This is a genomic window from Fontibacillus phaseoli (assembly GCF_003337355.1).
Classification (GTDB): Bacteria; Bacillota; Bacilli; order Paenibacillales; family Paenibacillaceae; genus Fontibacillus; species Fontibacillus phaseoli.
Genome location: NZ_QPJW01000005.1, coordinates 115,343 through 230,685, shown reverse-complemented (window position 1 = coordinate 230,685; position 115,343 = coordinate 115,343). Strand labels below are relative to the sequence as shown.

Here is a 115,343-nt window from a genome sequence, read left to right as displayed (position 1 = left end):
TGACCTGGCTTTCGGGCAGCACGTACGCCCGCGGCTGGGACGATCTCGGCTGGCTGTTCATCTGGCCGCTCGTACTGCTGCCGCTCGCCTGGTGGCTGGCCCGCCGCCTTGACCTGCTCGCGCTCGGCGATGCCTCCGCGATCAATCTCGGCGTCTCCGCCGAGCGGACGCGCCTGCTCGGCGGCCTGCTTGGCGCGGCGCTTGCCGCTTCGGCCGTCGCGACGGTCGGCACCGTCGGCTTCGTCGGCCTGCTGGCGCCGCATGCGGCCCGGCTGCTCGTGCCGAACGCAAACCGCAAGCTGACGGTACTCTCGGCCCTGCTAGGGGCCGTGTTCCTGGTGCTTGCGGACATCGTCGGCCGCGTGCTGCTCGCGCCGAAGGAAATCCCGTCCGGCTTGGTCGTTGCTCTGCTCGGCGCGCCGTACTTCCTGTGGCTGATGCGGTCCGCCGGTACGCGGTCCACCTCCGGCTCCAAGTAAAAGCGAGAACCCGACTGGCTTGCGCTGGTCGGGTTTTTTGTATGTTGTTCCTTAGTGCATTATATTAAGAGCTTGCCCGTAGGAGGGCGTTAAGCATAGGAGGCCCGCTCATTGGAGTTATTTCAATGAGGCAGGGTTAAGTGCTACTTCGATTATCTTGATTGATTGGTCATCTCCACGCTGCATTTACTTCCCAGGGAGTGGTTATTTTTTCGAATACTCGAAAACAATAAGCGGAACGCAATTTGCAACTGTTTCCGGAAGACAGGGTAGACGAGAAGAGATTGAAAAGCAAATACTTAAAATTGTGAATATTTTTCGAAATGCGAATTTACCTCTTGCAATGTGAAAAATGTCACACTATAATAAGGGTATTAGGTGAACAAAATCACAATCTTTTAAAATTGTAAGTAAAAAAAATCACAAATAAACCCCGATATAAAAAATGAAACTAGACTGAGGGGACATTAGGAGGAAGAAACCATGAAAGTAGCAGTTATCGGATGTACTCACGCAGGAACAGCAGCCATTGTCAATACAGCCAAGCTTTACCCGGATGCGGAAATCACGGTGTATGAGCGTAATGATAACATTTCGTTTCTGTCGTGCGGGATCGCCCTTTACGTAGGCGGCATGGTTAAAGATCCTCAAGGATTGTTCTATTCGTCGCCGGAGCAACTCGCCGAGCTGGGTGTTAAAACAAACATGCGCCATGAAGTGACTTCGGTGGATGCAGCCGGGAAAACGCTGCGAGCGCGCAACTTGACTACCGGCGAAGAGTTTAATGATTCGTTCGACAAGCTGATCGTTACGACTGGTTCGTGGCCGATCGTACCGAAGTTTGAAGGCATTGAGCTGGAAAATATTTTGCTCTCGAAAAACTTCAATCATTCGAACACGATCATCGAGAAGGCGCAGCAAGCTAAAAACATCGTGGTTGTAGGCGCAGGTTATATCGGCGTCGAACTGGTCGAGGCGTTCCAGTTAAATGGCAAACAGGTAACGCTGATCGATGCGGAGGATCGCATTTTGAGCAAGTATTTGGATGCTGAATATACGGATAAAATCGAGGAGTCGCTCCGCGAACACGGAATTACTCTTGCTTTAGGCGAGAAAGTTACAAGATTCACAGGCGAAAACGGCAAAGTGGCTCGAGTGGTCACGGACCGCGGCCAATACAACGCCGACCTTGTTATTATGTGCATCGGTTTCCGGCCGAACACCGAACTGCTCAAAGGGCAAGTCGATATGCTCGGCAACGGCGCGATCATCGTGGATGAATATATGCGGACCAGCGCGCCGGACGTGTATGCGGCAGGCGATAGCTGCGCGGTTTTCTATAACCCGACGAAGAAGCATGCCTACATTCCGCTCGCAACCAACGCGGTCCGGATGGGAACGCTGGTAGCCCGCAACCTGGTGGCGCCAACCGTGAAGTATATGGGAACCCAAGGGACTTCGGGCATTAAAATTTACGAGGACAACATTGCGGGAACCGGGATGACGGAAGCTTCGGCCAAGGAAGCCGGAATCGATGCGGAAGCGGTTATGATTACCGATAACTACCGTCCGGAGTTTATGCCGACGCATGAACCTGTGATGCTGAAAGTAGTTTATGAAAAGGCAACAAGACGCATTCTGGGTGCTCAGATCATGTCGAAGGTGGACTTGACGCAATCGATCAACACTATCTCGGTTTGCATTCAGAACGGCATGAAGATGGAAGAGCTTGCGTTCGTCGATTTCTTCTTCCAGCCGCATTACAACAAACCATGGAACTTCCTGAACAGCGCAGGCCTTGGAGCGTTGCCGCAAGTGCCGGAACGCGAAACGGTTCAAGCTTAACCTTCTTAATATATATGATTTAGTCTCGAACAGCCGCCGCAGGATTTAATTCCGGAGGGGGCTGTTTTCTTTTTTACATACATTTGTCAGGTAGAACATGCCAATGTGAGTGTGAAAAAATTCACTATATGTAAGCGGTGTCGTGACTTATGTTACTTATTGGACGGTAAGGCTCAAGTTACAATAACAGTGGAACAGGGGAGTTTACAAACAAGTCTTAAAGGAGAATGAATGATGGCTTACAATAAACCCGATCAAATTGCCAAAGTGACGGTTGAGATGGGTGTCAAAAAAGCGCACAATCCATTGTTGACGGTTTTGATCCTTGGATTTCTGGGCGGCGCCTTTATCGCCCTCGGATTCTTGCTTGATATACGCGTTATTGCAGGAGCTCCGAAAGAATGGGGCAGCTTCGCGACCTTTATCGGCGCGGCAGTGTTCCCGGTCGGACTGATTCTGGTGCTGCTTGCCGGCGGGGAATTGCTGACGGGGAATATGATGGCGGTGCCGTTATCCCGGATGGCCAAGAAAATAACGACTGGCGAAATGTGCAAAAACCTGGTGCTGATTACAATCAGCAACTTTGTGGGTGCCCTGTTTGTCGCTTACTTCTTCGGGCATGTCGTCGGATTAACCTCCAGCGGGGTATATTTGGAGAAACTCGTGGATATGGCGGGACATAAACTGGATGACAGCTTTCTTCAAGCTTTTGTGTCGGGGATCGGCTGTAACTGGCTCGTCGCGCTTGCCGTATGGCTCTCCTATGGCGCGGATAATATGAGCGGTAAAATTCTCGGGATCTGGTTTCCGACCATGGCGTTCGTCGCGATCGGGTTCCAGCACGTTGTTGCCAATATGTTTTTGATTCCTGCGGCCATATTCGAAGGGTATTTCTCCTGGGGAGAATATTTCAAAAATTTCGTACCTGTATGGCTGGGAAATCTGACGGGCGGCGCCCTGTTTGTGTCCGCAGCTTACTGGATGGCCTATTTGAAAGACAAGGGTGCATCGGCTGCTTCGCCGGGCGAACATGCGGCGGGAAACGTAGCTGCAACCACCAACAAATCGGCTTAACCGGAATATTTGCATAGATAGATCAATAAGGCTGCTGCCTCTTAATGGGGGGCAGCTTTTTTATGTTTGTAGGGTATGCCGCCGCTGCGGTTTCCAACTACACTCACTATCTCTCACGTGTCTCCCCGCCCTGCGAGCTGTACGCGCTTTTCCACCTTCCTCCCAGTAGACAGGGACGGGGCTTTTTTCTACAATAAATGAATCAGGAGGGGATGGTTGCATGATCCGAGAGGAGAACGGAATATTTCCCGCGGTGTGTCCGCTTGATTGCCCGGATACCTGTGGTTTGCTATTGCATAAAGAGAACGGAAAAATCGTGAAAGTAACGGGGAATCCCGATCACCCCATTACGCAGGGTGCGATCTGCAACAAAGTGCGGAACATGGCCGAGCGGGTTTATCATCCGGAGCGTGTACTGCATCCGATGAGACGTATTGGCGCAAAAGGCGAGGGTAAATTTGAAGTCATTAGCTGGGACGAAGCGATCGCGGAAATTGCCGGTCGGTATCGGAAACTGATTCGGGAGCACGGACCCGAAAGCATTTTGCCGTACAACTTTTACGGAAATATGGGGATTCTTAGCGTGGAAGGGATGGACAAGCGGTTTTTCAACCGGCTGGGGTCTTCCAAGCTGCATCGGGCAATTTGCACGGCGGCGGGAAATACCGGCTGGAACTACACGATGGGCTTTGGCGGAGGCACCAGTCCGGAGGATACGGTAAAAGCGAAGCTGATCATTGTGTGGGGCGGCAATCTAGTAAGCACGAATATGCATCAGATTGCTCTGATCGAGAAGGCTCGGAAGCAGGGTGCGAAGCTGGTGGTGATCGACGTTCACCGCAACCGTACCGGGCAAAGAGCCGACTGGTTCATCCCGCTTTATCCGGGGACGGACAGCGCGTTGGCGCTCGGGATGATGCATGTGCTGTTTGCACGGAACCTAGTGAATGAAGGGTTCCTTAAACGATATACCATTGGCCATGAAGAGCTCCGCGAACATGTGAAAACCTATACGCCGGAGCGCGTGTCGGCGATTACCGGGGTGCCCGCCGGAGATATTGAAGCCCTGGCGGTGATGTATGCGGAGACTTCTCCCGCTTACATTCATATGGGCAACGGGCTTCAGCACCATGACAACGGCGGGATGGCGATCCGCACGATCAGCTGCCTGCCGGCGCTGACCGGCCAGTGGCTTGTCCCGGGCGGCGGCGCGTTCAAGTCGAATGGCGCTTATGCCAATATGAATTCGGAAGCGCTGGAACTTCCGGATTTAAGGCAAGATGACCATGTCCGGACGATCAACATGAACCGGATCGGTGAAGCGCTGCTAACCCTGGATCCGCCGATTCGGGCCATGTTCGTTTACTGCTCGAACCCGGCTGTGGTTGCGCCGGATACGGGCAAGGTCGAGCGGGGATTAAGCCGGGAAGACTTGTTTATGGTAGTCCATGATTTATTCCTGACCGATACGGCCAAGTATGCGGACATCGTGCTGCCGGCAACATCGACCTTTGAGAATACGGATCTGTACAGCTCGTACTGGCATCACTATGTTCAGCTTCAGGAGCCGGTCATTCCGGCACGGGGCGAGAGCAAGAGCAATGTGGAAGTGTTCCGCCTGCTGGCTGAGGCCATGGGCTTTGAAGAAGAAGCCTTCCGGGATACGGAAGAAGATATGATCCGGCAGGCGCTGGATTTTTCGGAGAATCCTTATCTGGATGGGATTACGCTGGAGGGCTTAAAGGAACATCGAATGGTTAAGCTGGACATGCGGCATCAGAAGCACTATCTTGATACGCTCTCGACGCCTTCCGGCAAAATCGAATTGTATTCGGCGAAAATGGCGGAGGCCGGGCTTCCTCCGTTGCCGACGTACATCCCGCTTCAAGAAGGATACGACGGAGAGAACCGGCCCGGGGAGAAGGCGACTTATCCGCTCATGTTCGTTTCGCCGCCGAATCACAGCTTTTTGAACTCGACCTTCGGCAATGTGGAGAAGCTGAAAGCGCTGGAGAAAAGCCCGCTGCTGCAAATCCATCCGGAGGATGCGGCGGCGCGCGGCATTGAGGACGGCGACGAGGTCGTTGTCTGGAACGACAGGGGCAGCTACCAAGTTAAAGCTGCTGTCGAAAGCAAAATGCTGCCGGGCACGGTAGTAAGCCAGGGCTTATGGTGGGAGCAGGGCGGCCAGCGGCGCCGCGTTAACGCCCTTACGCCAGACCGGCTCGCCGACATGGGCGGCGGGGCCGTCTTTTTCTCAACCGTTGTCGATGTAAAGCGTCAATAAATGTACTTGCGAAATTCGGCCCATTTAAGCGATACTATGATAATCTGGGCTGCAAATACTTACATTCACTGATAAAAATGGCGGTGACAAGGAAGCCTGAAGGGGGCTTCCTTGTCACTTTTTCTATAGTCTTCAGAAATTAACGGGTGTTAAGGGCTTAGCAAGGGGGGAGAGATAGAGAATGAAATGGTTACAGTCTTATCCGCGAGAAGTAAAGATATTTCTTGTCGCCAGTCTGATCAGCTCGGCCGGAGGGTCTTTGATGTGGCCGCTGATCACAATGTTCGTGTTCAAGGTGCTGGGACGGACGGTCACGGATGCCGGTCTGGTGATCCTGGTCATGTCACTGGGCGGCATCGCCGGGCAAGTTCTCGGAGGCTCGTTATATCATAAACTGGGCGTGAAAAAGCTCATCGTCGGCGGCGTGGGGCTAAACGCGCTGTTCCTGCTTCTGCTCCCGCTCGGTAGCGGGAATTGGTCCTTGTTTATGCTGCTTATGGGGCTGATCGGCTTCTTTAACGCTATGTCCATGCCGGCCATTCAGGCTTTTATCGGCTTCCGTTTTGCGGAGCGGCGGGGAGAATTGTTTAATGTCATCTATGTTGCGAACAATATTGGGGTAGCGCTGGGAACCGCGCTCAGCGGATTTTTGGCCCGCATTTCCTATGATATGAGTTTTATTTTAAACGGAACGATTTCGGCGGCATTTGCGGTTTTCTTCTGGATTTATTTGAACAAGGTTCAAAAAAACGAGGGAACCATGCATCTCGAAAAACGCAAATCAACCCCGGAAGGGCAGGATACCTGGAAGTTGTTGAGCCGTTACAACGTGTATCTCTTTATGGGCATAGGTTCCTTCTTTCTATGGCTCGGCAATTGTGTCTGGAACAACGGGGTGTCGCCGTTTACGATTTCCAAAGGGATGCCGGAATGGAATTACAGTATTCTCTGGACGCTGAACGGGGTGTTGATCTTTGTCGGGCAGCCGTTTATTCTTTGGATCAAGCGGACCTTTGCCGGATCGGCCGAAGCGCAATTAACGGCTAGCGCGATATTTTACATGCTGGGTTATGTATCGATCTTAGGTTTCCATACTTATCCTGGGATGGTGTTTGCCATGGTGTTGACCACCTTCGGGGAAATGCTGATTTCTCCGGCGATTCCTTCGTTCATTTCGGACCGGACGGGCAAGTCGGCGCCGTTCTATCTGGGCGTGGTCGGTGGGATGGGCGCCGCGGGCAGAGTGGTGGGCCCTTACGCTATGGGCGTCTTGTTCGACTGGAACGGGCTCATACCGGTAGCATGGCTCGCGGTTACGATCTCCGTGCTGGCTGTGATTGCGTTCCTGGTTCATGCGTATATGAACCGTGATGCCAAGAGCGAAATCACGCATGCAGCGTAGGCCTGCATTTTTGTGTATAATCTGATTTAACTCACTTATAGTTTTGTTGGACGGAAAGGAAGTGGGAACCTGTGTCCGATTCCATCTGGATTCGATTGTCGCAAATGGGCGATGCGGGAGCGCTTATGGAGCTTGACTCACTGGTTTGGGACGAGCACTCGACCCCGGCGCAAATTGAATGGAAGTCCCGGGAGCATTATTTGCAGAAATGCCCGCCGGGGAGTCAGCTCATCGCCGGGATTGGCGAGGAGATTTGCGGGTATTTGGGATTTGATTCTCCGACTCCCTTGGAGAGCAATCGCCATGTGTACGACATTAATATCGCCATTCATCCCTCGTACCAGAGACGCGGCGTAGGGCGCAAGCTGATGGAGGCCGTCAAGCAACATGCCGCCGGGCAAGGGATCCGCAAGCTCTCTTTGCGCGTTCTCGCCAGCAATTCGGAGGCGTTCGCTTTTTATCAAAGCTGCGGATTTATGGAGCAAGGCCGGCTTGTCGAAGAATTTTACCTGGACGGGCAGTATGTCGATGACATTTTGATGTGGTGTCCCGTAGAAGCGCATTGAACATTTGACGAGATATCGGTATATTTATAAGAAGAAAAATCGGAGAATATGAATCAGAGATTCCATGAACGGAAAGGTTGATCACCGTGGAGAACAACAACTATACCCCTCCCAATTTCATCAAAAACGTTATTACCGAAGATTTGAAAAACGGCATAGTGGAGACGGTCGTGACCCGTTTCCCGCCGGAGCCGAACGGATACCTGCATATCGGGCATGCCAAGGCGATCTGGATTAACTTTACGCTGGCCGATGAATTCGGCGGCCGGACGAATTTACGGTTCGATGACACGAACCCGGTCAAAGAGGACATCGAATACGTCAACTCCATCAAGGAGGATGTGAAGTGGCTCGGTTTTGACTGGGAGGAGCTTCGCTTCGCATCGGACTATTTTGAAGAAATGTATAATCGTGCGGTCGTGCTGATCAATAAGGGCAAGGCGTATGTGGACGATCTCAGCGCCGATCAAATCCGCGAGACGCGCGGAACGCTGACCGAACCGGGGCAAAACAGCCCGTACCGGGACCGTTCGGTCGAAGAAAACCTGGACCTGTTCGCGCGGATGCGTGCCGGCGAGTTCAAGGACGGAGAAAAGGTGCTCCGCGCCAAGATCGATATGGCTTCCCCGAACATCAATCTCCGGGACCCGGTTATCTATCGGATCGTACATGCTTCCCATCACAATACCGGCGACAGATGGTGCATTTATCCGATGTATACGTTCGCCCATCCGTTAGAGGATGCGATTGAAGGCGTGACGCACTCCCTTTGCTCCACCGAGTTCGAGGATCAACGCCCGTTCTATGATTGGGTGATCGCCGAGACGGAAATGACGAGCGTACCGCGTCAGTATGAGTTTGGACGGCTCAATCTGGAGCAAACCGTAACGAGTAAGCGGAAGCTGAAAATGCTCGTTGACGAAGGGGTTGTCGACGGCTGGGACGATCCGCGCATGCCGACGATTTCGGGTCTTCGCCGCCGGGGTTATACGCCGGAAGCAATCAAGTCCTTCGTGTTTGAGACAGGGATATCCAAAGCGTACGGCTCCGTCGATCTGAAAATGCTGGAGCATTTTATCCGGGAGGACCTGAAACTGAAAGCACCGCGCACGATGGCGGTCGTCGATCCGCTGAAGGTGGTCATTACGAATTATCCGGAGGGGCAAACGGAACTGCTTGAAGCTGAAAACAACAGTGAAAACGAAGAGATGGGCAACCGTCAAATTCCGTTTTCCCGCGAAATTTATATCGAACGCGAAGACTTTATGGAGAATCCGCCGAGCAAGTACTTCCGGCTGTTCCCCGGCAACGAAGTCCGTTTGAAACACGCTTACTTCATTAAGTGTAACGACGTGATTAAAGATGAGAATGGCAATGTGGTGGAAATCCATTGCACCTATGATCCGGAAACCAAGAGCGGCAGCGGATTTACCGGCCGTAAGGTCAAGGGCACGATCCATTGGGTAGAAGCCAGCCAGGCGGTACCGGCCGAATTCCGGCTGTACGAGCCGCTGATTCTGGACGAAGAGCCGGATGAAGAGGGCGCGGAGGAGAAACCATTCCTGGAACGGATCAACCCGAACTCGCTGACTATCATGCACGGCTTTGTGGAGCCGGGAATGAAGGATGCGCAGCCGCAAGACAAATTTCAATTTTTCCGTCACGGCTATTTCAACGTCGATTCCAAATACTCGACCCCGGGACATCCGGTGTTCAACCTCATCGTATCGCTCAAAAGCTCGTTTCAACTGCCTAAATAATCTGCTGCGCTTGAAACCGCGGATAAGTAAAAAGAACCCTCAATATCGCTGTAATAGCGGTATTGAAGGTTCTTTATTTTTGACGATCCTTTTATACCGTATCCCGCTCGATCAAGCGAAAGCGGAACTCCTCCGTGACAGTAGGCAGGCCCGGATGGAGAATTCGGCTATGAACGGCATTCATATTTCGGGCGTACTGGAGGCGTTCGATCGAAGTTACGGACACGCCGGCAGCTTCGGTGATTTGCTTGATATTGGCCAACGGCGGGACCTCCTTGTCGATGATCAAGACCTGTTTATGCAATTCATAAATTTATATGAGAATTTTTTATTAATTCTTGATCTGAAATGCATTTCATAGTGTACACTTGAGACGAGAGCTTGACAGATCCCCCGGGGTAATTTGTCAGGCAGGCTCTCAGCAAGAAAACAGAGCTCTGGCGGCGGCGTAACCACCCGGATTTCCGGGCGGGCGTGACGCCGTCCGGAGCTTGTTTTCTTATTTGCATGCAAACTCTATAAAATGCAACAAATCCGGCTCCTGCAAGGAACCGGACCGCCTTTTCATTAGGATATCAAACTTCTTCTTTTTGAGGAATGACGGGCGAATACCCGTTTTTGCGGATTTTACGCCACATGAGGCCGAACCCCAGCGCACCGATGAGCGCGAGGGCCACCCCCATTTTATACATGATAACAGGGCCGAAATTTTGGAAGATCCATCCCCCGAGCAGGCCTGCGATAACTCCCGACATTCCGCTCAGGGCAAAGGCGTAAACGGCTTGTCCGGCAGATCGCAGCGGCCGCGGCAAGAACAAGGCGGTAAGCTTGGTTCCGACATAGAAGAAACCGCCGAAGGTTACGGCGTGCAAGATCTGGATGAGAATTATTTGAATCGGCGAAGTTGCCTCCGCCATCAAATTCCAGCGCAGCGCGAACAATAAGCTGACAAACGTCAGGCAGGCCATAAGGTACGTCATTTTACGCTTTAGGAAGCGACTTAGCAGAACGAAAGCGAGCACCTCGAAGATGGTTGACAGAAATACCGCGCCGCCAACCTGAAACCGTGACCCACCGAGATCACTGATGAACAACGGCATAAAGATACCGTTGATCGAGTTGGGAATCGAAACCAGCATACCGAAAATAACGAAGGCAAGAAAATATTTATTTTGTAACGTGTGTCGGATTTCCGTCGACGAAATCCAAGGCGTATTAGTCGATTGGTTGATCGACGGCAATAGTAGGGCGGATCCGGTCGCCAGCATCAAGGTGATACTGAAGAGCAGTGATATTCCGTTTTGACCTACACTGTCGATTATCGGTCCGGCCGTCAGAGCGATGAAGGTCCAGCCTAGAGAGCCCCAAAGCCGATAAGTGCCGAATTTACGTCCGTTGTTTCCGATATAGCCCAGGGTCAGACTGTTGGTTTGCGCCAGCAGCGGACTTTGGAAAAAGAAGAGCAAGACCATCGATAAATATAACATATGGTAGGTGTTTGCCTTAAAAACGAGATGGCCCATGACTAATAATCCCGTCATCATCAGCAACAGAACCACGCGGATATTTTGGCCGCGGTCGCTTAAATGCCGCCAAAAAGGATGGGCCAGCAGAGAGATAAACGGACCGATGGCCATCAGGCTGCCGATCTCCATCTTGTCCATGCCGATGTCTTGCAAATATAATTGAAAAAAGGCGGCAAAAATAACCATGGTTCCGTAAATGAAAAAGTTGAGTAGCCCCAAGGGCAATTTAGATGAAGACGAGAATTGGGTGTTTTCCCGCAAGCGCGCCATTCCTTTCTGTCCGACTCCAGTTCGTTCTTTGCATCTATTAATTTCGTAAAGTGATTATGTTCTCAATGTAACACACAGATGAAAGGGGATACAAACCATCTTCTTTTTGTTTTTCCAGTATTTGTTTTTGAAAGGGGGAGATTCTGATCAAGATTACGGCTATTATTCTTGCCGGTGGGAGATCAAGCCGGATGGGACAAAATAAAGCGCTCCTTCCGGTGGGCGGTGTTCCGGTCATTGAGAGACTGATTCGCGAGCTGGAGGAGGTTGCCGCAGAGATCCTTATCGCGGGGGGCTCTCAGCCGGAAGCCTACAATCATTTAGGAAAAGATGTAATTTCGGACGTCTTTCCTGGCTTGGGCCCATTAGCCGGTTTGCACGCCGGACTACAGGCTGCCTCTACTTCCTGGAGCCTCACGGTGGCATGCGACATGCCTTTTGCCAACAGGGATGTGTTCCAGTGGTTGGCAGAACGGGCTCTGCTGGCTGAGGAGGGTCAAAAAAGAGACACTGTGAGCGGCGAAGCGGGCAGCGCGTTAGAGGCCGTTATCCCGATAGTGCAAGGACAGGTTCAGCCGCTGCTCGCGTCATACCGCCGTAGCGTACTGCCGGGCTTGGAAAGGGAACTGCAAGCAGGGAATTTAAAGCTGACCCGGTGGACTGAAGCGCTGCGGGCCGAATATGTGAATGGCTTTGCGCTGGCCGCGGCTGCAGGAATGCCGCAAGAGCGGATTCCTTTCAATATGAACCGGCCCGGGGACTATCGGCAGGCGTTGGACTGGTTGGATGCTTCAACTGACAAAGGTAAGCATTGAGAAGCCGCTGAACCGGTTTCTATTTAACAAAATTACTTGTTAATATTTTGTCAAAAATATCACATAAAGCGCTTTCATTTTGCAGTATAATATGAAGTGAAGATACATGACCCCCTTAATCATGTGTCGGTATATGTACCTTGGATGATTTCCGGCGAGATAAGGAAGTCATCTTTTTTTAAATGGAGAATACATTTGTTGTGTCAGGATCGATGCATGTCGGCAAACCGCATGAATGAGCATTGAATCGGCAATGAATGATTTAAATCAGGGAGATGACCGATATGACCACGCTGTATAAGGAGCTTGTGCAAATCCCGGAAGAGCAAGCCAATTGGATGGGAATGAGAGGCTGGGTGTACCAGTTGCTTATGGATTTTCTAAGCCGTCCGCCGCGGATGTCGCTAATTGCCCAGTGGCGCAGAAGGGTCGAACTGAAGAATACAATTCCCATGTGCCAGGGTGGGAAGAGACTGAAGAGTTACCTGGAGAGCATTCCCGAAGAGAATTTCCGCCGCGTCTGTTATGAGGAGGCGGAAGAATTTGACCGTCTGTTTACGGGTCATAGCGCCAAAATCGCTGCTTGCGAAAGTCTGTTCCTTGCAAAAGAAAAAGGTGCCGACGCTTTTGTCTGCCTCTCGGAAATCCGGGACACTTATATGGAAAGCGGCGTGGTCTTTAATAAAATCTCCGGCGAACGTGACGATCATATTTCGCTGGAGCTGGAATTTATGGCGGTATTAAGCGAAGAGATGCTGGGTAAAGCGGACCTCCGCGAGAGCTGTCTTGAACTGACGGATGTGCAGATCCTGTTTCTTAAATCCCACCTTCTGAACTGGGCGCCTGCCTTTTCCGCCGAACTGGCCGCAACAACGACAAGCACGCTTTATGTCGGCCTGGCAGAACTGCTCGTCGAGTTTCTTGAGATAGATTTGGAGAACCTCTGCGCATGGAGGGAAATGCAAGGATAGCGCGGGGGGCTATTAAATTAAACAGCGGTTTTAATGGGAAATAACGTTAGATGATAAGCGATACTTGAAGATGATTACGCTTGAAGGTAGATATCGCGTGAAGATAGATAACGTTGGATGACTATCACGTTTGAAGATAAACAAAGCTTGATGAAAATTAAAGTTTGAAGATAATTGAGTTGTGAACGCCGGGGACATAGGTCTCCGGTGTTTTTACATGTTGGAGAAGGAGAAAAGGTCGTTATTCCCTGACAGTTACCGGTTGAATGGATATCGGAGAAAATTAGCTGTGGAACCTACAGTTAATTTTCTCGTTGAGCCGGATTTTGTGAAGATAACTGGAAAACCTGCAGTTAAATTTTGGTTAGTACGAGAATTCGACGACTTTGGCTCAAATTAGCTGGAGGCTTTCCAGTTAATTTGATAAGTTAGCCCAAAAGCCGAGCATTAACTGGAGAAAATCCAGTTAATGTTGTCCCCTTCTATCGAAAGCGGGTGCGAAAGGATCGGGGAACGGGATGGGGCAGAATTTTGGACGGGTATGTGAAGATTACGAGCAGGGACTGGAGTATGGACGGGTATGTGGAGATTACGAGCAAGAACAGGCGTGTGAAGATCAAGAGCAAGGACGGAATCGGAGTCTGATATCGAGGCGGAAACAGAGTCGGGAACTCAGTACAGAACACAGTCGGGAATAGTGTCGGGGAATCCTCCCCGCCCCGCTTTTTTGTTGTATAGATTAATTCAAATCATCTGCCGCAGAACCGCGACGGCGGAATTTCATAAGGAATTCGTACACGACCGGAACGATGACGAGCGTCAGCAAAGCGCCGATGGTGGCGAGCGCCCGTCATTAGGATCGGACGAAGCCGCGTAGCACCTGCTTCGAGCAGGGCTGCACGTGTTGAAAGCCCTTCGCGTTCCTTGCGAATGACGCGGTCGATGAGGACGATCCCGATCCGCATCAGAACGCCCATGAGAGCTGATACATTCAGAGTTTCGTCGCCGATTACCAGGCCGACCATGGCGCCGATAACGATGAACGGCAGCGAGAACAGGATCGTGAACGGTGCGAGTCCACCGCCGAACGTAACGACAAGAACAAAGTACACGATCGCGACCGCGGCAGCCATAGCAAGACCCAATTGGCCGAACTTATTGTTGATGTGTTCGGTTACCCCGCCGAAGCTGACGGTAACCCCTTCCGGTTTGTCCATGTCATCGATCTTGTCTTGCAGCGCACTGAATGCTTTTTGGACGTCGGTAGCGACGATTTTGGCACTGACCTCAACAACCATTTTACCGTCGATCCGCATAATCGAGTCCGGAGAGCTTCCCTTTCAACCTTGGCGACTTCCTTAATAGGCACTTCCATGCCGAGCGGGGAAGTCAGCGTCTCATTTTCCATGTCTTGAATGCTGGTACAAGCATTCTTTTCGGTTTCGATATAGACTTTATTATCTTTTCCGTTAAGCTTCACTTCGGTAAGTCCCGGACGCTCTCGCACCGGGCTTAGCTTCATAGCGATTTGCCCCGGAGTAAGACCCAGCGAGCTCAACTTTTGCTAATCCGCTACGAGCGTGTATTGGTCGTAAGCCGTGAAAAGCGAAGTTTCGCCTTTTTCAAAGTTTTTCGTATCATCTTAGACCCATTTCAGAACCTGATCGGAGACCGGTTTGATCTGTTCAAGATTGTCGCCGAATACGTTAACGTTGAGCGAGCTGCCGCCCATGCCGCCCATCATCAGCTCGGACATGTCTCCCCACTCGCCGACGGAGTACTGCATTTTATCCATATCTTCTTGGGCCAAAATGTATTTTTCAGCCTTCTCCATTTTCTCCTGGACATCTTCAAGGTGGGCGCCAGGGGCCGGAGAATAGGAACCATAACATATTTGTCTTCTTGCACTCTGGCAGGAAGCTCATGCCGTTGAGCGGATAAAGGAGCAAACTGCCTACCAGCAGGACTAAGGCAATGCCGAAAGTGATAAGCTTATGGGACAGGGACCATTTGAACATGATGACCTGGGCGCCATGACGGTCGCTATCGGCCGGACTTCTTCTATTAATGGTAGGAAGAAGCGCCGGGTTCATGTAAAATGGAAGGTAGAGCATTGGAACATGTAACGTAAGAAAAAGGGGTACGATATGAGACGCGGACTACAAATTATTTTAATCGCAGCTATCCTGTTTGCATTTTACTACTTCGGTTTCGGCATCTTCGGCAAATTCGGCGGGACGCTGGTTAGTATATTTCAGACCCTTACCGTTATTACGATCGGATTGGCGATCTTTATGGAGAACCGAAATCCTTCCAGCACGATGGCCTGGATTCTGGTACTTGCCCTGCTGCCGGTCGTAGGCTTGGTGCTGTATTTTTTGCTGGGACAAAATTATTTCAAACGGCGTAAATTCGACAAAAAGGCGGAATCGGACCGCAAAAGCTTTGAGCGGATTGACCATAAAGGCAACATGCTTCCCCGCGATCTGTCGCAGTTCACTCCCGGACAGCAGCGGCTGCTGCAAATGTCCCAGCGGATCGCCCGCACCCCGTTTTCCATGGCGAGCCGAACCCGGGTGCTGACCAACGGGGAGGAAACATTCTCGACCCTCCTGAAAGAGCTGAAGAAAGCCCAGCACCACATCCATATGGAATACTACATTTATCGGGCTGACGATATCGGTCGGGAGATTCAAAAAACGCTGATCGAGCGGGCGCGGGCCGGTGTCGAGGTCCGGTTCATGTTTGACGCGGTCGGAAGCATCGGGCTGCCGAAGCCGTTTATCAAAGAACTCAGGGATGCCGGTGTAAAGGTGGGGGTTTACGGCGAGGTTCGATTTTTGGCGCTTTCGAGCCGGGTGAATTACCGGAACCACCGGAAAATCGTCGTGATCGACGGAAATACCGGCTTTATCGGCGGGCTGAATGTAGGCGACGAGTATTTAAGCCGCAGCAAAACCTACGGTTTCTGGCGGGATACGCATATGCTGGTTAAAGGGGAGGCCGTCCGGTCGATGCAGATTATTTTTCTGCAGGACTGGCAATATGTCACCGGCGAAAAAATCATGGACCTGGAGTACTTGTCCCCCGAGCTAGAACAGGGTTGCAGCGGCGCGATTCAGATCGTTCCGAGCGGACCGGACAACGAGAGCAGCGCGTTGAAAAATATCTTTTTCGCCATGATTACGTCGGCTAAAAAGTCGGTCTGGCTGGCGACGCCCTACTTCATCCCCGATGAAGACATTTTAACCGCCCTGCGCGTGGCGGCCATGTCGGGAATCGATGTACGGATTTTGTTCCCGGCCAAACCCGACAAGTGGCTGCCGTTCTTGGCCTCTCACTCGTATTTCCCTTCCCTGCTGGAGGTGGGCGTGAAAATATACGAGTACGAAAAAGGATTCCTGCATTCCAAACTGCTCATCGTCGACGGCGAGGTGGCGACGGTGGGTACGGCAAATATGGACATGCGCAGCTTTCACCTCAATTTCGAGGTAAATGTGCTGCTCGTTCAGAATGACAGCATTGCCAAAATCGTCAAGGACTTCGAACGGGACCTGCTATCTACGAAACGGATCAAAAGAAAAGCGTTTATGAAGAAAAAAATCGTCGTCCGGTTAATGGAATCGGCCGCAAGACTGATGTCGCCGTTACTGTAACGGAAAGAAATTGAGTGGCCTTTTATTTAAAGGAAGGCGGTCGTTGTTTAGATGAGCAGGAAAGCGTTGATTGTCGGGGCAGGCTTTGGAGGTCTGTCCTGCGCCATTGAGCTCGCCATCCGGGGGTTCCGGGTAACCGTATTGGAACGCCAGCCCTGCGCGGGCGGCAAGCTGCAGCGTGTAGTTATCGACGGATACCGTTTCGACAGAGGGCCTACTACGATTGAGATGGCGCATGTATTTCAAAATTTATTCCGCCGTGCCGGACGGGATCTGAACGATTACGTCCGGCTGATTCCGCTGGAACCCAGGTCAAGAAGCGTGTTCACCGACGGCAGCGTCGTCGATCTAACCGGAGATGTGGAGTTCATGCAGCATCAGATCGGCACCTATAGCCCGGTTGATGCCCTGCATTACCCGGCGTTTATCCGGGAATCGCGCCAAATGCTGCGTTACGCCAGCGAACATATTCTCAATCGGTTGCCGCTGAGCCATCTGGAAAAATGGTGGCCCAAGATTTATGCGACGATGTGGGTGCCGGAGCTTCATCGTTCTCTTAACGGGCAGCTTCGCCGACATTTCAGGCATCCGAATACGCTGGCCATGTTTGGCAGGTATGCGGCCCGCGTCGGTTCATCGCCGTTCAAGGTTTCCTCCTTATGCGGAATGCTGGTGAGCAGTGAGGCCGATCAGGGGGTTTACACCGTTCGAGGCGGCACCTACGAGCTGATCGAGGCGATGAAGAAACTGGCGGAGGAGCTTGGGGTAAAGATCGAGACCGGAGTGGAAGTCACGCGGATCCGGGTTGTCGATCGCAAGGTTCATAGCATTGAAACGACGCAAGGGGACTATGAATCCCCGCTCGTCATCGTCAATGGAGATGCACTTTCCGTGAGTAAAAAACTGTTGGCGGAAAAAGACCGTCCCTCCCTGCCCGACCGGTTGATAACCTCGTTCGAGCCTTCCTTGTCCGCCTTTGTCCAGCTTGCCGGCGTTCCGGTCCGACTGGACAGGCTACATCATCATACGGTGTTTTTTTCGGAGAATTATGAGGAGGAATTTCATGATATCTTTGTCAAACGACGACCGCCAACCCGCCCGTCCGTTTACATTTGCAATTCTTCCTACTCGGAAGAAGGTGCCGCCCCTCCGGGCTGCAGCAATTTGTATATCATGACCCATACGCCGTATTTATCGGCGGATTGGGATTGGGGGCGGGAAGGAGAGGCTTATGCCGACACCGTGTTTTCTACCTTGCGGCGACATGGGCTGGGCGACATGATTCGGGGGCATGAATTAGCGCGTTACACGCCTGCCGACCTGGCCCGCGATACATTCTCTTACCGGGGAGGCATGTTCGGCATCACCTCTCACGGCTTCATGCAGGAACTGCGCAGACCCGGTAACCGCAGCAGGGACGTGCGAGGTCTTTGGTACGCCGGCGGCACGACGCATCCCGGTGGAGGCGTTCCTTTTGTGACGCTATCCGGCCAACTGGTGGCCGGATACATTGCTAAAAGCATCGTTTGATTATGGATATTCATGGATATGGAGACAGTTTTAATTGAGGCTGCTGCTTGAAGGAGGCATGAACATGGGAAACACATCACGGCGCAAGACCGAGCATATCCGGCTTTGCTTGGAAGAACAAGTAGGCGGAGAAGGGATTACCACAGGGTTTGAAAAATACAGGTTTCGCCATAATGCATTGCCGGAACTGAACTTTGACGAAATCAGCTTGACTACGACGTTTCTCGGCGCGGCCGTAAGGACGCCGCTGCTGATCAGTTCGATGACCGGCGGCAGCGAACTCGCCGGGCAGATTAACGACCGCCTGGCGGAAGCGGCGGAACGCCGGGGCTGGGCGATGGGAGTCGGCTCGGTCCGAGCCGCTGTCGAACGGGGAGAGCTGGCTCCCACGTTCGATGTCCGGCGCAAGGCACCGAGCATTCCGGTCATCGCCAATCTGGGCGCGGTCCAGCTTAGCTACGGTTTCGGCGCGGCGGAATGCCAGCGCGCCGTAGACATTGCCGGCGCGGACATGTTGGTGCTGCATTTGAACAGCCTGCAGGAGGTGTTCCAGCCGGAGGGGAACACCGCTTTTGGCGGTCTGCTCGCCCGGATCGAGGACGTGTGCCGGGCGCTGCCCGTTCCCGTCGGCGTCAAGGAAGTCGGCTGGGGCATCGACGGAGCGACGGCCAAACGGCTGAGGGAGGCCGGCGTGGCGTTCGTCGATGTAGCCGGCGCGGGCGGAACGTCCTGGAGCCAGGTCGAGAAGTTCCGCAGCGCCGACCCGGTGCGCCGCGCGGCCGCGGAAGCATTCGCGGATTGGGGCATCCCGACCGCGGAATGCATCCGCGAAGTGCGGGCGGCGGTGCCGGACGCCGCCCTGATCGGCAGCGGAGGCCTGAATACCGGCGTGGACGCCGCCAAAGCGCTGGCGCTTGGGGCGGATCTGGCCGGGTTCGGCCGGGCGCTGCTGGAACCGGCGGTGCACTCGGAGGAGCGGCTCGATGCGCTCCTGGAGCGCGTCGAGTTGGAGTTGCGCACCGCCATGTTCGGGATCGGCGCCGGGACGGTGCCGGCGCTGCGGAATACGCCGCGTCTGGTGCGGCGTGAGGTATAACCGGATTATTCTTATAAATCCGGGCAGATTACAATGAATTTTTCATTGCGTTTCTGAAACATTCCCATTATATTGAAGTTAGAAGCCTGGCCGCCGGCACGGCAACAGGAGCAACCTCCAGCGGCGGCACGGCAGCGACTGAAGAGCTCAGAGCATTTTCTGGACGGCTCTGAAGACTTCTGAAATAAAGGGGGAGATGTAATGAAAACATCGATTTGGAAATGGAATACCCGAACGGTGGTGACGATTGGGATCGGGGCGGAGTTGTACGGGGCGACGAGTTGGATCGGCATTCCGATCGCGCCGGATACTCAGCTTCGACCGGCCGTAGCATTGCTCGCGATCTTTGGTGCGCTGTTCGGACCTGTAGTAGGGTTTCTGGCCGGATTGATCGGCCATATCATCAACGATTTTCTTACCAGCGGTACCGTCTGGTGGGGCTGGGCGCTCGGATCCGGGATTACGGCGGCATTTATGGGGCTGGTTTATCTGTCCAAAGATTTTAACCCACAGGACGGAGCCATCCGGAAGAGCCACGTGATCCAGTTGTTGATTTACGGGCTGGTCGGGATTTTCGCTTCTCTCGCTTTCTCGGGATTGTTCGATATTTATGTCATGGGCGAACCGAACGATAAAATCGTCATTCAAACGGTATCCGCCGGATTGGCGAACTCAGCCGTATTCGTGATTCTCGGTATTCCTGCGGTTTGGGCGTACGCCAAACGCAACCGGAACAATACGAATTTGACGGTGGAGAGATAGGAGTAACCAGCGACTATGCAACCGGTGATTTCATTTCGGAATTTCAGTTTCCGCTACAAAAGTCAAACCCAGCCAACGCTGAAAAATATTGATCTGGACATTGCGCCCGGGGAAAAAATCTGGATTGCCGGACCGAGCGGCTCCGGCAAATCAACGCTAGCCCATTGTATCAATGGGCTTATTCCTTTTTCTTATGGGGGAGAGGTGTCGGGCGGGCTGTACATAAACGGCGAGGAAATGACCGAGCTAGGGATATTTGAGCGCAGCAGCAGTGTGGGCACCATTTTGCAAAATCCCGATGCCCAGTTTGTCGGGCAGACGGTAGGGGAAGATGTGGCGTTTCAAATGGAGAATGAGCAGGTTCCGCAATCGGAGATGAAAGCGCGGGTGATCACGGCTCTCGAACTGGTCGGCATGCTGGACTACGAGGGACAAGGTCCGCAGGATTTGTCAGGGGGGCAGAAGCAGAGCGTCTCCCTGGCCGGCGTGTTGTCGACCCAAGGAGATATTTTGCTGTTCGATGAACCGCTGGCCAACCTGGATCCAGCCAGCGGCGTCCGGGCGATGCAATTGATACAGGATATCCACCGGCGTGGGGAAACGACGGTCATTATCATCGAGCACCGGGTAGAGGATGTGCTTGCCCAGCCGATCGACCGGATCGTCGTAATGAACGAAGGGGAAATTGCCGCTGTAGGCTCTCCGGAGACTCTGCTGAGGGAAGGGCTGCTGCCCCGTTACGGCTTACGGCAGCCGCTCTACTTGAATGCGCTGGGGTATGCCGGCGTCGGGATCAGCGGGCTGACGGGACTCGGCACGCCGGAGGGAGTGCAAGTCTCCCCGGAGGACGATGCGGGGAACGGCGATATTGCGGGTAACGGAGATCATTCCGTGAAAGAAGGGATCCGCAGCCGGTTGGAGGCCTGGACGTCATCGGTTCATCATGATCCGGCGACGGCAGTAGGTCGAAACGCGGGAGCGCCGCTGCTCGAACTGCGGCAGGTCTCCTTCGCCTACGGTCCCGGTAGTGACGCCGTCAGCGGGGTCACGCTCTCCATCCACGAAGGAGAGCGGGTGGCTCTGTTAGGAAGCAACGGAGCGGGCAAGTCGACGCTGTCCGGCTTGATTACCGGCATTTTGAAGCCGCGCTCCGGGAAAATCGCCTTTCGGGGTGAGGATTTGAGCAGATGGTCCATCCGCCAAAGAGGCGCGGAAATCGGATATGTCATGCAAAATCCGAATCATATGATCACCCAACATATGATTCGCGACGAAATCGGGCTCGGTCTCATGGCAAGGGGAGTGCCCTCGTCGGAGCTGGAGCGCAGGACCGACGAAGCGCTGCGTATTTGCGGGCTATACCCTTACCGCAACTGGCCGGTATCCGGCTTGAGCTTCGGTCAGAAAAAAAGGTTGACCATCGCTTCGATTCTGGCGCTGGAGCCGAAGTTGATGATTCTCGACGAACCTACGGCGGGCCAGGATTATCGTCATTATACCGAATTTATGGATTTTATCGATGGGCTTGCCGATCTGGGGATGGCTTTTTTGTTTATCACCCATGACATGCATCTGGCGTTGGAATATGCGGACCGCGCCGTAGTCATGGCGGAGGGCCGGGTTATCGCCGCAGATCGGGTAGCGCCGATTCTCTCGGACAGCGGGGTGACAAGTAAGGCCCGCCTCAGGGAGACAAGCCTGTCGCGTTTCGCGAAAAGCTGGGGGTTGTCCTCGCCGGCTTCGTTCGTGCAAGCTTTCATCGACGCGGAAAAGAAGGTGAAACGAGCCGATGAGTAAAGCCGGTAGTCTGTACGTCGAGGGGAATTCTTTTTTTCACCGGCTCGACGGCGCCGTCAAACTGATCCTTCTCCTGGTATGGACCGGGGTCACCTTTCTGTTCCTCGACCTGCGGGTGTTCGCCGTAATGCTCGCCGCGGGCGTCGGCATGCTGCTTCTGGCCCGGATTCCGGTCAGGCGCATGGCGTTGTTGTTTTGGGTGTTGATGGTATTTACGCTGATCAACAGCATCTTCATTTTGATTATCACCCCCCGCTTCGGTTCAAGCCTGACCGGCAGCAATACGCCGCTGATTCCGGTCGGGTACGATACGATTAACGGGGAGACGCTCTTTTACGTTCTGACTTTATCCGCGAAGTATTTAACCCTGCTGCCGATCACGATGCTGTTCATTTTCACGACCCATCCGAGCCGGTTTGCGGCGAGCCTCAACAAATTGGGAATTCCCTACAAAATGGCCTATGCGGTCAGCATTGCGTTCCGGTATATCCCGGACCTGACCCAGGAGTTCAAAAACATCCTGAACGCCATGCAGATGCGGGGTCTGGGCATTTCGCGCGGGGACGGCAATTTGTGGCGCCGAATGAAAAACCTTTCGCTGGTCGTCGTGCCGTTGCTGCAGTCTTCGCTTCAGCACATCGAGTCGGTGTCGAACGCGATGGATCTGCGCGGTTTCGGCACCGGCGCGAAACGCACTTGGTACATGGGCACACGGATGTCGCGCAGCGACAAGCTCGTACTGTTGCTCTGTGTGCTGCTGTTGGGGGGAGCCATTTTGATGAAGGGACTTTGGGTGGAAAAGTTCTGGTATCCGTTTTTGTAAGCGGGCAAGTTGTCATTAAATCGTCAAGTCTTCAAAGCGTTAGCCGGTTATCCGGCTATTATATAATGAACCGGAGAGGAGGAATTTTTCATGGTTGAACTTAGAACGATGGATGACAGTGAGTTTCAGGCGTACCGGACCCGCACGGTGCATGACTATGCCGTCGAGAAAACGGTCGCAGGGACTTGGGGGGAAGAAGAAGCAGCCTCCCTATCCGAGCAAGCGATCAGCCAGTTGCTGCCGGAAGGCCTGGCGACGAAGGATGCCTTTTTGTACACGGTGCTTGATGCTGCTGAAGGAACCCCGATCGGAAATTTATGGGTCCAGTTCAGCGAAAGCAAGAAGGGCAGGGAGGCTTTTATTTTCGACATCGTCATTCATGAGGCTTACCAGGGAAAAGGATTCGGCAAACAGACGCTGCAGGCGTTGGATGAAAAAGCCCGGGAACAAGGGGCGGTCAGCATCGGCTTGCACGTATTCGGACACAATCGGAGGGCCTACGGCCTGTATCAAAAGATGGGCTACGAAACGACCGACATGGTAATGAGAAAAAAACTGTAATTCGAAAAAGGGAGCGCTTTGCAGGATAAGCTCTCCTTTTTTTTGGAGAATCCTTCAACTTATTTGGAGATGTCCTTGAAATCTGGCCGGGGGATAGGTACTATGGTTGAAGAAGATGAGCAATTTACAAGAATGAGGAGTTGTCATAGATATGGCTTTAAAGGCAGGAATTGTGGGCCTTCCGAATGTCGGGAAATCCACGCTGTTTAACGCGATTACCCAGGCGGGAGCGGAATCCGCCAACTATCCCTTTTGTACGATCGATCCGAACGTAGGGGTCGTTGAGGTTCCGGACGAACGCCTTGATAAACTGACTGAACTTGTCGTACCTAACCGTACAGTACCTACGGCATTCGAATTTGTCGATATTGCCGGGCTGGTTCGCGGGGCGAGCAAAGGCGAGGGACTGGGTAATAAGTTTTTGGCCCATATCCGTGAAGTGGATGCCATCGTGCATGTCGTTCGTTGCTTTGAGGATGAGAACATCACGCATGTCGACGGTAAAATCAATCCGATCAGCGATATCCAAACGATTAATCTGGAATTGATTTTGGCCGATCTGGACAGCGTGGAAAAGCGGATCGAACGTTCCCGCAAAAATATGAAGGGCGGCAACAAGCAATATGCGCAGGAAGTGGAAGTGCTGGAGCGCGTCAAAGAGGCGCTCTACAACGACCAGCCCGCGCGCAGCGTGGAGTTGTCGGACGACGAGAAGCTGATCGTTCGCGATCTGCATCTTTTGACGCTCAAGCCGGTGCTGTATGCGGCCAATGTCAGCGAAGACGGCGTTACGGAAGCGGATAGCAATCCGTTTGTGCAGCAAGTACGTGAATTTGCGGCGGCTGAAAATGCCGAAGTCGTGCCGATCAGCGCCAAAGTGGAAGCGGAAATCGCCGAGCTCGAAGGAGAAGACAAAGCGATGTTCCTGGAAGAACTCGGTTTGCAGGCTTCCGGCTTGGACCGCTTGATCCAGGCGGCTTACCGCTTGCTGGGATTATACACTTACTTTACAGCAGGGGTGCAGGAAGTGCGTGCCTGGACGATCCGCAAAGGAACGAAAGCGCCGGGAGCGGCAGGCGTTATCCACTCCGATTTCGAACGCGGCTTTATCCGCGCGGAAGTCGTTTCCTACAACGATTTGATGGCGGCCGGCTCGATGAACGCGGCGAAAGAACGCGGACAGCTGCGCCTGGAAGGCAAGGAGTACATCGTGCAGGACGGCGATGTGATGCATTTCCGCTTTAATGTATAAGCGTTAAATATATACGGGCTTGCCTTGACCGGGTGAGCCCGTATTTTTTTGGATAATTTTGTATTGCTGTAGCGGTTTGTATACTAAAGTCATTGATATCAGATAACGGAGGGAATTGAATGAGTTTGAATTATAACTTGGGCAGGAAGAGCCAACTGGATGCACGGGAGCTGATGCTTCTGGAATCCGAGGTCAAAAACAGAGGAAAGAATATGGTGATAGCCTATGTGCTCTGGTACTTCCTCGGCCTTTTCGGCGGCCACCGGTTTTATATGGGCAAGACGGGCAGCGCGGTTGCCCAGCTTGTTTTATCGATTACGGTAATCGGGATGATCGTTACGTCCGTCTGGTGAATTGTGGAAGCATTTCTGACCCACACTTGGGTGAAGGAAGAGAATGCGAAGCTTGAGAACCAGCTTATCGATCAATTTTGTACAACAGAGGCATTTCGCCGACCTATCCGATCTAATTCTTGAAATGCAAACAAGCCCCCGATTCATTATCGAACTCGGGGGCTTGTTTTGCCTGCGGGCAGGTCTTCGGAACGAACCGACTTTTCCCGCCCGGCCTCTGTTGTGGAATACAACCACACCGTGAATGAACAGCTAAGCAGAAGGATTAGTCCGACCAGTAAAAAGGCGGTTCCGAGGTTAACCATGGACGTGAATGCCCCGAACAGCAACGGGTTCATTAATTGGGCCGCCCGATTGGCCATGAGCCGGAGCCCGATGCCGAGCCCGCGTTCTTCGGGAGCGGTCGAGCTTGCGATCATGGACAGCGTCATAGGCTGATTGATGCCGAGCGCGAGGCCGGTGATCAGAACGAGCGCCATTAATGCGTAATAATTGGTCAGCAGCGGGGTGACGAACATTAATAGCAGCGAGACGGCGTAAGTAAGGATCAACAGCCGGGAGAAAGGAAGCCTGGCCATCAGCAGCGGATAAATCGGACGGACGAATACGGCGGACAGCGCCCCTGCCGAGACAAGCAACCCGACTTTGGTGTTCGACATCTCCAGCGATTGAAGCTGGATCGGCAAGTAAGTCGTCCGTACGTCCAGAATGAACAGCGAGATGAACGTCGTCAGCAAAATAACGGCAAAGTAACGGTTTTTCAACAAGGCTGCACATTGTTGGAAAAAAGCTGCTGTTTTGGCATGCCGGCCCTTATTTTCCGGCAGTCGGGAAATTTTTGTTAAAGCCGATCCCGCGGCGTCAGGAGCGGATTCTTTGCATCGCCAGGCGGTCAAAATGAGCAGAAGACTGGTGAGCGTGTATCCTGCAAAGACCACGGAATAGCCGTAATGATCCGACAAAAAACCCGATAAAACCGGGGCGATCATCTGGCCTAGCGCCATATAGAGGGAGAACGTGGCGAACCTGCTTTCGCTGCCTTGTTTCGGTCCTTCGGTTATCAGCACCTGAACCGCCAGCCAAACCGCCATTTGGCCGAGACCGGCCAGAAGCTGCGCGAGCGCCAGCAGTCCGGGGCCGGAGGACAGCCAGTAGAGCAGACCGCTCGCGAGCATGGTCACCGAGCCGATGCGCAGCACGAAGGTGCGCCCGAGCCGGTCGGCGATCAGGCCTCCGGGAATGGCGGCGATTAGGGGCATCAGGGAATAGACGGCCAATACGGCGCCGACCCCGATCCCTTCCATGCCGAGAGAAGAGGCGTACAGAGATATGATCGGGCGGGTCAACGAGAAAGCAAACCAGTACAGGCCGCAAGAAATCGAAATCCAAAGCGGATTGTAGAGAGAAGATGAAAAATGCGATGAGTGCTTGGACATGGCCGTACCTCCTATTGTTTGCGGCAAAGAAAACGGAGCCCCGTGAGAGAGGGCTCCGTATTGGATGCATTCCTGGCGGGATCAGGCTGTAACTTGAGGACTGCGGGCGGCGTTGAAGTCAATTTTATGATCGAACAATCCTTTTTCCGTTTGCTCCAGGTAAGTTATAGCTTCGGCGGTGCTGATTACATCGGCGTATTTGGCGTTCATATCGAATAGGTTGATCGCATGCGAGGCCTGGCCACGGTCGAACGTGCATTCTTCCACGACGCCGACATTGAGGTTACAAGAAAAGGCGTCGATGACGCTGGCACGGACGCAGCCGCCGGTCGTCGTGCCGCAAATCAGCAGGGTATCGATGCCGAGGTCGGTAAGAAAGCCGATGAGCGGGGTGCCGTGAAAGGCGGAAGGCTTCAGTTTTTCGATTACAATGTCGCTTGGCTGCGGGGCGATTTCGCGTACAATCTCGTTGCCGCCATAGCCGGGAACGCCGGCATTGTCTTCGGAGCGGGTGTTTTTGCGGTTCCAGCCGCCCCCGTCAAAACCGTCGGGACGCCGGTCGATGCCGGTGGAATAGAAAATCGGGATATGCTGTTCCCGGGCTGCTCCGAGCAGCTTCTGGATGTAAGGAATCGCGTTCCAGGCTTCCTCTCCGCAGCTGTTGCGCCAAGTCCGGATGGAATCAAGCACCGGCTCCTTGATATGTCCGCAGAAGGCGTAGCTGACGTCAATGACCAGCAGGGCGGGCCGCTTGCCGAACCCTCCTTTGGCGTCATAGCCCGCTCCACCGAAAACCAGTTTGTCCCGTTCCGTTAAAAAAGAGTCCCATATCCGCATATCTTACAACCTCCTTGGAAAAGTTGAGTTATTTTACAAACTGCGTATCGATAATGTCTCCATATCCGACGGCGTCGTCTTTCAAAAGCCCGGCAGCAAGTACGACCGACAAACCGGTAGTAACGGCTTCTTCGCTGATTTGTCCGGTGTATTCCCACATTTCATCTTCATAAGAACGGTTCAATGTGGTCTCCAACAGATCTTCAGCCATGGTCGGGAACTCCTGTCTTGCAATTTCCATACTTTCCTCGTGATTGTCTCTTAGAAACTCAAGTCCTTTTTGAATACCGGTAACGAACTTTTGCACCGTTTCAGGGTCATCCGTAATGCTGTCCTGCTTGATGTTAATCGTTGAATAAGCGTAGGGGCCAAGCTCTTGGGGGACATTGTAAAAAGGTTGGCCCCAAATGCCTTCCTGAATGCCCTGAGTCAGGACCGGCTCGGTGACAACCGCCACATCTCCCTGGCCCTGCTGCAAAATGGCCGGAATCGCCCCGTTATCCACCTCCTTCAGTGTGATATCCTTGTCCAGCTCATGCCCCCACTCCTTAGCCAAATAGCGGATGATGGAGTTGGGCGTTCCGCCGTATTGTGATACGGCGACGATTTTGCCTTTCATAAAAGCGGCGATGTCCGTACCTGGGTCGAGCCCGGAGCGGGCGACAAGATAAACATTGCCGCGGTTGACGATATTGACCACGGCGCGAAGCTCCGCGCCTTTGGCTTTGGCAAAAGCGTTATGCTCAGGTCCGCCGATGAAGCCGAAGGCCTGATCGGTGAGCACAGCGTTCGTATGGGCGCTCCCGCCCGACAGGGTGACCACTTTGACGTTGACGTCTTCGAAAAGTCCTTTGCGGATCGCGATGTACAGCGGGAGATAGCCCGTGCTATGCACCGGTTCGGCGATTACTAGCTCTTTGGTGCCGCCTGCCGCTTTGGCGGGTGTGGCGGTGTCCGGCTGAGAATTGGCCGCACTTTTGCCGCCGCAGGCGGACACGATGGCGATCATCGCCGCCAGGGCCAGGGTAAGTGTGATACGGGATAAACGGTGATTATGACGCATGGCTGCTTCCTCCCCAAACTCCTGTTTATTTTGTATGGATTTCTTTATTTCTGATGCATAAACCCTTTGAGCAGCATGGATTCCAGCTTGCCGATCAGTACGTACAACAGCATGGACAAGATGGACAAATTAAAGATATTAGCCCAAATGAGGCTGATTTCGTAGGTTTGACCGGCGTAAAAGATCATCCGGCCAAGCCCGCGCTCCGAGCCGATATATTCTCCGACGATAGCGCCGGTCAGCGCGAGTCCGATATTGATGCGCAGCGCGGAGATCATGGCCGGAATTGCCGTCGGAACGATCACTTTGCGGAATACTTGCATCCGTGACGCTCCGAGCGAGTAAACCATGCGCACAAGATCCTTGTCCACGCTGCGTACGCCGTTGTAGGTCGTTAGCGTGGTGATCACGACGGTAATCGCGAAACCCATGGCGATCTTGGAGCCGATGCCGATCCCAAACACAAGGACGATGATCGGAGCCAAGGCGAGTTTTGGCATCGCCTCAAACATGATGATGAACGGCTCGCAAATCCGGGCATAGTATTTGGACCACCAGAAGGACAGTCCAAGCAAGGTGCCGCCCAAGGTTCCCAGCAAAAAACCTATGACGGTCGAACGAAACGTGTACAGTGTGTCCTGCCAGACGGCCCCGGTTTGTACGCCGATCCACCAGGTGCGGGCGATTTCTACTGGCTGGCTCCAAAAGAACGAATTGATGAGCCCGGTCCGGGCTCCGATTTCCCAGAGCAACAGCATTATAAAAAATAGGGCAAACCGGCCGGCATTCACGGCCCAAGGTTTGGGAACAGCCATTTCATGCTTTAGCCAATTGGATTTGGGACGGGGAGCCGGGCGTCTGGCGGCTAGACCTCCGCCGCGGCTGCCTACCGCTTCAGCTTCATGGGACAATGTGCTCACTCCTTTCTGATTACCGTTCACGCCGCTTTATCCGGCGGCTTCCTGTTGATAAGCGCGCATCGTTTCTTCGGAAAGCGTCCGCAGGGCTTCTTCCTTCAACTCAATGAATTGTGGCGAAGTGATAATTTGCGGCTTGCGCGGCCGAGGGAGGTCGATCATCAAATGCCGCTTGATCGTGCCTGGCCGGGAAGTCATGATATACACCTCGTCCGATAAATAGATGGCTTCCTCCATATCGTGAGTGACGAACAAAATCGTCTTTTGGAAGTCATCCCATAAATCGAGCAGCCACTCCTGCATCATGGCCCGTGTCTGTGCGTCGAGCGCGCCGAAAGGCTCGTCCAGCAAAATAATTTCGCGATCATACATGATCGTGCGAAGCAGGGCGGCCCGCTGTCTCATTCCGCCGGAAAGCTGCGCGGGATAATGATGCTCGAACCCTTTTAGCCCGTATTTATAAAGAAGAGGCAAGGCTTTGGCTTTCGCCTCTTTTTTCGGGACGCCCTCGATTTCAAGACCGAGTATGACGTTGTCGAGAATGGTGCGCCAGGGCAGGAGTAAATCTTTTTGCAGCATATACCCGGTGATCCCGGTGAGCCCGTCAACCCGGTTGCCTCCGACATAGATGGCTCCCTCGGACGTTTCCACCAGGCCGGATATAATGTTGAACAATGTGGATTTGCCGCAGCCGCTCGGACCGACGATGCTGATAAAGCGGTGATTCGGAATTTGCATATGAATCGGTCCTAATGCGTTAACCGGCTTCCCGTCAGCCCCGAGATAGGTTTTGCTGACGTTTTCCAGCTCCATTTTATAAGCGTTCATCATTGCCACCTCCTTTGTGTTAAGTAGATAGTAATATATCTCACACAAAGGAGGTGATAAGTAATTCATATGTTAGATTTAGTGACATAAAACTACTGTTTTCTATTTTTTTGCGCTGGCAGAATAGAAGATGTCGTTGCGGCGGAAATCACGGACTTGCTCTCGAATCTGGGTTTTTAAGGGTTGAAGGAATTGCTGCAGTTGGTCGGAGAGATGCAGGGGATAAGCACAATAAAATTTTTGCTTCAGGCAGACTTCGTCAAGCGGAATGCGCTCGATGGGCACTTCATGATTGCCCGGCCAAAGGGACGAAACGGGCAAAAAGGAACAACCGCTGCCTTGGGCCACCATCTGGCGGATCAGGGAAGACGTATCCACCTCGATAAGTTTGCGGGGGTGCATGCGCAGCGGTTCGAACAAGCGGTTCTCCAGCAATTCGCGCAGCGGCATCTGTCTTTTTAATAGAATGAATGGCACTTCCTGCAGGTAAGTGGACAGGCTGCGGAACCGGGGGAAACCGGGCTGTTTCGGCCCGATGAAGACAAGGGGCTCTTCAAACAGCTTGACCGTCGCCATATGGGGGAGAGGCGCGAAAAGATGGTTGATGAACGCGATGTCCAGCTCGCCGGAGGTGACCCGCAAGGCGAGGTCGAGAGATTCGCCGGTGCTGATTTTCCAAGTGGAAATGGCGTCTTGGTTTTTCGTCGTTTGAACGATGGCGGGCAGCATGACATGGGTCAGCGACTCCACGATACCGATGCTCAAATGGCCATCCATAGGAGAAGGCGCCGCCGTTTGCCGCACTATTTGCTGTCCCACTTCGAGCGCACTGAGGGCGTATTGGGCGTAAAAATAAAATTTGCGCCCCGCCTCCGTCAGGAGTGCGCCCGATCGGGTGCGCAGGAAGAGCGGGGCGTTCAGCTCGCTTTCCAGCCCGGCGATGCGCAAACTGACGGCGGGTTGGGTCAGGGCGACCGTTTGCGCGCCTTTACGCATGCTTCCGTTTTCGGCTACGGCAATGAATACTTTCAAATCCAGCATGTCCATGAAAGATCCCTCCTCGCTTTTGCGAAAACTTGATGTTAGATTATTTTACATGATTTTCAACAAAGAATCATTAAAAACCGCTGACGAAAGTATCTCTGTTCAAAACGGAATTATCATGGTATAATAAAAAGTCGTTTACCTTATAATTTTATTAATTGAGGATAGACGATTTTTTTTCTGAGGAAATTGTCATAAGAGAGGTGACTTCCCTTGTTGGACCGACTACAATCCCTGGCCGACCGTTACGAGAAGCTGAGCGAACTGCTCTGTGATCCCGACGTGGCGAACGATACCAAAAAGCTGCGGGATTATTCTAAAGAACAATCGGATTTACAGCCGGCTTATGAGGCGTACACCGAATACAAACAGGTCATGGAAGAGCTTGATGCCGCCAAGGTGATGCAGGCGGAGAAGCTGGACGATGAAATGCGCGAAATGGTTAAGCTGGAAATTGAGGATCTTTCCGGACGCCAGCAGGAACTGGAGGAGAAAATCCGGATTCTGCTGCTTCCGAAGGACCCGAATGACGATAAAAACGTGATCGTGGAAATCCGCGGCGCGGCCGGTGGCGACGAAGCGGCGCTGTTTGCGGCCGACCTGTACCGGATGTACACCCGTTTTGCGGATACGCAAGGATGGAAAGTGGACGTGATGGATGCCAATGAAAGTGATCTCGGGGGCTTTAAAGAGGTTATTTTCATGATCAACGGACGCGGCGCGTACAGCAAAATGAAGTACGAAAGCGGCGCGCACCGCGTGCAGCGGATTCCGTCGACGGAGTCCGGCGGGCGGATTCACACGTCGACTTCAACGGTGGCGGTCATGCCGGAGGCCGAGGAAGTCGATATCGAAATTCTCGACAAAGATATCCGCGTCGACACGTTCTGTTCCAGCGGTGCTGGCGGTCAGTCCGTCAACACGACGAAATCGGCTGTTCGGGTAACGCATATCCCGACGGGCATCGTGGCGACCTGTCAGGACGGCAAATCGCAAAACTCCAATAAGGAGAAAGCCCTTCAGGTGCTCCGTGCCCGGATTTCGGACATGATGCGCCAGGAGGAAGAAGCGAAGTACGCCGGCGAACGGAAAAGCAAAGTGGGCACCGGGGACCGCAGCGAGCGGATCCGTACCTATAACTTCCCGCAAAGCCGGGTGACCGATCACCGTATCGGACTTACTTTGCATAAGCTGGATCAGGTGATGAACGGAGAGATTGCGGAAATCGTTTCAGCGCTGACCATTGCGGAACAGGCCGATTTGATGGATAAAGGAGAATAATAGTTTGAACGATAACGGATATGTATTATCTGGAGCGCTCAATATTTCGGAAGCCCGTAAAGAGGCTTCTTCTTTTTTAGCGGCTCGCGGCGTCCAAGAGCCGGATTCCAATGCGGAGCTACTGCTCCGCCATGTTTTGGGCTTGGAAGGCGCGGCATATTTGGCCGCGCTGCGCGATCCGTTCCCGGGCGAGCGGCAAGCCGCCTGGGAGGCAGTGATCCGCCGCAAAGCGGCGGGCGAGCCAGCGCAGTATATCATCGGGGAACAGGGCTTTTACGGCTTGACCTTCAAGGTCACGCCGGATGTGCTGATTCCCCGCCCGGAAACGGAGCTGCTCGTGGAGGCGATCGTCCAGGCGGGCGATCGCCTGTGGCCCGGCGGCGTGCCTGCGGCCGCCGACATCGGCACCGGCAGCGGCGCGATCGCTGCCGCCCTGGCCCACCTGCGCCCATCCTGGCGCATATCGGCGAGTGACATCTCGCCCGGGGCGCTGAACGTGGCGCAGGAAAATGTCCGGCGGCTCGGCCTGGACGTGGCGTTCAAGCAGGGGAACCTGCTTGAACCGTTTGCGGGGGAGCCGCTGGACATCGTGGTCAGCAATCCGCCGTATATACCGGCGGAGACCATCGCGCACCTTCAACCGGAGGTACGCGACTATGAGCCGCGCGGCGCGCTCGACGGCGGGCCGGACGGGCTCGCGCCCTACCGCGTCATGATGGCGCAGCTGCCTCTACTGCTCCGGCCGCCCCGCTTGATCGGCTTCGAGCTCGGCATGGGGCAGGCCGGCGATGTCGCCGAGTTGCTCCGCCGTACCGGCTGCTGGAGCGAAATCGTCACGATCAAGGATCTCGCCGGTATCGACCGGCATGTGCTTGGCATCGCCTGAACCGGGCGGTGCCTGTTTTTCGGAACAGCGAGGATTTGCTGTTGCAAGTAACGGGAAGCAACATCACGGATAACTCCGCCTTAAACGAGGGTATAAAAGACTGGTGTCAACGTCCAATAGACTTGGACGGGAGAATTCCTATACAATGGAAGGGAAGGTTTTTTGCCTCAAGCATGTAGAGACGAACTTCCTTGGGGAAACAGGATAATGAGGATGGGCGGAGGACAGGGTAATGCTGAACAAATTTAAAAAAATCGACTACACGATCGTGTTCATCCTGCTGCTCCTAATGGGAATCAGCATCGCGGTGCTTTACAGCGCCACTTCGAATACAGCTTACCACGGATATCATATACGAATGGGCATATATTATCTGCTCGGGTTTGCGGCATTTTTTGCCGTTTCCCTGATCGACTTCAGGTTGTTCGTCAAGTATGCCCTTTATATTTATTTGTTCGGGGTCGGGCTGCTCGTCGTTGTTATGTTTGTCGGAAATACGTACCATAACGCCACAGGATGGATCACTTTACCCGGGGAAGTCAGCTTTCAGCCGGCGGAGTTTTTCAAACTGTTGCTTATTTTGTTCTTAGCCTTTATGCTGCTCCGGAAGCGGAAACCGCGGTTGTCGTTTTGGCGGGATGTCGTGCCGATTCTGCTGCTCACGTTTATCCCGTTTCTGATTGTTATGGCGCAAAATGACCTCGGCAACGCCCTCAGCTATCTGGTTATTTTGGCGGGCATGCTCTGGATCGGCAATATAAAATATACGCACGCCCTGATTGCGCTTGCGATTTTCGCCGGGTCCGTCTTTGGCGGAATTACAGCCTACAAGGTTTATCATGATGAAGTGTACGCCTTCTTTCAGGACATTGGACGCGAACACTGGATTGAACGGATCGATCCTTGGCTAGTCCCGGAAAAAGCAACGGAAAAGGCCATCTATCATACGCGCAACGCCAAGCTCGCCATCGCCTCCGGCGGGATGACCGGGGAAGGCTACCTCAAAGGCGAGACCGTCCAGTCGGAACGCGTTCCGCTGACCTATTCCGATTCCATTTTCGTGGTGATCGCCGAAGAATTCGGCTTTCTCGGGAGCTCGGTGCTGCTCTTGCTCTATTTTGTGCTGATTCACAGGCTCATTCTGATCTCGCTGGAATGCCGGGACCGAAGCGGACCGTTCTTGATCGTAGGGATCGTAGCGATGTTCCTTTATCAGATATTCGAGAATATCGGGATGTTTATCGGTCTCATGCCCCTCACCGGAATCACGCTTCCGTTTATCAGTTACGGCGGCACCTCGCTCCTTATCAACATGGCCTGTGTCGGACTGGCGATGAGCATCCGGATTCACGGACATGAAATCGATGAAGAACACAACCAGGTGCCCGCTTCCCGTTACGCCAAACTGAAGTCGCAGAACCGGTAACCATTAACAGAAACGACGATTCCATTGGGAATCGCCGTTTTTTTTGCTGGCGTTATCCGTTGCAATAGCGGATTTCGGATTTGTCCCTGTTTTTTGTCCCCGTTTTGCCGTGTTTATCGTGCCATGGGATCTCTACCGGGGATGTCCTGCCGATGTGCACAAATAGACGAAATGTCTTTCAAAAGGTGGACACTTTTCTGCGAAAGAGATATATTGCTCACCAAGGAGATTTCACTGTATACAGTGGTTGAATTGAGAGTTGTATACTAGATATTGAATTTGTTCTATTCTGGAGGAATTACCTTAACTGTCCCCTTTTGAGTGGACATTTTTTGATGTTTTGTCCATTTGGAGAGTACAGATATTGACCTTTCGTCATTTCTTGATCTTTACCTCTTTTTCAAATTCGTAATAAACTGGCGGAAGTGGAGGGACTGTTATCATTCACCAGATTCACCCTAGACCTAGCATGACCACATGCACATTTCACCGCATACACCGCCGCACGTATAGCGCGACCACACGCATCGTTATCACCAGATATACCGCGGCCTCGCATGATCACATGCATTCCTTTCACCGCATTCACTGGACTTACCGCTAAATACCATACTTATGATATTAACTGAATAGATCGTACTAATCGCATATATCACGCATTTCCTACTATCGTGTATATAGTATTTTTTACTAGAATGATAGGTTTAGGACTCTCTTAACCGGACATACTGATAGACATCAGAGGATGGGGAAGGGAGTAGCGATGATGTCGAGAGGGGATAGAAAGGGAACGGGTAGAACGTTAGCGCTTATTTTTTTTAGTATGATGATATTATTGATGTCCTGGGAGGGGCAAAAAATAGATTCGGCAGCAGCGGAAGGCTTGATTCCGCAGGAATCGATCCGGTTGCGGATTTTAGCCAATTCGGATGGGGCGGGGGATCAGGTTGTTAAGCGCCGTGTCCGTGACGCGGTGGTAGAGCAAATGAACGGCTGGGTAGCGGAGTTGGAGGATCCTCAAAGTCTGGAGGCTGCCCGGCACGTAATTCGGGATCATCTAGGGGAAATTGAGGATAAGGTAGGCGAGACGCTGGCAAGTGGCGGCAAGGAGTATAGCTACAAGGTGGAACTCGCGGTGGTACCTTTTCCGACAAAAATGTACGGAGGCGCGGTCTATCCGGCGGGCGATTATGAAGCGCTGCGCGTCACGCTGGGGGAAGGGAAGGGCAAAAACTGGTGGTGCGTATTGTTCCCGCCATTGTGCTTTGTGGATGCAGGCAGCGGTGATGCGTTGCAAAAGAAGGGGACCAAGGGAAAGGCGACAGAAGAAGCGGGAGGGTCGGAAGGATCGGGCAGTTCGGGCGGTTCTGTGGTGAAGCAAGCAGCAGATTCGAAAGCTTCCGGTGAGGGTTCGGTGAAACCGGCAGCTGCCGGGCAGCAGGGGGCCGGAACGGCTGTTGCATCCGATGCGGTTCAGGTAGAACCGGAAGAGGTGGAGGTCCGCTTCTTTTTATGGGATATGCTGGTGAATTTGTGGGGATGGATCGTTGGATTGTTCTCTTGAGGTTCATAGTTAGTTGTTCATGGTGATATTTCAAAAGCAACCGTACGGGGTGGTGTTCCCGTACGGTCCTTTTAGTTTTGGGCACGATGGATCGAAGGGTCCCCGAAATTGTTCGGGTTTGCGGAAGAGGCAGACAGACTGGTAGGTTACTTAAGTTTGCTGTGGGTGGCTAACCTTAAGTAAGGATTGTTATAATAGAGAGTATCTAAATTGGAAAGTTTGGGATGATGAGCTGTTATGGGATATAAGAGGATGAATGAAAGCGGAGTTGAATATTCGCGGAGCACCCGGTTGTGGGATGTGACCGTTTTGATGGATAGTATTGCGCTTGCTGCGGATGAAACGGACAAGCCGCAGGGGCGGGAAGCCGGGCGGGATGCCGAACGGTCGCTGGCCGAGGCGGGTGCCTTGCTGGCGGCGGGCGGAACGGTAGCGTTCCCGACCGAGACGGTATACGGTCTCGGGGCGGACGCTCGCAACACGGCGGCGGTGGAGGCGATATTTGCCGCCAAGGGGCGGCCATCCGACAATCCGCTGATCGTGCATATTGCCGACGTCAGCGCGCTGGCGGGTCTCGTTACGGAAGTGAACGAGACCGCGCAGGCGCTCATGGAGGCTTTTTGGCCCGGGCCGCTGACGCTGGTGCTGCCCGTGGCCCCCGGCGCCGTCTCGCCTCGCGTGACGGCGGGCCTGGACACCGTGGCCGTGCGGATGCCGGCCCACGGTATTGCGCTGCGGCTCATCGCCGCAGCGGGCTGCCCGGTGGCGGCGCCCAGCGCTAACCGGTCGGGGCGGCCGAGCCCGACGCTGGCGAGCCACGTCGGCGATGATCTGGCCGGCCGCATCGACGGCATCGTCGACGGCGGACCCACCGGGGTGGGCGTGGAGTCGACGGTGGTGGAGGCCGGCGCCGACGGGATCGTGACCGTGCTCCGCCCCGGCGGGATCACGGTCGAAGAGCTCGCCCGCCATGTCGCGGGCGTGCGGTTGGACGCCGCCCTGCAAAGCGGGGGCGGCGTCAGCGAAGCTGACGGCATGCCGGCGCCGCGCTCGCCGGGCATGAAGTACACGCACTATGCGCCCCGCGGGGCGCTGCGTGTCGTGACCGGGCCCGCCCCCGAAGTGGTGGCGGGCGCCATCCAGGCCGAGCTCGACGCGGCCAAGGCGCGCGGGGAGGTCACGGGCGTGCTCGCCTTTGACGAGCACCTCCCGTTCTACCGCGCCGACTGCGTGCTTTCGCTCGGCAGCTTAACGGCGCTGGAGACGGCTGCGCATCGTCTCTACGGGGCGCTCCGCCGCTTTGACGACAGCGGCGTCACCTTTATTATGGCCGAGTCCTGCCCGCAGGAGGGACTCGGCGCCGCCGTGATGAACCGCCTGCTTAAAGCGGCGGGCCAGCAGGTAATTAACGTATAAGGTTCCGCCGAATCGGCGGGTCCTTTTCCAGGAAGGGCGGGGATGGCATGATCTCGATCGGTTTAACCGGATGGGGAGATCACGATGAACTTTATCCGGCCGGAACGCCGGCCAAAGCCAAGCTTGCGCTTTACGCCAGGCATTTTCCGGTCGTTGAGGTCGATAGTTCTTTTTACGCCGTGCTTGAAGAGCGCACTTACCGGCGATGGCTGGAGGAGACGCCTCCTCATTTTACGTTTATCTTGAAAGCGTACCGGGGAATGACCGGACATAATCGGGGCAAAAATCCGTATGGCGGCCCGGGTGAAATGTTCCAGGCTTACCTGGATTCCATACGTCCGGTCGTAGAATCGGGACGGTTAAAGGCCGTGATGTTTCAATTTCCGCCCTGGTTCGATTGCACGACGGACAACATCCGCCGGCTCCGTGCCGTTAGAAAGTGGATGGGCTCTTTGCCGCTGGCCTTGGAATTCCGGAATCAGAGCTGGTATGCCCCGGAGGTGCGGGAAGAAACGCTCTCTTTTATGCGGAGCGAAGGATGGATTCATATTATTTGCGATGAACCGCAAGTCGGGGAAGGCTCGGTTCCCGCGGTTCTGGAACCGACGGATTCCGGGCTTACGATCGTCAGGCTTCATGGACGAAACACCGGAGGCTGGCTGCAGGGAGGTGCTCCCAATTGGCGGGAAGTCCGCAACCTTTACCGGTACAACCGGGAAGAACTGCTGGATTGGCGGGAAAAGCTGGCCGTCCTCGAAAGCAAAGGCACGGAAGAAATCTGCATGATTTTCAATAACAATTCCGGCGGGGACGCCGCTCCGAACGCCGTGGAGATGATGAAGCTTCTAGGCCTCGAAGCGGTGGGTCTGCCGCCGAAACAGATGGATTTGTTCGGGGAGGAAGAGTAGGCCGAAGGGGCGTTGGAATCCTTCCGTTTCCGTTCCGGTTTTCGCTTTACCAATCGCCGGTCTGGCCGGCGCTGTCATACTTCTCGTACGGGGCTTGAGCTTTGGAAATATTTGAAATCGTACTCATCATGCTTGTTTTGATCGGGGTATCGAATGTACTGAACCGGTTCATTCCGTTCGTCCCGGTCCCGCTCTTGCAAATCATACTGGGAACTTTGGTGGCTTTACTGCCGATCGGCATTCATTTGCCGCTGAATTCCGAGTTATTCCTCCTGCTCTTTATCGCCCCGCTGCTCTACAATGACGGCAAACGGACCCCGCGCGAGGAACTGTGGGACTTAAGGGCCCCGATCCTGCTGCTCGCCCTTGGATTGGTGTTCGTCACCGTATTTGCGGGAGGTTATCTGATCCATTGGCTGATCCCGAGCATTCCGCTGCCCGCGGCTTTTGCGCTCGCGGCCATCTTGTCCCCGACGGATGCGGTCGCCGTGAGCGCCTTGGCAGGCAGAATTCATTTGCCTAAAGGCATCATGCGTCTGCTCGAAGGGGAGTCGCTGATGAACGACGCTTCGGGGCTGGTCGCGTTTAAATTCGCGGTGGCGGCCACGGTGACCGGGGTGTTTTCCATCACCGAAGCAACGCTAAGCTTTTTGTGGATCGCGATCGGCGGATTGGTCGTGGGCGCAATCGCTGCCTTTCTTATCGTTTGGCTGCGGATGTTTATCCGCCGGCTCGGCATGGAAGACGTCACGATACATATGTTGATCCAGATTTTGACCCCTTTCGTGATTTATCTGGTGACGGAAGAACTTGGCTTCTCCGGGATCTTGGCCGTTGTGGCGGGCGGGATTGTGCATGCCATTGAGCGGGACCGCAATGAATCGATGCAGGCCGAGCTTCGGATGGTGTCGCAAAATACATGGTCCGTTATTCTTTACATTTTGAACGGTCTCGTATTCGTCATTTTGGGGCTGCAAATTCCCGGCGCGACGGAAACGATATTTCAAAGCCCGGCCTACAGCAATGTGCAGGTGCTGGGATTTATTGGCCTGATTTCTCTAGGCCTGATCGTTCTAAGGTTTATATGGGTATATTTGTTCTGGGAAGGTTCCTGGTTGCTCGGTAGCGGAGAAAATATGGGGAAGCCGAAGCTGATGTCTTCCGTGCTTATTTCTTTATCCGGCGTTCGGGGTGCGGTTACATTGGCCGCGGCTTTCTCCATTCCCTATGTGCTTCAGGACGGAACCCCGTTTCCTGAGCGGGATCTGATCATTTTCCTGGCGGCCGGGGTAATTCTATGCTCGCTAATTATCGCCAGTGTTGTGCTGCCGCTGCTCTCGAAACGACCCGAAGACGGTGCGGATCATGTCGCCGAACGGGAATGTGAAGCCCGCATCTCCATGCTGCAGGCGGGAATCAAGGCGATCAAAGAGGCGACCGTCGAGGAAAATGAAGCAGCGGCGCGATCGGTACTGGGGAGTTACCATCGTCAATTGATCCGGTTGCAAAACGAGCGGGGCCAAGAGTGGTCGGACCGGAGAAGAAACAATGCCGTGATGAAACTGCGGCTTGCCGGACTTCAAGCCGAGCGGCGGGAGATCCAAAGCATGTTGGACCGCGGCGAGATTACTGGTGAATTGGCTTCCAAAATCCAAGAGGTGATGAACCAGATGGAGATGGTCATGTCGGGCCGCTTCAAAATGCAGGTCCTGGTGTCGCTGCTCCGGATTCGCCGCTTGTTCTCGAAACAGTTCTTCAAACACAAAACCGGCGGCCTCCCGGCGGAAGCCATGGAACAGCTTAAAGCCGCAAGGCTCCGGACCTCCATGGCTGCGCTTGAAGCCGTAAAGGCGCAAGCCAATGAAGAGAACCGGCAGGAATCCATTCTGGTTATGGCGCAATATAAGGAAATGATCAAACGTCTTCAGGGACGTTCCGGGATAACCGGTACTATTGAAGATGAGGATATGTTCAACCAGCATAAAAACGAGCTTCGCATTAAAGGGATGCAGGCACAGCGCAACGAGGTGCAGTCGTTATTCGAGCAGGGCGATATCAACTGGACGTCGGCTAACAAGTTAAGGCAATATGTTAACTATTTGGAGGCGGGCATTTTGGAACCCGGCGAGGAAGAATAGAGGACTGCAATACCGGGTTTTGCGCTTGGTCCGTCATGTCATGAATAACTTCTTGTCCGCATATGGTGGTACAAGAAGTATTCGGACATGGAGGAGTGGCGGTATGACAGAGGCATTTGCACGGTTAGGGGAAGTGATGACCATTCTACTGATGGCGATTGCCCTTGGAATGGACGCTTTTTCGCTCGGGGTCGGTATCGGCATGAAAGGGGTACGGCGCAGCGATGCTTTCCGCATCGGGACGGCCGTAGCTCTTTTTCATGTGCTGATGCCGCTGGTCGGGATTTTTGCGGGCCAATATGTGGGAGTTCTGCTCGGGCACCTGGCAAGGTATGTCTCTGGCGGGCTGCTCTTGCTGCTGGGAGCGCACATGATCTTTAGTTCCTTTAAAGGCAGCGGGTTTCAATCGATCAATCACCGTACATTATGGGGGGTTCTTCTGTTTTCGCTGAGCGTCAGCATTGATTCTTTTTCGGTGGGGGTATCTTTGGGGATGTTCCATAGCGATCTGCTAATGACCGTATTGGTTTTTGGCTTTTTTGGCGGCCTGATGTCGATGATGGGGCTTGCCCTGGGGCGAAGCGTCGGCCGGAGTCTCGGCGATTACGGAGAGGCGGCGGGAGGAGCCATCCTGCTTGCGTTTGGCCTCCTGTTTATCTTCTGATACAATAACACTGATTAGAAATACAGGATTCGGCATCCTGGCGGAGGTGATTTAGAAATGAAAATTTTGTTTGTTTGTACGGGCAATACCTGCCGCAGTCCGATGGCGGAAGGCATGATGCGTAAGCTGGCCCGGGGGCGGGGCCTCAATGTGGAGGTGCGCTCTGCCGGAGTGGCAGCGGCTCAAGGAATGCCGATCTCGCATCATGCGGATGCCGTTCTTAAGGAGCAGGGAATCGGGGATCGTATTCTATCGACACCGTTGCATGCGGAACTGGTGGAATGGGCCGATTTGATTCTTGGATTGACAGAAGGGCACAAGCGGCAAATGATCCATGCCTTTCCGGAGGCAGCCGATAAAATATATACGCTTAAAGAATACGCTCAAAATGATCCCGCGGTGTTAGCCGAGAAAGAAGAGTTGCAGCGGCTGGCGGCCGATCTTGAACTGGACCGGGCGCTGGGAAAGAAGCCGGATGAGACGGCGCGGCGTCGATTGAACGAGCTGCTGCAGCGGATGCCGGTTCATGATATTTCCGATCCGTTCGGAGGTTCCCGCGGAGATTATGACCGGGCGGCGGCAGAAATACGTGCCGCGATTGTAAGCCTGTTGGACAAGCTCGAGCAAGAACATTTTGGCGGTTAAGGATTTCGGGGGAATACCCGGTTGCATTTGTCTCACTTATGTTTTATTCTTAAGCTAGCAATGAAGATCCGATGTGACTGGCGACGAAAGTGGATGAAACCACGGTGGAGCATCGGAATATACGGCCGGTCGCCTGGGCAAAGAGCAAGACGCTATTTCGCGTCATGCTCTTTTTTCGTCATAAGTCCGTTTTGATTCCGTTGTGTGTTGCGTTGTTTAGGTTGTTCCAATGAGAGGATCTTTCCGGCAGTGTGGTTTTGCTCGAAGTTTGTCGTTAATATGCCTGCGGTTTTAGGTATAATAAAGATAGTTTTTGACGAGAAAGAGCCATTCTCTGGAGAGAAAGGGGCATGCGAACATGGACATGTCAGAGCCCGGAGAGATCCGGGGACAGGTCGCGGAAATTTTGGAAGAGTTAGCGGAAGCCGCAGGACTGGGGCCAGGGCGGTTGGTGGTTATCGGTGTCAGCACGAGCGAAGTGGCGGGAGCGCGAATCGGCACGGGAGGCGCGGAACATATCGCCGCCGAGCTATTCGACGGCATCGAAGAGGTTCGGCGGAGACGCGGATTCGACTTGGCTTTTCAATGCTGCGAGCATTTGAACCGGGCGCTTGTCGTGGAGCGGCAGGTATTGGAGCGTATGGGGCTTACGGAAGTGGCCGCCGTTCCCGTGCCGAAAGCCGGTGGTTCTATGGCGGCAACCGCTTATAAGCGGTTGATCGAGCCTTGCCTGGCCGAGAGTTTGGAGGCCCATGCCGGGATCGACATCGGCGAGACGCTGATCGGCATGCATTTGCGCCGAGTGGCCGTACCGTTCCGGCCGACCTTGCGATTTGTAGGCAAGGCCCGGGTGAATGCGGCATGGAGCCGCCCGAAGCTGATCGGTGGGGAGCGTGCCGTGTACGCGCTGCCGCAAAGTCAGGATTCGCGGTTATGTGACTAAGTGATTAATTATTTTAGCATAGGAGGACTATGAAACATGGATCAATTGAGAAAGCAAGACCCGGCGGTACTGGAAGCGATGAATTTGGAGCTCAAGCGTCAACGGAACAATATTGAACTGATCGCATCGGAAAATATTGTCAGCGAAGCGGTTATGGAAGCGATGGGCTCCGTGTTGACGAATAAATATGCGGAGGGATATCCCGGTAAACGCTACTATGGCGGCTGCGAGCATGTCGATATCGTGGAAAATATCGCCCGCGACCGTGCGAAGGAACTGTTTGGCGCCGAACATGCCAACGTACAGCCTCACTCCGGCGCACAAGCCAACCTGGCTGTTTATCTGACGGCCTTGAAGCCTGGAGATACCGTTCTCGGGATGAACCTGGCCCATGGCGGTCACCTTACGCACGGCAGCCCGGTAAATGCTTCCGGTTTGTTTTATAACTTCGTAGCTTACGGAGTTCAGGAAGATTCGTTCCTCATCGATTATGACGAAGTGCGCAAAGCTGCTTTCAAACATCGTCCTAAGATGATCGTTGCTGGAGCCAGTGCTTATCCGCGCATCATCGATTTTGAAAAACTTGCCTCCATCGCTAACGACGTAGGCGCGCTGTTCATGGTCGATATGGCTCATATCGCCGGCCTCGTTGCCGCAGGCCTGCACCCGAATCCGGTGCCGCATGCGCACTTCGTAACGACGACGACGCACAAAACGCTGCGCGGACCGCGCGGCGGCATGATTCTGTGCCGTCAGCCATGGGCCGCAGCTATCGACAAGGCCGTGTTCCCTGGAACGCAAGGCGGCCCGTTGATGCATGTCATTGCTTCCAAAGCCGTTGCTCTGGGCGAGGCTTTGGAACCTTCATTCAAAACTTATGCGGAAAACGTCGTGAAAAACGCCAAGGTATTGGCGGAAACCTTGGTTTCCGAAGGTTTGAACCTGGTGTCCGGCGGTACGGACAACCACCTGATGCTCATCGATACCCGCAATTTGAACATCACGGGTAAGGACGCCGAGCATGTGCTTGATTCCATCGGCATCACCGTGAACAAGAACGCCATTCCGTTCGACCCTACCAGCCCGTTCGTGACCAGCGGTATCCGCATCGGTACGCCGGCGGTAACTTCCCGCGGAATGGATCAGGAAGCGATGAAGGCGATCGGCCAAGTCATCGCGCTGGTTCTGAAGAACGCCAAGGATGAAGCGACCCTGGCCAAAGCCCGTCAACAAGTGGTCGAATTGACCGATAAATTCCCGATCTATCCTGAACTCAGCTACGAGTAATTTATAGACTAGTTAAACCGCCCGCAGTGATCTGCGGGCGGTTTTTTGTGTTTCTGACTCTGTCAAAGACGGGAACTAAAGAATACGCGAATTCCCCTGTCCCGTCCCTCATTTTTCACATACGATATCGTATACAGGAATTGGTATATCCCTCAGGTGAAAATGATATGCCCGCTGCCGGAAGAGACAGGGGCGGAGGAGGTGTTGCAATGGGTTACCTTTACACGGCCATAGGGGATTCATTGACGACGGGCGCGGGAGCCTGGCTGAGCGGAGGATTTGCGCCCATCTATCGGCGGATGGCGGAAAGCCGACTCCGTACCCGGGTAGATTATGAAAACTTGGGCGTCAACGGAATGACCTCGCAAAAGCTACTGGCGGCGGTACAGGGGGATTCGCGCTTTCGGGCGGCGCTTCGGCAGGCCGACATCATCACCGTGTCCATTGGCGCAAATGATCTCAGGCCCTATGCCAGAGCCATTGCCGAAGGTTCAGGTTCGCGGGCTTCCCAAATTCCGCAAGCGCTGAACCGCACGAAAGGGAATGTGCGGCAAATCGTATATAACTTGTATCAGATCAAATCACCGCAGCGGAAGCCATTCATCATCCGGATGGTAGGCGTGTACAATCCTTTTCCCAACATAAGGGAGGCGGGGGTTTATGCGCGCCAGTACAATGCGTTTCTCACTACGCTGGGTGGACCGAATTATCGTGTGGCAAACATTTACTCGGCGTTCGAGGGAAACGAAAGGGAATTACTCTTTCTGGACCGGGTTCACCCGAACAGCCGAGGTTATCGCGTCATTGCACAGGGGCTGGATCGGCTCGGCTACTTGCCATTGCAATAGATGGGGCCAAACCATTTAGAAGGCCGACCAGCCCTTGCTGGCTGGCCTTTTTAAGGATTTTGCCAGTGGTTTGTTTTGGAATTCGTATAAACACTTCAAAAAAAAGTAATTGACACCAATAAGAAGGAGGATATAATTAAGGCAAATGGTAACATATAACATCTAAGGATCAAATCACCTCTTGATACATATTAAATGAGATTATTTTGCTCGTTTGAGCAAACGCTTGCATTCCGATTTTTGTGGCTGGAAATGTTTCCTCTACCTACTTAGCTGTAACTTAGTAAATTCACTAATATATTTACACACTCCAAGGACTTGAAGTAGCGTCATTTATTTTCAAAAATACAAACGATTGCACAGTTGATCGATTATCAGGTTGAACTGTTAATACGAAAACAGGAGATGAGATTTTGATGGAAGTATCTGTTTGTTTCCAAGTGTTTGTAAGCGCTCTATTTGCAGTATCTGCTGCAGCTAAACTCAGCAAATTGTCATCGTTCAGAGACACATTAAGGCAGCTTAGAATTACGCCCTTATGGGCAAGAAATGTTGCAGTAGCTATCCCCCTACTCGAATTGGCCGTTTGCGTGCTATTGCTGTTCCCAATAACGTTACGGTATGGCGCAGTGCTTGCTCTACTTTTGCTCAGCTCTTTTGGGTGGGCAGCCTGGAGAGCCAAAGGCAGAATAGTAACCTATCAGTGGTTCGGCGGACTTCTATCGGAAAGGTTTGGTACGGGGCTGCATACACGGCATCTTATCCTGTTCCTCTTAAACATTTATCTCCTTGTCGCACCGTTCTCTTCTAAGCTGGTATCGGCTTCTTTTATAGAAGTAACTGCGGTGGTTTTCTCCTCCCTGGGGATTGTGGCCGTTTACGCCTTGGGGTTAACGCTGAGACAGTACCATAGGCTTTATCAGGAATAGCAAAATTATCTGACTATAAGGAAGTGAAACGGCATGCCGGACATATTTGATATCTCGTATTTGCTTTTATGGGTCATCGTTATTTTGATCTCTTACGGTGTAATCGTCATTTTAAAGAGTGCCATTGCAACCAGAAGTATGCTTTATGAACAGCAAGAGGGTTTGCCTGAGGGGGTAGAGTTCCCTCTTAACGACCGTATCCCCATGGATGGAAAGGCTCTCAGCCTTACGGATCATGGCAAGCTAGGTACGCTTATATTTTTAACCTCATCCCAATGCCTGGCTTGCAAAAAGCTATACTCGGTCATTAATGAGGTGCAGAAGAAAATGCCTGTGTATCAGTATTTATTCATGATGTCCGGTCCGGAGGACGAGGTAAACGCAGCCATAAAACTATATGAGCTTCAAGTTCCGATTATTCATGTGGAGAATTTTAAGGATCTGCAAACGCCCTTCGTTCCGTTTGGATACTATGTCTCCCCGGATGGGTTGATAAAGGCGAAGGGAATAATAAACAACGAAGGACATCTACAAGCGTTGGTCAAGCATGGGGAAGAGCGGGTATCGGCATAGGTGGAGGACTGGTTGAACCTCTGTTCATCAATATGCGGAATCTTTAAAATCTTTTTACTTAAGTTAGCTAGGGCGATCTTGCCTTAACTATATAAATGAATATCTTGAAAGGAGGTGAAAAAAATGTGTTCAGGATCTTATTTGTATCAGTATTGTCAGACGGTGGTCCAAGGTTGCTCTAGTACTAATAACAAGCAACTGTGTAACTATTATTCAAGTGGTTGTTCTACTTGTGTTTGTTCTTCATCATGTTAATTACGTGTTGCAAACAGTCTGCCGTCATCTTTATTGATGGCAGACTGTTTTGTAATTTTTCAACAAAGTAGAGAGGGGGATATTTTTGAAGCTGAAAGTGATCTTTATAGTTATTTTAATCTTGTCAGTTTTATCAAGTGGATGTTCTTCAAGCAAAGAAACACTCCAATACGAAGGCGACCCCGAAATAGAGGCAACGATAAAAGTGATGACCATTGGAAGTGAAAAGAATTTGATGAAGGACGTTGGGGATTTATTTAATGCTAAGTACCCTAATATTGAGATTAAGGCAATCACCTATGTACCTAAAAATTTAATTGATGTTCTAGAAAAAGAGAAGCCGGACGTTCTTTTCCTTTCGCTTCAACAATATGAACAATTGATTCGGGAAGGTAAATTGTATGACATAGATACGCTGATGTCGAATGATGCCTTTGCTCTTAAAGGAGTGCACCCTGAAATTGTCAGTTATCTCCGGGGACTTGGCAGCGGTAAGTTGTATGGTTCAGCGGCAAACTTCGAGAACAAAGCTCTCTATTATAACAAGGATTTATTTGATAAATACAATATTTCATATCCGCAAGATCAGATGACATGGGAGGAAATCATTCAACTAGCTAAACGCTTTCCGGCAGAAGACGGAGTGAGCGGCTTATATATGCTGAATTTAGCAACGATAACAGATGATATAGCATGGACGGAACATCTCACGGAGGTTAACGTTAAAAACATGGAGGTTTCACTCCACTCGGAATCTTATCGGAGAATATTTGAAATGGTTATGGATGCTTACGAGTCCAAAGCCTTAGTTGCCCCCGACATGGATCTATTTGAGGTCTACGATCCTTTTATTACAGGAACAAGCGCTATGACTGTGGATTACTACTATTACATTAATAATAAGATTAACTGGGCTGCTGAAGACAAAGGAAATAAATTCAATTTAAATTGGGATGTAGCTACTGCACCAGTAAGCGAGGCTAGTCGTGATATCGCACCTTATTTCTATGTTGATGGAATAGTTTCCGTGAATAAGGAATCGGAGCAAAAGCAGGCGGCATGGGAATTCGTCAAGTTTGTTAACAGTGAGGAATTGGCTAAGGCAAAGTCACGAACCATTGGAGGTGCCCCGTCTACGCGAACGGATTACATTTATAATCCCGAAGGAAAAAGAATGGAGGCCTTTTATAACTTGAAGCCTGATGTTAACCGCACGTTTATTGATTTTGATAAATTTCCTAAAGGTTTCTTCGGGAATATGGACGAAATTATTAACTCCGAACTAAAGGCCGTAACCGTAGGTGCCAAAACCCTTGATGAAGCCGTTGCTTCCATGCAAGAGCGAGGGCAGCGGTTACTGGATCAAAAGTAGCTTTTATGAATAGCGCGGCATTTGCCCAGATGCAAAATATAGCGGAAAGAGAGTAGGCAGGCGAAGTGAACCATAAGGGAGTTCTTCGAGGATTGTTGTTTGAGATCGTTCCGTTCATATGGAAATCGGCTCCTGTACGATTGGCCGTAATGATGGTTATTCGGATCGTGGAGGCCTTGCAGCCGGCGGTTCAGATCTATCTGACCAAGCGGCTGGTGGAGCAAGCCGCCTTATTGTTCCAAGGAAATAAGGAAATGCTGCTGCCGGCGTTGACGACGATCGGCTGGCAGGCTCTATTTTTTCTGGCTGCCTTGGGTTTAAGGTCGCTGGCTCATATGCTCCTTGTGGTGATCAAGCAAAAGGCGCAGTTTCGAATGGACCGGGAGATCGCCGATAAATGTGCCAGACTGGACTATATCTATTTCGAGCAATCCGAATACTATGACCGCCTGCAGAGAGTCACTCAAGGGCTCGCCTATCGCGGGCTTTCCGTGTTGGATCATTTTTTCCTGGTGCTTCAAAGTATCATTACGTTAACTTCGCTGCTTTTTGTTCTGGCCGGGTTTCATTGGATGCTGTCCGTCGGGGTTCTTTGTTTAATCATTCCTTCCTTTCTGATCAATATGAAACTGGGCCAGAAAAGATATAAGCAAATGATCGCCCAAACTCCTTCAAGCCGTAAAGTTCAATATCTCATGAGATTGATGACCAGTAGGGAGTCCGCCAAAGAAATGAAGCTGTTCAAGCTGTATCCTTACATCATCGGCCAATGGGGCGAATTGTACTGGAAAAATGCGAAAGAAAAGGCCGCACTGGAAAAGTCGGGCCAATGGCTAGGCGGTTTCTCCGAGACTTTTTCTTATGCGTTTACGGCACTTGCTACTGTTGTTGTTCTTTTAATTAGTTATACGGGCAGTCTTACGATCGGGGTTTTTGTGGCGATGATCCAGACCGTGACGACGGCTAAAGACAGCGTGATGCTGATAGCCGCGAATTTGTCGGGCATTTATGAGAATGCCTTGTTTACAAGCGAATTGATTCAATTTCTGCATCTTCCGGATAAAAAGCCGGATGAGCGTGTGGAATTGCAGAAGTTTCTGTCTGAATTCCATGAAGCGACCAAAGGCGGTCTTGAGGTGACGGGGCTGTGCTTTACCTATCCCAATCATAGTGTGCCGGCATTGACGGATGTAGGGTTTCACATTAAGCCGGGACAGCGGGTGGCTATTGTCGGTCATAATGGGGCCGGTAAAAGTACGCTGGCCAAATGTCTGCTCGGTCTTTACAGACCGCAAGGGGGAAGTGTGCTGTGGAACGGGAAGGATATTTCCGCAGATGAAGACGGCAAGTCGATTAGTGCCGTTTTTCAGGATTTTATGCAATATCAATTAACGCTGAAGGAGAATATCGGGTTCGGACAGATCTCAGCCCTGGATGATAGTGAACAGTTGAATATTGCGGCGGTCAAGACAGGGGTGGACTTCATTTCCCATTCGCTTCCGCATGGATATGAAACGCTATTGGGCCATGAATATGAAGGGGGCAAAGAATTGTCTCAGGGGCAATGGCAAAAGGTAGCGTTAAGCCGTTCCTTCTTTAACGTCGATGCCGAGCTGGTGATTTATGACGAACCCACTTCCGCATTAGACCCGATTGCCGAAGCCGCCTTGTTTGAACGATTTTCCGAATTGGTGGAAGGGAAAACGAGCATCATGATTTCCCACCGGCTGGGAAGCTGCCGCAATGCGGATTTGATTTTGGTGCTAAAAGACGGGCGACTTGTCGAGCAGGGAACTCATGCCCAGTTGATACAGCGTCAAGGGGAGTATGCGCGTATGTACGGAGCCCAGTCCCAATGGTATGACATGAACGGAGTGATCGCATGAAAAGAGTGCTTGATCCAATAAGAAAGCTATTTGTCTCTTCAAGAGCTAAGACACAAAATACGGCGCTCGCGGAGGGGGATCTCCCCCGGGGCGGGAATGTCGGAGACTTTCTTCCATTATTTAAAGGGAGAGACCAGATGGGGAGGAAGGTGAGGTCGGAGACGTTTCCCGGACGCGTCTCTAAATTGATTTTTTTAAGCGACAGCTGCGGGTCGTGTATCGAAGTGCTAAATCAGTTGGCGAACTATTCACTAAGTAATCATTTTCTGGTATTAAAAAGTGATCCCGAGCCTTATTCGGATGCCGATCTGGAGGATATTTCATATAAATTTCCTATCTTCAGATCTTCCAAGATTGTAGAAATGTTCGGAATTCAGCGAGTCCCAACCATTTTAACTATAAATGCGGAAGGAAGGATTGAGCGAGTCGATGAGTTGGCCGATCCCGAGCAGTTGGGTTTTTGTTTGGAACCATCCTCCCCGACATGGTCTAAACGTGATCAGGGCTTGCCTTTGGGCAGCCCGTTTCCGGGATATGCATTAAACGCGGGCGACACGGTAGAGATGGTGGGCGAGGAAGGGGCTGTCGTTCTTTTCCTGTCTACGGATTGTTTGTCGTGCTTGGACATTTTCTCCAAACTGAATTTGCTTATTGATAAATGGCCCGGTAAAAGAATTGTTCTTTATATTCAAGGCGAAGAGTCCAAAGTGAAAAGCTTTTTGGAGGAGAACCAAATAAATCTCCCGTTTCATCTGTATGACCCCTGCCAAAGAGAGAGATTTAAAACGTCGGTTTTCCCATACCACTATTCTCTCTCTATAGAAGGATATGTCTTAACAAAAGGAACCGTTAAGGATGCGGAGGAGCTTGAAGCCTTTGTGGACACGGGGATGGATCATACATTGAAGTTTGAGCAAGGGGAGCAAGGAGGGCAAGGCGCATGATTAGCGAAAACGGACCGGATCTCGGAAGTTTCATCTCGGCTAAAGAGTACATAAATCAGAGCGGCAGCGCATTGAATTTGCGTTCCATTCGGGGAACGAAGGTGTTGCTGTTTATTTCTATGCACTGTGTCCGATGCATGGAGTTGGTGCCCGAGCTTCAGCAGATGCATCTGCCTCATGCCCGCTTTATTCTATTTTCTACAGGGAGCGATGAAGACCATAAAGAGCTGGACGAATTTCTTCAGCGGAAGTGGCCAATCGTTTCGCTCTCTCCAGAGCAAATGGAAGAGGACTTTCTCATCCGATCCCATCCCTTCGGCTTGGTCATTGATGAGAATCAGCAGGTATGCAACAAAGGAACGGTCTATACCTCGAATGAGTTGCTCGAACTAGCCGGAACGCGTGGAGCGGGCAATCTCTTAAAAGTCTTAAGAAATTATGTCAGGAGGAAATGATGAACTCTCTATATCTCGACTATTGCGCATCCACACCTCTGCATCCCCGGGCGTTTCAGACGCTAATGGATTCCTCCAAACTATATTATGCCAACCCGTCGTCCATGCATGAAATGGGATTCGAGGCCAGTCTCCGGGTGGAGGAATCCAGAGAGCAAATTGCACGGCTGCTTCAAGTCAAAGCCACGGAAGTTATTTTCACGTCCGGGGCTACGGAGAGCAATAACCTTGCGATTATAGGCGTGGTGCGGGCCTGGATGAAGCGGACGGGGCGCAATCCCCATATTATTTTATCCGAAATTGAACATTCATCTGTATACCAATGCGGCAAGCAACTAGCAAAGGAAGGGGTGGAGGTGTCTTTCCTGCCCGTCAATCGCCAAGGGATCGTAAGTCCGGTGTCCGTGAAGGAGTCGCTGCAAGCCAATACCATCCTCGTGAGCGTGATGCATGTAAATAATGAAACAGGGGCCGTGCAGCCGATTGCCGAAATTGGGGAATTAGTGAAGCCGATGCCCCATGTTCTTTTTCATGTGGATGGGGTACAGGGATTTGGCAAATTACCGGTTGAATTAGACTATATCGATCTATATACCGTGTCAGGACATAAAATTGGGGGACCCAAAGGTATCGGACTGCTTATAGCTAAAGAACACATTGAGATGGATCCGCTTCTGTATGGCGGGGAGCAGGAACTGGGAATAAGACCGGGGACTACGAATGTTCCCGCAGTTTTGAGTTTAGCCGAAGCCATCGCGGCGGCATTTGAAGAGCAGCAGAAGAAGTTCAAGCATCTGATGGCCTTGCATGATCTGGTCTATTCCAGGCTGGCAGGGATTTCCGAGTTAGTTATGAACAGCCCCCAGCCCCCGCTCTCCTCTCCGCATATCCTTAACTTTTCATATCAGGGAAGAGGGATCACTTCGGCGATGATGATCCGTATGCTGGCCAAACAAGGAATCATAGTCTCGTCACAATCCGCTTGCTCGTCAAAGGCCAAACAAAGCCGGGTACTAATGGCCATGACGCAGGATGAAATGATTTCTTCCAGCAGTATCAGGCTCAGTTTTAATGAAACGGTTACACTGGAGGAGGCCGGATACTTGGTTGCATCCGTTGAACAAATGGTCTGTCAGTTAAAGTCAAAGAATAAATTTGATTTACTGCAGAAATACCAAATGAACAGCTGAAAATGAAGGTGGAATTTTGTAAGAAGAGGAAGAAAGATTGAAACAAATCTCAAATCGAGCCGCCCCTTTTAAACGATAACGAGATTCAACTTCACGCTTGCCTGTGTGAACTTGGATCTCTTTTTCAATCGTATCTGCCGTATCTGCATCAACCACCGATCGGGAGGCACTGTCATTTTCCGGCGGAAGAAGGGGTGAGCGGGCTTTATATTCAGGACTTCTCCTTCCTGGTGAGCGAAATGGTACTACACCGCGGCGTCAGCCGACAGAATGCCGCAACCAAAAAGGTGAAGATGGATACGGAATCTTATAAGGATTTTTTTGAGACAGCTATAGACGCCTACCATCAGATGCGGTCGTATCTCCCGAATTAGAGGGGTGGAAAATGATCCTTTTATTATGGGTACCAGCGCCATGACGGTCAATTACTTCTACTATATTAATAATGCTATCGGGTGGGCGCATCCGCGCTTCTTCAAAAAAAGGCGCTGCTTCATCAAGACGCGCCTTCATCCAAATTCATTTTCCGGTCGGCATCGTCACCGGGGCCTGAAGCCAGCTCCCAATTCCATTGAAACTTGTTGCCAAGGTCTCTCTGTCCTGTCGTCAAATCGTCAACCATTTGCAATTTGTGTCGTCCTGCAGAACAAGGGCGCCGACGGGACAAGGTTCGTGGTAATTGGAAAAAGACAGTGATATAATAAACGAGATTTGTGGGACGCTCGGGAATGAGAATGTCGCCGCAAGTGAAGACAGGATGCTATAAAACCGGAGGGACAAACAATGGCAAAATTGGTGGTATGCGATCACCCCTTGATTCAACACAAACTGACATTTATACGCGATATGCGGACCAACACGAAGGATTTTCGTGAATTGGTGGATGAAGTAGCCACACTGATGGCCTATGAGATTACAAGAGAAATTCCTTTGGAATCAATCAAAGTGCAAACGCCGGTGGCTGAAGCGGAATCGCGCGTCATCTCGGGACGCATGTTAGGACTTATTCCGATTCTTCGCGCAGGGCTGGGCATGCTGGATGGAGTGCTGAAGTTGCTGCCTGCGGCAAAAGTAGGTCATGTGGGTCTTTTCCGTGATCCCCAGACGCTGCAGCCTGTCGAGTATTATATTAAGCTGCCGACCGACGTACAGGAACGTGAATTAATCGTGATCGATCCGATGCTCGCTACGGGAGGATCTGCGATTGCGGCAATTGACGCGCTTAAGAAACGCGGCTGCACCCAAATCAAAATGATGAACCTCATCGCTGCGCCGGAAGGTGTCAAGGCAGTGCATGATGCCCACCCGGACGTTGATATTTACGTTGCCGCGCTGGACGAGCGTCTCGATGATCACGGATATATCATTCCAGGTCTTGGCGATGCGGGTGACCGGTTGTACGGTACGAAATAAGAAACGTTCAAGGAAGGGAAGCACCTATGTCAAAAATCAAAGTGATGACGATTTTCGGGGTTAGGCCGGAAGCCATCAAAATGGCTCCGTTGATTTTGGAACTGCAAAAGCATTCCGAGCATATTGATTCCGTGGTTTGCGTGACAGCACAGCACCGCGAAATGCTCGATCAGGTGCTGGACGTGTTCCGTATCGTGCCGGACTATGATCTTGATGTCATGAAACCAAATCAAAGTCTTAACGAAATTACGATTCGCGTGTTGCAAGGGCTTGAAGAAGTCCTCCGTGAAGCGAAGCCGGATATCGTACTCGTTCACGGCGACACGCTAACGACGTTTCTGGCCAGCTATGCGGCTTTTCTTCAGCAAATCAAGATCGGGCATGTGGAAGCCGGCCTTCGTACATGGAACAAATTATCGCCTTATCCGGAGGAGATGAACCGGCAATTAACCGGGGTACTGGCGGATTTGCATTTCGCTCCGACGGACTGGTCCGCCGGGAATTTGCTCACAGAGAATAAGCCGGAGTCAAGCATATATATCACAGGCAATACAGTAACGGATGTGTTTCAATATACTGTAAAGCCGAATTACAACAATTCTGTGCTGGAGTGGGCCGCCGGAAAGCGGCTTATTCTTATGACTGCGCACCGGCGCGAATCGCAGGGAGAGCCCCATATGAATATATTCCGTGCCGTCAGACGGATCGCGGACGAATTCGAAGATGTGGCCATCGTTTATCCTGTGCATCTAAGCCCGGCGGTGAGAGAACCGGCGTATGAAACTTTGGGAGACCATCCCCGTATTAAACTAATCGAGCCACTGGATGTGGTGGATTTGCACAATTTCTATCCACATACACATCTAATCCTTACGGATTCCGGCGGTTTACAGGAAGAAGCGCCGTCTTTTGGCGTTCCTGTACTTGTGCTTCGCGATACGACGGAGCGCCCGGAGGGCATCGAAGCGGGAACGCTGGAACTCGTCGGCACGGATGAGGAGATGGTATATGAGCGGACAAAGGCGCTGCTCAGCGACAGTGAGCTTTATAATTCTATGAGTCGGGCCGCTAACCCGTACGGAGATGGAAAGGCGTCTGAACGAATTGTCAATGCGTTATGTCACCATTTCGGAATTATAAGCGAACGTCCTGAACGATTTCACAGAAAGTTCACAAAGTAAAAAGATCAAGAATTGTGTTTCTGGTCAAGATAGCATACAGTTATACTGTACGGTTTAACGCTTTCTTGCTTTCACCCTTTGAATTATCGCTTTAACGCTTTCGTTGACAAAAAGTCGTCACATTCAGTAAAATAAGTGAGGATTGCGTCGATGAATAAATCTGACAAAGAAGTTAAACCATGGATAATAGCCTCATATATTAGTGGGGCTGGTATCCTGCTTGTGATTTATATTCTGTCGGGTTATTTGCTGTCAAGATGGCTTGTGTATCACTACGGGGGCTCTGAGGTTTGGATCGCTCTCGGAACGATCCTGGGTCTTGTTCTGGGAATCGTTAACATTATTGTTCTAATCTATAAGTTTATGGGGGAGCAGAATGGATGATTTGAACTCCATTGTTACGGTCGTGTCCCGGATAACTCTGTTAATGTTATCTGCCTTGTTTCTTGGATGGGCTTTTCTCCCGGAGCATAGGCCATTATGCAATGGATTGATTCTGGGCCTTGCAGCTGGATTGGTGTATGTCCGCTTCTTGTCGGCGAAGGTACGGGGGCTGGTTAACCTCGTGGTCAGCCAAGAGAAGAAGCGCTACAGTTTCGGGTTCATTACTAGAATTTGTCTGGTTTTTGTTACGGTAATGATTGCGGCGAAATTCGAGCAGGTGTCCATGATTGGCGCCATCATCGGTGTGTTTGTGCCGCAGATTCTGACCATACCGGCAAGTATAGTAATCAGCTTAAGAAACAAGTCTTGATTAGCTGAACAGTGGAAAGGGGTGAGTACGTACACATGCATGAAGCACCGATAATCAACCTTGGTGGATTCAATCTTGATTTCTCCGCCGTTCTGATGCTGTTTGTCAGCTGCTTGATCGTTTTCGTGCTTTGCAGACTGGCTACCAGAAATCTGTCGGTAGAGAATCCGGGGAAACTTCAAAACTTTATGGAATGGGTTGTGGAGTTCGTTCAAGGGATCGTCGGAAGTGCTATGGATCTGAAGAAAGGGAAACCTTACATCACTTTGGGATTGACGCTGATTCTATTTATTTTTGTATCGAATTTGCTCGGCTTGCCGATGGGAATCATCACAGAAGCGCATCAGCCGGAGTCCATTTTCGGACATATTATTGAAGCGACACGTAATCTCAGCCATGGCGAACATGCCGAAATTCTCTGGTGGAAATCTCCTACAGCCGATATTTCCGTAACTGCGGGTCTGGCTCTGATCGTCTTTTTCCTGATGAATGTTCTCGGCCTGAAGTACAACCGGAAACACTATCTCAAACACTATATCGAACCATTCCCTGTCTTTCTCCCACTAAATATTATCGAGAACTTGGCCAAGCCAATCGCATTGGCGATCCGGTTGTTCGCTAATATCTTTGCGGGTGAGGTCCTGATCACGGTTATTTTGAAGATGGGCTTCCTGGGCATTCCGTTTATGGGGATATGGCAAGGGTTCAGTATCTTTGTCGGCGCTCTCCAGGCGTACATCTTTACGATTTTGACCATGGTTTATATCGCACAGACAACGATTCATGAAGAAGAAAGTCATTGATAAACTCATTGGGTTTGCCTCTTGGCTAGCTCAAAGAGGTCTATTATATCAAACATAAAATTGACCAATTTAAGGAGGAAAATTAAATGAATTTTTTGGCAGCAGCTATAGCGGTTGGTTTGGGTGCACTTGGCGCAGGTATTGGTAACGGTATGATCGTAAGTAGAACAGTAGAATCGATTGCCCGTCAACCTGAAGCTCGCGGTCCGTTGCAAACGACGATGTATATCGGGGTAGGTATCGTAGAAGTTGTGCCTCTGGCCGCTACCGTTATCGCGTTCCTGATCATGTTCTCTTAATAAATAGCTACGGTTTGGCGGGGAGGGCCGATGCCATCCGCGCCTTCGTTTTATGAGTATCGAAACATCTCAATTCTAGTGCAAGTTGTAGCTAACGGAAAGGAGTGACATCGGTGAACGTCCTGTGGGAGAATATTGTAATTACAATGATTTCATTTGCCATTCTGTATTGGCTACTTAGCAAATATGCTTTCGGTAAACTGTTTGCGATCATGGAACAACGCCGTGAACTGGTGCGGAACCAATTGGAAGAGGCGAAGCAAACTAGAGAGCAGGCTACTGTTTATGTTGAAGAGCAGAAGGAAGCTCTAAAGCAAGCGCGTCAGGATGCTTTCGAAATTATCGAGCAATCCAGACAGAGCAGTAGCAAACAGGCGAAAGACATACTTGATCAGGCGAAGAATGATACGAACCGCATGAAGAATGAAGCCATTCGTGATATTGAAATTGAGAGAATGAAAGCGATTGAAGCCTTGCGCGGCGAAATCGGCGCTTATTCCGTCAATATCGCCTCCAAGCTGATTGAGCGGGAAGTTGAAAGCAATCCTGCGGAGCAGGAAAAGCTCGTGGACCAATACCTGAATGAAGTAGGTAATAAATCATGAGCCGGGAAACAGTGGTAGCGAGCAGATATGCGAGAGCTCTTTTTGAAATAGCCGGGCAGGAAGGACGTACCTTGGAGCTTGAGCAGGAGCTGCAGGCTCTAGTTAAGGTTATGTGCGTGGATCATGAGATCCAAAGCTTTATTTTAAGTCCAAATATTTCAGCGGAAGCGAAATGGAATGCGATCGGTATTGGCTTGGAAGGGAAGTTGTCGCAACCGATCATCTCCTTGGCAAAACTGCTGATTGAACGGGGAAGAACCGGAATATTGCCTGAGGTTTTGAACAGCTATACCAAAATTACCGGCGATGCTTTAGGACTTGCCGATGCGCTGGTATACAGCACCTATTCTCTGAACGAAAAGGAGAAACAAGAGGTTGCCAAGGAATTCGGTACTCTCGTAGGCAAGAAAATCCGCGTCATCAATGAAGTGGACAAAGAATTACTGGGCGGTATCAAGGTGAAAATCGGCGATACTGTGTACGATGGAAGTTTGTCCGGCAAGCTGGAACGGCTTGAAAAGTCTTTTCGAAGACAAGCACTGTAGATAGGGGTGAAACACTTGAGTATCAGACCTGAAGAGATCAGTTCACTGATTAAAAGTCAGATCGAACAATATAAATCGGAAATTGAAGTGGCCGAAGTCGGCACCGTTATTCAAGTTGGTGACGGTATCGCCCGTGTCCACGGACTTGAGAACGCCATGGCAAACGAACTGCTTGAGTTTGAGAATGGCGTTTTTGGGCTTGCGTTGAACCTGGAAGAAAGCAATGTCGGTGTTGTTATACTGGGGCCATACAGCGAAATTCGTGAAGGCGATCAAGTGAAACGCACAGGACAAATCATGCAGGTTCCGGTTGGCGAAGCTTTGCTGGGCCGCGTTGTAAATCCGCTGGGTCAACCGGTGGACGGCAAAGGTCCGATCGCGACTACGGAATTCCGTCCTGTCGAGAACAATGCGCCAGGCGTAATCGACCGGAAATCGGTTCATGAACCGATGCAAACCGGGATCAAGGCGATCGACTCGATGGTTCCGATCGGCCGCGGCCAGCGGGAACTTATCATCGGCGACCGCCAAACCGGTAAAACGGCAATCGCTATCGATACCATCATTAACCAAAAAGGCAACGGCGTAAAATGTATTTATGTCGCGATCGGCCAAAAGCAATCCACGGTAGTTAACGTAGTGGAAACGCTCCGTCGCCATGGAGCACTCGATTACACGATCGTCGTAACGGCATCCGCATCGGAACCTTCGCCGCTCTTGTACATTGCGCCATATGCTGGCGTAACTATGGGCGAGTACTTTATGTACAAAGGCGAGCATGTCCTCATTATTTATGATGACTTGTCCAAACAAGCGGCTGCTTACCGCGAGCTGTCCTTGCTGCTCCGTCGTCCTCCGGGCCGCGAAGCATATCCGGGTGACGTTTTCTATCTGCACTCCCGCTTGTTGGAACGTGCAGCGAAACTGAGCGATGAACTCGGCGGCGGTTCGATTACTGCGCTTCCATTTATCGAAACCCAAGCATCGGACGTATCCGCGTATATTCCGACCAACGTAATCTCCATTACCGACGGTCAGATCTTCCTGGAATCGGATCTGTTCTACTCCGGCCAACGTCCGGCGATCAACGTCGGTATTTCCGTATCCCGGGTAGGGGGATCCGCCCAAATTAAGGCGATGAAGAAGGTTGCCGGTACGCTCCGTCTGGATCTGGCTCAATACCGCGAGCTTCAAGCGTTCTCCCAATTCGGTTCCGACCTCGACAAGTCGACGCAAGCGCGCTTGACCCGCGGTTCCCGGATGATGGAAATCCTGAAGCAAGGTGTCAACCAGCCTTTGGCGGTTGAAGAGCAGGTAATCAGCCTTTATACGGCTGTCAAAGGCTACCTGGATGACATCGCACTTGGTGATGTGCGCCGTTTTGAAGCCGAATTCCTGTCTTTTGTGAAGAGCCAGCATGATGAAGTGCTCCAATCCATCCGCGACACGAAGGATCTCACGGCCGATAATGAAGCAAAACTTAAAGAGGTCATTGAAAAGTTCAAAAAGGGCTTTGCGACTTCCGTATAAAAAATGCATAAACCGGCCCTGGCTTGTTGCCGGATCGCCGGTTTGTGACTGTGTTTAATCCTGCTTTGGCTTTGCCAAAGTTCAGCTATTGCTTACGAAGTAGTTTTGACTACGCCAAAACTAAGAATATGCTTACGAAGTAACTTTGGCTTCGCCAAAGTTCGAAGGTGGTGAAATCATGGCAAAAGGGATGCGCGAAATAAAACGCCAGATCAAGAGCGTTCAGAATACCCGCCAAATCACGAAAGCGATGGAAATGGTGGCTTCAGCCAAGCTGAGAAAGGCGCAGGAGAAAGCTCAGGCTTCACGTCCTTACGTTGAAAAGTTGAAGGAAGTGGTGTCCAGCATCGCAACCGGTTCGGACGGCGTCTCTCATCCAATGCTGGTTTCGCGTGCGGTGAAGCGTACGGCTTATATCGTAATCACTTCCGACGGCGGTCTCGTTGGCGGATACAATGCGAACCTGCTCCGCAACGTGATGGATACGCTCAAGAGCAAACATACGTCCAAGGAAGAGTATGGTTTGTTCGTCATCGGCCGCAAAGGCCGTGATTATTTTACGCGCCGGGATCTTCCTGTGGTTCAGTCGGTAACGGAATTGTCGGATACACCTAAATTCGCCGACATTAAATCGCTGGCCTATGCAGCTGTGCAAGGATTTGAACTGGAGCAATATGACGAAGTTTTCATTTGCTACAGCCAGTTTATTAATGCGATTACCCAAAGACCGACCGTCGACCGCCTGCTTCCATTTGAAAATGTGGAACATCACGGGGGAACGGCTATGTATGAATACGAACCGTCTCCGGAAGCGGTATTGGAAGTGTTATTGCCGAAATATGCCGAAACCTTGATTTTCAGCGCGCTTTTGGAAGGCAAGGCAAGCGAACTCGGCGCAAAAATGACGGCAATGGGCAGTGCGACAAAAAATGCGACGAAGATGATCAATGAACTGACTCTCACTTACAACCGTGCGCGCCAAGCGGCTATTACCCAGGAAATTACGGAAATTGTCGCAGGAGCGAACGCACAAGGCTGAAAAAGCTCGTAATTTGGGTAGCAGACACGAGCCGGGTGAATCTTCTGAAGAAAGTCAGCGCCTAGTTGCCCTTTGACTCTTTTCAGTGGATCCCGCACGGCTTCATAAACGGTTACGATGACAGTTTGCGGAGTTGCAAAGCTCATGGAATCAACTTCCGAGTAGTTTTGTTGTGAATTATGATGTGCCCCGCAAAACTTATAGGAGGGAACTAAGATGAACAAAGGACGCGTTGTTAGCGTAATGGGTCCGGTCGTTGATATCGAGTTTGGTCGCGGTCAACTGCCGGAAATCTTTAACGCCATTAGAATTGTAAAGCAGAACGCGCAGGAAGGTGCGGGCGATCTTATTTTGGAAGCGTCCAACCACTTGGGAGACAACCTGGTTCGCTGTATCGCCATGTCCTCGACGGACGGACTGGTGCGCGGTACCGAAGCCGAGGACTTGGGTGCGCCGATCTCCGTGCCTGTTGGTGAAGCTACATTGAGCCGCGTATTTAACGTACTCGGAGAAACGATCGACAACAAAGGTCAGGTTGCGACCGATGTTCGCAATCCGATCCACCGCGAACCTCCGAAATTCGAAGATTTGTCGACGCAAGCCGAGATCCTGGAAACCGGGATCAAAGTTATCGACTTGTTGGCTCCTTATGCCAAGGGCGGTAAAATCGGTTTGTTCGGCGGTGCGGGCGTAGGTAAAACCGTAACGATTCAGGAATTGATCCGTAACATCGCCCATGAGCATGGCGGTATTTCCGTATTTGCCGGCGTAGGGGAACGTACCCGCGAAGGTAATGACCTTTATATGGAAATGACGGAATCCGGCGTTATTGAAAAAACGGCGATGGTGTTCGGACAAATGAACGAACCTCCAGGCGCTCGTTTGCGCGTGGCTTTGACCGGCTTGACGATGGCGGAGTACTTCCGCGACCAGGAAGGCCGGGACGTACTGTTGTTTATCGATAATATCTTCCGTTTCACCCAAGCGGGCTCTGAAGTGTCGGCTTTGCTCGGCCGGATGCCTTCTGCGGTAGGTTACCAGCCTACGCTGGCTACCGAAATGGGCCAGCTTCAAGAACGGATTACTTCAACGAAAAAAGGCTCGGTTACCTCGATTCAGGCCATTTATGTGCCTGCGGATGACTATACTGACCCTGCTCCTGCGACTACGTTTGCTCACCTTGATGCAACGACGAACCTGGAGCGTAAAATTTCCGAGAAAGGGATTTTCCCTGCCGTGGATCCGCTGGCTTCCAGTTCCCGGATTTTGACTCCGGAAATCGTCGGCGAAGAGCATTACAATGTAGCGCAAGGCGTTAAGCAACTTCTGGCTCGTTATAAAGAGCTGCAAGATATTATCGCCATCCTTGGTATGGACGAATTGTCCGAGGACGATAAAGTGCTCGTAGCGCGTGCCCGGAAGGTAGAGCGTTTCCTTTCGCAGCCGTTTAACGTAGCTGAACAGTTCACCGGCCTTAAAGGGAAGTACGTGCCGATCGCTGAGACCGTACGCAGTTTCAAAGAAATTTTGGACGGCAAACACGACGATCTTCCGGAAGCGGCCTTCCTTTTCGTCGGTCCGATTGAAGAAGCTGTAGAAAAAGCGAAAACTCTGTAATACGCACCGTTAACGCGGATGCTTCAGAAATGAACGTCCCACGAAACAGGAGGGATGAAAGTGAGCACCTTTTTATTGGAAATCGTCACACCGGAGCACGTCGTGTTCTCCCGTGAAGTGGAAAGCCTGACGGTCCGCGGACTGGAAGGGGAACTCGGCATCCTGCCGGGGCACATTCCCTTTGTTACCCCGTTGCAGGTGGCTCCGATCGTGATCAAATCCGGCGGAAAGACGCTGACGATCGCCGTTCACGGCGGTTTTATCGAAGTTCAAGGGGATAAGACCATCGTTCTGGCGGAAAGCGCCGAATTGCCGGAAGAGATTGATGTGGAGCGGGCGATCGCGGCCCGGGAACGCGCCGAACGCAGATTGACTGCAGGTGGCAGCGCGCAAGACCGGATCGATCATCGTCGTGCGGAATTGTCGCTTCAAAGAGCTATCACCCGGATCAATGTCTCCAGCCGCTCTAAAGAGTAGGATAAGCAAAAACCGGGCACCTCAGGTGCCCGGTTTTTTGTCGTAATTTGGAACGCCACTGCAGGAGCAATAAATTCGCATGGGTAATGTCGATTATTGTCTATAGCAGGAATTGCTGCTGACCACAACGAACATATTATAGTCAACCTTATTGGAAACGGTCTGCAATTTCGCGAACCCGGGCCAGTTGGTCAGGATCGATCGGCTCCATGATATTTCCGTTCCTGCGCACCCCGGAACCCATATGAAACTCATGCACTTTCGTTTCCTTCAGGAAATCTTCCAGCCGGTCCGGTGTGAGTCCGGCTCCCGGAAGCACCGTAGGCCCGTTCATTTCGCCAAGCTGATGAAGCCGGTGGATCATTCCGGCCGCCTCGAGAACGGAGGGTTTCCCGCCTGAAGTGAGCACGTGCGTGACTTGTGGATAGCGGCTTAGAACGGCAAAAGCTTGCTCCAGATCCGGCGTTTCATCAAAGGCCCTGTGAAACGTTACGGGCATTCCATCGGCGGCCTTCAACAGGCGGGCAAGGTGGCTTTCGTCAATGTGACCCTGGGGCTTAAGCACCCCAAGGACGAATCCGGAAACGCCGATGGCACGAAATGTCGCGATATCGCGTTCCATGTTCTGAATATCGTCCTCAGTGTAACTAAAGCTCCGGCTATGCGGACGGATCATCACGCGGAGATCCACATCCACTTGTTCCCGGATCATCTGGACAAGCCCGGGTGAAGGGGTTAAGCCGCCTTCTGCGGGGGTTGTAATTATTTCCAGACGATCAGCCCCGTGAAAAGCCGCGATTTTGGCGTCAGCCAACGTGTAGACGATGATTTCGGCGATCATAATTGGACTCATTCCTTTCCTCGGGATACAAAAATTGAATAAAATGAATAATAGATGATATTGGAAGCCTTTGCAACTGAAAGAAATGCTGGATTATTATCACGCTGGCAAGTATGATATATAGGGTCTATATTTTTACATTACTTTATCCGATATATTTAGGGGACTTCTATTAACCGATTGGGTGTCTGCGGCATAAATATATCGTGTCGGGGAGGAAGCTCATGTGAATCCGGTCGATTCTGTACTCACTTCGGTCGGGGTAAACGGCCTAACGGCGATCCTCGTATCATTGGCATGTATCGCCCTGTCATGGTGGGCGCTGCAAACCCTCAAGCTGGATTTATTCATCCGCCATCCGAAGGGAGCGCAGGGCAAGCTGCTTCATTTGCTGTTGTCCGTCGTTCTGGGACGATTTGTCGCGGCCTTCGTGCTGGAGTATTGGGGATACACGCAAATGCTGCGTTATATGTTTTAATTCCTAAGTCTTTGGTTATAAGTGTGTTAGACTATAGGGACGAGGGAAATTGTCGAATAACATCAAACACAAGTGTCAACAATGGTGAATAAGGACTACGATACGTTAAGCAGACCCTGGCTTGGAGAGAGTGCCGTTTCCTCGGCATATTTCGACTTTTCGACAGGTTTAGAGCCTTGTGCGCCTCAAATGACCGGTGATATGATGAAATTTAAGGAAAATGGTGAAAATGAACGCGCGGAGGGAACCAAGATGAGCAAATTTATCGTCCGCGGTGGCAATGTTTTGGCCGGGAACGTTAAAGTTAGCGGAGCTAAAAATTCAGTGCTGCCAATCATTGCAGCATCCTTGTTGGGTGAGGAAGGCGTAAGCGTGATACGCGACGCACCTCCGTTGGATGATGTGATGACCATTAATAAAGTATTGGAATCGCTAGGAGCGACCGTTACATATGACCGTGAAGTCATTACGGTTAATGCACGAACTATCGCATCCTGTGAAGCGCCGTACGAATGGGTGCGGAAAATGCGGGCGTCTTTTCTTGTCATGGGTCCTTTGCTGACTCGAACGGGTTATACGCGAATCTCATTGCCTGGCGGCTGTGCCATTGGTACAAGACCGATTGATCAGCATCTCAAGGGCTTTGAGGCGATGGGTGCAGAAATCAACCTGGGCCAAGGCTTTATTGAAGCCAGATCCCAAGGCCGTCTGCGCGGCGCTAAGATTTATCTGGATGTAGCCAGCGTAGGGGCAACGGAAAACATCATGATGGCGGCCACATTGGCCGAAGGAACAACAGTCATCGAGAATGCGGCCAAGGAACCGGAAATCGTGGATTTGGCAAATTATTTGAACGGCATGGGTGCTATAGTTCGGGGAGCCGGTACCGGCGTTATCCGGATTGAAGGCGTTGAGAAGCTTCACGGCGTGGAGCATACCGTGATTCCTGATCGTATTGAAGCAGGCACCTTTATGATCGCGGCAGCCATGACTGGAGGAAACGTGTTTGTGGAAGGGGCGATCGCGGATCATCTCGGTCCGATTATTTCCAAAATGGAAGAGATGGGCGTCCGTGTGGATATATATGAAAATGGAGTCCGTGTTATCGCCGATAAACCGTTGAAAGCCGTGGATGTCAAAACTTTGCCATACCCAGGATTCCCGACGGATATGCAGTCGCAAATGATGGCTCTGTTGCTCGTGTCGGAAGGCACAAGCGTCGTTACGGAAACCGTGTTCGAGAACCGGTTCATGCATGTGGATCAGTTCCGTCTGATGAATGCGGAAATTAAAGTGGAAGGCCGCAGTTCGATCGTAACCGGCGGAGCAAAACTGAGCGGCGCGAAAGTATGCGCTACGGACTTGCGAGCAGGGGCTGCTTTGATCATTGCCGGCTTGGTCGCTGATGGAACGACCGAAGTCAGCGGTACGCATCATATTGACCGCGGGTATGTACATTTGGCTGAAAAGTTGTCCGGACTTGGTGCTGATATCTGGCGCATTACGGAAGGCAAAGAATCGGCTCCGGAAGCGGGAAAAGTAACTGTCGCCGCACAAGAGGATCTGCCGCTGCTCAAAATTCAGCCTAGCTGGGCTTAAATAACTAAGAAAACGCAGACCATGCCCGATCACGGGTATGGTCTTTTTGTTGTCTGCAAGGCACATTCGCCGAAACTTTACTTCTTTCTTTATTACTTCTGTCACACGATAAATGGATACATAATTAAGAAAGCGTTTTAACACCCTATATATATGAAATGTATTGAAACGGTATGTTTGAGTCTAATCCGAATCCTATGAATAAACTGTGTCGTTTGGTTCCATACTCCTGCAAACCTCTTGTGCGATCGGGTTCTAGCAGATGGGCGAAACTCATATCTATAAGTATATCGAGCAATAGCTATAACCTTTCGAAACGCTAGGATATGAAAAAGCTTGTCAGCAGGTGTTCACACGCTGCAGCATGAAGCCGGATGGAGGTAAATTTCAAATGAACGAGAAATGGGGACCGTTAAAAGCGGGGGAAACAAATCATAGAATCACCGTGAAGGTGGGCGGGGTGAAGAGTGGAGATGGAACCCCGGGAATGGATAGGGATCCCGGGACAGTTCCCGGGCGCGGCGCGTTGCAACAGCCGCAAGGGGCTCCCGCGCAGCGCAGCGTGGGGGCTGGGGCTGGGGCCGCCCCAGCTGACGGCGAGGCGCCGCTGCGCGTGCGCGTCTCGCCCGGCGCGCGGGGCCGCCGCCCTTCCTCCTTCCGCCAACGCGGAAGAAGAAGGAAGGGCATCGTGTCCCTCGCAGCCGGGCTGGCGGCCCTGGCCGCGCTCGCGGTGCTACTGCCCGCGCTGCTTGCCGGGCGAGCGGGCCCGCCGCCGGTGCCCGCCGCTCCGACGGCTGCGCAGGCACCGCCGCAGCCGCCGGGGGCCGAGGGCGGCGCTGGCACGGAGCAGCTCGTCCCGGCGGAAGCCTCGGCCGCCGCGGACAAAACGCCGGTGCGCGTGTACCTTACGGACACCGGCGCCGTGGAAACCTTGCCGCTCGAGCGATACGTGACCGGCGTGCTGGCCGCCGAGATGCCGGCGGACTTTGAGCCGGAAGCGCTCAAAGCGCAAGCGATCGCGGCCCGCACTTTTATCGTCCGCCGACTCGCTGCAGGTGACGTAAGCGGTGTCCCTGGCGGCAACGCGGACGTCCTGGATACCGTGGTTCACCAAGCGTATGTCCCTCAAAAAACGCTGGAACAGTGGTCAAAGAACGGAAAAGGCGAAAAACTGACCAAGCTGGAGCAAGCCGTTCAAGAAACGCGCGGTATCGTAATGACTTACCGGGGCAAGCCCATTACAGCCTCCTTCTTTTCGGCCAGTGGGGGGTTTACGGAAAATTCGGAGGAGTATTGGTCGGTCAAAGTTCCTTATCTCCGCAGTGTCCCCAGTCCATGGGACAGTCTAGTCAATCCAAATAATGAAGAGACGGTGACTCTCTCTCTTAATGATGTTTTTCGAAAACTCGGACAGACCGTTCCTGCGGTGCGGGTATCGGCCGGCGGAAAGAAGAACGCTTCTTCCGGCAACCTCTTTCGGACGATTTCTTTCACTTCCGGACAGCGTATAAAAGAAATTCAGGTAGGAGACTACGTTTATACGGGTCGAGAGATTCGCGAGAAGCTGGGGCTCCGTTCCAGTCAGTTCAAAATCCGGCAGGACGGAGGCAATGTGAAAATTACTACCTACGGCTACGGTCACGGCGTGGGAATGAGTCAGTGGGGAGCAAACGGCATGGCCCAGCAAGGATATACTACCACTCAAATTCTCAAACACTATTACACCGGGATCTCCTTTCAACAAGCGGCGCGTCTTTTGAAGGAGGTTTGAGCAAATTAAGATATCTTTTAAATTTTCAGAAAAATAGTATAAGCGAAGTATAAAAGCTCCGGCCCCGGTAACACTGTTACTGAGGTGATGAGCAATGAATGAACAAAACAACAAAAAGAAGCCCCATGAGGAATCTCCTAAAATTGCAATGGGAGAGCCGGTAGTACCGGTATCCGCATGGAAAAAAGTATTGTCCAAGAGATGGGTTTACCCGGCGGCGTACATGGCAGCAGCGGCAATTATACTAACTTTAGTGTGGGTCTACCAGGATGCCAGCCACAAGCCGATGGATTCCACGCCTGCCAGTGTGACGAACTCCATGGAGCAGCCGGGCGAAGACCTGTTGGGTCAGGACGCCGCGAAAGAGAACGGCAAAGACAAAGCCGCCGAGACCGTCGCGACTGCCGAAGATCTGGCATGGCCGGTAGCCAATGCTGCGGAAGTGTCCGTCGTGAAGCCGTTTTATGACAATGAGGCCAGTGCGGAAGATCATGAAGCTGCACTTGTCCAGTACAATGATACCTTTATTGCGAATACAGGGATCGACCTGGCGCGGAAGGATAATCAGGCATTCGAAGTTACGGCCGCTATGGGCGGCAAAGTAACCCGTGTGGAAGAAGTTCCCTTGCTCGGTTTTGTAGTTGAAATTACACATGCCAACAACTTGAAAACCGTTTACGAGAGCTTGACGGATGTAAAAGTGAAAAAGGACGCCGAAATAAAGCAAGGCGATCTTATTGCAACCGCCGGTCGTAACGAGATGGAAAAAGATCTCGGCAACCATGTCCACTTCGCGGTGTATGAAAATGGCGAATTGATCAATCCGGCTAACGTTCTGCCGAAACACGAATAAGGTTAACAACAAGCAAGCGGAGAGCACAGGCTCTCCGCTTGTTTTTTCGTTGTCCGGACCCCTGCGATTTCCCTTTGTTTTACCGGATTTTTCCCCGTGGACAAGGAGCCCTTGTCAAAATAATTGGCCTCGCCCGGGCTTGTCAGGCTTGGAAACAAAGAATATATGGGCACGCCCCTCATATAATGTACCAAACTATCTCGAGTAGGGAGGCGGGAGCGTGCACGATTACATCAAGGAACGGACGATTAAAATAGGTCGCTGCATTGTGGAAACTCGGCATACGGTTCGGACCATAGCCAAAGAATTCGGCGTATCTAAAAGCACGGTGCATAAGGATTTAACCGAGCGTTTGCCGGAGATTAATCCGGATTTGGCGGACCAGGTCAAGCACATTCTCGAATACCATAAGTCGATCAGACACCTTCGTGGAGGGGAAGCAACAAAGATCAAGTATAAGAAAAAAGGCCAATCCAAACGGGAGGTGATTAGCTCGGCGCGTTAGCGGGTAAATAATATGTTTGGCATCCCGGAGGAATGTGATTGAACACCTCCCCCAAAGTATGGTATTTTTAAATATGGTATAAGATTGTGGATATATATCTCATTTCCCGGATTTTGAGGGTTTTTTGCAGCCATTTGTCGAAGAATCGCTCCGCGATTCGGGAGAAGCTTTTACCATAAATTTGTTAAAATACGTTCTGGGGGAGCATCGTGATGATGAGCAAGGATATTGGTATTGATTTAGGCACAGCCAATGTGCTGATTCATGTCAAAGGAAAGGGAGTAGTCCTCGACGAACCGTCAGTCGTAGCGATCGACAGTGACGCGAAGCGCGTGCTTGCCGTAGGTGAAGATGCAAGACGGATGGTTGGCCGTACGCCGGGTAATATCATTGCGATTCGTCCTTTGCGGGACGGGGTTATTGCCGATTTTGAAATTACGGAAACGATGCTTAAATATTTCATTGACCGAGTGGGAGGAAGAAGCTGGTACAGTCACCCCCGTATTTTGATCTGCGCACCTACCAATATTACTTCGGTCGAACAGAAATCGATTCGCGAAGCGGCAGAGCATAGCGGCGCGAAAGAAGTCTTTATGGAAGAAGAGCCGAAGGCTGCGGCTATCGGTGCGGGAATGGACATTTTTGAACCGAGCGGTAACATGGTTGTGGATATCGGCGGCGGGACGACGGATGTGGCGGTGCTCTCGATGGGAGACATCGTCACGGCTTCGTCCATTAAAATTGCCGGGGACAAGTTTGATGCAGCCATTATTAAATATATCAAAACGAAGTACAAGCTGTTGATCGGGGAACGGACCGCGGAAGATATCAAGATCGGCATCGGAACGGTACATCCTTCGGGACGGATTGCTGAAATGGATATCCGGGGTAGAGATATGGTGTCGGGGCTTCCGCTCACGATTACCGTTACTTCGGCTGAGATTCAGGAAGCTTTGACAGATCCCGTATCTTCTATTGTTACTGCGGCTAAATCAGTGCTGGAGCGCACTCCGCCGGAATTGTCCGCCGACATTATCGACCGGGGCGTTATTTTGACGGGCGGAGGCGCTCTGCTGAACGGATTGGACGAGCTCCTGATTGAAGAACTCCGCGTGCCGGTATTGATCGCAGAAGATCCAATGCATTGTGTGGTCAAGGGGACAGGCATTATGCTGGACAATTTGGACCGGGTTATTAAGAAAAAATTCTGATACGCCGATATATAAATTAGATATGTGTTGGTATGTATTATCGTGAATATATAACCGTGTTTCTTACGGTTAAAATAGATGAGTTGAGTATGGAGGTTTGCCCATGTTAAGAGGACTATATACCGCAGCATCCGGCATGATAACGCAGCAACGCCGGCATGATACGGTGACGCAAAATATCGCCAATATCAATACACCGGGCTATAAGCAGGTCAATGCCGTCAGCCACTCTTTTCCGGATATGTTAATTTCGCTCGTAGGTGATAAGGAATCAGGAAACTCGAAACGCATTGGCAAGCTGTCGACCGGCGTGTTTGCGGAAGAAAGCCTGGCCTCTTACGTACAGGGCGATTTGAGAGAAACGGGCAAAGCCTCCAATTTCGGGTTGTTGTCCAGTTTGAACCTGAACGACCCGGCTACCGGCCAACCGATCCCATTCGATGATTCCGGGAAATATGTTAATGAAGATGGAGAGGTTACTTACCGTCCGGAAGCTTTCTTTAGCGTCATGGACAATAATGATCAAATCCGTTATACGCGCGATGGCAATTTTACCGTGAATGCCGCAGGTGAACTGCGGACATCGCAAGGGCAGCGCGTGCTTGGCGACGACGGGAATCCGATCGTTTTGCCTGCGGGCTTGTCGATTAACCAGCTTCAAAGTGATGCCCTTGGTAATCTGGTATATAATGATAATGGTGTGCCGACGGTAGCGGCCAAGCTTGGGGTTGCCGTGGTCAACCGGCCGCAGGAACTGGTCCGTGAAGGCAATGGCGTATACCGGGCGGAAGATCCGGAAGTGGCGGACATTCGTGTTGGACTTGCCGTGGCGGATGAAGCTGTAGTGCGCCAAGGCTATCTGGAGTCTTCTAATGTGGATACAGCGCAGGCAATGGTGGACTTGCTCGCCGCACAGCGCGCTTATGAATCGAACCAGAAAATTATTCAATATTATGATAAGAGCTTGGATAAAGCGGTAAATGAAATCGGACGTGTATAGACCAAGTTTAAACTCAGGAGGTGCCACATGAACAACTCCATGATTAGTGCCATGGTTTCAATGAACGGGATTCAGCAGCGGCTGGATGTGCTTTCCGAGAATATTGCCAATCTGGACAATGTCGGTTACAAGCGGAAGGAAGCGTCCTTTGAAGATACATTGACCCGTGTTCAAGAGCAGACTTCCAAGATGAAACTGACCGGCCGGGCCACGCCTTCCGGCTTCGACCTTGGATTCGGTTCCAGAATGACGTCGATTACGAGTAATTTTAGTCAAGGCTCGATTAAAGAAAGCGACAATCCTACCGATCTTGCCATCGAAGGGAATGCGCTGTTTTCGGTGCTTACCCCGAACGGGATTGCATACACCCGGGCGGGTAACTTCCATCTCCAACAGGATCCGGAAAATGCGGGATCCGCCTATTTGGTCGATAATTCGGGTCATTTCGTGTTAAATGCCGATGGAGAACCGATTGAAGTTCCTGCGGGTTCCAAGCTGCAGATTGATGGTCAGGGAGATATTCGTGCCGTGGACGGGGATGTAGCAACGGATCTCGGACGGATTCAACTGATGACTCCGATCCGGCCGGATGCTTTGGAGCAGGTCGACGGGAACCTGTTCGTGCTTGCTGCAGGCGCGATTGAAGTGGACGTACTGAGTGAAACGATTTCGCTACCAGCGAATCAGCAAGCCCAGATTCGGCAAGGAGCGCTTGAGAGCTCTAACGTTAATTTGACGGATGAAATGGCCGAAATGCTTCAGGTCCAAAGGGCTTATCAGCTTGCGGCCCGGGCGCTCTCGTCCAGTGAAACCATGATGGGTTTGGCTAATAACTTGCGCGGGTAGGTGGACAGTCATGACCGAAGAGAATAGCCCGGCCGTTAAGAAACGGTCCGGGTGGATCACCCTCCTGCGAATCGTACTGGTGCTTCTGTTCCTTGTTATTGCGCTTGTCGGCGGAACGGCTGTCGGCTTTGTAGTTTTGGGTAAACAGGACATCGGCGGCGTTTTTGAGTGGAGCACGTGGCAGCATGTATTCGATCTGGTATTCGCTCCCTGAACGGCCGCTTAGTTCGCGGAAATGATTATGTATATAATGGAAGAAACTGAATGATTTGATGGATGGCTCCCGGAATCGGGAGTTTTCTTTTTATGGTCATAAAATGTATAATGATGGGGGACTGTACACCAGGTTGAAAATCAAAAGGGCTTTATCCGTATGCGGCAGGAACCGCTTGCGGATAAGCCCCTTATCTTAACCTTCGCTTCTGCAGACGCGAAGGATAATTACAGTGTAGCCGTCTGCTTTACCTTTTATACGGATACGAAAGTCTTTTGGCCTAGAAAGCACTTCAAACTTGGAGTTTATAGAAAATTCGAAAGGGGTATTACATAATGCTCGATATCAAACAAATTCAGGAGATTATTCCGCACCGCCCGCCGTTTTTGCTCGTGGACCGGATCTTGGAGATGGAGGACGGCAAGAGAGCAGTCGGAATCAAAAACGTAACGATCAATGAACCGTTTTTTGTAGGTCATTTTCCCGATTTTCCGGTCATGCCGGGAGTGTTGATAGCCGAAGCTTTGGCCCAGGTGGGGGCGGCTGCGATTTTGAATGTGGAGAGCAACCGGGGGAAGATCGGTTTTCTCGCCGGCATGGACGGTTTTCGTTTCCGCGGACAGGTCGTTCCGGGAGATCAGCTTCGCCTGGAAGTGGAAATTACCCGCATGAAGGGGTCGATCGGCAAAGGCCAAGCGGTCGCTAAAGTCGATGATAAAGTTGTCGCAGAAGGCGAAATTATGTTTGCGTTATCCTGAGGTTTAGAGTTTCTATATAAGATGAACTATTGAAATGGATATTGGAGCAAGTACGTAAAGTGTTCCTGCGATCGCTGTTGTTCCCAGATTTCTTGATTATGTATGATCAAATAGGTAGAAATCCGGTAACAAAGACGACCACAAAGCTTATATGCTTCCGATGCAGCTTTCCTTCAGAAAGCTTTCAGTTTCTTCGGAATCATTTTACTCCCTTGCCTGCATCATATTTCTGTTCATCTTATATATGATATTAATTTTGTGTTAGGAGGACTTTTGAAACCATGACTGAACAAAATTTAAGCATTAGAGAAAAAGTGGATAGCTGGCTGAACGATCCTTCCATCGATGAGCCGACAAAACAAGAACTGCTTGCTTTGGAAAGCAACCAGGCTGAACTCGAAGACCGGTTCTACCGGGACCTGGAGTTCGGTACAGGCGGGCTTCGCGGCGTAATCGGCGCAGGCAGCAATCGGATGAACCGTTATACAGTTGCCCGGGCTACGCAGGGCTTTGCCAAATATATACTGGAGGAGCATGCCGGTAAGGCAGGCCAGCCTTCAGTGGTCATTGCGCATGATTGCCGCCATTTTTCCCCCGAGTTCGCTCTGGAAGCAGCGCTCGTATTGGCCGGCAACGGTATCGTTGCGAAGCTGTTCCCGTCGCTTCGTCCTACGCCGCAGTTGTCTTTTTCGGTGCGCAGCTTGAAGGCAACCGGAGGTATCGTGGTCACGGCAAGCCATAATCCGCCGGAATATAACGGCTACAAGGTGTATAATGCTTCCGGCGGACAGTTAGTGCCTCATGAAGCGGAGCGCGTGATCGGCAACATACAGGCGTTGACCTCGCTTGCCGAAGTGAAGCGCTTGAGCCGTGAAGAGGCGGAAGCCAAAGGGCTGCTTGTTTGGCTTGGCGAAGCGGAAGACGAGGCGTTTGTGGAGACTGTAGCGGCTACGAGCGTAAACCGTGAGCTAATGGCTTCGGGCGCTGCCAAGGACATCGTTGTGGTATTTACGCCGCTGCATGGCACCGGCAATCTGCCAGTCCGTCAGGCGCTTCAAAAGATCGGGTTCACCCAGGTTCATATCGTCAAGGAGCAAGAGCAACCGGACGGCAATTTCTCTACTGTGAAATCCCCGAATCCGGAAGAGCGCGAGGCGTTTAAGATGGCGATCGAGCTCGGCAAACAGGTCGGCGCCGATATTCTTATCGGAACGGACCCCGATGCGGACCGGATGGGCGCGGTGGTGAGAGATGCCAATGGCGAGTATGAAATTTTAACCGGAAACCAGTCCGGTTCCATTCTCGTGCATTATGTTTTGAGCCAAATGAAAGAAACAGGCAAGCTTCCGGCCAACGGCGCGGTCGTAAAAACGATCGTTACCAGCGAACTTGGAGCCGCTATCGGCCGCCATTACGGGGCGACGGTATTCAATACGCTGACCGGGTTTAAATATATCGGCGAAAAGATGAACGAATTCGAAAAAACGGGAGATTTTACTTATTTGTTCGGTTATGAGGAAAGCTATGGATACCTGGCCGGGAACTATGCCCGCGATAAGGATGCTATCGTTGCTTCTACATTGATTTGCGAAGCCGCAGCTTATTATAAACGTCAAAGGAAGACGTTGATCGATGTGCTGGATGAACTTTATGAAGAATTCGGTTACTATCGTGAAACGTTGGCATCGCGGACGCTGAAAGGAAAAGACGGACTGGCGCAAATCGGTGCCCTGATGACCGGCTTCCGTAGCAATCCTCCGCAAAGCATCGGGGGAATCGCGGTTACGGAATTGCTGGATTACTCACAAGGGCTGGATGGATTGCCTAAAGAAAACGTGCTGAAATTCCTGCTGGAAGACGGCTCCTGGTTCTGTCTTCGTCCTTCGGGTACGGAACCTAAAATCAAATTCTATTTCGCCGTTCGCGGCACATCGAACGAGGATGCCAAGGCGCGCCTGGCCCGCCTGCAGGATGAAGTGCTGGCTCGTGTAGACAACTAAAGGCGATTTCGGAGTGGGTGGCCGGACTATTTGGTTTTAAAAAGGTCGGCTTCCTATACTCTCGGAAGTGAACGAAATCGGGCACTAGTACATTGAATTTTTTATTTTTGAGGAGGTACCTTTGTGATTCGAAGTTGGCAGCGGTGGAATGACGCTTCCCGCAAATGGTTGTGGATCTTAGTTATCGTTGGTATTGTGGCTTCTTTGCCCGTGATTGTTCAGCGGGTTCAGACGGAGTCGTCGGCAAATAAAGTGGAGTTTGTTTTCAACTATCGGGGTTTACTGGATGTGGCTTCTTATCAGGGCAATCCGCAGGCTTATATGGATGAACAACTGGATCGCCTGAAGGAGGCCGGCGTTGGCACGATCGCGATGTTTGAAAGCACGCTGGACGAATTGTCGAAAGCTCGTCGGATTATGGTATTCAATGCGCTGGATATGGCAAAGATGACGCAATCCGTAGTTTCTCCGGATAACAATTACACTTACATCGTTTTTACCAGCACGGAGAACGAACGGGAGCTGCGTCCGATCATTGAAAAAGCGTTCCGGGACCTGGAAGTTTCGGTTGTGCCATTGGATTATCAGGGCCACACCGGATTGGTTATCGGCATGGGAATGGATGAAGCGGTACTGAAACCGATGCAGCTGGATCGCTTTGCGTTCGCGATGCTGCGGGAGAAAGGCTTCAATATTCTGCCACGCCTGTCGGATAATATCCGTTATGACCAGGATTCGCTGGACGAAGAACTGTCGTTTTTCGCGGAGAACGGGGTCAAGCGGATTCTTTTCGAAGGAGAAGCCGTCAAGGGCTTCCAGGACAATGAATCGTCAAACAGTCTTCAAGGCTTCGCGGATTTGCTGAAAAAGCACGGCATTGGGCTGGCAGCGATCGAGAATCTGAAGGCTCCGCAAAAAGGTTTGAATAAACTTGCCTATTTGACGGATTACAATATCGTACGTCTGCATTCATTGGCGGATACCGAGGCTGGACAGGACAAGAAAACGTTGTCCGACCGATTCGTTCTGGCCACGAAAGACCGGAATATCCGCATGATTTATTTGAACGCTTCCCCGTCGAAGGATGCGGCGAAAGCGGCAATCACGAACCCGATCAACAATTTGATCGATTCGCTGCAAGGCCCGGAAGGGGCGATTCAGCGTATCCAGGACAATGGTTTTGAACTTGGACAGGCTGAGGCTTTTGAAATCCATGATGCTTCCTGGCAGAAATATTTGAAAGCATTGGTCGTGCTTGGCGCCGTGGCATTCTGCGCGTTGCTGGTTTCTCAATTCATTGCTCCATTGACTCTGTTGGTGTTTATTTTGGGTCTAATCGGCTCCGCCGGATTGTATGTGCTGAAGCCAACGCTGCTTGAGCAGGCGCTGGCCTTGGCCGTTGCTATCAGCGCGCCTACGATCTCGGTGATCCTTGCAATCCGCAAGGTAAAAGAAATCAAGAATACCCATCAGGCGATTTCGGCCGGGCGGCGTTTGACGCATACCATCGTCCTTTATGTGAAAACGGCACTGATTTCGCTGGCCGCGGTTCCTTTCGTAATCGCGCTCTTGAATAACATCACGTACAGCCTGGTGTTGAATCAGTTCCGCGGTGTCAGCCTGTTACATTTAGGGCCGATTATGCTGATCGCGATTTACGTATTTTTGTTCCAAGGCACTTCGGTATGGCAGGAACTGCGCAATTGGCTGCGGATGCCGATTACGCTCGTTTGGGTCGTTGCTGCAGGTGTGCTCGGCGTAATTGCGTTTTACTATTTGTCGAGAACCGGAAATGCCGGCACGCTGTTGCCGGGTGAGGCAACCTTCCGGGCTTTCCTGGAAAATACGTTCGGCGTTCGCCCTCGCAACAAGGAATTTTTGCTGGCGCATCCGCTCTTTATTGTCGGCATCTTCGCCGCATTCCGTTACCGTTGGGCATTTTATGCCATGATCATCGCGGTGATGGGACAGCTGTCTATGGTGGATACTTTTGCGCACATTCATACGCCGGCCGCTCTTTCGCTGATCCGTGGAGGATTGGGTCTTGTGCTGGGGCTTATCGTCGGTCTGATCGCCGTACTCGTATGGCATATTATTGAAAGGTGCTGGGATAAATGGTCGCCGCAACTTCTAAAACCTTAGTCCTGTCCGGCTATTACGGATACCGCAACAGCGGGGACGAAGCTGTGCTGCAGTCGATTCTCACCGCTCTTGAACATGAGGGCCGGGCTGCGGGGATTACGATTAACCCGGTCGTATTGTCCGTTGATCCCGAGTGGACCAGCCGGACCTACGGCGTGAAGGCTGTTCACCGGATGAAACTTGGCGAGGTAAGGAAAGCTATAAAGAAAAGTGACGGCTTAATCAGCGGCGGAGGAAGCTTGCTTCAAGATGCCACGGGACTGGGTTCGATTCCTTATTATCTCGGAATCATCAAAATCGCCCAGTGGACGGGGAAGCCGACTTTCGTTTACGCGCAAGGGATCGGACCGGTTCGCCGCAAACTGTTCCGGCCCTTCATCGCATCGGTGTTTCGCCGCTGTGAATATGTTTCCGTCCGGGACGCGGAGTCGGCCGGACTGCTTTACAGTATGGGCATCCGCAAGGACGCGGTCCAGGTCGTACCGGATCCCGTGATGGGGATGGCCTTGCCGGAGGGAGACGGCGCGGCTGCGGCTTTCGATGCTGAGCCGACTACCGGCTTGGAGCTGCCGGTGGTCGGGGTGTCGGTCCGCTATTGGAATGCGGAGCGGACCGAGCTGGCGAAGCTGGCCGAGGGCCTCGCTTCGCTCAGCCGCCGCGTTCCGGTGCACATCCGGTTCCTGCCGTTCCATTTCCCCGGCGATGACGAAGCTTCACGCTTTGTCATGGACCGGTTGGGAAATGTGGCGGAACACGGGAGCACCGTCAGTATCGCGGCGGAGACGGAGCATCCGTACGAGATGCTCCGCGAAGTGAGCCGCTGCCGCCTGCTTGTGGGGATGAGGCTGCACAGCCTCATTTACGCGGCTTCGCAGGAAGTTCCGCTGCTCGGCGTTTCGTATGATCCGAAGATCGATCATTTTCTCGGCCGCCTCGGCAGCGTGCCCGTCGGCACGGCCGAGGAGCTCGATCCCCGGATCGTTGCCTCGCAAGCCGAGCGCCTGCTGCTTGAAAGCGGGGTGTGGCGCACGGCCCACGCTCCGAAAATTTCGGAGCTGAAGCGTGAAGCCCGGATTCCCGCGCAGCGGATTTTAGAATTTTTAGGAAGCAAAGGGTGAACAAGGTGGAGAGGGAACAAATTCAGGCCTTGCCAACAGTATCGATATTAGGAATACGGATCTGCAAGTGGGGGATGAAGGATACGGTGTCTTACTTGAGAAATGCCGTTAATTCAAGAACCCCGCACCAGATCATTACAGCCAATCCGATCATGGTGATGGCCGCTATGGAGAATCCTGCCTATAAGAAGATAATGCAAGCGGCCGAATTGATCGTTCCGGACGGTACCGGGGTCGTATGGGCCGCCCAAAAAAGCGGAGAACCGGTAGCCGAACGGGTAGCCGGTTTCGATCTGCTTCATGAATTAATGAAGGAAGGGGAGCGGCATCGCTGGAAGGTGTATCTCCTTGGCTCGACCGGCGAAGTGATTCAGGAAGCGGCCCGGCGGTTAACATTGCAATATCCGGGCACGGAAATTGTCGGATTCCGGGACGGATTTTTCGGGCCTGATCAGGATCAGGAAGTTATAGCGGGCATTAAGGCTGTTTCTCCCGATCTGCTGTTTGTAGCCAGAGGCGCGGATACCCAGGAGCCCTGGATCGGAAAATACAAACAGGCTATCGGAGTCCCGGTTATGATGGGAGTTGGAGGAAGCTTTGACATCATTTCCGGCAAAACGAAACGGGCGCCAATAATCTTCCAAAAGCTTCGGCTGGAATGGTTATACCGCTTGTTGTCCGAACCTTCCCGCTTTCCGAGGATGCTTGCACTGCCGAAATTCGTAATACGCGTACTGCGTGAGGGAGAAAACCTGACGAAAATGGGCTAAATGGTTGAATTTTTACGCGAAACTGCGTATTATTGCTCAAATAGGGGGCTTGAGTTTCTCCTGAATCGGTGTATAATTCATTCCGGCAGAATAAATGGGGGTTGAAATACACATGTGGATGATTTATACCATCGGGTTTATCGTCTCGTTGGCGCTGGCACTAGGATTGACGCCGCTTGTTAAGAAATTTGCTTTCAAGGTCGGCGCGGTGGATGTGCCCAATGCCCGCAAGGTGCATACAAAAATAATGCCGAGACTCGGTGGATTAGCGATTTTTTTATCTTTTGTGATTACGTTCTTCCTGGTTCTACCGTTTCTTCCGGAAAGTTTTTCGGTACGTGAAGTAAACTTCATCAAAGCCTTCCTCGTCGGGGGAACAATGACTATATTGCTTGGCGCGTTCGATGACCGATTCGATTTGCCGGCTAAGCTGAAATTTCTCGTACAAATCGCGACGGCTTCCGTTGTCGTATTCGGATTTGATATCCGTCTTGAATTTGCTAATATTCCTTTTCATACGTATGCATCGGTTGAAAGCTGGATTGCCATTCCATTCACGATTCTCTGGATTGTCGGCGTCACGAACGCGATTAATTTGATCGACGGCCTGGACGGACTGGCTGCCGGGGTTTCCGCGATTGCGATCGGCACGATCGCCGTCATGGCTTTCTTGATGGGTAATGTCGTGGTTGCACTGCTCTGTCTGTTGCTGCTTGGCAGCATCATCGGATTCCTGTATTTTAATTTCCATCCGGCCAAAATATTCATGGGCGACTCCGGGGCTCTGTTCCTTGGCTTTAGCCTGGCCCTGCTGTCCTTGCTTGGTTTCAAACAGGTCGCGATCGTGTCGTTCCTAACACCGCTGATTCTGATCGGCGTACCGCTCTCGGACACGCTGTTCGCCATTGTGCGCCGCTGGATGCAGAAGAAACCGATTTTCTCGCCGGATAAAGGCCACTTGCATCACTGCTTGCGTGAGCTGGGCTTCAGCCATCGCCAAACCGTGCTGATCATTTACGGCATCGCCGCCTTCTTTGGCGTATTGGCTGTCATCCAATCGTCTGCGGCCATGTACAACGCCAACTGGGTCACCTTCGTCGTCATCTGCGTCATGGTGTTCTTCCTGCAAATCGGCGCCGAGGTCATCGGCCTGATCGGCAAAACGAAGCGCCCGCTGCTCGATTTCTTCGCCCGCCTCCGCATGAAGGCCGGCACCGAGCGCGGCTCCAAGTAGCGGCATACCTGCGTTTGGGCAATCATAAACATATTCAATCATTTAATTGGACAACCCCCGTCGAGCTCATTCTGAGTAACGGGGGTTTCGTTATACCTTTAAAAACTTATTTTCTTTACTTGCGAATAAATATTGATATATCAGCCTCCTGGAAAAACCAGCGAGGCTTTTTTTTAAAATCGCCCAAATTTACTTGATCATAATTTATCTTTTTTCTAAAATAATCCCTTCCGTTGTCCGATAACAACACTATACGACTTTTTGGACGGTTTCCGACAAACTACAAGCGGGAATCACGACATATTAATAAAGGAGAGATAAGCATGCAACGCTTCAAAAAGCCTTTCTTATGGTTCGTGCTGACAGCATTGATCATTACGTTATTTCCGCCGGGCATAGTTCAAAAGGCAAGTGCAGCTACGGCTGCCAACTACTTTATTCCGGATGACGCGACTCTGAGAAATACGTCCCTTTTGACGCTTACAGATGGTCCTGACCAAATTAAACGGGAGCGTCTGTACTTGACAACAAAGGCCGCAGTTGATATTACAGGTACTTATTCACATGTAACTGAGGAAACGCTGAAGGTAAAAGTTGAACGTCTTACTTATAATTCATTAACGAAGAATTGGGAGACAGATAGTTCGCAGTTTAAAAACGGAAGCATTTCCAGAGATACCACTTCTACGGATTATTCGCAAAAGTTTAAGGTAACTAACCTGTCCTTGTTCCCTGGGTTCAACAAAATTACGTTATCAGGGTCCCAAAACGGGATCACCCGCGAGGACACCTTCTATATTCTTTTTGACCAGGTGCCTTATGTGCAAGATTTGAAATTGTTGGGTTCCAGCTACGGTACAATTTATTTGAACGAAGGCGCCGAGGTGGTTTCGGATAAAGATAATGTATCGATTTCCGGTGAAGTAAAGAACGCCACGGAAGTAACCGTTAGCGTGAATGGCGGCACGGGTCTCGTAACTACACTTACGCAAACAGGTAAGTTCTTCTCCCCAGCGCTTAATTTGAGCCCGGGTTCGAATAAAATTGTAATTACAATTAAAAGTGGCGCCGATTCGGTAGCGATTGAACGGGCGGTTTATTACTTTGATAAAACGAAACCGTTCGATTCCATCATCTTGAATTATGATTCGAAAAATTATGATGTGAATAACAAAGTTGCCACAGTAACGGACAGTAAAACGCCACCGGTTACATCCACGGGGACGATCAAGTTTTCGGTATTGCTAAACGATACAGGCAATTCGTTTGGCAGTAAGGGCGCCGTGACTCTTACGGATATTAATGGCGGGTCTGCTCCGGTGACTACCTTTACAGTAACTAAAGAATCCGAAGTGTTAGCGCCGGATGGAACGACAAGAGCCTATAGACTGGTTGACCTCGAAGTTCCGATTACCTTCTCAAACGGAGATCAGAAGTTTAATTTGAGTCTTCAATATGACAATGTGTACTCGACATTTGCGAACATTAACTTTAAATATTTGCCTGGCGAAGCTACGATTACGCATCTGAAGTACATGAAAGATAATTCCACGCCTCCAACAGATATCAACACGTTGCCTAACCTGGATGGAACCGAGGCGGATAAGGATAAATTTTATATTTTGGTCGCTGCGGACCAGAACTTTGCATCTGGCGACTTGAGCGCAGTTTACATGCCGAAAGGAAGCACCGGCCCAACTTTAACTTATGTCAGTGGTTCCGGAAATCAGTATGTTTATGAGGTGAGCGGTTTCTCGAGCGGTAAACAGCAAGTGAAGTTTTCGATAAGAAATTCTGCAGCATCCAAAACAGCTACCATTTCCTACTCGACAAAGAACTATATTTATGTTGAAGGACTTTATGACGGTCAGGTTATTACGAAAGATTCCAGTGATTCGAATCAGCTAAAGGTAAACATTACAGGGGAATACCGTGATTTTGAAAACCTGTCTAGTCCTCAGTTTTTTGTGAACGGGATTTCCAATGATAAGTTGACTCCTCCAATCACGTTTAGTCCAACGACAGACTCTGCAAATTTTTCATTTGACCTTCCAATCGATATTGCTGGCCCGCTTTATTATGGTGAAAACCGGATAAAGTTCACCGGCGTATCGATGGACGGCAAAGGAAACTCCAGAACAGTTATTAAAGAATTGAGATTGTATATTCAAGATACGAATGTTTCCAACATAACGGTATTCCGTCCGAAGATTTTTGATCCTTCCGTAACGTTTAACGATTTGAGTCTGGTGGATACTACCGGGGCTAATACCGATTTGATGAATATCTTGGCCGGTTCTCCTGAATTCAAGTTTTCCGGCGATAAATATGAGACCAGTGCCCAGAAGTATGACTTGATTATTCAAGGCTCCGGAGCTAAAATTATCAATTTGATGCGCGGCACCGATAGCATCTTTTCTTCGCAAAAGGACGCTCCGTCGGGCGAAAACCTGGAAACTCTTTTGACCGATACGGCGATGGATAAAACAAAAATCGTTACCGGTTCCATAACCCGCGGACAAGCAACGTTGCAATATGATTTGGCCGTATATAACGGTAAGTTCGTACTTCGTATCAAGAATATTCCTTTCGACACGTTGGGAAGCCAGGTGTACAATCTGGAATTGATCAACTCAACAGGCGCACGTACTTCACAAAGACTTGAAATTACGCGTGTACTGGCACCTTATCGGATCTTGTCTCCAGTGGCGACTGTAGGCGATCAAATTATCGTGAACAAGAATTTTGTGCGCTTTGACATTGAGGCAGAAGGCGCAACTCAAGTTCTTATCGGTAAAGAGGAGGCCATCAAGCGTACGGATTTGCCTGGAAGCGCACCGGCACGTTTCATTTACGATTACGTTGGACTGAAACCGGATAAAGCTAATAAAATTAAGATTCAGATCGTTCGCGGCGAAGAGACACTGAACGAGACGATCGAGGTCTACTATACAAGCGCCATTGCCGTTGACTCTCAGTACATGACTGAGAAGACAGCTAACAAGTATAGTGCATTTAATAAGGCGTTGGAGCTTTCCTTCCCTAAAGGTACGGTTTTGAAGACGGCAAATGTATCTGAAGGTTCGGTAACGAAATTCTATCCGAATAATAAGTTGCTGTTCGGGATTGCTGATCCTAAAAATGGTATTTTGGAGCGTCGGAATGACTATGGAAATATTTTCAATATTGATAAAGATGAAAGAACACCAAACGGCCTAGCTACGCTTACTTTGCCAGAAGATCTGGTTGAATTTTTTAACTCGACGGCGAAGAATAGCAACTTCACACGAGTATCCAATGTTTACTGGATCCATGGCGGTATTGGCGAGAATGGAAGCGGGGACATGTATAAACCGGCAACAAATGGGCTTCCACCGTATTCAATTCTTCCGCAGTATTCGGATTCGCAAAATTTCAGGGACGTAATGATCAGGGAGCCCGAGAGAAAGCTGATTCCTTCGCAGCGGGGCACCTTAAAGCTTCAATATAACAAGAATGTAGTGGATGACGCTGGCACAACGGTAACCGTATTCCGGTTTAACGAGAATTCGGAATGGGAAAACCTTGGCGGTTCGGTAGATACCAAGAATAACACCATCTCTGTTCCGTTCGACGACTTCGGCTATTATATGGTAATGAAACAAAGCCGTGGCTTCAGTGACATCACAAACCATCCTTGGGGCCGAAACATTCTGAACGCATTGTACTCGAAAGGCATCATGTCGAGTGTACAACCCAATGCATTCGGGGCGGATGATTTAACCACCCGGGGCGAGTTCGCCACTCTGCTCGTTAAAGGTTTGAATATTCCTTTGAACTACGATAACAAGGTTCAAACTTATTTTGACGTTGTACCTGGCGCAAAAACGGATACTTGGGAATTCAAGTATATTGAAACAGCTTCAAGAGCCGGCATTATTACAGGCATCTCAGAAGGATACTTTGGGGTCGAAGAGCCTGTATCAAGGGAACAAGCGGCTATGATGGTGGCTCGTGCACTCAAGCTCAAGCTCCCGACTAACGATGACAAGCTGAACTCGGCACTGGCTAAACAGTTCCTGGATTCAGGCAAAATTGACCGTTATGCACGGCCGGCTGTTCAAGCGGTCTACAAAGCAAAGATTATGGATGGACAAAGCGTAACTACGGCGGGTAGCAAAAAGGCCTCCATCAACTTTAATCCTAAGAACAGCATGACACGGGCTGAGGCCGGAAAAATTGCTGTCGAGCTTCTTAAGAAAAGCACTAGTATTTTCCCGAAAAATTTGAGCTAAACAGATGAATTGCGAACCTGTCTATGGGAGAGATGCATAGGCAGGTTTCTTTTTTCCAGTTACATCATTTTGTAATTTGTTGGAGAGTACGGTACAATAGCAGATGTAGTAGATATTTTTGCAAAAGGGTGAAATTATACAGATGAAACCGATTATGGCTAAACCGCAGTTGGGTTACTCGAAAGCAAAGAGAAAGTTTGAGGATAGATCCAGAGCATTGGAGAAGAAAATTGAGGAGACTGCAAAGTTGCAGGAAGTTACTCAGGAGGTTATGGAGGGGTTGGTCCTCGAGACAGGCTTCCACGATGCGTTTAATGATTTGCGTACTGCGGAGAATGAATTGATCGAGTGGTCTCATATCACGATGACACACGAAAAAATTTACAAGGATAATAAGCAAGCTATTGACGATATGTATGCTAAGCTGAATACGGACCCGCAAATGCGTAACCGGATTATCCAACTGGCCATGAGAGTCAGATAAAAAGGAAGCCCTTTCCTCATATTAATTAAAATAGACGTCCAATTTGGACGTCTTATTTTCGTTTGAGTTACATAAATTATGGGTATTGATAATGGAAAAAGTTGCTTAGTGACTGTAAATTTTAAGGATGTTATACTAATTTCCGTTAGGCGGCATTGGAGTAAAAATGTTGTAGAAGTGGCTAACCTTAGCAAAGGTAACAATCTTGCAATTTTTTTTCGAAAGTCCGCAACTTTTTTGAAACTCGTGCGTTTAAGATGTAGAGCATTAACAATGATGACCAATTTAGACATTCCAACATGTTCCTCATGGGGAAACTTGTCTATCTATTAGAAAATTTAGCTTTACGGCATTTGGGACTCATTGTATAATGTTTAGGTAGGATTAGGAAACTAGTCTATTTCTACATTCTATTTTCATGGTATTGTTTACAAGTTTCTGCGGCTCCCGTCGCAGACCTAATTTATAGGAAACCTGCTCAGGCTCTGGAAAGGGGGTGCAATGGCTAATGAGTAACACGAGCTATTCATTTAAAGAAAATTCTCATGCGATAGTTAATCAAGGAGGAGAAAAAAAGGTTATGAAGAAAATTTTATCCGTAGCTTTGTCTACAGCAATGGCATTCTCTATGTTTGCTTCCGTGGCATTCGGTGCAGATGCTAAATTGACAGACGAACAACAATTTAATGCTTTGAAAGAAGCGGGCATCTTTACAGGCTACCCAGACGGTCAATCCCATCTGGAGAAAGCTCTGACACGTGCTGAGCTTGCAAAAATTATTGTTAAATCCATCGGTTTGGAACCGGTAAATGGCGTAGCATCTTACAAAGACAAGAACTACACAGTTAATCACTGGGCAGCTCCTTTCATTGAATCGGCTACACAAGCTGGTATCCTCAATGGTAAAGATCCAGTTAAAAAATTGTTCGACCCTACTGGCAACGTAACTGTACAAGAACTTGCAAAAGTTCTGGTAACTGCTTTGAAACTTGAAGTTCCAACTGACGCTAACAACACTGCTAGCGACTGGGCTAAAGGTTATGTAGCAGCAGCGGTTAAAGCTGGTTACATCTCTGAAGGTGTGAACTACCAAGCTAACGCTACTCGCTCCCAAGCAGTTGTTGCTGCTTATGCGATCTACGAAGCTAACCAAGTTCCTACTGTTAAATCCTACAAAGTAGTGGATCCTAAGAATGTTGAATTCACAATGTCCGACAATGAAGTTGTAAAAGTTCCTTTGGAAAAAGCTCTCGAAGCTAACAAAGAAACTGAAGTGAAATTCACTTACAAGGACAAAGAGTACACTCACAAAGTGACTTATGTTACTACAGTGGCTCAAAAAGTAGAGAGTGTTAAATCCGAAGCGCTGAAACAAATCGTAGTTACTTTTGATGGCTCTGTTGATGCGGAAACTGCTGGTGATGAAGATAACTACATCATCAAAGACAGATCTTTCCATAGCGCAACGGTTTCCAGCGATAAGAAATCCGTAACACTGTTGGTTGACGAGAAATCGTCCAGCCTTGTTAACCAAAAGGAAATCGAACTGGAAATTAAGAACATTAAAAACGAAGATGGAACGAAAACTTTCAGCCAAAAAGTGAAGTTTACTCCACTCGACGTTGCAGCTCCAACTGTTAAAGAAGTAACAGGTCTTGGAACTAAGGCGTTCAAGATCAAGTTCAGCGAGCCTGTTAACCCAGGTGCTGCAATGACTTCCAGTAGCTACAAAATCGATGGTAAAGCCATCGGTGCTAGCATTAAGTTCTCTTATCCTGACACAGTAATCGTTCAAACTGCATTGACAACTGGTGAACACACCGTATCCGTTGAAAATGTTAAGGATTTTGCAGGTTTGGGTGTGGCTGCTGTATCCAACACTTTCACTGTAACTGAAGATACGGTTGCTCCTGAAGTTGTTTCGGCTACTACGAAAGACTTGAAAGAAGTTATTGTAGAGTTCAATGAAACGATTAAAGCTGTAGCAGAAGCTTCTGCAAATACAAGCAGCAACAAAGCTTCCCGTGTTGTTATTGAAGATAACAAAGTAAGATTGTTCTTCAATAATCCAATCAACTACTCGGAGAATACAATTACTCTGAAGGGTGTTACTGATTACAGTGATAACAAAGCCGACAGAGAAGTTAAGGTAACTCCTAAACTTGACACTGTTCGCCCAACTGTATCGGATCTTGAGTTGAAATTGAACTCTGATGGTCACTATGTAGCTAAAGTTAGATTTAGCGAAGATCTTGATGATGCTTCCGCTAAAGATAAAGCTAACTATGTTGTGAAAAAATCGGATGGCACGGTTGCTACTGTTGCCGGTTTGAATTCGAAGGGGAACCCAACGATTACTCCTGGCTTTGATGGTAACAACAAACGTGTTATTCTGGTAGATCTCGGTAGTGAATTGAAAACGGAGAAGTATACTCTTACTATTTCCGGTATCAAGGATACTGCTAGCATCGGGAACGTTATGCTTCCAGTAACACTTGATTTGGATGTATCCAAAGCTGCTAAAGGCGAAATCGACCGTGTATGGTATGGTGATGCTGAACCAGGCTACAAATATGTTTATGTAGAATTCAACAAAGATGTTGCAACAAGCGGTGAAGGTTCTGCTACTGTAGCTGCTAAATATTATTTGTTGAATGGCACTACATCCGTTGGTCAATTGACTGATGAAAATAATGATGTTGATATTTTGACATCGAAGTCTGTTCGCATTAAAACTAAATTGCTCAACAATATTAACCAAACTGACATCAAGAATTATTCCATCCAAGCTAGCTACATTGCAAACTCGGAAGGCGAATTCTTGAAACAAAATGGCCGTTATGAGTTGACGAAGTCCTTCAGCGACAGTCAATACATTGGTATTAAGACAGACAGTGTTAAAGCTATCAGCACAACCGAAATCAAAGTTGAATTTGATTCCAAAATCAACAACCTGTCTGAAACTGATTTCTTGATTGGTAACCAAACTGCATACTCCTATACACTTGCTTCGGATGGCAAATCGGTTACGCTTAAATTGAACGACACTGACAGCACTAGACTTCCATCCGATTTGAAGAATGCGGATGGTACACCAATTAAACTGTCGACTGTTGCCCAATCTAACATCTATACTCAAAATGAGCATGGTGTGAAGCTTGAAGAGAATAAGAATCTGACTATTGTTGATGAAATCAAGCCTGAATTGAAAGATGATAGTCTCAGATTGGTAAATGTAACGGCAACTACTGCAACATATGATATCAGCTTTGATGTGACTGAAAATGTTAAATTCAATACTAGCGTGTATAATGTTGGTTTAACTGACCAAGTTGATCTTGTAAACAGAAATCTTGAGATCGAAGCTGTATCCAACAACGTCACTTATAAAGGTAAAGTAACTACTGCTAACTTCGGCACTGGAAAAACTGTTACCTTCCGTGTAGAGTTTACGAAGGATGGCCAAACGGTTCCTAACCTTGGTGCAAATGCTTCCTTCTACCTGAAAGTGAAGGGCGACAATGAAACAAATAAATACATTGTCGACGGAGCTGGAAACGGTCTTAAGGGTGACAGTCTTTCGAGATACTACAAGAACTAATTTAATTTTGTGTAATAAAACGGGCCTAGTGCCCGTTTTATTTTTTTTGCTTAAATATTAAATTCATCCTCAGTTCATAATCTTTTTTTAAACTTTTTCTAAGTTTGTACGTATATAATATATACGACTTTTTTATTAATAGGAGGTTTGAACTTGAGTAAAGCGAAACTGGTTGTAGCTTCTTTGGCTGTAGCTGCTTTAATGGCTCAAAGTGCAGCAGGCGCCGTGGATGCTGCGGCAGCCAAATCTAAGACAACGAATACGAAGTCTCAAAGTCAATCGGCGGTCAAAACGTTAAATCATTTAAATCCAATAAAACTTACGTCAAAGAGCACGGTGAGATTGAGCAATGTGAACATTCTTTCTCAAAATGAGGGAAGTGTATTGACGTATACACTCACTTATCAGAACAATGACAGCAAAGCGATTTCCTTGGTCGATTATTGGACAAAAGTAAAAACCAAATCCGGCACGGTTTACAGCGTAACCGCCATAGGTACTGACAAAGAGAAGAAGAAAGTAGTGCCTGGTTCTACGGTCAGTGTTACATACACAGCCAAGATTGCGAAAAATTTGAAATTTAGTGATTTGCAATTTCAAGTAATTAAGTGGAACTTTAGTGTGGCTGGATACGAACAGATTCTTGGCAGCATTAATATTCCAGCGAGCTATTCTGTAGCAACCCCTGTAAACACTACACGCAAACTGGTCTTAAATGATATGGCCATGAACGCCAAGGTCATGGGTGTCAATGTTTTGGGACTTGGCGATTATAACTATGTCAACGTGTCCTTATACTTACAAAACGCCTCATCCAAAACATTGGAAAATCTAAACTTTAAGTATGTGATTCAAACCGCGAGCGGCACACCATTCGCTTTAACGCCGGATGCAGCAAGCTCGACTTATCAAATTTTGCCGCAGGAGGCCAAAACATTAAACCTAGTTGCCAAATTGCCTAAAAATGTTAACTTGAATAACCTGCTGATGGTGCTAGTACAGACGGATGAGACTTCAAAATCTGATATCCCTGTAGCCTCATTGAACTTGGGAACTAGAAAGGGACAAACTTCTAAAACGGCGGTTAATAAAGAGAAAGTTCTTAAGGTTGATAACACAAATATCAGTACAAGAATCGAAAGTATTTCCCGAAATCAAAGCTTTGGGGAGAGTGCTCTATCCGTTCAATTTGCATTTAAGAATAATGGAGATAAAACAGTAACTGTTCCAAACTATAGCTTTGAAGTTCAATTGGGGAACAAGTCATATCCTTTGACGGCAAGCGGTATGGAAGGACTCTCTTTAGAGCCAGGCGAAGAGCAAATGATTTCTTTGGATGGCAACATCCCTGTGGTCGCTAATGCAGAAGACATGGAACTGATTTTAAAAACGTCAACGGGGTCGTCAGCACAAACACCGGAGCAGCCCGCTACACCAGTATCCAGTGCAAGCAGCTACCCGATTGCTGTATACAGTCTGCCTGAATTTACGGAAATGCAGCATGCCTTAGGCCAGGAACGTTTAATTAAAAACAATGATGGCACTTATGGGGTAACTTTGGATAGTATTCAGAAGCTTCCATGGAATGACGGCAACCTTCTTTCGACGAAAATCACGATTACAAATAAAGGAATAAAAGCTGCTAAGCTTCCGGACTTTGTCGGGGCCTATAAAATGGATCTGACTTCGCTGAGCAGCACCGTACAGTTGGTGAATAGCAATACATCGCAAGTTCTTGGACCAGGGGAAAAGACAAGCGTATATGTAGTAGCTAACGTACCGTCGAATCTGAAGTTCTCTCAATTACAGGTTCAATTGCTGCAAAAAGCAGGAACGGATAAAACGAGCAATTGGATTATGTTCTCGAACTACGGAAATACGTCAGATCTCAAAGTGATTGCTGATGGATCTTATAATAACTTGGAGACAGTTGACAAAAAAGCGGATCTCATGACCCGTAAAACGTATATGTACAAAGGAAGTACTAATGATATCATCTATACAGAATTGATTATGCGGAATCTGGAAGATAAACAAAATAATCTTTCACAGTTAACAGGTTACTTCCAAACAGAAGATGGCCAGTATTATAAGGCTGATGTGAACCAAGTTAAAACGACGATGGGTCCAAAGTCTGCCGGTCTTGCATCCTTCTCCGCTAAGGTACCGAAAGGAACAGTAGTGTCCAATTGGAAGCTAGTTGTGGGTGAATCGATCACGGAGAACAAATTTACGGATGCTGAAGGAAAACCGACGGGTTATGTGAACGCTAATGCGATGGAACTGAAGCTGGAAAGCCGTGATATTAAAAACACTCTCAAGGGTGTAGAATTGTTCCCTTATACATTGGATGTTAGGGAAATTGAGGGACGTACGAATTCTTCAGGTCTCGAAGTGAAAATGAAATATGATCTGAAACGTGATCTAACGTTCCAAATGGGTGAGTTCCAGCATAAATTTGTTATGGAGGTCATGGACTCCAGTGGAGCTAGATTCGAGAAAGAAGTTGAACTCGAAAAAGACATCACTGTTGGAGGCAATATGAGTTACTCCTTTACAGTGAATGACTTAATCTTTGGAACATCCAGATCCGGCGCGTTCCAGTTCTCAATCTACGATTCTTATCAAGGCGTAAAAACGAAGATTGCAACTTATGCTGTACCATATGTAAACTCCGATTTGTATAGATAATTAAGATCACAGCAAAAATCCCTCCTCGCGGAGGGATTTTTGCTTGTCCCCCTCTACTAAAACCTCTATTATGAAATTAATAGATTTCCATTTCGTTAAGGGGGCAGTATGCAGCATGAAAACAGCATGGAAAGTAATCGCGGCCGCTGTGGTGGTAGGCGGAGGAATTTTGGCCGGTTCACTTATGAATTTGACCGCGGAAGGGGCTGGAGTTACAAATCAGCCAGGAACCGCAGATGATCCTGTCGTGACAAAGAGCTATGTGGATCAAGCGATTCAGCAGGCTATTAAAGGGGGGGGCACCACGACGACTCCAACAACACCCACGAACCCAACAACGCCATCGACCAATGAAGGAAGCGGAAGTTCATCTGACGCAGTATCTATTGTGGATGTAAAGCCGGGGCAGATTCTTATTGCTTCTGCAGGTGCCGAATTTGTTGTACGGTCCGGGAAAGCAGTTATTTACAGCCAAGATTCGAATGGTGTAGCCGATTTAACGGATGGTAAGGACATTACGAATGGCGGGGCGGTAGCCAACAACCATTTGCTTTCTTTTCCTAGAGACGGGAGAGGAATACAAGTTCAAGAGGGCAACAAATACAACCTGACTGTCATGGTAAGGGGCGGATATAAAATCCAGTAGCAGTCGATTTATTAAGGACATGATTTGCCAGAAGTAACAAACATTAATAGGGCTAGCCAGGTAAGTCATGCACATACTACCCCTGAGTTATAAAATTACAGGAGGTGTATGATCCATGGCAAGAAGCAATCGTAAAATCATTCCTGAAAGCCGTCAAGTGCTCAATCAATGGAAATATGAAATCGCGGCTGAGTTCGGACTGCCAGTGAGCGGCGCAGGAGGCGTCTCTGGGGCAGATACCGAATTTGCCGGAGAGCTGGGATCCTTTGGCGGGGGTGCAAGTCCTGGCGGGAGCTGGGGACATTTAACATCTCGCGAAAATGGATCCGTTGGGGGCGAAATTACAAAGCGTCTTGTTGCGCATGCAGAGCGGGATTTTCTTTTATAAAATCCAAAGGACTTGTACCTATAATTTTTGACATGACTTGGCAAATGCGTTAATATGACCTTTGAGGATTGACAATTCAACCTTTTCCGTTAAGGGAAAGGTTCATTTTTTGATTATGGTTCATGTGGTCTTGATTTATCCTCATCGTTTCACGTCATATATTTAGTATTGGATACTTAGGCATTTGCCATACTATACTTAGGGAGGTTGATTTTATGTCCATACAAGGACGACATTTATTTACTTCCGAGTCAGTAACTGAAGGACACCCGGATAAAATTTGCGACCAAATCTCCGATGCGGTTCTTGACGCATTTTTGACAAACGATCCATATGCTCGCGTAGCTTGCGAAGTCTCTGTGGCTACCGGGCTTGTTCTCGTTATCGGTGAGATCAGTACAAAATCGGAGTATGTGGATATTCCTGCCATCGTTCGGAAAACGGTGAAGGAAATCGGTTATACTCGTGCGAAATATGGCTTTGATTCCAACACATGCGCTGTGTTGACTTCATTGAATGAACAATCCGCGGATATTGCTCAAGGCGTTAATGCTGCTTTGGAACATCGTGATCCGGCACAAGTGGATAAAGAAACGGAAAATATAGGTGCAGGGGACCAGGGGCTAATGTTCGGATTTGCTACAAACGAAACCCCAGAATTAATGCCGCTTCCTATTGCCCTTTCGCATCGTATTGCCCGCCGCCTTTCTGAAGTACGTAAGGATGGCACGCTAGAGTATCTTCGCCCGGACGGAAAAACTCAAGTAACGATCGAATATGTGGACGGTAAGCCTAAACGCGTCGATACGATTGTGGTATCTACGCAGCATGCAGAAGAAGTAAGCCTGGGGCAAATCCAGAAGGATATAAAAGAAAAAGTAATTCTTCCTGTCGTACCGGCAGAATTGTTGGACGAGGAGACAAAATATTTCATTAACCCTACCGGTCGTTTTGTCATCGGCGGACCGCAAGGGGATGCCGGCCTTACCGGCCGTAAAATCATTGTCGATACTTACGGCGGTTATGCTCGTCATGGCGGCGGTGCATTTTCCGGTAAGGACCCGACTAAAGTCGACCGTTCTGCAGCGTACGCAGCGCGTTACGTGGCGAAGAACCTTGTAGCCGCAGGATTGGCTGACAAAGCGGAAATTCAGCTTGCTTATGCCATTGGTGTAGCAAACCCTGTATCCATAAATGTAGATACCTATGGTACAGGAAAAGTAACCGAGGAGAAGCTGGTGGAATTGGTCCGCGAAAATTTCGACCTTCGTCCGGCAGGTATAATCCGGATGCTGGATCTACGCCGTCCAATTTATCGTCAGACGGCTGCTTACGGTCATTTTGGCCGCACGGACATCGACCTTCCTTGGGAACGTGTGGATAAGGCTGAAGCGTTGAAGGCTCAAGCAGGGATCTAATTGTTAATAAAAGGCTGGATATCTTTCTCGGGATGAGAAGGATATCCAGTTTTTTTACGGCATTTTAGCCAGTAAGGTACATAACGCCACTTCAGATGTAGGAAAAGACAGGATGGACATAAGGTAGTTTGAGTATAGTGAAAAGGCCTCTTTAGACACGATCCAGTATAATCGGCTGATTGATTTGCAAAACAATAGAAAAGCGGAGAGAAATAAAAATTCTTAATCGTTCAGAGATAGAGAGTCGTCCTGTTGGCGGCTCTTTTTTGTGGTTTTGCTCATTTGAGCTCGCGAAGCGTGGGGAACAAAATACGACAGTATATCATTCCATACTTTCCCTAAACTTCACGGTCCGAAATGCCGTTAATATATATAGGTGTGTGCTTTATGGCCTATGGCGTGAAATACATAGCAATGCAGGTGAAAGGGGAGCTTGACGAATGAAACGAAAAGTATCAGCATTGTTGGCCATCTTTATGGTCATCAATCTGTTAAGCGCATGGGGGAGCTTATCGGTGTCGGCCGCCATTCCTCCGACGGATTTGGATAGTTCAAGTCCGGCTAACGGGGAAAACAACGTGCCGATCAATACCAAGATCAAGATGAAGTTTAATCAAAAGGTGACCTCGAAAGGATCGATTTGGCTGACCAAGAGCGGTACGGGGGGCTCGCAAAGCATCAATGCGACGGTTACCACGGCAACCTATGATGTAGAGTTGTCCCCATTCGGACAGCTTGAGTACAATACCCTCTATACGGTACAAGTTCCAGAGGGAACCTTTGTCGGTGAGGACGGTACGACAAATGATGCGGAGTACTGGTCTTTCAGAACCGTCGCCGGCAGCACAGGGTCTATTACGGTGTCTTCCTTCAATCCGTCTGCGGGAAGCACGAATGTAAGCGTAAATGTACAACCGAGCATACAGTTTAATAAAAATGTAAAATTGAACACCTCACAGGGAGGACTTACGCTTCGTAGATCTAGCAGCTCTACTTCCGTACCGATTAACGTAACGACAAGCGGGTACAGTACCGTTACGATTAGTCCGCAGTCTGTCCTTGAGCCGGGAACGACTTATTACGTGGAAGCGGACCGTTACGGCATCGTGGATGCCGGCAACAGCTCCAATTACTTTGAAGGCTTTTCCGGAAGCAGCCGCTGGTGGTTTACGACAGCCTCTGCGAATGACAAGACAGCGCCAGTGCTTCAAAACGCAACCATGAACAGCAACACATCCATCCGTCTTCAGTATAATGAGGACTTGAACTCCTCCGCTTATGTGTCGAGTTCGAATTTTTCGGTGACTGTAAATGGGGAAACCCGTCGAATCAGTTATGTATCCGTTTCGGGACAATATGTTTATGTGTACCTTGAAACTGGAGTTGCCGTGGGACAAGATGTGAAAATTAGCTATACCGGCCAAACGGTCAGAGACGAGTACGGGAATCTGGCTGCAACCTTTTCGGGAAAACAAGTTACCAACGGTATAGACACGGTATCTCCAAAACCTAGAGATGGTTACGTTAGCGGAGATAAAGTAGTCTTATATTTTAGCGAATCTTTGAAAAGCCCATCCAGTTATGCCTATCAGCAGTTTACGGTTACGGCTAACGACAGTATAAAATCGATTTCCAGCATGACACACAGCGGGTCGACCATCACCTTAAATTTATCCAGCTCGGTTGCCAACGGAGAAGTGGTGAAGGTCTCTTATTCTCCAGGTTCATATCGGCTTCAGGATTATCGAGGCATGGAAATCGCCGGATTCTCCGATTACTTCGTCCGAAACTATAATGATAATGTGGCTCCCGTGTTTAAATCAGCGGAAGGCTCGGGCAAAACGATAATCCTAAACTATAACGAACCTTTGCGCACAACTAGATTGCCTCTGAAGAGTCAATTCTCGGTCTTGGTCAATAATGCTCCGGTCTATGTAAATGCTGTGGAAGTAGTGAATAATCAGGTAAAACTCACTTTAGCTACTTCTTTCACGCAAAATCAAGCTGTAACCATTTCCTATGTAGCGGGCGGCAGCGACGGAATTGCCGATTTAGCTGGAAACTTGGCGGGTTATATCAATCTCCAGCAGGTCACCTATGCATCCGTAGCCGAGGGCGTGCGTTCCGCCACAGTTACGGGGGACACGTTGACGATAACCTATAACAATACGCTGCGGAGTATGTCTTACCTTCCGGTGAACCAGTTTAATGTGTTCGTGGATAAGATCAGTATGGGTATCACATCTGCTACCATTAGTGGGAATACCGTGATTTTGAAACTGGCAACGCCTGTAACGGCCGGGCAGGTAGTTACTCTGTCTTATCTGACGGGGGCATCTTCGCTGTACGATACGCTTGGTAATCAACTGAAAAGTTTTAACAACATGTCGGTGCAAAATACGGCGGGCGGCCAAACGAATCAAACTGGACAAACCCCAACGACGCCAACCACCCAACCGGACTATCTCACGACGATGTCGAACGTTGATTTTGGTGTGGGCGGGTACTTACTGAATATCAGCGCGGCTCAAGCAACGGACAGCCGCTCCAAATTCGGTCAGGGGATCAAAAAATATACGATCGATACGGTAAAGCTGCAAAACGCCTACAAATACTTGACGGGAAGCAATGCGGCGACAAAACGGATCGTGTTCGAAGTTCCTTCCACCGAGAAGGCCGCTGAAGTAGTCATTCCCGTGACTCCTTTGATGGAAATGTACAGCAGCGGAAAAACGGGCACTTTTGCGGTGAAATACAATTCGGTGATGTATGAATTGCCTATTGAAAAGATTCCGTTTATGGAGATTTCGAGATCTTTGAATGTATCGGCACTGACTTCTGCATTTATTACAATACAGTTGGAGCCCGTAACTAAGGTTCAGATGCCTACATTAAATTATAATAATGGGGTTACGACAACGCCTTTGGTAGACCCGATTCAAGTAAGCGTGACTGTATTCAGCGGCACGGCGTCGCAAAACGCCGTTGAATTGAATGCTACCGGAAATATCTACATGAAAGCTGCCAATACCTTGGCAAGCGATCAAACATTCTTGGCTCAATACGAACTGTTAACGAGAACGGCTTCCTTTGTGCCTTCCAGTGTTAAGGGAGCCGGAAGCGCCTTTGTGTTCAGCGGTAAAATCAATGGGAGCAAAGCGGTGGGGCCTGCGGCGGGCTACAGTTACTTTACGGATACGCTGAAGCATTGGGCGAGCAAGGATATTACCGAACTGGCGAGTAAGCTGGTTGTTGATTCCCGTTCCGGTGCCAAATTTGAACCGGATAAAAATATTACCCGTGTCGAGTTTGCCATATTTATTGCGAAAGGGCTCGGTTTGACCGCGGATGCGGCGAATGCACGCCGCTTCTCCGACGTCGCGCCTGGAAGTACGGTTGCAGGTTATATTGGTGCGGCGGCGAAAGCGGGAATTATCAACGGGAATACCGACGGAACCTTTAAACCGGGAAGCTTCATTACCCGGGAGCAAATGGCTTTGATGATGGTCCGGGCTATGGAATATGCCGGCCATGACACCAACTTGGGCTCTTCTTCAGGACAAGTGCTCGGTCGCTTCAAAGACGGGGCCAAGATCCAGTCCAAGGAAACGGTCGCGAAGGCGGTTAAGGAGGGCATCATCCAAGGCGTCTCCGCTAACCGGTTCCAGCCGGCCGGCAATGCGACCCGCGCCCAGGCCGCTGTCATGTTGAAACGCGTACTAGACAAAATTAACAATAGTTAATTAGTTAACCGTATATGCCTTCCGGTGCCGCTTCGGCCATCGGAAGGTTTGTTTTTTTATATAACGATTCCGTTAGCACTTTCTGCTCCGTTTCGTCTAGCATTGCGTCCCCCTTGAGTAATTCATAGAATGGGAGGTTCTCATCTGTTGCCGAACCGACGGGGCGAAGCCAACCCGTAGCGCATAAGGATTGCAGCATTTGAACGGCAGTTTGGCAGTCGATGTTAAAGTGGAGCGCGACTTGTTGGGGATGAATGGGATGAGGTGAGTTAAGGGCGAGCCGGACAACTTCCATTTCCGCAAATAAAGGCCGTCCTGCAGGCTGTTGCCCTGCCTGATAACGGTTGATCAGCATCTGGAGTAAATACCTGCACAATTCGGGCCGATGCTCCACGTCATCAAATGCAAACTTTATGACCCGGAAGCCTAACGCTTGCAGGAATAGTTCCCGATTCAACTCTTCGGCAAAACTTCTTCGGCCCGTCTCCCGCATATACGAACCGTATTCTTTGATTTCGATTAACCATTTCACGCGTCCCGGCAAGTAGGCAAAATCTCCGAAAAAGGGCTTCCCGCGCCAATCGCGGACCTCATATTCCGGGTGCAAATCCTTCAAATTCCCGAACAGCGGCCACCATACATTTTTGAGGAACTGGATCTCATGATGCCCATGTTCTCTGACAAGCTGCCCTTTCCATTCCGGGGAACGACAGTCCAAATGGGATTTAAAAAAAGCCTCATGCGCAGATTCAAAGCTTGCAGCCATTTTCAGTCATCTCCTTTGTTTCCATTTTTTTTGCACAAAAAAAGTCCCGACCCTCTGAATTCTCAGATTGTCAGGACGTTCTTCGTCACTTAACGGGATAATTATAGCAATAATGTATATAGTAGTCCAACTATAATTTGTGGATTCTTTATAAAGCTAGTTAATCTGTTTACCATTTTTCATGAAATTTGCTTTTTTTCGTAACTTTTCCGGCTAAATGTAGTCTATTAATTATGTACTAGATTCTTTGGGGAGCATTACCCGGGATAAAAGACTGCATTTATGATGGGAGAGTAGCAGACAAAAATGGTTGTAAAAAGAGAGGAAGCCGGAAGGAAGGCAAAGATTGTACGTCTGGCGGCTGATAAAGGAAAAAAACTGATTCTTGTCTCATTGGCGGGTTTGATCTGGATACAGCCGGTGGCTCTAGTTGAGCCGTTCGGTATAACATCGTCCACTGCTTATGCAGCGGAAAATAAGGCTACCCGGTTAGGTGAAGAAAACATTACGTCCGGTGCTAAACTGGTAAAGTATCAATATACAACCACGCGGTCAGGAAAGCAGGTCAAAGTGCTGGCCGACGTGATCGAAGTGGATTTGAGCAATCCTTATGTCCAATTGGATGTGATGACAGGCAAAGCAGGGCAATTAACGACTAGACAATCCGTCGAGGGTATGGCACAGGAAAACGGCGCGGTAGCCGGAGTGAACGGAGACTTCTTCCAAACGGGCGGCCAGGGTGTGGCGATGGGCGCAGCCATATCCCAGGGAACGCTGGTCACAAGCCCTTCGAAGCTTCAGGGGATGTTTACGTTTGGCGTAAAAAGCGATAATACCCCGGTGATCGACCGTTATGATTTTACCGGATCGGTGCTGGCGGAGGACGGATCGACCTTCCCTCTTTCCGGAATCAATCAAGAGTCGTACAAGACGGAGCCGGAGAGCGCTTTTAGCCACGTGAATAATATGTTTATATACACGAGCGCTTGGAAGTCCGAGGAGCGCCCGAAGGCAAGCGGAACGACTCCGACCGAGGTGCTGGTTCAGGGCGGCGTGATTCAGCAAATCTCGCACCAATCTGCCATTCCGGGACCGGTTCCTTCGGACGGGTATATTTTGCGCGGGCATGGACAGGCGGCTGACTATATTGTCACCCATATGACGGTAGGGCAAAGAGTAGATTCCACGTATCGTCTCGTTTCCCAAACCAGCGGACAGGAAGTGAATCCGTCGGATTTCAAAATGATGATCGGCGGGCATACGCTGTTGGTGGACCAGGGGAAAGGGTCCTCTTTTACCCGTCCCACAAATTCGATTAGCGGGGGCAGCGCGGTAGCCCGTACGGCGGTCGGATATTCCCAGGATGGGAAGAAAGCCTATATCATCACGATTGAAAAAAATAATTCCAGTTCCGGCTTGACCCTGGCTGAACTACAGAAGTTCATGACCTCGATCGGCGTCTGGAAAGGTATTAATCTGGACGGTGGCGGTTCGACGACGATGGTTACCCGTCCGCTGGCGGAAACGGCGGCGAAGTTGACCTTTACGACCTCGAACGGTGCGGCCGGACAACGTGCCGTGGCCAACGGCCTTGGGGTTTATACGATAGCGCCTCAAGGAGCGCTGAAAGGATTGAAAGTTAGCGGGGCGTCTACTTTGCTGATCGGCCAGACGGTTGCTTATACGCTAAAAGGATATGACACTTACTACAATCCGGTGGATGCCGCCGGCATTCAGGCTACCTGGAAATCGGATAACGGCAATATTGCCTGGACCGGCGAAGGGTTCAAGGGCGTAAAAGCGGGAACTTCGAAAATCACGGCGGTCAGTGGAGACGGCAAGGATAGCATGGAAGTGACTGTGCTTGGCGGGTCGGACCTGAGCAGCCTGACGCCTGTAACGACCTTTGCTTCACTTGAAGCCGGAACATCGGTGTCGGTACCGGTTACTGCCAAACTTAAGAACGGAAACACGGTGAATGTACCGGATGAGTCCGTGAAATGGGAATTCACGGGGATGAAGGCGAGCGTCCAAAATGGAGTGCTTAGCGTTCAATCCGTTAACAATGGAGCGAAAGTAGCTTACGCTACGCCAAAATATGATGGATTCAGCGGCACGCCGATCGTTTTATCGGCATCTTCGGAGCAGGTTTGGGAGAATTTCGAGAATGCATCCTACCCGGTATCGTTTACCGGATTGCCGGCTGAAGTTACAGGAACGGCTGCTATCGTTCAGGGAACAGGGGAACGTGAGAAATCGAAAGTGCTGAAATTGGATTACGACCTTACCGGAGGCAGCGGCAACAAGTTCGCTTATGCCCAGATCAATGGCACGACAGGCAAGACCATTCCGGAAGGCGCCACCTCGATGGCGGTCGACGTTTTGGGAGATGGCAGTCTGAACTGGCTGCGGGCCGAGTTTGCCGATGCGGACGGCAAGAGCATTTACGTGGATCTCGCGCGGCCGCTCGATTTCACCGGCTGGAAAACGCTCACCGTGGACCTTACCGCGAGCGCCATCAAACATCCGGCCAAGCTGAAGCGGCTGTATATCGTCAATCTGGAAGACGGTCAGGATGAACGAGCATTGACAGGCAGCGTCTCTTTTGACAACATCCGGTTCACGGCGCCCGTTACGGGTGGAGAACCAGGGCTGCCGAGCACAACGGTGGTAATGGTAGCCGGCCAAAAGAGCATGACCATAGACGGCAAAAAGCAAAATCTCGATGCTGCGCCGCTGATCAAGGACGGAACTACCTATGTTCCAATCAAATATGTGCTGGATGCATACGGCGGACAAGCAGCTTGGAACAAAACAGCTAAGAAGATTACCGTAACGAGTGGTACTACGGTACTGGAATTGACCGTGGGCAAGAAAGAATTCATGTTGAACGGAACCGCTAAGCAAGCTGCGGTATCTCCGATTATTTCAAGTAATAGGACTTTAGTCCCGTTGCGACTAGTCTCTGAGCAGCTGGGAATTACCGTAAATTGGGAGAAGAAAACTAAAACGATCACCCTTCAATCGTGATATGATAAGTTGGAATAAATGGACACTTGGAAATGGAGAAGGTTGAAGTGGCAGATTATCAAGCTGATGCAATTGACCGCGTTATAAAAAATGCCGTTGGCGTTATGGAGAGCAGCAAGCTGCAAATCCTTGAGATCCTGGACTCTGCTCGCGATGAATTGAAGACACTTAATAACGAATTGCAGCAAGTCATCAAAGAAACGGCGGAGACCGTGGAAAAGGTCGATCAACTTGAAATTAATTACCGGCGTTCCCGCATCCGGCTGACAGAAGTCAGCCGGGATTTTGTGCGATACAAGGAAGAAGACATCAAGCAGGCCTATGAAAAGGCCACTCAGCTTCAACTGGACCTTTTAATTTTTCGCGAAAAAGAAATGTATCTCAAAGCCCGCCGGGACGAATTGCAAAAACGGGCGCGCAATGTCGAGAAATCGGTGGAACGCGCGGAAACTGTCAGTTCACAAATGGGCGTCGTATTGGAGTATTTGTCCGGCGAATTGGGCCAGGTCACCCGGATTCTGGAATCGGCAAAAAACCGGCAAATGATCGGCCTCAAGATCATTTTGGCTCAGGAAGAGGAGCGCAAACGGATTTCGAGGGAGATTCACGATGGACCTGCGCAATTGCTCGCAAATCTAGTTCTTAGGACGGAAATTGTAGAAAGAATGCTTGCGAAGCAGGAATTTAAGATGGTGCAGGACGAAATAATAGACTTGAAGAGTCAGGTCCGCTCCAGTCTGGAAGAGATGCGAAAAGTTATTTTTAATTTAAGACCGATGGCTTTGGATGATCTTGGATTGATTCCTACATTGCGAAAATATGTGCATGATTTTGAGGAAAAAACGAAAACTCGGACGACCTTCGAAACAAGAGGAAAGGAACACCGGATGTCTTCACCTATGGAGGCCGCGGTATTCAGACTGGTCCAGGAAGCTCTCACCAATGCAGCCAAGCATGCCTGCCCTACTTATGTCGGTGTTGATATCACCTATCAGGCTCAAATGGTCAAAATCGTAGTCCAGGATAACGGACTTGGATTCAAGGTGGATCAATTGGAACAAAAGACAAAAGAGCATACTCATTTCGGATTAATAGGTATGAGAGAACGGGTAGAATTGCTGGAAGGAAGAATGGAAATCGAGTCAACAGCGAATATGGGCACAAAAATTATTATCCACATTCCGACTAACGCAGAGAAGAGAAAGGAGTACCAGGATGGACAACCTCATTTCTAACAGTAGACAAGCAATTAAAGTACTCTTGGCTGACGACCACCAGTTGTTTCGCGAGGGCCTAAAGCGGATTTTGAATATGGAGGAAGACATCGAAGTCGTTGGAGAGTGCGGCGATGGCATTCAAGTATTGGAATGCTGTAGGCAATTCCACCCGGAGATCGTCCTCATGGACATTAATATGCCGCTTTTAAACGGGGTCGATGCTACGGCTGAGCTTCGTGAAGCGCTTCCGGAAGTGAAAGTCATTATTTTGTCGATTCATGATGATGAAAGCTATGTTTTCGAAACCTTGCGCAAAGGGGCGACCGGTTATTTGTTAAAAGACATGGAAGCCGAGTCGCTGATTAATGCCATTCGCACAGTAGCGGAGGGCAATGCTTTCATTCACCCGAAGGTAACCGGGAAACTGATTCAGCAGCTTCGCCGCATGGAGTATCTGAGCGAGACGGGCGCCATTGCCGAAGACAATGCAATCCGCGAAGCGGGCGTGAAATTTGTGGCGGGTGAAGATAATCCCCTTACCCGGCGTGAATCCGAAGTGCTTCGTTTGATGGCGGAAGGACGCAGCAACAAAATGATTGGCGAACATCTTTTTATCAGCGAGAAGACAGTCAAAAACCATGTCAGCAGTATTTTGCAAAAAATGGATGTTGATGACCGGACGCAAGCGGTTATTAATGCAATTAAATTCGGTTGGGTTACTCTGTAATAACCTGGCATACCTTTTCGAAATAAAGGATCGTAATTTTTTGTGGACATGGGTGCCACTTTTGGCTGGATCATGAAAAATGAGGACTGCCTCGATCCCCCTGAGATTCAGTAACATATAGTTCTGCAGGGCCGCGTACATATTTACTATCATGTGCAGCCGGATGGAAGTGTTTGAAATGCCAACCCAGGAACCGACTCCCTTTTTACGGCATATATTGTCGTTATAAGTACAGGGAGGGGTGTCTATGGTATCCTATATGGGTTGGATCCTGCTCGGCTATGGGTTGGCAGCGGTACTCGTGCATTTCTTGCATGGCGTACTTTTGCGGACGAAGCCGAAGGACGGTAAGAAATTGCATTATATTTTGGTGACTCATAATCATGAGAATCAGATGGAATGGTATTTAAGGGCATTATCGTGGTATGCGCGGCTTCGCGGCGAGTCCGTCAGAGTAACGGTGCTGGATGAAGCATCTCAGGATGATACGCTGGCAATTATTCAGCGGCTGCGGGATGAAGCCGGAATTGAGCTGACTGCGGTCTGCCTGATGACGGTCGGTGCAGAGGAAATAGGAAGGCAAGCTGCAGGAACGGAAGAGGAGATCAAGGTGCACGTCGATCTTCGCGTGCCGCAGGAGGCGGCAAAAATTCCTTATGTCCATGTATGAAGCAAATTTGCAGCGATTACAATTTCATATCCGGAAACGATGGAAAGTGTGAAGCACACTCTTTGATGGCTAAATGTCGGGGAGTGTGCTTTTTTTGCGTTTCAGGTAGGTTTCAGGACCCCTGGATAAGGATAGTTCGTCCCAAAATCCGATCCCGGGAAATTCCGCTACAAAGAAGGACTGAGAATGGCGGACCAGTAATAATGGAGCAGTTTCGAAATTCCAGCTAATTTCCAAAGTTGCAAATATTACTGTTAGACGTTTTGGTATTTAGCTATTGTTGAAAAGGAATATATTAAATGATTATTAAATAACAGGATGAAAAGGGAGGTTTAGGATGAGGGTGTGTCTTTATGCAATCCGGCAGGAAGAAGGTTGGAGGGTCGTGATAAGTTTGGATCGTAGGGTTGATTTTTGGTGGTGGGTCATGGGAAAGACGAAGTATGGGGAGAGAGAAAAAAGTAGGGTTTTATCAAGAGATTATCTTGATGGAATGAAGGCAGAGTCAGCAGTAAAAACGATAGTTTTGCTATCCGGCTCTATGCCTCTAGGTTGGGCCGTTTCTCTTAGGGACGGGTTTCGTAGTACGGGTGAGATGGACCGATTCAAGCCCGGGGACTGGATGAAATATATAGCCGCAAGCTTGAAGCAAGAGCTGGAGTGTGAACAGATTCCGAAAAGCTGGAGCATGTCCGGACAGGATATGCCTACTCTTTTGTGGGCGAATGGAGAGCCGGGGAAAGCGGCAGTCGCATGGCTGACGGTGATGGACTGGGAGGAGCTGAGTCTAGAGGCGAAGGCGATTGCGGACGCCTTGGAGGGGAGGTCGCTGCTGGAGGCGGAACTGCAGCAGCTTCTGGCGGAGCGCCTGCCGGAGTTGCGACCGGCTTGGCGCTCCGTGGTTCAGCTCGCGCACCTGCAAGGGCGCTTGCAGCTCACGTCGGGTGTCGCGCAGGCTGACGCCCGGCCCGGTTCGGGCCGCCGTGCCGGCCGGCGGGCCCGCGAGCTCCGCTGCCGCCGCTGCGGCAGCGGGGTGCACCGCCGCACGCCCTGCGGGTCGTGCGGCTGCAGCGGCTGCGCCTACTGCGAGGCCTGCCTCGCCATGGGGCGCAGCCGTTCTTGTGCGCTGCTGCTGCGCGGCAGCAGCGCAAGAACCGTGCCGCCGGCCGTAGGCGGCACGGCGGGGGTCCCCACCGGGTCCTTGCTGGACCGGTGGGGGCTGAGCCCGGCGCAGCGCGAAGCGGCGGGCGCCGCGCTGCGGTTTTTGGCGCAGCCGCTGCCGCAGGCTGAGCCCCGGCACGGTGCCGCACCTGCATCCCTGTTGCTTAGCCGCCGCTCCAACGGCGGCTTGCAAGGTGCGGCCGCACCCGATGAACACAGGTGGCTCCATCAACTCCGTCGCCTGCTCCGCCATTGGGCCCCCCGGGAGATACCAGTTACCGCAACAGGTTCGGTAACCGGAATTACCGGGGTCCAAGTGAACTCCGCCAATCCAGCCGACCTGTTTCCATCTTTAGATCCCAGGCCGCTGCGTTTTCTGCTGTGGGCGGTTACGGGAGCAGGGAAGACGGAGATGATCTTTCCGTTGCTGCGCTACGTACTGGACCGCGGCGGGAAAGTGATGGTAGCGACCCCGCGCCGGGATGTTGTTCTGGAATTGGCTCCGCGGCTTGCCAAGGTATTTCCGGAGGAAGTAATAGCCGTCTTGTATGGCGGAAGTCCGCAGCGATGGGCAGGAAGTCGATTGTTCTTGTCGACGACCCATCAATTAATGCGGTTTTATCATGCCTTCGATTTGGTCATTATCGACGAACTGGACGCTTTTCCTTACCATAATGATCCGATGCTGGCCTTTGCGGCCGAAGCCTCCTGCAAACCGGAAGGGCGATTCATTTTTCTCTCCGCAACGCCTCCTAATAACTTGCGGCGTGAAGCCGGATCGGGCCGACTTCCACATGCAAGAGTACCGGCCCGTTTCCACGGCCACCCGCTTCCTGTGCCGAGCCGAATACGCATGAATCCCGTGGAGTCCTGCCTTCGCCGGCAAACGTTTGCGCCGGCGCTGATCACATCCATGGAAAAGTCGATTTCCAGAGGGGCGCAAATCTTTGTATTCGTTTCCCGGATTCGTCATATTGAACCCGTCGTGGCGTTGTTTAGAAGCCGGTTTCCGGGACTCCTTATAGAGGGGACCTCTTCGCAGGATAAGGATAGAAGTGACCATGTTTTGAGTTTCCGTTCAACGAACATAAGGCTTTTAGTGACTACGACCATTTTGGAACGGGGAGTGACGGTCCCGAAAAGCGATGTATATATCCTGGATGCGGACAGTGAAATGTTTGATGAAGCTTCACTCGTGCAAATGGCCGGCCGTGCGGGAAGATCCAAGGATGATCCGCAGGGAACGATCGTTTTCGTCTCTGCGGAGTGGACCCGATCCCAACGAGGCGCCGTGCGCCAGATCCGCAGGATGAATGCTATCGCCAGAAAAAACGGATTTCTCAAGGAGAATAAGGAGGTAGTAAAATGATAATGAATATGCCGCATAACTGTAACGAAAAAGAGAGCCCGTCAAGAGCAAGGAAACGGAACTGGAACCGGCAGTGTTACGGAGAGGTTGGCGAACGGTTCCGATTCCGCCCGGAATACAGACATCCATGTGAAACGGTAAATGAATCAGGTACGCCTCCTTATTCCCTGATCGACTGGAGCACCGCCAAAGAAGCGGTATTGTCCCCGCTCCACAATCTGCTTGCTCCCCCTGGCCTGCCGTGCCTTACTTGCGGAAAAATGATTTCGGGCAAAGTAAAAGGTTACCCGGAAATTTGCAACTCCTGCTATATCTCGATTCCTTGGATCGCTTCCCCCAGATGCGATACTTGCGGCCGGCCTGTCGGGTGTCCCGATTGCAGCCGGACAGGGAAGGGCCCCAGACATTTCGTGTTGAACCGAAGCGCCGTTTCCTATAACGCCATGATGAAAGAATGGCTTGCGCGGTACAAATTCAGAGGGGATGAATCGTTGGGTTCCGTTCTATCCCGAATGACCGGGGTAGCCGCAACCCGTTTAATCAAAGAATTGAGAGTAAAAAGTGCCCCAGGGAAGTTTCATTTCGATGCCGTGACTTATGTGCCGGTGAGCGAAGAACGGATGCTGGAGCGAGGATTCAATCAGGCCAGGAATTTGGCAGAAGAAGCTGCGGCTGTGCTTGGTTCGCCGCTATTGGATCTACTCGTGCGCTTCCGGCATACCGAAAAACAAAGCTTCAAGAACCGTTGGCAACGGCTGCGGGATCTGCAAGGCATCTTCCGGGCCGCCCCGGGTGCGGAGGATCTGCTACAGGCTTTTATTACCCGCCCAACCCGGAACAGGTTTCCCTACTCCATTTTTTCATCCGAGAGCGATTATTTGAATGGAGAAAGACATTCCTCGCTTCCGATCAGGCTGCTGCTGATCGATGATGTGTATACTACAGGCAGTACGGTAAATACGTGTGCCGCAGTGCTTCATGAAGTATGCGACTTGTTGGGCAGACAGGCCGAAATCTATATTTTGACCTGGGCGCGTTCCTGAAGCAGGACTTTACAAAACAATGGACGAAATTGCACAAATAAGGTAATCTATCAGCAGAATATGTATTTTTGAAAGGACGAGCAGCTTTAATATGGAGATGAATCTTGGGAATTGCCCGCGCTGCGGGAAACTGTTTGCTAAAAATTTCAGAGACATCTGTCCAGCCTGCATGAAGGATATCGAACTGGAGTATGAGAAGTGCCTTAAATATTTGCGCGAAGAGAAGACCGCTACGATTCAGGAAGTCTCTGCTGCTACAGAGGTTTCAATTCGGCAAATCACCAAGTTCATCAGAGAAGGCCGGATCTCGATTGCTAATAATCCGAATATGATGTATCCGTGCGAAGTGTGCGGTGTTCTTATTCGCGACGGCAACATGTGCGATAACTGTCGGGGACGCCTTACCCGCGATTTGTCGGCTGCTGCCAGAGAAGAGTCGGCGGGAAAAAATAACGACAGTGAAGAGGGACGTGGCGGAGGCGCTTACGGAGTAGTCGACAAATTCCGAGGTCCTGTGCGCTAAAATTACTTAAAACTTGGCATAATATTCTTTATAAACCAATGGTTCGCTATTAAATATGATTCAACACACGCCGATAAACTTAGTAAAGAATATCGGCTTTTTTATTTGGAGGGAAAGGTGGAGCCCATGAAAATTAATGACACCGGACGGATCGGAGCCATAAATAACTATCAACGACAAATCGAATCGCAGCATAAAGACTCGGACAATAAAACTCGCCGGAAGGACGAAGTGTCCATCTCGACGGAGGGAATGGAATTGCTGAAAGCCCAGGAGAGTACCCAGGATCCTGCCCGGGCAGGACGGATTGAGGAATTGAAATCCCAGGTTTCTTCGGGAACCTACCATGTGGACGCAGGCAAACTGGCAGACAAGCTTCTTCCGTACTTTAAGTCTTTTACCGATAAATAGGGGGCGGCCATGGAGGTTCAAGTATTAATTGACGGTCTGCTGAAAATGGATGGACTTCATGCCAATCTGCTGGAAATGATGGAGCAGAAGAAACAGGCTATTCTTAACCGTAACTATGAAGAATTGATGAGCACCTTGTCTCTTGAATCCAAAATGGTAAAAGCCATTGAGGAATGCGAGAAGGAACTTTTAGGGGTGGCACAGGAATTTTTGTATTCCAAGGGCATCAAGTCACAGCTTGAGTTGACAATATCGGAAATCCTACGGCTTGTATTCGACCCTGAGGAAAAACGGATATTGGACGAAGCTAGAAAAAAATTGGGAAACCGTTTGATTGAGTTGAAGCAAGTTAATGAATTAAACCAGGAACTGATTACACAGTCGCTTTCTTTTATCGATTTTTCTTTAAATTTGATGATTGGCGGGGAGGATGACGGGCCTATTTATTCCCCGCCCACGAGTCAGGACAGAAAGCCTACGCATAGAAGCATATTTGATACTAGAGCATAATCAAAAGATTCGTTAAAAAAGGGGAATTGAAGATGACCTCCACTTTTCATGGCATAGAGACAAGCAAACGAGCTTTGTTTGTAAATACCGTATCGATGCAAACGCTAGGGCACAATATCGCAAATGCCAATACTGAGGGATACAGCCGACAAAGGGTGAATTTAAGGGAAGCTAATCCGATCTGGGCCATGGGTATGACGAAAAGCCAGCAGCCGGGGCAATTGGGAACGGGTGTTGAGTATACCAGTATTACCCGGATCAGAGATAGCTTTTTGGATACTCAATTCCGACGGGAGAACCAGTTGCTCGGTTCATGGGAGATCATAAACTCCAGTATGACCGCAATCCAGAATATTCTAAACGAACCCTCGGGAAGCGGTCTTAGCGCTGTAATGGATGACTTCTGGAATTCATGGGAAACCCTGAATCGGGACCCATCCTTGCTCAGCGCCCGTGTAGCCGTTGCTGGCGCAGCCAGTAATTTGGTGGACACGCTGAAACATATCAGTGAATCCTTGAACAACCTATCAAGCGATGTGAATAACAACATTGATAAAAAAGTACTTGAAGCCAATAATATCGTAAATAATATAGCGAGATTAAATGTACTGATCCGGGACAACGAGAGTTTTGGAGATAGTGCAAACGACTATCGGGATCAGAGAGATTTGTTGCTGGATAAGCTTTCGACAATAGTCGACGTGCAGTATGCCGAGGATGAGAACGGCATGGTTAACATCACTTCTGCAGGCGTGAATGTGCTTGATGGAGAGAACGTTACGGCGCTAGCTCCAGCGAATGCCGTTACAGCTACGGCGGGGCAACTTCACGGTTATGTCCAGTCTCTTCAAGAAACGGATTTAATTCGCAACCAGTTGAATGGTTTGGTAAGTACACTTGTCACCGGAGAAATTAAGGTCACATTAGATAACGGCTACGTCACTACCAATAATATGGTGGCTTTAAACGATGTTACGGTGGACGGGATGGGAGTAGTTCCTGCCGGGGGCTCCATTCCTGCCGGATCGAAGATTACTTCGTCTATGGAAGTTATGGTAAATGGCTTTAATGGACTTCATCAATTAGGGTATACGCTAACGGAACCGACTTCCACTGGCATTCCTTTCTTTACGTCCACTACGGGAGCTTTCACCCTTGATAGCATTCAGGTAAATTCAGAAATTTTGGCGGATACCAATAAAATTGCTGCTTCATCGCAGTATGAGACTGTGAATGGCGTGAATAAAGTAATCCGCGGGAATAGCGATGTTGCCAATGCTTTAGCCAGTTTAAGAGACGCTATCTTTACCTTCCCTGATTCCCTTACCTCCATGTCCCAAGGGACAACGGATGACTATTTCCGTGGTTTAACGGCTGATCTTGGGATTCGGGCAAGCAATACGGAGCGCAATTACAAGAATGAACAAACCATGACCGATAACTTGCAAATACAGCGTCAATCGGTGAGCGGGGTTTCCATGGATGAAGAACTGGCGGATATGATTAGATTTCAGCAAGCGTATAATGCGGCTGCCCGCAACATGACTACAGTTGATGAAATGCTAGAACGAGTTATCAATCAAATGGGCCGAGTAGGACTATAATAAATAGTTGTTGACTTAGACTCATGAAGGAGGTTCATTCATGCGCGTAACAGGTATGATGCAAAATATTCAACTATTAAAAAATTTGCGAAACATCAATACAGCAATGACTACTGGACAACAACAGCTAGCCACAGGCCAAAAAATAAGTAAGCCGAGTGACGATCCGATCGGAACCGGGTATCAGATGCGTTATGATACGGATCTTGCCCGCAGTGAGGAATTTTTGATGAATGCCCAGACGGGCTCTGAAATTTTAAAAACAATGGATTCCTTGCTACAACAGGCAAGCGACGTGCTAAAACGCGCTCGAACTTTGACATTGCAAGCTGCTAATGGTACCTATGCTTTAGAGCAGAGACAAACTATTTCCGCAGAGATCAAGCAATTGAAAGAACAGATGGTAACAGTCGGCAATAGCACATTTAACGGAAGATACCTGTTTAATGGACAAAAGACCGATCAGCCACCATACACTTCAACAGGAGCAGCTGGAGAGAAAACAGATCCCGGGTTGTTCTACTTGAACGTAAGTCCTGCAGTAAAGGTGCCGGTTAGTATTACAGGCGAAGTTGTTTTCGGAGAAGCCGGTACGGACAATGTTTTTAAAGTGTTGGATGATCTGGCTAATGCATTGGATACTGATAATCGTACAGGAATTAGTGCCGCATTAGAAAAGATTGACGTTTCGGCAGACCGTTTGTCGATAAGCTGGGCTGAAATTGGAGCCAGAATGAATCGTTTTGAACTGATGGAGAGTCGGATAACCGATGATCAAGTCAGTTTGAAGGAACAGCGTGCCCATGTAGCAGATGTGGATGTTCCTTCCGCGATTATTGACTTGAAGTCCAAGGAAACGGTACTACAGGCGGCTCTCTCGACAGGAGCAAGAATCATGCAGACTTCACTTGTTGATTTTCTGAGATAGAGGCGGAGGCTGAAAGGTGAAGGAGGGGGATTATGTCAGGTATTCAGCCAAGGCTGCCTCACGATTGGGGGACCTATCGTCCCCCTGAAATAACGATTTCCATGAAATCAGCTGAAATGGTCACGGACTGGACAAGCGTGTTTAATGATCTTGAATTAAAACGACCGATGACCTTAGGGAAAGAACTGCAACAGCAAGCCCGGAGTCAGACGATTCAAAATGTAGCTATTAAAGCGCAAGAAGGTGACCGCATGATGAATATAGCTGCAGGGGAGAAAAATGTATTCGGACGTATCGCACATGAACGATACATGCGTAACGGACAAAAAGAGATTACGGTTGAGGCTATCCCTCATCAGGGGGTTGTTATAGATTTTCGCGTATATCCGCCGGAAATTTCGGTCGATCCGAGAGGGGTCCTTCCAAAATGAAGAGAATACATAGTGAGGCATATGGATTGCTAGTAGTGGAAGACAGCCAAATCTATCTGTTTGAATCGGGAATACTCGGTATTCCCGACATTCGGCAGTATGCCTTACTTCCCATGGATGGTACTCCTTTCTTTGTTCTTCATGCATTCGGAGAAGAAGTTAGCTTTATCTTACTGCCATCACACTTGGCTTTGGAGGACTATAACTTTCGCATTTCTGATGAAACTATCAGCTTGCTTGAACTGAAATCTCCGGATGACGTCGGAGTGATGTTAATCGTAAACATCAATCAGGATAAGCTCTATGTGAACTTGATGGCCCCTATCCTCCTCTCTCCACACTCCCTTAAAGGATTCCAATATATTATTAAGGACCAAGAGTTCCCTGTAAGGTATCCGTTGGAGCAGAAGGGGGAAGCCTAAATGCTGGTGCTGAGACGGAAAATTGGTGAGACCGTGATGATCGGCAGTGATATCCAGGTGCAGATTCTGGGTATCGAAGGAGATCAGATTAAGCTTGGTTTTTTGGCCCCAAAGGATGTGCAAATTTTAAGACAAGAATTATACGAAGGTATTGTTGCCGAGAATATGGCAGCTAAGGAACAAACGAGTCAATTACAACAAGAACAAATCCTGAACCTGCTGAAAAACTTTAAAATGTAAAACATTTTGAGATAGGTGGGTTTAGGATGAATATCAACGTTAACCGCATCGACACTAATTTTTCAGACAATTTAAAATTAGCTGAACCGGGGCTCAAAAGAAATGCTTCATCCCTGTCCGATAATAGCTCAAACATCAAGGAGTTAAGAGCTCAGAAATATTTAAGAGAGCAACAAGAAGAACTTGAAAAACAAGCAAAAAAACTGAATGAATCGATAGCATCTACTGGCAAAGAGCTAAAGTTTAAATACAACGAAGAAGCCGAAGAACTTTACGTGGAAATTATCGATTCAAAAACGCAGGAAGTTTTATCCAGTCTACCGCCTGAATTTCTAATAGAGCTTTCCGTCAAAATGAAGGAAATGATAGGCATGTTCATAGACAAAAAAATGTAAAAAAGCGAAAGGGTGATAGACATGTCAGTTAGCTTTTCTGGATTAGCTTCAGGGGTAAATACTACGAAATATCTAGAAGCCATTATGGCTCAGGAGAAGCTCCCGTTAAATCGTCTTGAGGAAAAAAAGGAGATAACAAAGGTCTATCAAAATGTATTTAAATCCCTTAACACCAAACTCCTCGCTCTGAAGGATGCCGCTACGGCTTTGTCAGATTTAGGAAGCTTTCAAATGAGTAAAGCAAGCACCTCGGATGCAACTAAATTGACGGCTTCCGCACAAAGTACGGCAATTGCGGGTGAATATTCTGTGGTAATAAACTCACTGGCTCAAAAACATGTAGTAGCTAGTAAATCTTTTGATGACTCCGCATCCTATGACAGTAGTGGATTGCCGTCGCAATTAAGCGTAAATGGTGAGACTATTGATCTTAGTCAATTGGATTTATCCGGAAAAACTATGGGAGAAGCACTAAGTGTTATTGCCGGCAAAATTAATAGTTTGGAGGATGCCGGGGTCCAGGCTGCGGTAATTCAAACGTCCAACGGTCAAAAATCGCTGGTCTTGACGTCTAAGGATTATGGTGAGGCGAATGAAATCATTTTCGATACATCCGCATCCTGGGGTTTCACGGAAAAACAGGAAGCAAAAGACGCACATCTGAAGGTAAATGGACTGGATATTTACAGCTCGACAAATACGGTTAAGGATGCTATTCCGGGCGTTACACTTACATTAAGTAATACAGGAGCTTCAACGGTTAAAGTGGAGCAAGATGTGGATGGCATTACATCCAAAGTGGAGGCCTTTGTTAAAGCTTACAACGATATTATTAATACTATTAAAGAAAACACTCCTAAGTCAACGGAGAATGAGGATGGCAGTCTTTCTTTAACGTTGCAAGGCGACCCCATGCTTCGCTCCCTACGAATTCAATTGGGCGATATGATGAATAATATTGTCGGTGATTCTAAAGGATTCAAGTTGCTTTCCGATATAGGCTTGGAAGTGGATAAAGGAATCACTAGTGCTTCTCTAATGACAGGGAATATTACTTTTGACAAAGCAAAGTTCAAGGAAAAAATGTTGGAAAATCCGGAGCTTGTCGAAAAGATGTTTAAAAGTGCAACAGCCGTGAAAGATGATGGAACAACTGAGGGAATTGATGGGATAGCAACCATCTTTAAAAACAGCATGAAGGAATGGACGGATAGCGTCGACGGGATTGTCACTTCCAAAATTAAGGGTTATGATTCGGAAATTTCTTTCCTCAATGAACAGATTCAGAGCATGAGCGATCGTCTGGATCTAAAAGAGGCTTCCTTGAAGAGAAAATTCGTTAACATGGAAGTAGTGATGACTCAATTAAACAGTCAAAAGGACTGGATTACAAATCAGTTATCCGTACTCACTAAGTCTTTATCATCAAAATAACTGGAGATGATCTAATTGACATCACCCAACTTAGCGGGCTATCAAGCCTATCAAAAAAATAAATATGAAACGGCTTCTCCCCACCGCTTGACTTTAATGTTGTACAATGGTGCTATTCAATTTACCACCAAGGCTAAACAGGCGATTGAACAAAATAATATTGTCGACACTAACAATTATGTAAAAAAAGTGCAGAGTATTGTTTATGAATTGATTTCTTCCTTAGATACCAAACAAGGTGGAGAATTGGCCCGAAATCTCAAAAGTTTATATTTCTACATGATCGATCGTTTGATGGAAGCGAATATCAAGAAACTGACAGCTCCTTTAGACGAAGTGATTGGGATGCTTGAGGAAATAAAGTCGGCCTGGGAGGAAATCGGGAAGAGAGGGACCCTTGGAAATTGATTACTCCGAGCTGTCCAGGCAGCGCAAGGCTCTTTATGAAAAGCTGTTGGATAATTCCAAAATGTTGTTGAAGTATCTGGATGAAGTGGAGGAGGATTCAGCTAAGAATCTTTCCCACTTCTTGAAATTGCAGAGTGTCTGGAATATTTGCACTCGGGATATCAACAAGTTGGATCAAACGCTACGCGAACATGCTCCTGATCTTGATGCTGAGGATGAAGAATGGCGAATGGATACCCTTCGTGAGATTGATACCAATCTCGAAGAGCTGAGGATTGGGCTAAACACAAGTGCTAAGTTAACAGGCTCGGATATGCTGAATGTCAATAATCAGCGCAAGGTACTAAATGCTTACTTCGGTACGCAGCGGAACGATCAGATTCCATTATATCTGGATGAAAAAAAATAATCGTTTTTTATATAAAAATAGAAAAAAGGCTAAAAAAACAGTAACCTACGACCGATATATAAATTAGGCCACAAGGATGTAGCCAATATAAACCAATCATGGAGGATGATTACGATGGGAATGTTTATTAACACTAACGTTGGTGCTATCAACGCTAACCGCAACCTGAGCTTCAACAACACACAAATGGGTAAGACAATGGAAAAGTTGTCTTCCGGTTACCGGATCAACCGTGCT

General features: G+C 50.0%; 105 protein-coding genes and 1 riboswitch (2 of these 106 running past the window's edge). Of the genes, 92 read left to right on the top strand and 13 right to left on the bottom strand.

The features are described from left to right. The 7 genes from DFP94_RS15190 to DFP94_RS15160 form a co-directional block, all read left to right on the top strand. A protein-coding gene (locus tag DFP94_RS15190) for an iron ABC transporter permease (protein WP_114497352.1) crosses the window boundary here: on the top strand, nucleotides 1-479 show its final stretch. Its footprint begins 1,537 nt before the window's first position; only the last 479 of its 2,016 coding nucleotides appear in the window; its start codon lies beyond the left edge, outside the window; its stop codon occupies nucleotides 477-479. Between the two features lie 483 nt (nucleotides 480-962). Then, nucleotides 963-2,324 carry an FAD-dependent oxidoreductase gene (locus tag DFP94_RS15185; RefSeq protein WP_114497316.1) on the top strand — a complete coding sequence of 454 codons (1,362 nt, stop codon included), beginning with the start codon at nucleotides 963-965 and terminating at the stop codon, nucleotides 2,322-2,324. A gap of 234 nt (nucleotides 2,325-2,558) precedes the next feature. Beyond that, nucleotides 2,559-3,398 carry a formate/nitrite transporter family protein gene (locus tag DFP94_RS15180; protein WP_114497315.1) on the top strand — a complete coding sequence of 280 codons (840 nt, stop codon included), beginning with the start codon at nucleotides 2,559-2,561 and terminating at the stop codon, nucleotides 3,396-3,398. Between the two features lie 220 nt (nucleotides 3,399-3,618). Beyond that, nucleotides 3,619-5,685 carry a molybdopterin-containing oxidoreductase family protein gene (locus DFP94_RS15175; RefSeq protein WP_114497314.1) on the top strand — a complete coding sequence of 689 codons (2,067 nt, stop codon included), beginning with the start codon at nucleotides 3,619-3,621 and terminating at the stop codon, nucleotides 5,683-5,685. 181 nt (nucleotides 5,686-5,866) lie between these two features. Next, nucleotides 5,867-7,087: an MFS transporter gene (locus DFP94_RS15170; RefSeq protein ID WP_114497313.1), complete on the top strand. Its 1,221-nt coding sequence runs from the start codon at nucleotides 5,867-5,869 to the stop codon at nucleotides 7,085-7,087. Between the two features lie 104 nt (nucleotides 7,088-7,191). Next, complete coding sequence (locus tag DFP94_RS15165) at nucleotides 7,192-7,653, top strand: GNAT family N-acetyltransferase (protein ID WP_114497351.1); 462 nt, start codon at nucleotides 7,192-7,194, stop codon at nucleotides 7,651-7,653. Nucleotides 7,654-7,730: 77 nt separating this feature from the next. Next, nucleotides 7,731-9,413 carry a glutamine--tRNA ligase/YqeY domain fusion protein gene (locus DFP94_RS15160; protein WP_114497312.1) on the top strand — a complete coding sequence of 561 codons (1,683 nt, stop codon included), beginning with the start codon at nucleotides 7,731-7,733 and terminating at the stop codon, nucleotides 9,411-9,413. A gap of 91 nt (nucleotides 9,414-9,504) precedes the next feature. On the opposite strand, the gene DFP94_RS25540 is transcribed toward DFP94_RS15160, so the two are convergent. Continuing rightward, nucleotides 9,505-9,675, bottom strand: a complete 171-nt coding sequence (locus DFP94_RS25540; protein WP_181873163.1) for a hypothetical protein — start codon at nucleotides 9,673-9,675, stop codon at nucleotides 9,505-9,507. Nucleotides 9,676-9,988: 313 nt separating this feature from the next. Further along, nucleotides 9,989-11,209: an MFS transporter gene (locus DFP94_RS15150; protein WP_114497310.1), complete on the bottom strand. Its 1,221-nt coding sequence runs from the start codon at nucleotides 11,207-11,209 to the stop codon at nucleotides 9,989-9,991. A 140-nt stretch (nucleotides 11,210-11,349) separates the two neighbouring features. Here DFP94_RS15150 and mobA point away from each other — a divergent pair, with 140 nt between their 5' ends. Together mobA and DFP94_RS15140 are read left to right on the top strand one after the other, a co-directional pair. Then, nucleotides 11,350-12,024, top strand: coding sequence for a molybdenum cofactor guanylyltransferase (gene mobA / locus DFP94_RS15145; protein ID WP_342768256.1), 675 nt, complete (start codon nucleotides 11,350-11,352; stop codon nucleotides 12,022-12,024). A gap of 284 nt (nucleotides 12,025-12,308) precedes the next feature. After that, a complete protein-coding gene (locus tag DFP94_RS15140; protein WP_114497308.1) occupies nucleotides 12,309-12,995 on the top strand; it encodes a TorD/DmsD family molecular chaperone in 687 nt (228 codons plus the stop codon). A gap of 749 nt (nucleotides 12,996-13,744) precedes the next feature. On the opposite strand, the gene DFP94_RS26430 is transcribed toward DFP94_RS15140, so the two are convergent. Both DFP94_RS26430 and DFP94_RS26425 read right to left on the bottom strand, forming a co-directional pair. After that, nucleotides 13,745-14,311, bottom strand: a complete 567-nt coding sequence (locus DFP94_RS26430; RefSeq protein ID WP_342768253.1) for an efflux RND transporter permease subunit — start codon at nucleotides 14,309-14,311, stop codon at nucleotides 13,745-13,747. A gap of 326 nt (nucleotides 14,312-14,637) precedes the next feature. Beyond that, nucleotides 14,638-14,829 carry a hypothetical protein gene (locus tag DFP94_RS26425; protein ID WP_342768252.1) on the bottom strand — a complete coding sequence of 64 codons (192 nt, stop codon included), beginning with the start codon at nucleotides 14,827-14,829 and terminating at the stop codon, nucleotides 14,638-14,640. Nucleotides 14,830-15,142: 313 nt separating this feature from the next. Here DFP94_RS26425 and cls point away from each other — a divergent pair, with 313 nt between their 5' ends. The 9 genes from cls (at nucleotide 15,143) to DFP94_RS15090 (ending at nucleotide 24,825) form a co-directional block, all read left to right on the top strand. Then, complete coding sequence (cls, locus tag DFP94_RS15130) at nucleotides 15,143-16,651, top strand: cardiolipin synthase (protein WP_114497307.1); 1,509 nt, start codon at nucleotides 15,143-15,145, stop codon at nucleotides 16,649-16,651. A 51-nt stretch (nucleotides 16,652-16,702) separates the two neighbouring features. After that, nucleotides 16,703-18,181, top strand: coding sequence for a phytoene desaturase family protein (locus tag DFP94_RS15125; RefSeq protein ID WP_114497306.1), 1,479 nt, complete (start codon nucleotides 16,703-16,705; stop codon nucleotides 18,179-18,181). 64 nt (nucleotides 18,182-18,245) lie between these two features. Continuing rightward, nucleotides 18,246-19,277, top strand: coding sequence for a type 2 isopentenyl-diphosphate Delta-isomerase (gene fni, locus DFP94_RS15120; protein ID WP_114497305.1), 1,032 nt, complete (start codon nucleotides 18,246-18,248; stop codon nucleotides 19,275-19,277). Nucleotides 19,278-19,478: 201 nt separating this feature from the next. Continuing rightward, nucleotides 19,479-20,039 (top strand): ECF-type riboflavin transporter substrate-binding protein, encoded by a 561-nt coding sequence (locus DFP94_RS15115; RefSeq protein WP_114497304.1) that lies wholly within the window; start codon nucleotides 19,479-19,481, stop codon nucleotides 20,037-20,039. Nucleotides 20,040-20,054: 15 nt separating this feature from the next. Next, entirely contained in the window at nucleotides 20,055-21,836 is a 1,782-nt protein-coding gene (locus DFP94_RS15110) for an energy-coupling factor transporter ATPase (RefSeq protein WP_114497303.1), read from the top strand. Further along, complete coding sequence (locus tag DFP94_RS15105; RefSeq protein ID WP_114497302.1) at nucleotides 21,829-22,659, top strand: energy-coupling factor transporter transmembrane component T family protein; 831 nt, start codon at nucleotides 21,829-21,831, stop codon at nucleotides 22,657-22,659. The genes DFP94_RS15110 and DFP94_RS15105 overlap by 8 nt, the downstream gene beginning before the upstream one ends. A gap of 90 nt (nucleotides 22,660-22,749) precedes the next feature. Then, a complete protein-coding gene (locus DFP94_RS15100; protein ID WP_245954848.1) occupies nucleotides 22,750-23,220 on the top strand; it encodes a GNAT family N-acetyltransferase in 471 nt (156 codons plus the stop codon). A 151-nt stretch (nucleotides 23,221-23,371) separates the two neighbouring features. Beyond that, nucleotides 23,372-24,472 (top strand): redox-regulated ATPase YchF, encoded by a 1,101-nt coding sequence (ychF, locus tag DFP94_RS15095; RefSeq protein ID WP_114497301.1) that lies wholly within the window; start codon nucleotides 23,372-23,374, stop codon nucleotides 24,470-24,472. Nucleotides 24,473-24,591: 119 nt separating this feature from the next. Further along, complete coding sequence (locus DFP94_RS15090) at nucleotides 24,592-24,825, top strand: TM2 domain-containing protein (RefSeq protein WP_245954846.1); 234 nt, start codon at nucleotides 24,592-24,594, stop codon at nucleotides 24,823-24,825. A 146-nt stretch (nucleotides 24,826-24,971) separates the two neighbouring features. Here the strand turns inward: DFP94_RS15090 and DFP94_RS15085 are convergent, their stop codons facing one another. The 6 genes from DFP94_RS15085 to DFP94_RS15060 all read right to left on the bottom strand — a co-directional run bounded on the left by DFP94_RS15085 (nucleotide 24,972) and on the right by DFP94_RS15060 (nucleotide 30,953). Beyond that, nucleotides 24,972-26,261, bottom strand: coding sequence for an MFS transporter (locus DFP94_RS15085; protein WP_114497300.1), 1,290 nt, complete (start codon nucleotides 26,259-26,261; stop codon nucleotides 24,972-24,974). Nucleotides 26,262-26,342: 81 nt separating this feature from the next. Next, a complete protein-coding gene (locus DFP94_RS15080) occupies nucleotides 26,343-27,098 on the bottom strand; it encodes an isochorismatase family protein (RefSeq protein ID WP_114497299.1) in 756 nt (251 codons plus the stop codon). 28 nt (nucleotides 27,099-27,126) lie between these two features. Further along, complete coding sequence (locus DFP94_RS15075; protein ID WP_114497298.1) at nucleotides 27,127-28,161, bottom strand: ABC transporter substrate-binding protein; 1,035 nt, start codon at nucleotides 28,159-28,161, stop codon at nucleotides 27,127-27,129. 44 nt (nucleotides 28,162-28,205) lie between these two features. After that, nucleotides 28,206-29,072, bottom strand: coding sequence for an ABC transporter permease (locus DFP94_RS15070; protein ID WP_245954844.1), 867 nt, complete (start codon nucleotides 29,070-29,072; stop codon nucleotides 28,206-28,208). 36 nt (nucleotides 29,073-29,108) lie between these two features. Beyond that, the gene (locus DFP94_RS15065) at nucleotides 29,109-29,906 is read right to left on the bottom strand and encodes an ABC transporter ATP-binding protein (RefSeq protein ID WP_114497297.1); all 798 of its coding nucleotides are present in this window, start codon (nucleotides 29,904-29,906) and stop codon (nucleotides 29,109-29,111) included. Nucleotides 29,907-30,008: 102 nt separating this feature from the next. Then, nucleotides 30,009-30,953 (bottom strand): LysR family transcriptional regulator, encoded by a 945-nt coding sequence (locus DFP94_RS15060; protein ID WP_114497296.1) that lies wholly within the window; start codon nucleotides 30,951-30,953, stop codon nucleotides 30,009-30,011. A gap of 210 nt (nucleotides 30,954-31,163) precedes the next feature. Here DFP94_RS15060 and prfA point away from each other — a divergent pair, with 210 nt between their 5' ends. From prfA to DFP94_RS14960, 20 genes are all read left to right on the top strand, one after another. Next, entirely contained in the window at nucleotides 31,164-32,231 is a 1,068-nt protein-coding gene (prfA, locus tag DFP94_RS15055; RefSeq protein ID WP_114497295.1) for a peptide chain release factor 1, read from the top strand. 4 nt (nucleotides 32,232-32,235) lie between these two features. Further along, complete coding sequence (gene prmC, locus DFP94_RS15050) at nucleotides 32,236-33,117, top strand: peptide chain release factor N(5)-glutamine methyltransferase (RefSeq protein ID WP_114497294.1); 882 nt, start codon at nucleotides 32,236-32,238, stop codon at nucleotides 33,115-33,117. Between the two features lie 232 nt (nucleotides 33,118-33,349). Continuing rightward, the gene (locus tag DFP94_RS15045) at nucleotides 33,350-34,543 is read left to right on the top strand and encodes an FtsW/RodA/SpoVE family cell cycle protein (RefSeq protein ID WP_114497293.1); all 1,194 of its coding nucleotides are present in this window, start codon (nucleotides 33,350-33,352) and stop codon (nucleotides 34,541-34,543) included. 763 nt (nucleotides 34,544-35,306) lie between these two features. Next, complete coding sequence (gene spoIIR, locus DFP94_RS15040; protein ID WP_114497292.1) at nucleotides 35,307-36,107, top strand: stage II sporulation protein R; 801 nt, start codon at nucleotides 35,307-35,309, stop codon at nucleotides 36,105-36,107. A 252-nt stretch (nucleotides 36,108-36,359) separates the two neighbouring features. Then, entirely contained in the window at nucleotides 36,360-37,523 is a 1,164-nt protein-coding gene (locus DFP94_RS15035) for an L-threonylcarbamoyladenylate synthase (protein ID WP_245954842.1), read from the top strand. 47 nt (nucleotides 37,524-37,570) lie between these two features. Continuing rightward, the gene (locus DFP94_RS15030) at nucleotides 37,571-38,431 is read left to right on the top strand and encodes a DUF72 domain-containing protein (protein WP_114497290.1); all 861 of its coding nucleotides are present in this window, start codon (nucleotides 37,571-37,573) and stop codon (nucleotides 38,429-38,431) included. A 101-nt stretch (nucleotides 38,432-38,532) separates the two neighbouring features. After that, the gene (locus DFP94_RS15025) at nucleotides 38,533-40,569 is read left to right on the top strand and encodes a Na+/H+ antiporter (protein ID WP_114497289.1); all 2,037 of its coding nucleotides are present in this window, start codon (nucleotides 38,533-38,535) and stop codon (nucleotides 40,567-40,569) included. Between the two features lie 103 nt (nucleotides 40,570-40,672). Next, entirely contained in the window at nucleotides 40,673-41,233 is a 561-nt protein-coding gene (locus DFP94_RS15020; RefSeq protein WP_114497288.1) for a manganese efflux pump MntP, read from the top strand. A 57-nt stretch (nucleotides 41,234-41,290) separates the two neighbouring features. Continuing rightward, the gene (locus DFP94_RS15015; RefSeq protein ID WP_114497287.1) at nucleotides 41,291-41,878 is read left to right on the top strand and encodes a low molecular weight protein arginine phosphatase; all 588 of its coding nucleotides are present in this window, start codon (nucleotides 41,291-41,293) and stop codon (nucleotides 41,876-41,878) included. Between the two features lie 63 nt (nucleotides 41,879-41,941). Next, nucleotides 41,942-42,024: riboswitch (ZMP/ZTP riboswitch) on the top strand. Nucleotides 42,025-42,236: 212 nt separating this feature from the next. Further along, nucleotides 42,237-42,821, top strand: coding sequence for a TIGR01440 family protein (locus DFP94_RS15010; RefSeq protein WP_114497286.1), 585 nt, complete (start codon nucleotides 42,237-42,239; stop codon nucleotides 42,819-42,821). A 36-nt stretch (nucleotides 42,822-42,857) separates the two neighbouring features. Beyond that, nucleotides 42,858-44,108 carry a serine hydroxymethyltransferase gene (gene glyA, locus DFP94_RS15005; protein WP_114497285.1) on the top strand — a complete coding sequence of 417 codons (1,251 nt, stop codon included), beginning with the start codon at nucleotides 42,858-42,860 and terminating at the stop codon, nucleotides 44,106-44,108. A gap of 209 nt (nucleotides 44,109-44,317) precedes the next feature. Further along, on the top strand, nucleotides 44,318-44,956 hold the full coding sequence (locus tag DFP94_RS15000; protein ID WP_114497284.1) for an SGNH/GDSL hydrolase family protein: 639 nt from the start codon (nucleotides 44,318-44,320) through the stop codon (nucleotides 44,954-44,956). A gap of 416 nt (nucleotides 44,957-45,372) precedes the next feature. Next, complete coding sequence (locus tag DFP94_RS14995) at nucleotides 45,373-45,885, top strand: MauE/DoxX family redox-associated membrane protein (RefSeq protein ID WP_114497283.1); 513 nt, start codon at nucleotides 45,373-45,375, stop codon at nucleotides 45,883-45,885. A 33-nt stretch (nucleotides 45,886-45,918) separates the two neighbouring features. Continuing rightward, on the top strand, nucleotides 45,919-46,458 hold the full coding sequence (locus DFP94_RS14990) for a thioredoxin domain-containing protein (protein ID WP_114497282.1): 540 nt from the start codon (nucleotides 45,919-45,921) through the stop codon (nucleotides 46,456-46,458). Nucleotides 46,459-46,798: 340 nt separating this feature from the next. Beyond that, nucleotides 46,799-48,085, top strand: coding sequence for an ABC transporter substrate-binding protein (locus DFP94_RS14985; protein WP_114497281.1), 1,287 nt, complete (start codon nucleotides 46,799-46,801; stop codon nucleotides 48,083-48,085). 65 nt (nucleotides 48,086-48,150) lie between these two features. Further along, complete coding sequence (locus tag DFP94_RS14980) at nucleotides 48,151-49,971, top strand: ABC transporter ATP-binding protein (RefSeq protein ID WP_220270921.1); 1,821 nt, start codon at nucleotides 48,151-48,153, stop codon at nucleotides 49,969-49,971. Between the two features lie 137 nt (nucleotides 49,972-50,108). Beyond that, nucleotides 50,109-50,915 (top strand): TlpA family protein disulfide reductase, encoded by an 807-nt coding sequence (locus tag DFP94_RS14975; RefSeq protein WP_147273859.1) that lies wholly within the window; start codon nucleotides 50,109-50,111, stop codon nucleotides 50,913-50,915. Then, the gene (locus tag DFP94_RS14970) at nucleotides 50,912-51,370 is read left to right on the top strand and encodes a peroxiredoxin family protein (RefSeq protein WP_114497278.1); all 459 of its coding nucleotides are present in this window, start codon (nucleotides 50,912-50,914) and stop codon (nucleotides 51,368-51,370) included. Before DFP94_RS14975 ends, DFP94_RS14970 begins: the two co-directional genes overlap by 4 nt. Beyond that, the gene (locus DFP94_RS14965) at nucleotides 51,367-52,560 is read left to right on the top strand and encodes a cysteine desulfurase family protein (protein WP_114497277.1); all 1,194 of its coding nucleotides are present in this window, start codon (nucleotides 51,367-51,369) and stop codon (nucleotides 52,558-52,560) included. Before DFP94_RS14970 ends, DFP94_RS14965 begins: the two co-directional genes overlap by 4 nt. Nucleotides 52,561-52,754: 194 nt before the next feature. After that, nucleotides 52,755-52,934 (top strand): hypothetical protein, encoded by a 180-nt coding sequence (locus tag DFP94_RS14960; RefSeq protein ID WP_114497276.1) that lies wholly within the window; start codon nucleotides 52,755-52,757, stop codon nucleotides 52,932-52,934. Nucleotides 52,935-53,056: 122 nt separating this feature from the next. On the opposite strand, the gene DFP94_RS26300 is transcribed toward DFP94_RS14960, so the two are convergent. Beyond that, on the bottom strand, nucleotides 53,057-53,188 hold the full coding sequence (locus DFP94_RS26300) for a hypothetical protein (protein ID WP_281269494.1): 132 nt from the start codon (nucleotides 53,186-53,188) through the stop codon (nucleotides 53,057-53,059). Nucleotides 53,189-53,343: 155 nt separating this feature from the next. Here DFP94_RS26300 and upp point away from each other — a divergent pair, with 155 nt between their 5' ends. The 12 genes from upp to DFP94_RS14900 all read left to right on the top strand — a co-directional run bounded on the left by upp (nucleotide 53,344) and on the right by DFP94_RS14900 (nucleotide 62,823). Then, nucleotides 53,344-53,973: a uracil phosphoribosyltransferase gene (upp, locus tag DFP94_RS14955; protein ID WP_114497275.1), complete on the top strand. Its 630-nt coding sequence runs from the start codon at nucleotides 53,344-53,346 to the stop codon at nucleotides 53,971-53,973. Between the two features lie 26 nt (nucleotides 53,974-53,999). Beyond that, nucleotides 54,000-55,154: a non-hydrolyzing UDP-N-acetylglucosamine 2-epimerase gene (gene wecB, locus DFP94_RS14950; RefSeq protein ID WP_114497274.1), complete on the top strand. Its 1,155-nt coding sequence runs from the start codon at nucleotides 54,000-54,002 to the stop codon at nucleotides 55,152-55,154. Between the two features lie 150 nt (nucleotides 55,155-55,304). Further along, on the top strand, nucleotides 55,305-55,538 hold the full coding sequence (locus tag DFP94_RS14945) for an AtpZ/AtpI family protein (protein ID WP_114497273.1): 234 nt from the start codon (nucleotides 55,305-55,307) through the stop codon (nucleotides 55,536-55,538). After that, nucleotides 55,531-55,908 carry an ATP synthase subunit I gene (locus DFP94_RS14940; protein ID WP_114497272.1) on the top strand — a complete coding sequence of 126 codons (378 nt, stop codon included), beginning with the start codon at nucleotides 55,531-55,533 and terminating at the stop codon, nucleotides 55,906-55,908. The genes DFP94_RS14945 and DFP94_RS14940 overlap by 8 nt, the downstream gene beginning before the upstream one ends. A 35-nt stretch (nucleotides 55,909-55,943) precedes the next feature. Further along, complete coding sequence (atpB, locus tag DFP94_RS14935; protein ID WP_114497271.1) at nucleotides 55,944-56,711, top strand: F0F1 ATP synthase subunit A; 768 nt, start codon at nucleotides 55,944-55,946, stop codon at nucleotides 56,709-56,711. A gap of 86 nt (nucleotides 56,712-56,797) precedes the next feature. Further along, entirely contained in the window at nucleotides 56,798-57,010 is a 213-nt protein-coding gene (gene atpE, locus DFP94_RS14930; RefSeq protein ID WP_114497270.1) for a F0F1 ATP synthase subunit C, read from the top strand. 113 nt (nucleotides 57,011-57,123) lie between these two features. After that, entirely contained in the window at nucleotides 57,124-57,615 is a 492-nt protein-coding gene (gene atpF / locus DFP94_RS14925; protein ID WP_114497269.1) for a F0F1 ATP synthase subunit B, read from the top strand. Next, the gene (locus tag DFP94_RS14920; protein ID WP_114497268.1) at nucleotides 57,612-58,160 is read left to right on the top strand and encodes a F0F1 ATP synthase subunit delta; all 549 of its coding nucleotides are present in this window, start codon (nucleotides 57,612-57,614) and stop codon (nucleotides 58,158-58,160) included. Before atpF ends, DFP94_RS14920 begins: the two co-directional genes overlap by 4 nt. Before the next feature lie 15 nt (nucleotides 58,161-58,175). Further along, nucleotides 58,176-59,690 carry a F0F1 ATP synthase subunit alpha gene (gene atpA / locus DFP94_RS14915; RefSeq protein ID WP_114497267.1) on the top strand — a complete coding sequence of 505 codons (1,515 nt, stop codon included), beginning with the start codon at nucleotides 58,176-58,178 and terminating at the stop codon, nucleotides 59,688-59,690. Nucleotides 59,691-59,868: 178 nt separating this feature from the next. Then, nucleotides 59,869-60,729 carry an ATP synthase F1 subunit gamma gene (gene atpG / locus DFP94_RS14910; protein ID WP_114497266.1) on the top strand — a complete coding sequence of 287 codons (861 nt, stop codon included), beginning with the start codon at nucleotides 59,869-59,871 and terminating at the stop codon, nucleotides 60,727-60,729. Between the two features lie 216 nt (nucleotides 60,730-60,945). Further along, nucleotides 60,946-62,346: a F0F1 ATP synthase subunit beta gene (gene atpD / locus DFP94_RS14905; protein WP_114497265.1), complete on the top strand. Its 1,401-nt coding sequence runs from the start codon at nucleotides 60,946-60,948 to the stop codon at nucleotides 62,344-62,346. A 60-nt stretch (nucleotides 62,347-62,406) separates the two neighbouring features. After that, nucleotides 62,407-62,823: a F0F1 ATP synthase subunit epsilon gene (locus DFP94_RS14900; RefSeq protein WP_114497264.1), complete on the top strand. Its 417-nt coding sequence runs from the start codon at nucleotides 62,407-62,409 to the stop codon at nucleotides 62,821-62,823. Nucleotides 62,824-62,971: 148 nt separating this feature from the next. On the opposite strand, the gene DFP94_RS14895 is transcribed toward DFP94_RS14900, so the two are convergent. Continuing rightward, a complete protein-coding gene (locus DFP94_RS14895; RefSeq protein WP_114497263.1) occupies nucleotides 62,972-63,676 on the bottom strand; it encodes a copper homeostasis protein CutC in 705 nt (234 codons plus the stop codon). 214 nt (nucleotides 63,677-63,890) lie between these two features. Here DFP94_RS14895 and DFP94_RS14890 point away from each other — a divergent pair, with 214 nt between their 5' ends. From DFP94_RS14890 to DFP94_RS14780, 23 genes are all read left to right on the top strand, one after another. Continuing rightward, nucleotides 63,891-64,142 carry a DUF1146 family protein gene (locus tag DFP94_RS14890; RefSeq protein WP_114497262.1) on the top strand — a complete coding sequence of 84 codons (252 nt, stop codon included), beginning with the start codon at nucleotides 63,891-63,893 and terminating at the stop codon, nucleotides 64,140-64,142. 252 nt (nucleotides 64,143-64,394) lie between these two features. Next, nucleotides 64,395-65,741, top strand: a complete 1,347-nt coding sequence (gene murA, locus DFP94_RS14885; RefSeq protein WP_114497348.1) for a UDP-N-acetylglucosamine 1-carboxyvinyltransferase — start codon at nucleotides 64,395-64,397, stop codon at nucleotides 65,739-65,741. A gap of 391 nt (nucleotides 65,742-66,132) precedes the next feature. Continuing rightward, on the top strand, nucleotides 66,133-67,512 hold the full coding sequence (gene spoIID, locus DFP94_RS14880; RefSeq protein ID WP_245954841.1) for a stage II sporulation protein D: 1,380 nt from the start codon (nucleotides 66,133-66,135) through the stop codon (nucleotides 67,510-67,512). A gap of 94 nt (nucleotides 67,513-67,606) precedes the next feature. Beyond that, nucleotides 67,607-68,365: a M23 family metallopeptidase gene (locus DFP94_RS14875; protein ID WP_114497260.1), complete on the top strand. Its 759-nt coding sequence runs from the start codon at nucleotides 67,607-67,609 to the stop codon at nucleotides 68,363-68,365. A gap of 220 nt (nucleotides 68,366-68,585) precedes the next feature. Beyond that, nucleotides 68,586-68,870, top strand: coding sequence for a sporulation transcriptional regulator SpoIIID (gene spoIIID, locus DFP94_RS14870; protein ID WP_114497259.1), 285 nt, complete (start codon nucleotides 68,586-68,588; stop codon nucleotides 68,868-68,870). A gap of 212 nt (nucleotides 68,871-69,082) precedes the next feature. After that, nucleotides 69,083-70,081, top strand: coding sequence for a rod shape-determining protein (mreB, locus tag DFP94_RS14865; protein WP_114497258.1), 999 nt, complete (start codon nucleotides 69,083-69,085; stop codon nucleotides 70,079-70,081). Between the two features lie 103 nt (nucleotides 70,082-70,184). Further along, complete coding sequence (locus DFP94_RS14860; protein ID WP_114497257.1) at nucleotides 70,185-71,081, top strand: flagellar hook-basal body protein; 897 nt, start codon at nucleotides 70,185-70,187, stop codon at nucleotides 71,079-71,081. 27 nt (nucleotides 71,082-71,108) lie between these two features. Beyond that, entirely contained in the window at nucleotides 71,109-71,927 is an 819-nt protein-coding gene (locus DFP94_RS14855; protein WP_114497256.1) for a flagellar hook-basal body protein, read from the top strand. Nucleotides 71,928-71,937: 10 nt separating this feature from the next. Beyond that, nucleotides 71,938-72,141, top strand: coding sequence for a DNA-directed RNA polymerase subunit beta (locus tag DFP94_RS14850; RefSeq protein WP_114497255.1), 204 nt, complete (start codon nucleotides 71,938-71,940; stop codon nucleotides 72,139-72,141). A 335-nt stretch (nucleotides 72,142-72,476) separates the two neighbouring features. After that, nucleotides 72,477-72,899 carry a 3-hydroxyacyl-ACP dehydratase FabZ gene (gene fabZ, locus DFP94_RS14845; RefSeq protein ID WP_114497254.1) on the top strand — a complete coding sequence of 141 codons (423 nt, stop codon included), beginning with the start codon at nucleotides 72,477-72,479 and terminating at the stop codon, nucleotides 72,897-72,899. Between the two features lie 281 nt (nucleotides 72,900-73,180). Continuing rightward, nucleotides 73,181-74,899 carry a phospho-sugar mutase gene (locus DFP94_RS14840; RefSeq protein ID WP_114497253.1) on the top strand — a complete coding sequence of 573 codons (1,719 nt, stop codon included), beginning with the start codon at nucleotides 73,181-73,183 and terminating at the stop codon, nucleotides 74,897-74,899. 123 nt (nucleotides 74,900-75,022) lie between these two features. Further along, nucleotides 75,023-77,041, top strand: a complete 2,019-nt coding sequence (locus DFP94_RS14835; RefSeq protein ID WP_114497252.1) for a DUF5693 family protein — start codon at nucleotides 75,023-75,025, stop codon at nucleotides 77,039-77,041. Continuing rightward, nucleotides 77,014-78,159: a polysaccharide pyruvyl transferase CsaB gene (gene csaB, locus DFP94_RS14830; RefSeq protein WP_114497251.1), complete on the top strand. Its 1,146-nt coding sequence runs from the start codon at nucleotides 77,014-77,016 to the stop codon at nucleotides 78,157-78,159. The genes DFP94_RS14835 and csaB overlap by 28 nt, the downstream gene beginning before the upstream one ends. 5 nt (nucleotides 78,160-78,164) lie before the next feature. Further along, nucleotides 78,165-78,929 carry a WecB/TagA/CpsF family glycosyltransferase gene (locus tag DFP94_RS14825; RefSeq protein WP_114497347.1) on the top strand — a complete coding sequence of 255 codons (765 nt, stop codon included), beginning with the start codon at nucleotides 78,165-78,167 and terminating at the stop codon, nucleotides 78,927-78,929. A gap of 112 nt (nucleotides 78,930-79,041) precedes the next feature. Then, on the top strand, nucleotides 79,042-80,163 hold the full coding sequence (locus DFP94_RS14820) for a glycosyltransferase family 4 protein (RefSeq protein WP_114497250.1): 1,122 nt from the start codon (nucleotides 79,042-79,044) through the stop codon (nucleotides 80,161-80,163). Nucleotides 80,164-80,486: 323 nt separating this feature from the next. Beyond that, nucleotides 80,487-84,437 carry an S-layer homology domain-containing protein gene (locus DFP94_RS14815; protein ID WP_114497249.1) on the top strand — a complete coding sequence of 1,317 codons (3,951 nt, stop codon included), beginning with the start codon at nucleotides 80,487-80,489 and terminating at the stop codon, nucleotides 84,435-84,437. Nucleotides 84,438-84,579: 142 nt separating this feature from the next. Beyond that, a complete protein-coding gene (locus DFP94_RS14810; protein WP_114497346.1) occupies nucleotides 84,580-84,921 on the top strand; it encodes a hypothetical protein in 342 nt (113 codons plus the stop codon). A gap of 508 nt (nucleotides 84,922-85,429) precedes the next feature. Further along, nucleotides 85,430-88,522 carry an S-layer homology domain-containing protein gene (locus DFP94_RS14805; protein ID WP_114497248.1) on the top strand — a complete coding sequence of 1,031 codons (3,093 nt, stop codon included), beginning with the start codon at nucleotides 85,430-85,432 and terminating at the stop codon, nucleotides 88,520-88,522. A gap of 153 nt (nucleotides 88,523-88,675) precedes the next feature. After that, the gene (locus DFP94_RS14800; RefSeq protein ID WP_114497247.1) at nucleotides 88,676-91,213 is read left to right on the top strand and encodes a hypothetical protein; all 2,538 of its coding nucleotides are present in this window, start codon (nucleotides 88,676-88,678) and stop codon (nucleotides 91,211-91,213) included. Between the two features lie 115 nt (nucleotides 91,214-91,328). Next, nucleotides 91,329-91,859 (top strand): hypothetical protein, encoded by a 531-nt coding sequence (locus DFP94_RS14795; protein WP_114497246.1) that lies wholly within the window; start codon nucleotides 91,329-91,331, stop codon nucleotides 91,857-91,859. 115 nt (nucleotides 91,860-91,974) lie between these two features. Further along, complete coding sequence (locus DFP94_RS14790) at nucleotides 91,975-92,247, top strand: alpha/beta-type small acid-soluble spore protein (protein WP_114497245.1); 273 nt, start codon at nucleotides 91,975-91,977, stop codon at nucleotides 92,245-92,247. A 215-nt stretch (nucleotides 92,248-92,462) separates the two neighbouring features. Then, complete coding sequence (gene metK, locus DFP94_RS14785; protein WP_114497244.1) at nucleotides 92,463-93,665, top strand: methionine adenosyltransferase; 1,203 nt, start codon at nucleotides 92,463-92,465, stop codon at nucleotides 93,663-93,665. A 440-nt stretch (nucleotides 93,666-94,105) separates the two neighbouring features. Then, nucleotides 94,106-97,408: a SwmB domain-containing protein gene (locus DFP94_RS14780; protein ID WP_114497243.1), complete on the top strand. Its 3,303-nt coding sequence runs from the start codon at nucleotides 94,106-94,108 to the stop codon at nucleotides 97,406-97,408. A 4-nt stretch (nucleotides 97,409-97,412) separates the two neighbouring features. On the opposite strand, the gene DFP94_RS14775 is transcribed toward DFP94_RS14780, so the two are convergent. Then, nucleotides 97,413-98,174 carry a hypothetical protein gene (locus DFP94_RS14775; protein WP_181873162.1) on the bottom strand — a complete coding sequence of 254 codons (762 nt, stop codon included), beginning with the start codon at nucleotides 98,172-98,174 and terminating at the stop codon, nucleotides 97,413-97,415. A 306-nt stretch (nucleotides 98,175-98,480) separates the two neighbouring features. Between DFP94_RS14775 and DFP94_RS14770 the strand changes: the two genes are divergently transcribed. The 19 genes from DFP94_RS14770 to DFP94_RS14680 form a co-directional block, all read left to right on the top strand. Then, nucleotides 98,481-101,204: a stalk domain-containing protein gene (locus DFP94_RS14770; RefSeq protein WP_114497242.1), complete on the top strand. Its 2,724-nt coding sequence runs from the start codon at nucleotides 98,481-98,483 to the stop codon at nucleotides 101,202-101,204. A gap of 47 nt (nucleotides 101,205-101,251) precedes the next feature. After that, entirely contained in the window at nucleotides 101,252-102,439 is a 1,188-nt protein-coding gene (locus DFP94_RS14765) for a sensor histidine kinase (protein WP_281269493.1), read from the top strand. After that, nucleotides 102,420-103,148 carry a response regulator gene (locus tag DFP94_RS14760; RefSeq protein WP_114497241.1) on the top strand — a complete coding sequence of 243 codons (729 nt, stop codon included), beginning with the start codon at nucleotides 102,420-102,422 and terminating at the stop codon, nucleotides 103,146-103,148. The genes DFP94_RS14765 and DFP94_RS14760 overlap by 20 nt, the downstream gene beginning before the upstream one ends. A gap of 247 nt (nucleotides 103,149-103,395) precedes the next feature. Then, a complete protein-coding gene (locus DFP94_RS14755; protein WP_114497240.1) occupies nucleotides 103,396-103,818 on the top strand; it encodes a hypothetical protein in 423 nt (140 codons plus the stop codon). 493 nt (nucleotides 103,819-104,311) lie between these two features. After that, on the top strand, nucleotides 104,312-106,348 hold the full coding sequence (locus DFP94_RS14750; protein ID WP_425459259.1) for a helicase-related protein: 2,037 nt from the start codon (nucleotides 104,312-104,314) through the stop codon (nucleotides 106,346-106,348). Further along, complete coding sequence (locus DFP94_RS14745) at nucleotides 106,345-107,391, top strand: ComFC family protein (protein ID WP_114497238.1); 1,047 nt, start codon at nucleotides 106,345-106,347, stop codon at nucleotides 107,389-107,391. Before DFP94_RS14750 ends, DFP94_RS14745 begins: the two co-directional genes overlap by 4 nt. Before the next feature lie 97 nt (nucleotides 107,392-107,488). Continuing rightward, nucleotides 107,489-107,914 carry a TIGR03826 family flagellar region protein gene (locus DFP94_RS14740; RefSeq protein WP_114497344.1) on the top strand — a complete coding sequence of 142 codons (426 nt, stop codon included), beginning with the start codon at nucleotides 107,489-107,491 and terminating at the stop codon, nucleotides 107,912-107,914. A gap of 126 nt (nucleotides 107,915-108,040) precedes the next feature. Further along, complete coding sequence (gene flgM, locus DFP94_RS14735; protein ID WP_114497237.1) at nucleotides 108,041-108,325, top strand: flagellar biosynthesis anti-sigma factor FlgM; 285 nt, start codon at nucleotides 108,041-108,043, stop codon at nucleotides 108,323-108,325. A gap of 9 nt (nucleotides 108,326-108,334) precedes the next feature. Beyond that, nucleotides 108,335-108,835: a flagellar protein FlgN gene (locus DFP94_RS14730; protein WP_114497236.1), complete on the top strand. Its 501-nt coding sequence runs from the start codon at nucleotides 108,335-108,337 to the stop codon at nucleotides 108,833-108,835. Between the two features lie 32 nt (nucleotides 108,836-108,867). Continuing rightward, complete coding sequence (flgK, locus tag DFP94_RS14725) at nucleotides 108,868-110,439, top strand: flagellar hook-associated protein FlgK (protein ID WP_114497235.1); 1,572 nt, start codon at nucleotides 108,868-108,870, stop codon at nucleotides 110,437-110,439. A 40-nt stretch (nucleotides 110,440-110,479) separates the two neighbouring features. Next, the gene (gene flgL, locus DFP94_RS14720) at nucleotides 110,480-111,367 is read left to right on the top strand and encodes a flagellar hook-associated protein FlgL (protein WP_114497234.1); all 888 of its coding nucleotides are present in this window, start codon (nucleotides 110,480-110,482) and stop codon (nucleotides 111,365-111,367) included. A 32-nt stretch (nucleotides 111,368-111,399) separates the two neighbouring features. Further along, nucleotides 111,400-111,798, top strand: coding sequence for a DUF6470 family protein (locus tag DFP94_RS14715; RefSeq protein WP_114497233.1), 399 nt, complete (start codon nucleotides 111,400-111,402; stop codon nucleotides 111,796-111,798). Then, nucleotides 111,795-112,220, top strand: coding sequence for a flagellar assembly protein FliW (gene fliW / locus DFP94_RS14710; RefSeq protein ID WP_114497232.1), 426 nt, complete (start codon nucleotides 111,795-111,797; stop codon nucleotides 112,218-112,220). Before DFP94_RS14715 ends, fliW begins: the two co-directional genes overlap by 4 nt. Further along, the gene (gene csrA, locus DFP94_RS14705) at nucleotides 112,221-112,460 is read left to right on the top strand and encodes a carbon storage regulator CsrA (protein WP_114497231.1); all 240 of its coding nucleotides are present in this window, start codon (nucleotides 112,221-112,223) and stop codon (nucleotides 112,458-112,460) included. Nucleotides 112,461-112,486: 26 nt separating this feature from the next. Continuing rightward, a complete protein-coding gene (locus DFP94_RS14700; RefSeq protein ID WP_114497230.1) occupies nucleotides 112,487-112,855 on the top strand; it encodes a flagellar protein FlaG in 369 nt (122 codons plus the stop codon). A gap of 21 nt (nucleotides 112,856-112,876) precedes the next feature. Then, on the top strand, nucleotides 112,877-114,289 hold the full coding sequence (gene fliD, locus DFP94_RS14695) for a flagellar filament capping protein FliD (RefSeq protein WP_114497229.1): 1,413 nt from the start codon (nucleotides 112,877-112,879) through the stop codon (nucleotides 114,287-114,289). 15 nt (nucleotides 114,290-114,304) lie between these two features. Further along, nucleotides 114,305-114,697: a flagellar export chaperone FliS gene (gene fliS, locus DFP94_RS14690; protein WP_114497228.1), complete on the top strand. Its 393-nt coding sequence runs from the start codon at nucleotides 114,305-114,307 to the stop codon at nucleotides 114,695-114,697. After that, nucleotides 114,687-115,106: a hypothetical protein gene (locus tag DFP94_RS14685; RefSeq protein WP_114497227.1), complete on the top strand. Its 420-nt coding sequence runs from the start codon at nucleotides 114,687-114,689 to the stop codon at nucleotides 115,104-115,106. The genes fliS and DFP94_RS14685 overlap by 11 nt, the downstream gene beginning before the upstream one ends. A 114-nt stretch (nucleotides 115,107-115,220) precedes the next feature. Continuing rightward, nucleotides 115,221-115,343, top strand: the beginning of a protein-coding gene (locus DFP94_RS14680) for a flagellin N-terminal helical domain-containing protein (RefSeq protein ID WP_114497226.1). It continues 693 nt past the right edge of the window; only the first 123 of its 816 coding nucleotides appear in the window; the start codon lies at nucleotides 115,221-115,223; its stop codon lies beyond the right edge, outside the window.

Coding starts and splice junctions, on each gene's coding strand:
- DFP94_RS15185 (WP_114497316.1), top strand. CDS start 963: ATGAAAGTAGCAGTTATCGGATGTACTCACGCAGGAACAGCAGCCATT.
- DFP94_RS15180 (WP_114497315.1), top strand. CDS start 2,559: ATGGCTTACAATAAACCCGATCAAATTGCCAAAGTGACGGTTGAGATG.
- DFP94_RS15175 (WP_114497314.1), top strand. CDS start 3,619: ATGATCCGAGAGGAGAACGGAATATTTCCCGCGGTGTGTCCGCTTGAT.
- DFP94_RS15170 (WP_114497313.1), top strand. CDS start 5,867: ATGAAATGGTTACAGTCTTATCCGCGAGAAGTAAAGATATTTCTTGTC.
- DFP94_RS15165 (WP_114497351.1), top strand. CDS start 7,192: ATGGGCGATGCGGGAGCGCTTATGGAGCTTGACTCACTGGTTTGGGAC.
- DFP94_RS15150 (WP_114497310.1), bottom strand. CDS start 11,209: ATGGCGCGCTTGCGGGAAAACACCCAATTCTCGTCTTCATCTAAATTG.
- DFP94_RS15140 (WP_114497308.1), top strand. CDS start 12,309: ATGACCACGCTGTATAAGGAGCTTGTGCAAATCCCGGAAGAGCAAGCC.
- DFP94_RS26430 (WP_342768253.1), bottom strand. CDS start 14,311: ATGCGGATCGACGGTAAAATGGTTGTTGAGGTCAGTGCCAAAATCGTC.
- DFP94_RS26425 (WP_342768252.1), bottom strand. CDS start 14,829: ATGGAGAAGGCTGAAAAATACATTTTGGCCCAAGAAGATATGGATAAA.
- cls (WP_114497307.1), top strand. CDS start 15,143: ATGAGACGCGGACTACAAATTATTTTAATCGCAGCTATCCTGTTTGCA.
- DFP94_RS15125 (WP_114497306.1), top strand. CDS start 16,703: ATGAGCAGGAAAGCGTTGATTGTCGGGGCAGGCTTTGGAGGTCTGTCC.
- fni (WP_114497305.1), top strand. CDS start 18,246: ATGGGAAACACATCACGGCGCAAGACCGAGCATATCCGGCTTTGCTTG.
- DFP94_RS15115 (WP_114497304.1), top strand. CDS start 19,479: ATGAAAACATCGATTTGGAAATGGAATACCCGAACGGTGGTGACGATT.
- DFP94_RS15110 (WP_114497303.1), top strand. CDS start 20,055: ATGCAACCGGTGATTTCATTTCGGAATTTCAGTTTCCGCTACAAAAGT.
- DFP94_RS15105 (WP_114497302.1), top strand. CDS start 21,829: ATGAGTAAAGCCGGTAGTCTGTACGTCGAGGGGAATTCTTTTTTTCAC.
- DFP94_RS15100 (WP_245954848.1), top strand. CDS start 22,750: ATGGTTGAACTTAGAACGATGGATGACAGTGAGTTTCAGGCGTACCGG.
- ychF (WP_114497301.1), top strand. CDS start 23,372: ATGGCTTTAAAGGCAGGAATTGTGGGCCTTCCGAATGTCGGGAAATCC.
- DFP94_RS15090 (WP_245954846.1), top strand. CDS start 24,592: ATGAGTTTGAATTATAACTTGGGCAGGAAGAGCCAACTGGATGCACGG.
- DFP94_RS15085 (WP_114497300.1), bottom strand. CDS start 26,261: ATGTCCAAGCACTCATCGCATTTTTCATCTTCTCTCTACAATCCGCTT.
- DFP94_RS15080 (WP_114497299.1), bottom strand. CDS start 27,098: ATGCGGATATGGGACTCTTTTTTAACGGAACGGGACAAACTGGTTTTC.
- DFP94_RS15075 (WP_114497298.1), bottom strand. CDS start 28,161: ATGCGTCATAATCACCGTTTATCCCGTATCACACTTACCCTGGCCCTG.
- DFP94_RS15065 (WP_114497297.1), bottom strand. CDS start 29,906: ATGAACGCTTATAAAATGGAGCTGGAAAACGTCAGCAAAACCTATCTC.
- DFP94_RS15060 (WP_114497296.1), bottom strand. CDS start 30,953: ATGGACATGCTGGATTTGAAAGTATTCATTGCCGTAGCCGAAAACGGA.
- DFP94_RS15045 (WP_114497293.1), top strand. CDS start 33,350: ATGCTGAACAAATTTAAAAAAATCGACTACACGATCGTGTTCATCCTG.
- spoIIR (WP_114497292.1), top strand. CDS start 35,307: ATGATGTCGAGAGGGGATAGAAAGGGAACGGGTAGAACGTTAGCGCTT.
- DFP94_RS15035 (WP_245954842.1), top strand. CDS start 36,360: ATGAATGAAAGCGGAGTTGAATATTCGCGGAGCACCCGGTTGTGGGAT.
- DFP94_RS15030 (WP_114497290.1), top strand. CDS start 37,571: ATGATCTCGATCGGTTTAACCGGATGGGGAGATCACGATGAACTTTAT.
- DFP94_RS15020 (WP_114497288.1), top strand. CDS start 40,673: ATGACAGAGGCATTTGCACGGTTAGGGGAAGTGATGACCATTCTACTG.
- DFP94_RS15015 (WP_114497287.1), top strand. CDS start 41,291: ATGAAAATTTTGTTTGTTTGTACGGGCAATACCTGCCGCAGTCCGATG.
- DFP94_RS15010 (WP_114497286.1), top strand. CDS start 42,237: ATGGACATGTCAGAGCCCGGAGAGATCCGGGGACAGGTCGCGGAAATT.
- glyA (WP_114497285.1), top strand. CDS start 42,858: ATGGATCAATTGAGAAAGCAAGACCCGGCGGTACTGGAAGCGATGAAT.
- DFP94_RS15000 (WP_114497284.1), top strand. CDS start 44,318: ATGGGTTACCTTTACACGGCCATAGGGGATTCATTGACGACGGGCGCG.
- DFP94_RS14995 (WP_114497283.1), top strand. CDS start 45,373: ATGGAAGTATCTGTTTGTTTCCAAGTGTTTGTAAGCGCTCTATTTGCA.
- DFP94_RS14990 (WP_114497282.1), top strand. CDS start 45,919: ATGCCGGACATATTTGATATCTCGTATTTGCTTTTATGGGTCATCGTT.
- DFP94_RS14975 (WP_147273859.1), top strand. CDS start 50,109: ATGGGGAGGAAGGTGAGGTCGGAGACGTTTCCCGGACGCGTCTCTAAA.
- DFP94_RS14970 (WP_114497278.1), top strand. CDS start 50,912: ATGATTAGCGAAAACGGACCGGATCTCGGAAGTTTCATCTCGGCTAAA.
- DFP94_RS14965 (WP_114497277.1), top strand. CDS start 51,367: ATGATGAACTCTCTATATCTCGACTATTGCGCATCCACACCTCTGCAT.
- upp (WP_114497275.1), top strand. CDS start 53,344: ATGGCAAAATTGGTGGTATGCGATCACCCCTTGATTCAACACAAACTG.
- wecB (WP_114497274.1), top strand. CDS start 54,000: ATGTCAAAAATCAAAGTGATGACGATTTTCGGGGTTAGGCCGGAAGCC.
- DFP94_RS14945 (WP_114497273.1), top strand. CDS start 55,305: ATGAATAAATCTGACAAAGAAGTTAAACCATGGATAATAGCCTCATAT.
- DFP94_RS14940 (WP_114497272.1), top strand. CDS start 55,531: ATGGATGATTTGAACTCCATTGTTACGGTCGTGTCCCGGATAACTCTG.
- atpB (WP_114497271.1), top strand. CDS start 55,944: ATGCATGAAGCACCGATAATCAACCTTGGTGGATTCAATCTTGATTTC.
- atpE (WP_114497270.1), top strand. CDS start 56,798: ATGAATTTTTTGGCAGCAGCTATAGCGGTTGGTTTGGGTGCACTTGGC.
- DFP94_RS14920 (WP_114497268.1), top strand. CDS start 57,612: ATGAGCCGGGAAACAGTGGTAGCGAGCAGATATGCGAGAGCTCTTTTT.
- atpG (WP_114497266.1), top strand. CDS start 59,869: ATGGCAAAAGGGATGCGCGAAATAAAACGCCAGATCAAGAGCGTTCAG.
- atpD (WP_114497265.1), top strand. CDS start 60,946: ATGAACAAAGGACGCGTTGTTAGCGTAATGGGTCCGGTCGTTGATATC.
- DFP94_RS14895 (WP_114497263.1), bottom strand. CDS start 63,676: ATGAGTCCAATTATGATCGCCGAAATCATCGTCTACACGTTGGCTGAC.
- murA (WP_114497348.1), top strand. CDS start 64,395: ATGAGCAAATTTATCGTCCGCGGTGGCAATGTTTTGGCCGGGAACGTT.
- spoIID (WP_245954841.1), top strand. CDS start 66,133: ATGAACGAGAAATGGGGACCGTTAAAAGCGGGGGAAACAAATCATAGA.
- DFP94_RS14875 (WP_114497260.1), top strand. CDS start 67,607: ATGAATGAACAAAACAACAAAAAGAAGCCCCATGAGGAATCTCCTAAA.
- mreB (WP_114497258.1), top strand. CDS start 69,083: ATGATGAGCAAGGATATTGGTATTGATTTAGGCACAGCCAATGTGCTG.
- DFP94_RS14860 (WP_114497257.1), top strand. CDS start 70,185: ATGTTAAGAGGACTATATACCGCAGCATCCGGCATGATAACGCAGCAA.
- DFP94_RS14855 (WP_114497256.1), top strand. CDS start 71,109: ATGAACAACTCCATGATTAGTGCCATGGTTTCAATGAACGGGATTCAG.
- DFP94_RS14850 (WP_114497255.1), top strand. CDS start 71,938: ATGACCGAAGAGAATAGCCCGGCCGTTAAGAAACGGTCCGGGTGGATC.
- fabZ (WP_114497254.1), top strand. CDS start 72,477: ATGCTCGATATCAAACAAATTCAGGAGATTATTCCGCACCGCCCGCCG.
- DFP94_RS14840 (WP_114497253.1), top strand. CDS start 73,181: ATGACTGAACAAAATTTAAGCATTAGAGAAAAAGTGGATAGCTGGCTG.
- csaB (WP_114497251.1), top strand. CDS start 77,014: ATGGTCGCCGCAACTTCTAAAACCTTAGTCCTGTCCGGCTATTACGGA.
- DFP94_RS14820 (WP_114497250.1), top strand. CDS start 79,042: ATGTGGATGATTTATACCATCGGGTTTATCGTCTCGTTGGCGCTGGCA.
- DFP94_RS14815 (WP_114497249.1), top strand. CDS start 80,487: ATGCAACGCTTCAAAAAGCCTTTCTTATGGTTCGTGCTGACAGCATTG.
- DFP94_RS14810 (WP_114497346.1), top strand. CDS start 84,580: ATGAAACCGATTATGGCTAAACCGCAGTTGGGTTACTCGAAAGCAAAG.
- DFP94_RS14805 (WP_114497248.1), top strand. CDS start 85,430: ATGAGTAACACGAGCTATTCATTTAAAGAAAATTCTCATGCGATAGTT.
- DFP94_RS14795 (WP_114497246.1), top strand. CDS start 91,329: ATGAAAACAGCATGGAAAGTAATCGCGGCCGCTGTGGTGGTAGGCGGA.
- DFP94_RS14790 (WP_114497245.1), top strand. CDS start 91,975: ATGGCAAGAAGCAATCGTAAAATCATTCCTGAAAGCCGTCAAGTGCTC.
- metK (WP_114497244.1), top strand. CDS start 92,463: ATGTCCATACAAGGACGACATTTATTTACTTCCGAGTCAGTAACTGAA.
- DFP94_RS14780 (WP_114497243.1), top strand. CDS start 94,106: ATGAAACGAAAAGTATCAGCATTGTTGGCCATCTTTATGGTCATCAAT.
- DFP94_RS14775 (WP_181873162.1), bottom strand. CDS start 98,174: ATGGCTGCAAGCTTTGAATCTGCGCATGAGGCTTTTTTTAAATCCCAT.
- DFP94_RS14770 (WP_114497242.1), top strand. CDS start 98,481: ATGGTTGTAAAAAGAGAGGAAGCCGGAAGGAAGGCAAAGATTGTACGT.
- DFP94_RS14760 (WP_114497241.1), top strand. CDS start 102,420: ATGGACAACCTCATTTCTAACAGTAGACAAGCAATTAAAGTACTCTTG.
- DFP94_RS14755 (WP_114497240.1), top strand. CDS start 103,396: ATGGTATCCTATATGGGTTGGATCCTGCTCGGCTATGGGTTGGCAGCG.
- DFP94_RS14750 (WP_425459259.1), top strand. CDS start 104,312: ATGAAGGCAGAGTCAGCAGTAAAAACGATAGTTTTGCTATCCGGCTCT.
- DFP94_RS14745 (WP_114497238.1), top strand. CDS start 106,345: ATGATAATGAATATGCCGCATAACTGTAACGAAAAAGAGAGCCCGTCA.
- DFP94_RS14740 (WP_114497344.1), top strand. CDS start 107,489: ATGAATCTTGGGAATTGCCCGCGCTGCGGGAAACTGTTTGCTAAAAAT.
- flgM (WP_114497237.1), top strand. CDS start 108,041: ATGAAAATTAATGACACCGGACGGATCGGAGCCATAAATAACTATCAA.
- DFP94_RS14730 (WP_114497236.1), top strand. CDS start 108,335: ATGGAGGTTCAAGTATTAATTGACGGTCTGCTGAAAATGGATGGACTT.
- flgK (WP_114497235.1), top strand. CDS start 108,868: ATGACCTCCACTTTTCATGGCATAGAGACAAGCAAACGAGCTTTGTTT.
- flgL (WP_114497234.1), top strand. CDS start 110,480: ATGCGCGTAACAGGTATGATGCAAAATATTCAACTATTAAAAAATTTG.
- DFP94_RS14715 (WP_114497233.1), top strand. CDS start 111,400: ATGTCAGGTATTCAGCCAAGGCTGCCTCACGATTGGGGGACCTATCGT.
- fliW (WP_114497232.1), top strand. CDS start 111,795: ATGAAGAGAATACATAGTGAGGCATATGGATTGCTAGTAGTGGAAGAC.
- csrA (WP_114497231.1), top strand. CDS start 112,221: ATGCTGGTGCTGAGACGGAAAATTGGTGAGACCGTGATGATCGGCAGT.
- DFP94_RS14700 (WP_114497230.1), top strand. CDS start 112,487: ATGAATATCAACGTTAACCGCATCGACACTAATTTTTCAGACAATTTA.
- fliD (WP_114497229.1), top strand. CDS start 112,877: ATGTCAGTTAGCTTTTCTGGATTAGCTTCAGGGGTAAATACTACGAAA.